Source organism: Streptomyces sp. NBC_00080 (assembly GCF_045041255.1).
In the GTDB taxonomy this organism is placed as follows: domain Bacteria; phylum Actinomycetota; class Actinomycetes; order Streptomycetales; family Streptomycetaceae; genus Streptomyces; species Streptomyces coriariae.
The window spans coordinates 4229559-4344901 of sequence record NZ_CP108235.1 but is presented as its reverse complement, the minus strand read 5'-3'; the positions used below and the strand labels follow the sequence as shown (position 1 = coordinate 4344901).

Annotated in this window: 103 protein-coding genes, 2 tRNA genes and 4 pseudogenes (2 of these 109 cut by a window edge); 67 read left to right on the top strand and 42 right to left on the bottom strand. The window is 70.5% G+C overall.

What is annotated here, in order from left to right; translation table 11 throughout:
* Positions 1–1048, bottom strand: partial view of a NaeI family type II restriction endonuclease gene (locus tag OHU34_RS19300; protein WP_405767450.1) — the 5' portion only. It extends 155 nt beyond the left edge of the window; only the first 1048 of its 1203 coding nucleotides appear in the window; the start codon lies at positions 1046–1048; its stop codon lies off the left edge, out of view.
* 69 nt (positions 1049–1117) lie between these two features.
* Positions 1118–2191, bottom strand: coding sequence for a DNA cytosine methyltransferase (locus tag OHU34_RS19295; protein ID WP_405767448.1), 1074 nt, complete (start codon positions 2189–2191; stop codon positions 1118–1120).
* Between the two features lie 321 nt (positions 2192–2512).
* On the opposite strand from OHU34_RS19295, the gene OHU34_RS19290 reads away from it, so the two are divergent.
* Together OHU34_RS19290 and OHU34_RS19285 are read left to right on the top strand one after the other, a co-directional pair.
* Positions 2513–3208, top strand: a complete 696-nt coding sequence (locus OHU34_RS19290) for a hypothetical protein (protein ID WP_405767445.1) — start codon at positions 2513–2515, stop codon at positions 3206–3208.
* Between the two features lie 24 nt (positions 3209–3232).
* On the top strand, positions 3233–4321 hold the full coding sequence (locus tag OHU34_RS19285; protein WP_405767443.1) for a helix-turn-helix domain-containing protein: 1089 nt from the start codon (positions 3233–3235) through the stop codon (positions 4319–4321).
* Positions 4322–4409: 88 nt separating this feature from the next.
* On the opposite strand, the gene OHU34_RS19280 is transcribed toward OHU34_RS19285, so the two are convergent.
* Positions 4410–5216, bottom strand: coding sequence for a hypothetical protein (locus tag OHU34_RS19280; RefSeq protein ID WP_405767441.1), 807 nt, complete (start codon positions 5214–5216; stop codon positions 4410–4412).
* A 2-nt stretch (positions 5217–5218) separates the two neighbouring features.
* Positions 5219–6064 carry a sigma factor-like helix-turn-helix DNA-binding protein gene (locus tag OHU34_RS19275; protein WP_405767438.1) on the bottom strand — a complete coding sequence of 282 codons (846 nt, stop codon included), beginning with the start codon at positions 6062–6064 and terminating at the stop codon, positions 5219–5221.
* A gap of 581 nt (positions 6065–6645) precedes the next feature.
* Between OHU34_RS19275 and OHU34_RS19270 the strand changes: the two genes are divergently transcribed.
* The 14 genes from OHU34_RS19270 (at position 6646) to OHU34_RS19205 (ending at position 18391) form a co-directional block, all read left to right on the top strand.
* Positions 6646–6903 carry a DUF6284 family protein gene (locus OHU34_RS19270; RefSeq protein WP_405767435.1) on the top strand — a complete coding sequence of 86 codons (258 nt, stop codon included), beginning with the start codon at positions 6646–6648 and terminating at the stop codon, positions 6901–6903.
* Positions 6900–7187 carry a DUF6303 family protein gene (locus OHU34_RS19265; RefSeq protein ID WP_405767433.1) on the top strand — a complete coding sequence of 96 codons (288 nt, stop codon included), beginning with the start codon at positions 6900–6902 and terminating at the stop codon, positions 7185–7187. The genes OHU34_RS19270 and OHU34_RS19265 overlap by 4 nt, the downstream gene beginning before the upstream one ends.
* Entirely contained in the window at positions 7184–8158 is a 975-nt protein-coding gene (locus OHU34_RS19260; RefSeq protein ID WP_405767431.1) for a DUF2637 domain-containing protein, read from the top strand. Before OHU34_RS19265 ends, OHU34_RS19260 begins: the two co-directional genes overlap by 4 nt.
* Positions 8158–8499 (top strand): RRQRL motif-containing zinc-binding protein, encoded by a 342-nt coding sequence (locus tag OHU34_RS19255; RefSeq protein WP_405767428.1) that lies wholly within the window; start codon positions 8158–8160, stop codon positions 8497–8499. The genes OHU34_RS19260 and OHU34_RS19255 overlap by 1 nt, the downstream gene beginning before the upstream one ends.
* A gap of 49 nt (positions 8500–8548) precedes the next feature.
* Positions 8549–9049, top strand: coding sequence for a hypothetical protein (locus tag OHU34_RS19250; RefSeq protein WP_405767425.1), 501 nt, complete (start codon positions 8549–8551; stop codon positions 9047–9049).
* Positions 9050–9070: 21 nt separating this feature from the next.
* Positions 9071–9634: a plasmid transfer protein TraA gene (gene traA / locus OHU34_RS19245; protein ID WP_405767422.1), complete on the top strand. Its 564-nt coding sequence runs from the start codon at positions 9071–9073 to the stop codon at positions 9632–9634.
* Positions 9635–9701: 67 nt separating this feature from the next.
* Positions 9702–11726 (top strand): plasmid transfer protein TraB, encoded by a 2025-nt coding sequence (gene traB, locus OHU34_RS19240; RefSeq protein ID WP_405772303.1) that lies wholly within the window; start codon positions 9702–9704, stop codon positions 11724–11726.
* Between the two features lie 180 nt (positions 11727–11906).
* A complete protein-coding gene (locus OHU34_RS19235; protein ID WP_405767419.1) occupies positions 11907–12215 on the top strand; it encodes a hypothetical protein in 309 nt (102 codons plus the stop codon).
* Positions 12216–12233: 18 nt separating this feature from the next.
* Positions 12234–12557, top strand: a complete 324-nt coding sequence (locus OHU34_RS19230; protein WP_405767417.1) for a hypothetical protein — start codon at positions 12234–12236, stop codon at positions 12555–12557.
* Positions 12558–12644: 87 nt separating this feature from the next.
* Positions 12645–13403, top strand: a complete 759-nt coding sequence (locus OHU34_RS19225) for a class I SAM-dependent methyltransferase (RefSeq protein WP_405767415.1) — start codon at positions 12645–12647, stop codon at positions 13401–13403.
* Positions 13400–14293: a bifunctional DNA primase/polymerase gene (locus OHU34_RS19220; RefSeq protein WP_405767412.1), complete on the top strand. Its 894-nt coding sequence runs from the start codon at positions 13400–13402 to the stop codon at positions 14291–14293. Before OHU34_RS19225 ends, OHU34_RS19220 begins: the two co-directional genes overlap by 4 nt.
* Complete coding sequence (locus OHU34_RS19215; RefSeq protein WP_405767410.1) at positions 14290–14652, top strand: hypothetical protein; 363 nt, start codon at positions 14290–14292, stop codon at positions 14650–14652. The genes OHU34_RS19220 and OHU34_RS19215 overlap by 4 nt, the downstream gene beginning before the upstream one ends.
* Positions 14649–16196, top strand: a complete 1548-nt coding sequence (locus OHU34_RS19210; RefSeq protein WP_405767408.1) for a YfjI family protein — start codon at positions 14649–14651, stop codon at positions 16194–16196. Before OHU34_RS19215 ends, OHU34_RS19210 begins: the two co-directional genes overlap by 4 nt.
* Positions 16197–16885: 689 nt before the next feature.
* Positions 16886–18391: a LacI family DNA-binding transcriptional regulator gene (locus tag OHU34_RS19205; RefSeq protein WP_405767406.1), complete on the top strand. Its 1506-nt coding sequence runs from the start codon at positions 16886–16888 to the stop codon at positions 18389–18391.
* Between the two features lie 122 nt (positions 18392–18513).
* Here OHU34_RS19205 and OHU34_RS19200 read toward each other — a convergent pair.
* The 3 genes from OHU34_RS19200 to OHU34_RS19190 form a co-directional block, all read right to left on the bottom strand.
* Positions 18514–18587, bottom strand: a tRNA-Pro gene (locus tag OHU34_RS19200).
* A gap of 42 nt (positions 18588–18629) precedes the next feature.
* Positions 18630–19415: a Pr6Pr family membrane protein gene (locus OHU34_RS19195; protein ID WP_405767404.1), complete on the bottom strand. Its 786-nt coding sequence runs from the start codon at positions 19413–19415 to the stop codon at positions 18630–18632.
* A gap of 143 nt (positions 19416–19558) precedes the next feature.
* A complete protein-coding gene (locus tag OHU34_RS19190; RefSeq protein WP_142265478.1) occupies positions 19559–20485 on the bottom strand; it encodes a metallophosphoesterase in 927 nt (308 codons plus the stop codon).
* Positions 20486–20578: 93 nt separating this feature from the next.
* Between OHU34_RS19190 and OHU34_RS19185 the strand changes: the two genes are divergently transcribed.
* Positions 20579–21043 carry a GatB/YqeY domain-containing protein gene (locus OHU34_RS19185; RefSeq protein ID WP_142265479.1) on the top strand — a complete coding sequence of 155 codons (465 nt, stop codon included), beginning with the start codon at positions 20579–20581 and terminating at the stop codon, positions 21041–21043.
* Between the two features lie 228 nt (positions 21044–21271).
* Here the strand turns inward: OHU34_RS19185 and OHU34_RS19180 are convergent, their stop codons facing one another.
* The gene (locus tag OHU34_RS19180) at positions 21272–23545 is read right to left on the bottom strand and encodes a transglycosylase domain-containing protein (RefSeq protein WP_405767402.1); all 2274 of its coding nucleotides are present in this window, start codon (positions 23543–23545) and stop codon (positions 21272–21274) included.
* 406 nt (positions 23546–23951) lie between these two features.
* On the opposite strand from OHU34_RS19180, the gene wblA reads away from it, so the two are divergent.
* Positions 23952–24290 carry a transcriptional regulator WblA gene (gene wblA, locus OHU34_RS19175; protein WP_020129278.1) on the top strand — a complete coding sequence of 113 codons (339 nt, stop codon included), beginning with the start codon at positions 23952–23954 and terminating at the stop codon, positions 24288–24290.
* A 14-nt stretch (positions 24291–24304) separates the two neighbouring features.
* Here wblA and OHU34_RS19170 read toward each other — a convergent pair whose 3' ends face one another.
* Positions 24305–25723, bottom strand: coding sequence for an ArsA family ATPase (locus OHU34_RS19170; RefSeq protein WP_142265481.1), 1419 nt, complete (start codon positions 25721–25723; stop codon positions 24305–24307).
* On the bottom strand, positions 25720–26697 hold the full coding sequence (locus OHU34_RS19165; RefSeq protein WP_142265482.1) for an ArsA-related P-loop ATPase: 978 nt from the start codon (positions 26695–26697) through the stop codon (positions 25720–25722). The genes OHU34_RS19170 and OHU34_RS19165 overlap by 4 nt, the downstream gene beginning before the upstream one ends.
* Before the next feature lie 120 nt (positions 26698–26817).
* On the opposite strand from OHU34_RS19165, the gene OHU34_RS19160 reads away from it, so the two are divergent.
* From OHU34_RS19160 to OHU34_RS19145, 4 genes are all read left to right on the top strand, one after another.
* Complete coding sequence (locus OHU34_RS19160; protein ID WP_020129281.1) at positions 26818–26976, top strand: DUF4177 domain-containing protein; 159 nt, start codon at positions 26818–26820, stop codon at positions 26974–26976.
* Entirely contained in the window at positions 26973–27437 is a 465-nt protein-coding gene (locus OHU34_RS19155) for a RidA family protein (protein WP_142265483.1), read from the top strand. The genes OHU34_RS19160 and OHU34_RS19155 overlap by 4 nt, the downstream gene beginning before the upstream one ends.
* Before the next feature lie 164 nt (positions 27438–27601).
* Positions 27602–28507: an NUDIX domain-containing protein gene (locus OHU34_RS19150; protein WP_142265484.1), complete on the top strand. Its 906-nt coding sequence runs from the start codon at positions 27602–27604 to the stop codon at positions 28505–28507.
* 175 nt (positions 28508–28682) lie between these two features.
* Positions 28683–29525 (top strand): MBL fold metallo-hydrolase, encoded by an 843-nt coding sequence (locus OHU34_RS19145; protein ID WP_142265485.1) that lies wholly within the window; start codon positions 28683–28685, stop codon positions 29523–29525.
* On the opposite strand, the gene OHU34_RS19140 is transcribed toward OHU34_RS19145, so the two are convergent.
* A complete protein-coding gene (locus tag OHU34_RS19140) occupies positions 29522–30349 on the bottom strand; it encodes a nucleotidyltransferase domain-containing protein (protein ID WP_230195012.1) in 828 nt (275 codons plus the stop codon). The genes OHU34_RS19145 and OHU34_RS19140 overlap by 4 nt on opposite strands.
* Before the next feature lie 167 nt (positions 30350–30516).
* Entirely contained in the window at positions 30517–31191 is a 675-nt protein-coding gene (locus OHU34_RS19135) for a Crp/Fnr family transcriptional regulator (RefSeq protein ID WP_020129286.1), read from the bottom strand.
* A 329-nt stretch (positions 31192–31520) separates the two neighbouring features.
* Here OHU34_RS19135 and nth point away from each other — a divergent pair, with 329 nt between their 5' ends.
* The 3 genes from nth to OHU34_RS19120 all read left to right on the top strand — a co-directional run bounded on the left by nth (position 31521) and on the right by OHU34_RS19120 (position 34830).
* A complete protein-coding gene (nth, locus tag OHU34_RS19130; RefSeq protein WP_405767398.1) occupies positions 31521–32474 on the top strand; it encodes an endonuclease III in 954 nt (317 codons plus the stop codon).
* Positions 32475–32814: 340 nt separating this feature from the next.
* Positions 32815–33510, top strand: a complete 696-nt coding sequence (locus tag OHU34_RS19125; RefSeq protein WP_142265488.1) for a CoA pyrophosphatase — start codon at positions 32815–32817, stop codon at positions 33508–33510.
* Positions 33511–33630: 120 nt separating this feature from the next.
* Entirely contained in the window at positions 33631–34830 is a 1200-nt protein-coding gene (locus OHU34_RS19120) for a MarP family serine protease (RefSeq protein ID WP_142265489.1), read from the top strand.
* Between the two features lie 76 nt (positions 34831–34906).
* On the opposite strand, the gene OHU34_RS19115 is transcribed toward OHU34_RS19120, so the two are convergent.
* The 6 genes from OHU34_RS19115 to OHU34_RS19090 form a co-directional block, all read right to left on the bottom strand.
* On the bottom strand, positions 34907–35089 hold the full coding sequence (locus tag OHU34_RS19115; RefSeq protein ID WP_078615678.1) for a hypothetical protein: 183 nt from the start codon (positions 35087–35089) through the stop codon (positions 34907–34909).
* Positions 35090–35216: 127 nt separating this feature from the next.
* The gene (locus tag OHU34_RS19110; protein WP_142265490.1) at positions 35217–36167 is read right to left on the bottom strand and encodes an alpha/beta fold hydrolase; all 951 of its coding nucleotides are present in this window, start codon (positions 36165–36167) and stop codon (positions 35217–35219) included.
* Positions 36164–36652: a phage holin family protein gene (locus OHU34_RS19105; RefSeq protein WP_020129291.1), complete on the bottom strand. Its 489-nt coding sequence runs from the start codon at positions 36650–36652 to the stop codon at positions 36164–36166. Before OHU34_RS19105 ends, OHU34_RS19110 begins: the two co-directional genes overlap by 4 nt.
* A gap of 98 nt (positions 36653–36750) precedes the next feature.
* Positions 36751–38208, bottom strand: a complete 1458-nt coding sequence (gene nhaA, locus OHU34_RS19100; RefSeq protein ID WP_142265491.1) for a Na+/H+ antiporter NhaA — start codon at positions 38206–38208, stop codon at positions 36751–36753.
* Positions 38209–38378: 170 nt separating this feature from the next.
* Positions 38379–40337, bottom strand: coding sequence for an acetate--CoA ligase (gene acs / locus OHU34_RS19095; RefSeq protein ID WP_142265492.1), 1959 nt, complete (start codon positions 40335–40337; stop codon positions 38379–38381).
* 275 nt (positions 40338–40612) lie between these two features.
* A complete protein-coding gene (locus OHU34_RS19090; protein ID WP_405767394.1) occupies positions 40613–43447 on the bottom strand; it encodes a bifunctional SulP family inorganic anion transporter/carbonic anhydrase in 2835 nt (944 codons plus the stop codon).
* A gap of 337 nt (positions 43448–43784) precedes the next feature.
* Here OHU34_RS19090 and OHU34_RS19085 point away from each other — a divergent pair, with 337 nt between their 5' ends.
* Positions 43785–45068, top strand: a complete 1284-nt coding sequence (locus OHU34_RS19085) for a hypothetical protein (protein WP_405767392.1) — start codon at positions 43785–43787, stop codon at positions 45066–45068.
* A 150-nt stretch (positions 45069–45218) separates the two neighbouring features.
* Here the strand turns inward: OHU34_RS19085 and OHU34_RS19080 are convergent, their stop codons facing one another.
* Positions 45219–46199, bottom strand: a complete 981-nt coding sequence (locus OHU34_RS19080) for an ATP-binding protein (RefSeq protein WP_405767390.1) — start codon at positions 46197–46199, stop codon at positions 45219–45221.
* Positions 46200–46300: 101 nt separating this feature from the next.
* Between OHU34_RS19080 and OHU34_RS19075 the strand changes: the two genes are divergently transcribed.
* Positions 46301–47125 carry an oxidoreductase gene (locus tag OHU34_RS19075; protein ID WP_405767388.1) on the top strand — a complete coding sequence of 275 codons (825 nt, stop codon included), beginning with the start codon at positions 46301–46303 and terminating at the stop codon, positions 47123–47125.
* A 415-nt stretch (positions 47126–47540) separates the two neighbouring features.
* Here OHU34_RS19075 and OHU34_RS19070 read toward each other — a convergent pair whose 3' ends face one another.
* Positions 47541–48374 (bottom strand): HAD family phosphatase, encoded by an 834-nt coding sequence (locus OHU34_RS19070; RefSeq protein WP_142265497.1) that lies wholly within the window; start codon positions 48372–48374, stop codon positions 47541–47543.
* A 572-nt stretch (positions 48375–48946) separates the two neighbouring features.
* Between OHU34_RS19070 and ssd the strand changes: the two genes are divergently transcribed.
* The 7 genes and pseudogenes from ssd to OHU34_RS19035 all read left to right on the top strand — a co-directional run.
* A complete protein-coding gene (gene ssd / locus OHU34_RS19065) occupies positions 48947–50059 on the top strand; it encodes a septum site-determining protein Ssd (RefSeq protein WP_142265498.1) in 1113 nt (370 codons plus the stop codon).
* Complete coding sequence (locus OHU34_RS19060; protein WP_142265499.1) at positions 50056–51264, top strand: TadA family conjugal transfer-associated ATPase; 1209 nt, start codon at positions 50056–50058, stop codon at positions 51262–51264. Before ssd ends, OHU34_RS19060 begins: the two co-directional genes overlap by 4 nt.
* The gene (locus OHU34_RS19055; protein WP_372481719.1) at positions 51257–52117 is read left to right on the top strand and encodes a type II secretion system F family protein; all 861 of its coding nucleotides are present in this window, start codon (positions 51257–51259) and stop codon (positions 52115–52117) included. Before OHU34_RS19060 ends, OHU34_RS19055 begins: the two co-directional genes overlap by 8 nt.
* Before the next feature lie 47 nt (positions 52118–52164).
* Positions 52165–52950: a type II secretion system F family protein gene (locus OHU34_RS19050; RefSeq protein ID WP_405767382.1), complete on the top strand. Its 786-nt coding sequence runs from the start codon at positions 52165–52167 to the stop codon at positions 52948–52950.
* 216 nt (positions 52951–53166) lie between these two features.
* Positions 53167–53382 (top strand): DUF4244 domain-containing protein, encoded by a 216-nt coding sequence (locus OHU34_RS19045; protein ID WP_405767380.1) that lies wholly within the window; start codon positions 53167–53169, stop codon positions 53380–53382.
* Positions 53369–53758, top strand: a pseudogene (locus OHU34_RS19040) (TadE family type IV pilus minor pilin); the annotation flags it as partial. The gene OHU34_RS19045 and the pseudogene OHU34_RS19040, both read left to right, overlap by 14 nt.
* Positions 53759–53979: 221 nt before the next feature.
* Positions 53980–54312 (top strand): annotated as a pseudogene (locus OHU34_RS19035) (Rv3654c family TadE-like protein); the annotation flags it as partial.
* A 40-nt stretch (positions 54313–54352) separates the two neighbouring features.
* Here OHU34_RS19035 and OHU34_RS19030 read toward each other — a convergent pair.
* Complete coding sequence (locus OHU34_RS19030; RefSeq protein WP_405767378.1) at positions 54353–56971, bottom strand: DEAD/DEAH box helicase; 2619 nt, start codon at positions 56969–56971, stop codon at positions 54353–54355.
* Between the two features lie 81 nt (positions 56972–57052).
* Between OHU34_RS19030 and bldG the strand changes: the two genes are divergently transcribed.
* The 11 genes from bldG (at position 57053) to OHU34_RS18975 (ending at position 73618) form a co-directional block, all read left to right on the top strand.
* Positions 57053–57394 (top strand): anti-sigma factor antagonist BldG, encoded by a 342-nt coding sequence (gene bldG, locus OHU34_RS19025; RefSeq protein ID WP_009189842.1) that lies wholly within the window; start codon positions 57053–57055, stop codon positions 57392–57394.
* Between the two features lie 110 nt (positions 57395–57504).
* A complete protein-coding gene (locus OHU34_RS19020; protein WP_142265501.1) occupies positions 57505–57939 on the top strand; it encodes an ATP-binding protein in 435 nt (144 codons plus the stop codon).
* Positions 57940–58260: 321 nt separating this feature from the next.
* Entirely contained in the window at positions 58261–60666 is a 2406-nt protein-coding gene (locus OHU34_RS19015) for a sodium-translocating pyrophosphatase (protein ID WP_037735334.1), read from the top strand.
* Positions 60667–60859: 193 nt separating this feature from the next.
* A complete protein-coding gene (locus OHU34_RS19010) occupies positions 60860–61462 on the top strand; it encodes a small secreted protein (protein ID WP_142265502.1) in 603 nt (200 codons plus the stop codon).
* Between the two features lie 56 nt (positions 61463–61518).
* Positions 61519–63060 (top strand): class I SAM-dependent methyltransferase, encoded by a 1542-nt coding sequence (locus OHU34_RS19005; protein WP_372481717.1) that lies wholly within the window; start codon positions 61519–61521, stop codon positions 63058–63060.
* Between the two features lie 390 nt (positions 63061–63450).
* Positions 63451–63648, top strand: coding sequence for a hypothetical protein (locus tag OHU34_RS19000; RefSeq protein WP_142265504.1), 198 nt, complete (start codon positions 63451–63453; stop codon positions 63646–63648).
* A gap of 327 nt (positions 63649–63975) precedes the next feature.
* The gene (gene topA / locus OHU34_RS18995) at positions 63976–66822 is read left to right on the top strand and encodes a type I DNA topoisomerase (RefSeq protein WP_230194994.1); all 2847 of its coding nucleotides are present in this window, start codon (positions 63976–63978) and stop codon (positions 66820–66822) included.
* Between the two features lie 159 nt (positions 66823–66981).
* The gene (gene tmk, locus OHU34_RS18990; RefSeq protein WP_142265506.1) at positions 66982–70266 is read left to right on the top strand and encodes a dTMP kinase; all 3285 of its coding nucleotides are present in this window, start codon (positions 66982–66984) and stop codon (positions 70264–70266) included.
* A 132-nt stretch (positions 70267–70398) separates the two neighbouring features.
* On the top strand, positions 70399–71604 hold the full coding sequence (locus OHU34_RS18985; RefSeq protein WP_020129313.1) for a DNA polymerase III subunit delta': 1206 nt from the start codon (positions 70399–70401) through the stop codon (positions 71602–71604).
* A gap of 243 nt (positions 71605–71847) precedes the next feature.
* Positions 71848–73425 (top strand): alpha/beta hydrolase, encoded by a 1578-nt coding sequence (locus OHU34_RS18980; protein ID WP_405767372.1) that lies wholly within the window; start codon positions 71848–71850, stop codon positions 73423–73425.
* 119 nt (positions 73426–73544) lie between these two features.
* Positions 73545–73618: transfer RNA gene (locus OHU34_RS18975), tRNA-Thr, on the top strand.
* Between the two features lie 100 nt (positions 73619–73718).
* On the opposite strand, the gene OHU34_RS18970 is transcribed toward OHU34_RS18975, so the two are convergent.
* The 6 genes from OHU34_RS18970 to OHU34_RS18945 all read right to left on the bottom strand — a co-directional run bounded on the left by OHU34_RS18970 (position 73719) and on the right by OHU34_RS18945 (position 79633).
* Positions 73719–74360, bottom strand: a complete 642-nt coding sequence (locus OHU34_RS18970; RefSeq protein ID WP_142265508.1) for a hypothetical protein — start codon at positions 74358–74360, stop codon at positions 73719–73721.
* Positions 74357–74959: an RNase A-like domain-containing protein gene (locus OHU34_RS18965; protein WP_142265509.1), complete on the bottom strand. Its 603-nt coding sequence runs from the start codon at positions 74957–74959 to the stop codon at positions 74357–74359. The genes OHU34_RS18970 and OHU34_RS18965 overlap by 4 nt, the downstream gene beginning before the upstream one ends.
* Complete coding sequence (locus OHU34_RS18960; protein WP_230194991.1) at positions 74956–77658, bottom strand: hypothetical protein; 2703 nt, start codon at positions 77656–77658, stop codon at positions 74956–74958. Before OHU34_RS18960 ends, OHU34_RS18965 begins: the two co-directional genes overlap by 4 nt.
* 35 nt (positions 77659–77693) lie before the next feature.
* The gene (locus tag OHU34_RS18955) at positions 77694–78014 is read right to left on the bottom strand and encodes a hypothetical protein (protein WP_142265511.1); all 321 of its coding nucleotides are present in this window, start codon (positions 78012–78014) and stop codon (positions 77694–77696) included.
* 119 nt (positions 78015–78133) lie between these two features.
* Positions 78134–78592: a hypothetical protein gene (locus OHU34_RS18950; protein WP_020129319.1), complete on the bottom strand. Its 459-nt coding sequence runs from the start codon at positions 78590–78592 to the stop codon at positions 78134–78136.
* Positions 78593–78709: 117 nt separating this feature from the next.
* Entirely contained in the window at positions 78710–79633 is a 924-nt protein-coding gene (locus OHU34_RS18945) for a hypothetical protein (RefSeq protein WP_142265512.1), read from the bottom strand.
* Positions 79634–80172: 539 nt separating this feature from the next.
* Here OHU34_RS18945 and OHU34_RS18940 point away from each other — a divergent pair.
* From OHU34_RS18940 to OHU34_RS18930, 3 genes are all read left to right on the top strand, one after another.
* Positions 80173–81084: an MHYT domain-containing protein gene (locus tag OHU34_RS18940; protein WP_230194989.1), complete on the top strand. Its 912-nt coding sequence runs from the start codon at positions 80173–80175 to the stop codon at positions 81082–81084.
* Between the two features lie 239 nt (positions 81085–81323).
* Complete coding sequence (locus OHU34_RS18935; RefSeq protein WP_142265514.1) at positions 81324–82553, top strand: FG-GAP-like repeat-containing protein; 1230 nt, start codon at positions 81324–81326, stop codon at positions 82551–82553.
* Positions 82554–82670: 117 nt separating this feature from the next.
* A complete protein-coding gene (locus OHU34_RS18930) occupies positions 82671–83951 on the top strand; it encodes an FG-GAP-like repeat-containing protein (RefSeq protein ID WP_142265515.1) in 1281 nt (426 codons plus the stop codon).
* 33 nt (positions 83952–83984) lie between these two features.
* On the opposite strand, the pseudogene OHU34_RS18925 reads toward OHU34_RS18930, so the two are convergent.
* A pseudogene (locus OHU34_RS18925) lies at positions 83985–84158 on the bottom strand (DUF397 domain-containing protein); the annotation flags it as partial.
* Entirely contained in the window at positions 84158–85009 is an 852-nt protein-coding gene (locus OHU34_RS18920; RefSeq protein WP_405767366.1) for a helix-turn-helix domain-containing protein, read from the bottom strand. The gene OHU34_RS18920 and the pseudogene OHU34_RS18925, both read right to left, overlap by 1 nt.
* A gap of 206 nt (positions 85010–85215) precedes the next feature.
* On the opposite strand from OHU34_RS18920, the gene OHU34_RS18915 reads away from it, so the two are divergent.
* A complete protein-coding gene (locus OHU34_RS18915) occupies positions 85216–85635 on the top strand; it encodes an ATP-binding protein (RefSeq protein WP_405767364.1) in 420 nt (139 codons plus the stop codon).
* A 33-nt stretch (positions 85636–85668) separates the two neighbouring features.
* On the opposite strand, the gene OHU34_RS18910 is transcribed toward OHU34_RS18915, so the two are convergent.
* Entirely contained in the window at positions 85669–86640 is a 972-nt protein-coding gene (locus OHU34_RS18910) for a D-2-hydroxyacid dehydrogenase family protein (protein WP_142265518.1), read from the bottom strand.
* A 65-nt stretch (positions 86641–86705) separates the two neighbouring features.
* Here OHU34_RS18910 and OHU34_RS18905 point away from each other — a divergent pair, with 65 nt between their 5' ends.
* The 3 genes and pseudogenes from OHU34_RS18905 to OHU34_RS18895 form a co-directional block, all read left to right on the top strand.
* The gene (locus tag OHU34_RS18905; RefSeq protein WP_405767361.1) at positions 86706–87128 is read left to right on the top strand and encodes a DUF3052 domain-containing protein; all 423 of its coding nucleotides are present in this window, start codon (positions 86706–86708) and stop codon (positions 87126–87128) included.
* A 259-nt stretch (positions 87129–87387) separates the two neighbouring features.
* On the top strand, positions 87388–88308 hold the full coding sequence (locus tag OHU34_RS18900) for a glycosyltransferase family 2 protein (protein WP_142265520.1): 921 nt from the start codon (positions 87388–87390) through the stop codon (positions 88306–88308).
* A gap of 445 nt (positions 88309–88753) precedes the next feature.
* Positions 88754–90940, top strand: a pseudogene (locus OHU34_RS18895) (BTAD domain-containing putative transcriptional regulator); the annotation flags it as partial.
* A 67-nt stretch (positions 90941–91007) separates the two neighbouring features.
* Here OHU34_RS18895 and OHU34_RS18890 read toward each other — a convergent pair.
* Entirely contained in the window at positions 91008–92756 is a 1749-nt protein-coding gene (locus tag OHU34_RS18890) for a bifunctional 3'-5' exonuclease/DNA polymerase (RefSeq protein WP_405767357.1), read from the bottom strand.
* A 142-nt stretch (positions 92757–92898) separates the two neighbouring features.
* The gene (locus OHU34_RS18885) at positions 92899–93651 is read right to left on the bottom strand and encodes a Clp protease N-terminal domain-containing protein (protein WP_230194986.1); all 753 of its coding nucleotides are present in this window, start codon (positions 93649–93651) and stop codon (positions 92899–92901) included.
* 91 nt (positions 93652–93742) lie between these two features.
* Here OHU34_RS18885 and OHU34_RS18880 point away from each other — a divergent pair, with 91 nt between their 5' ends.
* Positions 93743–94960 (top strand): DUF2786 domain-containing protein, encoded by a 1218-nt coding sequence (locus tag OHU34_RS18880; RefSeq protein WP_142265524.1) that lies wholly within the window; start codon positions 93743–93745, stop codon positions 94958–94960.
* 36 nt (positions 94961–94996) lie between these two features.
* Here the strand turns inward: OHU34_RS18880 and OHU34_RS18875 are convergent, their stop codons facing one another.
* The 4 genes from OHU34_RS18875 to rpmB form a co-directional block, all read right to left on the bottom strand.
* Entirely contained in the window at positions 94997–95542 is a 546-nt protein-coding gene (locus OHU34_RS18875) for a DUF4232 domain-containing protein (protein WP_142265525.1), read from the bottom strand.
* Between the two features lie 93 nt (positions 95543–95635).
* On the bottom strand, positions 95636–96157 hold the full coding sequence (locus tag OHU34_RS18870) for a hypothetical protein (RefSeq protein WP_142265526.1): 522 nt from the start codon (positions 96155–96157) through the stop codon (positions 95636–95638).
* A 142-nt stretch (positions 96158–96299) separates the two neighbouring features.
* A complete protein-coding gene (gene rpsN / locus OHU34_RS18865) occupies positions 96300–96605 on the bottom strand; it encodes a 30S ribosomal protein S14 (protein ID WP_142265527.1) in 306 nt (101 codons plus the stop codon).
* Complete coding sequence (rpmB, locus tag OHU34_RS18860; RefSeq protein ID WP_142265528.1) at positions 96605–96841, bottom strand: 50S ribosomal protein L28; 237 nt, start codon at positions 96839–96841, stop codon at positions 96605–96607. The genes rpsN and rpmB overlap by 1 nt, the downstream gene beginning before the upstream one ends.
* Positions 96842–96915: 74 nt before the next feature.
* Here rpmB and rpmG point away from each other — a divergent pair, with 74 nt between their 5' ends.
* From rpmG to OHU34_RS18835, 5 genes are all read left to right on the top strand, one after another.
* Entirely contained in the window at positions 96916–97080 is a 165-nt protein-coding gene (gene rpmG, locus OHU34_RS18855; protein WP_405767353.1) for a 50S ribosomal protein L33, read from the top strand.
* A 9-nt stretch (positions 97081–97089) separates the two neighbouring features.
* Positions 97090–97353, top strand: a complete 264-nt coding sequence (locus tag OHU34_RS18850) for a type B 50S ribosomal protein L31 (protein WP_142265529.1) — start codon at positions 97090–97092, stop codon at positions 97351–97353.
* Positions 97354–97355: 2 nt separating this feature from the next.
* Positions 97356–98498, top strand: coding sequence for a CobW family GTP-binding protein (locus OHU34_RS18845; RefSeq protein ID WP_405767350.1), 1143 nt, complete (start codon positions 97356–97358; stop codon positions 98496–98498).
* A 3-nt stretch (positions 98499–98501) separates the two neighbouring features.
* Positions 98502–98738: a 30S ribosomal protein S18 gene (gene rpsR, locus OHU34_RS18840; RefSeq protein ID WP_142265531.1), complete on the top strand. Its 237-nt coding sequence runs from the start codon at positions 98502–98504 to the stop codon at positions 98736–98738.
* A gap of 881 nt (positions 98739–99619) precedes the next feature.
* A complete protein-coding gene (locus tag OHU34_RS18835; RefSeq protein ID WP_052183895.1) occupies positions 99620–99838 on the top strand; it encodes a DUF397 domain-containing protein in 219 nt (72 codons plus the stop codon).
* A gap of 148 nt (positions 99839–99986) precedes the next feature.
* On the opposite strand, the gene OHU34_RS18830 is transcribed toward OHU34_RS18835, so the two are convergent.
* A complete protein-coding gene (locus OHU34_RS18830; RefSeq protein WP_405767346.1) occupies positions 99987–100472 on the bottom strand; it encodes an ATP-binding protein in 486 nt (161 codons plus the stop codon).
* Between the two features lie 374 nt (positions 100473–100846).
* On the opposite strand from OHU34_RS18830, the gene OHU34_RS18825 reads away from it, so the two are divergent.
* The 5 genes from OHU34_RS18825 to OHU34_RS18805 all read left to right on the top strand — a co-directional run bounded on the left by OHU34_RS18825 (position 100847) and on the right by OHU34_RS18805 (position 105811).
* Entirely contained in the window at positions 100847–101671 is an 825-nt protein-coding gene (locus OHU34_RS18825) for a helix-turn-helix transcriptional regulator (RefSeq protein ID WP_052183894.1), read from the top strand.
* A 122-nt stretch (positions 101672–101793) separates the two neighbouring features.
* Positions 101794–103254: an aldehyde dehydrogenase family protein gene (locus OHU34_RS18820; protein WP_142265534.1), complete on the top strand. Its 1461-nt coding sequence runs from the start codon at positions 101794–101796 to the stop codon at positions 103252–103254.
* 105 nt (positions 103255–103359) lie between these two features.
* On the top strand, positions 103360–104001 hold the full coding sequence (locus tag OHU34_RS18815) for a PadR family transcriptional regulator (protein WP_142265535.1): 642 nt from the start codon (positions 103360–103362) through the stop codon (positions 103999–104001).
* Between the two features lie 80 nt (positions 104002–104081).
* Positions 104082–105053 (top strand): ATP-binding cassette domain-containing protein, encoded by a 972-nt coding sequence (locus OHU34_RS18810; RefSeq protein WP_142265536.1) that lies wholly within the window; start codon positions 104082–104084, stop codon positions 105051–105053.
* Positions 105050–105811 (top strand): ABC transporter permease, encoded by a 762-nt coding sequence (locus tag OHU34_RS18805; RefSeq protein ID WP_405767342.1) that lies wholly within the window; start codon positions 105050–105052, stop codon positions 105809–105811. Before OHU34_RS18810 ends, OHU34_RS18805 begins: the two co-directional genes overlap by 4 nt.
* Before the next feature lie 23 nt (positions 105812–105834).
* Here the strand turns inward: OHU34_RS18805 and OHU34_RS18800 are convergent, their stop codons facing one another.
* Together OHU34_RS18800 and OHU34_RS18795 are read right to left on the bottom strand one after the other, a co-directional pair.
* The gene (locus OHU34_RS18800; RefSeq protein WP_142265537.1) at positions 105835–107241 is read right to left on the bottom strand and encodes a glutamate decarboxylase; all 1407 of its coding nucleotides are present in this window, start codon (positions 107239–107241) and stop codon (positions 105835–105837) included.
* Positions 107242–107271: 30 nt separating this feature from the next.
* The gene (locus OHU34_RS18795; RefSeq protein ID WP_142265538.1) at positions 107272–108555 is read right to left on the bottom strand and encodes an ion channel protein; all 1284 of its coding nucleotides are present in this window, start codon (positions 108553–108555) and stop codon (positions 107272–107274) included.
* A gap of 125 nt (positions 108556–108680) precedes the next feature.
* On the opposite strand from OHU34_RS18795, the gene OHU34_RS18790 reads away from it, so the two are divergent.
* The gene (locus OHU34_RS18790) at positions 108681–109442 is read left to right on the top strand and encodes a MerR family transcriptional regulator (protein ID WP_142265539.1); all 762 of its coding nucleotides are present in this window, start codon (positions 108681–108683) and stop codon (positions 109440–109442) included.
* Positions 109443–109470: 28 nt separating this feature from the next.
* On the opposite strand, the gene OHU34_RS18785 is transcribed toward OHU34_RS18790, so the two are convergent.
* Entirely contained in the window at positions 109471–109836 is a 366-nt protein-coding gene (locus OHU34_RS18785) for a YbjQ family protein (protein ID WP_054241759.1), read from the bottom strand.
* A 140-nt stretch (positions 109837–109976) separates the two neighbouring features.
* Between OHU34_RS18785 and OHU34_RS18780 the strand changes: the two genes are divergently transcribed.
* On the top strand, positions 109977–110978 hold the full coding sequence (locus OHU34_RS18780; protein WP_405767337.1) for a DedA family protein: 1002 nt from the start codon (positions 109977–109979) through the stop codon (positions 110976–110978).
* A gap of 4 nt (positions 110979–110982) precedes the next feature.
* Here OHU34_RS18780 and OHU34_RS18775 read toward each other — a convergent pair whose 3' ends face one another.
* Positions 110983–112644, bottom strand: a complete 1662-nt coding sequence (locus tag OHU34_RS18775) for a threonine/serine exporter ThrE family protein (protein ID WP_230194982.1) — start codon at positions 112642–112644, stop codon at positions 110983–110985.
* A gap of 114 nt (positions 112645–112758) precedes the next feature.
* Positions 112759–113250, bottom strand: a complete 492-nt coding sequence (locus OHU34_RS18770; RefSeq protein WP_007452023.1) for an inorganic diphosphatase — start codon at positions 113248–113250, stop codon at positions 112759–112761.
* Positions 113251–113374: 124 nt separating this feature from the next.
* On the opposite strand from OHU34_RS18770, the gene dacB reads away from it, so the two are divergent.
* Both dacB and OHU34_RS18760 read left to right on the top strand, forming a co-directional pair.
* Positions 113375–114991, top strand: a complete 1617-nt coding sequence (gene dacB, locus OHU34_RS18765) for a D-alanyl-D-alanine carboxypeptidase/D-alanyl-D-alanine-endopeptidase (RefSeq protein ID WP_372481718.1) — start codon at positions 113375–113377, stop codon at positions 114989–114991.
* Positions 114992–115098: 107 nt separating this feature from the next.
* Positions 115099–115343, top strand: the 5' end (the start) of a protein-coding gene (locus OHU34_RS18760; protein ID WP_142265543.1) for a zinc-dependent metalloprotease. Its footprint extends 889 nt past the window's final position; 245 of the gene's 1134 nt are visible here — the first part of the coding sequence; it begins with the start codon at positions 115099–115101; its stop codon lies beyond the right edge, outside the window.

Below are 115343 nucleotides of genomic sequence, written 5' to 3'. Positions count from 1 at the left end.
GACGGGTGGAGATCCACTCACCCTTGATCGGTACCGGCAAGTCGAGCGCGCGGGCGACGTGAGGGTGTGAGCCTTGGTGACCCAGCACGATGATGCCTTTCGGACGCAGCGCTATCCGTGCGTCGCGGGCTCGCTTCGGCGAGTCGTCCTGCTGGGCGACGGTCAACACGGTCTGTCGGCCAATGATCCGGTTTGGCACCTCGCGGAATAGGTGGTTCACCCGTTGCTGTCCCGACGCGGCTCGGCCCGCCTGTGATGTAGGGAGAATCCGCTCGCGTGTCTCGCGTTCCAGGTGAAGCAGCAGGTTCTTGGGCAGATCTGTCTGGAGCCCACCCCAGAGCCAGTGCACCTCAGACTTGGCGCCGTGGTCGAGCTTGCGCTTGTTGTCTCGGTTGTAGGCACGGACGCGGGCGCCGTTTGCATCCCGCTCCTGCTTCCAGCGCAAGCGCTCATCCGTGATTCGTACTATGCCCGCGGCCCACTGGTTCGTGTCGTCGTTCATCCAGGTCAGTACTGCAACATGGTCGGCACGACCACCACGCTCGCCGTGGTCAGCGCATCGATACATCTCCATCGGGATCTCCCAGCCGCCGAGATCCTTGGAGAACTTGCAGTCGATGTCGAGACCGGCGATGGACCAGTCGAGGTCGATGCCGTTCTCGATGTCGAACTCTTTGGTGAGGTTCACCTCGACGGCTGTGCCGAGATACGTCTTCTCGGTCTTCGTCAGGTGCTGGTACGCCCAGCGCCCCGTCCGCCGGCCATCGAGCAATTCGTCGAGGGAGTCGCGGAGGGCCCATCGGAAGCGCTCTCGCGCCTCCGGCTGGTTATAGAACCACTCCACGAACGGGGCAAGGTCATCGGGGACGTGCTGCGTAAGACCGGACTGGATCCGCCACTCGCGCGGCACCTTGCCCATGATCTCGCCCGGAGGATCCCAGGTACGGAACTTATTGCGGCGCGAGTGCTTCGCCGCCAACGCTCGCGACTCCTGCATGCCAGCCTGAGCGGCATCCTGCGGGAACGGCAGACCCATCTGTATCGTCACGCACTGAAGTCTGGCAGCACGCACTCAGCCGACTGCGACGAGCCCCACCACGGCAGGCGCGGCCGTCAATCAGCAATCAACGGGAGACGCATCCTCGACCGACTGGCGAACAGTCCACGTGTTAAGGCCTTGCAGCTTGTCCTCACTGGGGCTGGCCCAACCGAATGCGGCGCTGAGGACATGCATAGCCAACCGGGGAGGCACGGCGTTGCCGATCTGCTGACCGACGTCACGTCCGGACCATGGGTAGTTGGTCGGGAAGGTCTGAAGGCGGCCTGCTTCGGAGAAGGAGAAACGGTCGAGTTCGGAGCCATCCGGACCGACGACGCGGTTGCGGGAGATCTTCCCCGTGACTGTGGCGGAAGGCTCTTCGGATCGCCTACGACCGCGGGCTTTCGGGTCGCCCCCGGTGCCATAGTTGGAGATGACCTCGAAGGCGGTCGGTCGGTTGACCACGTCGGCCATTGTCCGCCACGGCAACAGGTTCGTGTCCCCGGAGTCTCGAGCGACGCCCTTGCGGTAAATGCGGTGGGTCGCTGATGGGAGCGTCACCGGATCCTTGCCGTACCGGGCGATCAGCACAGCCCGCCGACGGGTTTGCGGGACGCCGAATGCTTCGGTATGCAGGATGCCGCAGTCGACCTGATAGCCCTCCTCGACCAACGCCTCCCCGTATGCCTTCCACACCGGAAGTACGGCGGGCACCTGCTCAAGGACGATTGCTCGATAGGGACGGTCGAGTTTGTCGATGGCATCGAGCGCCCACATCAGCGGTTGCAGGACGAGCCCCGTCCGCTCGTCGTCCAGCTTGGCAAGATCCTTCTCGATCTCCTCGCGGTCCTCTCGGGCAACCAGCCGTTCGACAAACCTCAGAACTTCATCGAGGGCCCTGCGGCCCACGCCCGTTCCCGCGACGGTGAAGGTCTGGCACGGGGGTCCGCCGGCCAAAACATCGGCCTCGGGGAAATCGGAGGGCCCGTACAGACGAACGTCACCCTCGGCGGTCTCCAGGCCCGCGGCACGGCGGGTAGTGCACGCGGCCGAGTCCCATTCGACGCCCACCGTGGGGACACCAAGCTTCTCCGCTGCCACGTCGAGTCCGCCGGGGCCGGCGAAGAGGTCCACGATTTTGGTGGGCTGCACTTCGGTCTCCAGATGTGTCGTAACGGGGCGACGGTGCTCCGAGCTCGGTGAGCCCGGTTGCCCGCTCTGACTGTCGCTCGCTGGCGACCATGCAGCGTACCGCGGAGCACTGACAGCGAAGCCTCACGCACTTGGGGGGTCGTCACGGCATGACACGGACCTCCGGGCAGCGGCGAAGGATCCGGGGCCTGCCCCCGCCACCGGGCGAGAGCGTGAGCAGCTCACCTCGCTTCCTGCCACGACTGTCAGTGCACCCCTGTAGGCTGGCTTATTGATTCGAGCCCTCATCCGAGGGCCGGATTCCCTAAGCCTGGAGGCGGGATGATCGAATCGTTAGCAGCAGAGACCCATGCGGACTACGAGGCTCGGGTCACCAGCCTCGGTCTCCAGGGAGACGTGCTGCGTCAAGCGCTTGGAGCGAGCAACACGGAACGCGGACTGTGCTCGAAGGACCACGCAGCCAAGATCGCTCCCGGCATCTATGCGTACAACGGGCTCGTTACGAGCTTGAGCCGCCAACTGGACGGCGAGGACGACTGGCGTCGCGTCAACCTGGCTGGCGTCCTTCCCATCATGCTCAACTCCCGCACCCGGGTAGCCCTAGGCGTAGCGAGTGGCAGTCCGCTGACTGGCCAGAGGGCTGGGAGGCTACAACCCAGCTCGCGCTACCCCAAGGGTGAGCTCACCAAGAAGCTGGTAGAGCGCAATGTGCCACTTGGGCAGATCGCCCTTCTGGGTCGCTCAGCCTTCCAGGTGGAGGAAGAGGCAGACGAGCTGACCGGCTACAACCTCTGGCTCATGTTGGTCTACTTTGATCAAAAGAAGAAAGAGATCCGGCACGAAGTCTCGCTGCCCGAGCGCCTGAACGCCAAGGGGTACGTGAAGGACTGGTATGACCGCATCCTCCCACCTACTCCGTACTCAGTCGACGGTGAGGAGTTCGACTCCGTCGACAACGACCCCAACGACGGGTTCGGTCCGCCTAGCGAAGTTCCAGTCGAGAGGCGGAAGTCCTGACGATCTAGAAGGAAAGGTACCCAAATGTTCACGCCATCCCGGTTGACACTAGCTCGCAAGCGTCGCGGCATGACACTTGTCGAGCTTGGAAACCAGGTTGGCGTGAGCAGCCAAAGTATCTCGAACTACGAACACGATCGCCAGCAACCGTCACCACACACCCTAGAAAAAATCGCAGAGATTCTAGGTTTTCCGCTGTCATTCTTTGCAGCCCCCGAGATTGATGAAATCGATCCAGCATCCGTAAGCTTTCGCGCCCGAAGTAAGCTATCCGCCTACATTCGTGATGCGGCATTGTCAGAATCACGTCTAGCCGTGGAATTTAGCCACTGGATGGACGATCTATTCACCCTCCCAGCTCCGGACATCCCAACACCAGGAAGGAAGATGACTCCGGAGCTGAATGTCGAGTACCTTCGATCCGCTTGGAGTATGGGGGAAAGCGAGTCCATCAGGAACATGATCCACCTGGTCGAGGCTCATGGAGTTCGCGTATTTTCCCTCGCGCCAGAGTATAAAGAAGTGGACGCATTCTCGTTCTGGCGCGACGGGCGTCCATACATCTTCCTTAACACATTGAAGTCCGCAGCTCGTAGTCGATTCGACGTTGCCCACGAACTCGGACATCTCATGATGCACTGCGACGATGAGGCCGGGGTGAGGACGCGAGCAGCCGAAAAGGAGGCAGACGAATTCGCGTCTACCCTCTTGATGCCACGACGCAGCATCGCGGCACGAGTTCCAACGAGCCCGACCACAGATCAAATCATTAGATCGAGGAAGCACTGGAACGTATCAGCCCTAGCATTGACGTATCGTCTACACGCTCTAGGCAGGATCACGGAATGGCAGTATCGCCAATCTGTGATCGAATTGGGTCGGCTGGGATTCAGGACGGGAGAACCTGGCGACGGCTCCCGTGAGTCATCAATGCTTCTGCAAAAGGTGTTCAGCGCACTTTGGGCAGACGGCATCAGGCCGCTTCAGATTGCTGACCAGCTCAAGACCTCCATCGCAGAGTTGAACAGTTGGGTGTTCGGCCTGATGGCAACACCAACACCCGAACAGGAAATCCACCCTGCAAATCGACCAGCCCAACTAAGGCTAGTTTAGTAAGGTGCCGGTCTGAATTTTCCCCACCGCTCTCGGGGGCTCATCCAACCCGCGCCGCACTGTCGGGGCGCGCTCGCGGATCAGCTTCTCACCACTGACAGAAGGCTACGGAGGCATCGTCACCGGACTTGTAGCGCGGCCAGCGGTGACCCCTGGGGTCTGTGGCTTCCACCTTCCGAACGATGTCGATCAACTCTCGCGGTCCCCCGGCCCGAAGCGTCGTGAAAACTTCAGACCACGTCGCCATGGCGTAGTCCGTAACGAGGCAGGCTGTGCCGTCGGACAGCAGGGCGGCAGCGCGTACGTCTTGAGCGGGGGTGCTGCCGGTTAGCGCGTGTTCTGCCGCTTCTGGGCCAGCAGCGGCCACCCAATATCCAGATGCCGTGTTGCGTGTCTGCCGCTGCGCGAGTACCAAGCGGCGAAGCGCCTCCTTGTGTTTTTCCGTATGAGTCGCGTAGCGCCCGACTTCGGCTTTCAGTTCGGGAAGCACTTCGTCCACGCGAAGGTCAGTAATCACTGAGAAACCCTGATCTTCTTCGAGCACGATGGGTGAGTCCGCCAATACCAGGTAGTCAAGGGATTCTTGGCGTTGACGAAGGATCGCAACTGTCGCCGAGGGCGTTCCTGGGTTCGCCAAGTCGCACTCGGGGTGCAGTGTCGCCACCCGTTCGAGCGCAGTCGCCAAGCCGGCCGTGAGTGAGACTCCCGGGTCCGCCAGAGCGGCCACAAGTTGACTGCCCAGGTGGGCCACGTACCAAGGGACGCCATGGCGGCATCCGGTATCGAGGCCCGCAGTGCTGAGGCCATCCAGCACCACGGCGAGAGTTGGCGTGCCGCCTACCCAGTCTTCGTTGGGTGCGGCTCCACCGGGTTGGGTGTCGATGGCGACGCGCATACTCAGCCTTCGTGTCGGTAGAGGGGGGTGACGCGTCGACTCTCCAGCACTTCGAGCGTCTTCGGGTCGTAACGGCACGAAATCAGCGTGGAGAAGCGACGCGTGCGCACCTCTCGGTACAGCTCTGCCAGGTTGTTTTCCAGGAAGTGAACGACTCCGTTCGCCCCGATGGCGTGGATGCCAGCGATGTAGAGGAACGTTCCCTTCCCGTCGAGGCGAGGGAGTCGTCCCAGGTAACCGACATCGCCGGCCGACCCGTCCTCATCCTGTGGAGACCGGAACTCTTGCCCAGCCACCTGGTCCACCAGGTGCCACGCGCTGTCCCTGGCAAACCGGAGGTTGTCATCACCTTCGAGGACCTGCGCCACGATCGGCGACAGGCGGGGACCACAGACGACGACATGGTTGTCCCGGTTAAGGTTCACGATTCCCGTGGGCGGAATCACCTCGTACTGAGTGTCTAGCTTCATGCCGCCCAGCAACTTCCGAAGGTGCTCGAAGTTGCTGAGGTCTTCGCGGGCGACTACCTCGTTGGGGCGCTGGTCGGCCGCCTTCCCTGCCTCGTACTTGCCACCGAGCGACACCGTGACCAGGTCCGTGCCGAAGAAGGCGCGCTCCGGCGGGGGGCCAGCCGACGCGAGCTGACCCACGCGGCCCCGACTGACCCCGAGTCGCTTCGCAATCTCGGCATGGGTCATGCCCGATGCCTGAGCCTCTTCGATCGCTTCCCGGCGGATGCGCGACAGCTCGTTCACGTGGCTCTGATACCGCGCCATCAGCTCGATTGCGGCTTTGGCGCGGTCGACGGGGTTCGTGATCCCAGAGACCGTCTCCATGTCGTTCTGCACGTCTCTCCCAACATCGCCTAGGGGGGCTAGCGAACTCTATCGCGAGAGGGGGTTGCGCGCAGCCTTGGGTTTGCCTACGGTACCTAGCAAGCGAGACGGCAACCCCCCCTAGGCAAGCTTCGGGGAGGTCCCCCGTTGCTGCTTGACCTGCACAAATGCACAGGGCGGGGACGCTGCAATCCCGCTAAAGGCCAGGAAGAACAGGGCTTCGGCCCGTACTGGCGAGGTGGCCCGGCGACCACGATCAACGGCCGGCGTGTGGGGACGTGGTCCCCCTTGCAGTGATCTTCCGTGCCCCTTCGACCGAGGAGTTCCGATGCGCCAACGAACGCTCTGGGTGTCGCCGTGATGGACCGGCCGGCGTCGCCTGTGCAGTAGCTCGGTCCACTCCCTTCAGCTTTCGCGGCGGCTCACGTCGCGCCGGTTGCCTCCCCTGGCCGTCCGGTCCCGCACCTTGCGGAGTCCGTACGGCCGGGGTTGAGGGGAGCCGGACTTTCCGACCCCAACGGCAAGCGCCCCCGGTGCTCTAACACCGGGGGCGCGGTTCGGGCCGTTGCCACCTTGCAGGGAGAACACGACCCATGGAGCACATCGTGACTGTTCAGGACGCTGTTACCGCGTTCGCCGAATGGATGGAGCCGACCGACGGCGAGCTGGACGCGATCGAAGCTGAGATGCCGCAGATCCTCGCCGACGTCGAGGCGCTGGACGTGCAGATCGCCCTGCTCGACCAGGCGCCCACCGAGCTGGACCAGCGGCGCGCCCGCCGCGGCCGGCGCCGGGTGCTGTCGGAGCGGGCGACGCTCGCCAACCGCGCCACGGCAGGGGAGGCGGCATGAAGCCGCGAGAGTTCACGGCGCAGATGTGCATGAGCATGGGCCAGTGGTTGGTGTTCGTGGCGCTGCGGGGCGAGCCCACTCCGTGGCCTGAGCACAGCTTCGAGGGCGAGCGGTTGCCGACGTTCACGGAACGCGTGCAGGCGCTCAAGGGCCTCGGCTTCGAGCCCGTACCGGGTGCTGTGTGGCAGTGGCAGGAGTTCAGCGATGACCCCGCCGACCCTGCCTCGCCGGCGCACCTGTTGGCCTACGTCGGGGTGCGTTCACGGCGGGAGGCTGCCGCGTGAACGGTGTTCAGATCCGTTCAGCGGAGCGCGCGCTGAACGTGGGGACGTGGCTGATCGTGTGCGGCGCGATGCTGTACTCGATCCTCACCGTCACCCCGCTCATGTCCGCCCACACCCCCGCCAAATGGGGGTGGACGGCGCCGATCCTGCCGCTCGTCGTGGACGCCGCGGTGGTCATCGTGGTCCGTCTCGACTCCGTCCTGGCCCGCCTCGGCGGACACGGCGGACGCTGGCCGATCGCGCTGCGCTGGATGACCGGCACCATGACCCTCGCCCTCAACACCGCCGACTCCGCCTTACAGAAAGACCTGGTCGGAGTAGCAGTTCACTCGGTGGCTCCGCTGCTGCTGATCGTCACCGCGGAAACGGGTCTTGCCTACCGTCGCGCCATTACCGCCGCTGTCACGGCGCTGGAGGCGCGGCAGCGGGCCGAACGTGAAGCAGCCGAGCAGGCCGCCCGCGAGCGTGCCGAAGCGGCCCGGCGGGAGGCGCGCGAGGAGCGCGAGCACGCCGCGACGCTGGCGCGTGAACAGCGTGAACACGAAGCCCGATTGGCCGCGGAAGCAGCGGAGCGCGAGGAGCGCCGGCGGCGGGAGGAGCGCGAAGAGCGCGCCGCCCTGGAGGCTGCCGACCGCGAGGGGCGTGAACGCCGTGAACGCGAGCGTGAACAGCGCGAGCGCGATCGTGAACACGCTGAACGCGAGGCCGCCGAACGGGTAGCGAGGCAGGCGCGGGAGCGTGCGGAAGCCGCCCGCCGTGAGCACGCCGCGCTGCTGGATGGTCCGCCCGTGAACATCAAGCTGCCCGAGGACCACGCCCGGCGGATCGTCGTCGCCGCGGTGGCCGAGGGCGTGTCGGTGCGGCGCGCGGCGGACCTGTGCGGCTGGTCGGTCGGCTGGGTCTCCGCCCGCTACGCCGAGTACCGCGACCCCGGTGACGGTGGCGCGCAGCTCGCGATCGTGAGCCGGTGATGGCCGCCTTACCGGTCTACACCTGGCGCCTGGCGCCGGACGGTTTGGCCACCCGCCGCCAGCTGCGCGCGAAGGGGCTGCGGCCTGGTGGGCAAGACGTCGTCGCGCAGATCGAGCGCCCCCGCTACCGGCGCCCGCCGCTGGTCGCCTACCTCTACAGCGTCGACGGCGCGAAGCCTGTACGCCCCATGACGCCGGCCAAGCAGGCGGCACTGGACAAGGCGAACCAGGCCCGCCGCACCTGCCCGCGCTGCCTCCGGGATGCCGGCTACGTCATCCCGGCTCAACTCGGCGTGTGCGTGCCCTGCGCCTATCCCGACGACCAGGCCGCCGCGGCCTGACTCGCCTGCACAGCACCCCTCAATCACCCTCCGACCTAGGAGCTTCGCTGTGTCCAGTCGTACCCGTGCCCGCGGCCCGAAGAGGGCTGCCGGCGTCCACACCGTTTCGATCCCGCGTCAGCGCGGGCGCCGCGGCGCGCAGCCGTTCGTGATCGTCGTCCCCGAGTCGCCCTCGCTGACCCGCGAGGCGCTCGGCTTCATCGGCCGCGCGCTGTGGAAGGGCCGCCGCGCCCTCGCCCCCACGATGCTCGCCCTGCTTGCGTTCGTGGTCGTCGGCCTGCTGCACGTCATGGCCTGGTGGTCGTCCCTGGTCCTCGCGCCCCTGGCCGTGGCGCCGCTGGTGTGGCTGGCGGTCATGCAGGTCCGCCGGCCCGCCCGCGGCACGGTCGTCCTGTGGCGCGCCGGTCTGGCCCTGCTCACCACCTTCACCGCCGCGTGGGCCGCGCTGGCTGCCGGGTTCGGGCCGCTCGCCGGCCCGCTGGAGCTGGTCTGGCTCCTGATGTGGATCGCAGCACAGACCACCTGGCTCATCGTCCGCCGCTCGCACTGACTGACCTGAGGAGATCGCCCTATGGCAGACAACGCCTCCGCCCACCGGCGGACGCAGACCAACAGCCGGCCGCGCAGCACCAACGACGGTAAGGGCCACAAGTTCGCCAACGCTGGCGCCGCCGCCGGCGGATTCGTCGGCGCCCTCGGCGGCTCGTTCGTCCCGCCGATCAACGTCACCGTCAACAACAGCAAGCAGACCGCCCGCACCGGGGGCGGCCGGTCGCACTCCGAGTCTCTGCTTCCCTCTCCGGAGTTCGGGTCGCCGGCTCAGGTGCGGCAGTACTGCAACACCCTGCGCGCCGCCGCCGTGACCCTGTCCATCGAGGTGGCCATGGGCGCCGAAATCATGAAGGGCGTCCTGGCCGCGGTCCCTGACCCGCAGGGCCGCACCTTCGGATCCCGCGTCCGCGCCGCCAAGGTGGCGCGCAAGATGCAGCGCTCCGCCGACGCCCTCCGGGACGCGGCGAAGAACGCCGCGGCCTGCTACTCGACCTTTCAGCAGGAGTTCGAGGAGGAGATCAACCGCGTCCGCCACCGTGCCCGCAAGCCGCAGCAGCCGGTCATGAACTGGCACCAGCAGTAAGAGAGGCAGCCACATGACCAGGAACAACCGCCGCAACGTCACCGACTTCCTGGACGACGGCCGGACCATGGCCACCTACACCGTCCCCGACATGCACGGCTCGTCGGGCGGGGGCGTGGGCGCCTACCTCCTGCACCGGGCCAAGCCCCACCTTCCCCCGTGGCTCAGCCTCGCCGGCACCGGTATCGCCGGCGCGCTGGGGAACTGGCGGTGGGAGGGCAGCGCCGGCGCCGGCGTCGGCCTCACCCTCGCCTCCGTCGCCCTCACGGGGGCGACGTGGTGGGCGGGGAAGTCGACCAGCCAGCAGCGCCGGCTGCACTCCGCCGTCACCGTCGCCGCCGGCTCCGCCTGGGTCACCGCCGCCTGCCTCACAGGCCCCACGGCCGGCCCCATCGACGACATGTTCCTCATGGGCGGGCCGGTCGTGGCGCTGTCGTGGAACGTGCGCATGATGCTGCGCCACAACCCCGAAGGCGCCACCAACGGCAACGCCGATGGCGGCCTGCTGGAGAAGGTAGGTCTTGCCCGTGCGCAGATCGGTGCGGCGAAGGTGGAGCCGAACCGAGTCACCGCGCCGCTCGCCGTCGTGGCCGGTGAGCAGACCAACGACGACGTCGCCAAGGCTCTGGCCCGCATCGCCTCTGCGCTGGACCTGCCGACGTCCGCCGTCCGCTACACCCCCGACGGCGGATCGAACCGCCGCGGCGAACTCGTCATCGTCCCCGAAGACATGCTGGCCGACGTCGTCGAGTGGGAAGGGCCGTCGAACCTCGGGGGTTCGATCGCCGAACCGCTGGTCATCGGCCGCTACGACGACGGCGCCCCGCTCGTGCTCTGGCTGCCCGGAGACCCGGACGCGGAGCGCAACTCCACCCACGTCCTGGTCGCTGGCGTTTCCGGGTCGGGCAAGGGCGATGCCGCCCTGAACCTGCTGACCGAGGTTCTCTCGCGGCGAGACGTGATCGTGTGGCTCTCCGACCCGAAAGCCTTCCAGGACTTCGGCCCGCTCCGCCCCGGCCTGGACTGGTCGGCTGAGGGCGGTACGGACACCGAGGTAATGGTGGAGGCGGTCAAGGCCGTCATCCCGGCCCGCACCCGGTGGCTGGGCGCCCACGGCTACCGCCAGTGGGTACCGGCCGCAGCCCAGCAGCAGAACGATCCGGCCCACTCCTGCGAGAGCGGGCGGGCGTGCGGCTGCGCCGGGATGCCGTTCCTGGTCGCGTGGTTCGAGGAGGCCGCCAACACCCTGCGCGCGCTCGGGGACGACGCGTTCACCGGGATCGCGCAGGAAGCTCGATCGGCGGGTATCTCGCTGATCGTGTCACTTCAGCGGCCGTCCTACGACCAGATGTCCACGTCCACCCGTGCCTCGCTGCCGTCCGTGATCGCCCTCGGCTGCGACCCGCGCGACGAAGGGTTCTGCCTCCCGGACACGGTGCTGGACGCCGGTGCTCACCCCGGGGCGTGGGGCAACCGGCGCCCCGGCTACTGCTACACCGTCTCCCCGGGCATCCCCGAGGACCGCTACCCCTCCCCGGGCCGCACCCGCCGCTTCACCCTCCGGGCCGTGCCCGTCATGCAGCAGCTCGCCGCGTGGGCGCAGCACAACGGCGCAACCGCCGACCCGATCACCGAGGGCGCCGCCGCCGGCGTCGCGGGGCAGGCCTACACCGGCCGTCCCACAGGCACCGCCGCCCCGCAGCCGGCCACGCTGCGGGCCGTCCAGGAGGACGACGACATGAGCGAGTACGGCGGCGGGCTGCTGGTCGACCCCGAGGACGCCGGCATCGACCCCGACGCCGAACTCCCCGACACCGAGGACGGCGACGACGCCCCGATCTTCGGCGAGGAGACCGGACGCAAGCCGTCCCCGGACGAAGCGCGGGAACTGTTCGCGCGGGCGCTCGCAGAGTTCGAGGCGGCCGGACGGATGGTCGTCGGGCCGGTCGACTTCACCGACTGGTGCGACCGCAACAACCTATCCCGCTCCTGGGTGTCCCTCCGTCTGAAGGAAGCCGCGACGGACGGCCGATTGGAGGCGACGAACACCACCGGCCGGTGGCGCATCGTGCCCGCCCTCGCCGCGGCCTAACACCCCTAACGGCCGTAACACCGTTACGGGCCCCTAACACCCAAACCCCTAGGCAGACCCGCCGTTACGCGCCCTCACACCGGCCCGTAACAGCGCCTGACACCCCTGCCTAACACCCACCCGCACGGGCCCGCACCACCTTCCGGTGCGGGCCCGTCGCGCGCCCCGAGGGGAGCACCGATGAACCAGCACAACCCGCCCGGCAGCATCGCCCCCCACATCCCCGCCGATGCCTACCGCCGCGCACAGGCCACCGGGCAACCGGTCGTCATCGTCGTCCACACCACCGACCACACTGGCCGCCCGCTGGGCCACTACCTCTACCCACTCGCCGTCGCCGGCGCCGCCGCGATCGGCATCCTCGCCACCGTCGCCGCGCTGATCGCCCTGCTCGACTTCGCCGTCCACACCGCCGTCACCATCGGCGCCGCCACCGGCCCGATCGGTATCGGCGGCATCAGCCTCAAACTCGCCCGCTCCAAGGGCTGACCCCAGAGAAGGAGCACCGTGTTCGAGATCCGCATCATCTGCGCCACCCAGGACCTGCCGCGCGTCGCCCAAGCCGTCCTCGGCTCCGTCGACGCCGTATCCGTCCGCCGCTTCCCCACCCGCGACCGCACCAGGACGCGCCCGTACATCACCGCCGAACAGCGCGGCAGCCACCACGAATGCACCGCCTGCCCCGGAGACGGAATGGCGCTGTGGCTGCTGCCCAATGGCAGTGAGCAGCGCCGCCCCTGCACCAGTCTCGACGCCGAAGCACTCCACGCTGCAGGCCTCACCACCTGCTCGCGCCAGCGCGAGCCCTGGCACCGCACGGCCGACCGGTAGCTACGCCAAGGGCGACCCCCATTCCGCCAAGAACCCGGGGTCGCCCTTGCCAACCAGCACCTTCAACAGGACTGGAGACCTCCCAGCATGACTCAACACCCTGACATCAGGCGAGCGCTCGCCTTTCTCGACCTGGTCCGGCCCTTCCGGGTCCTGGACGCCTTCTGCTGCATCGGCGGCGCGGCCAAGGGCTACAAGCGGCTGCCCGGCTGGCACGTCACGGGCGTGGACATCGAGCAGCAGCCCGACTACTGCGGTGACGTCTTCCACCAGGGCGACGCGATCGAGTACATCCGCGCCCACGGCCACGAGTACGACTTCATCCATGCCTCCCCGCCCTGCCAGGGTGAGGGAGCCCCGGCCAAGGGCACCAATGCGGCGCGCAACAAGGCGATCGGCCGGACCTACCCGCGGCTCATCGGGCCGACCCGGGCCGCGCTGGAGACCACGGGCCGGCCTTACGTGATCGAGAACGTGGCCGGCTCCGAGGTCCGCAAGGACATTCGGCTGTGCGGGGAACAGTTCCGGCTCGCCGTGCTCATGCACCGCTACTTCGAGCTCGGGGGCTGGACGTTTCCTCAGCCCGTCCACCCGCGCCACCGGGGCTACGTTCGCGGCTGCCGCCACGGCGTCTGGCGCGACGGCCCGTACGTCGCCGCGTACGGCAAGGGCGGCGGCAAGGCCACTGTGGACGAGATCCGCGCGGCCAAGGAAATCGACTGGTCCACCGACCACTTCCGCCTACGCGAAGCCCTCCCGCCCGCCTACACCGAATGGATCGGTGCCGCCTACCTCACCACCCTCGCCGCACGGCTGGGGACCCGAGAAGGGAGGACCGCTGCATGAACGGGCTCCTACTCACCGCGGCTCTGACGGCCGCAGAACGCGGCCTGTACGTCTTCCCCCTGCGCCCCGGTCTCAAGGTGCCGGCACTGCACGGGGAGCGGGCGTGCACTGGCACGGGACCATGCGCGAACGGACACCGGAAGTGGGAGCAGCGCGCCACGACCGACCCAGAACGTATCCGCGCCACCTGGTCGCACGGCTCGTTCAACGTCGGCATCGCCACCGGCCCCTCCGGGCTGTTGGTCGTCGACCTGGACACGCTCAAGCCTGAAGACTCGAAAGGAACGCTTGACGGCGCCACTTCCTTCCAAGCGCTCTGTGAGCGCGCCGGTCAGACCGTCCCGGAGACCTTCCGGGTGCGGTCCGCGCGCGGTGGCGAGCACCTGTACTTCACCCAACCGCCCGGAATCCGGCTGGACTCCACCGCCGGACGCCTCGCCAAAAAGATCGACACCCGAGGGTGGGGCGGATACGTCGTCGCCGCCGGCAGCGTCACCCCCGCAGGAACCTACGAGGCTCTGTCCGGCCCTGAGACAGCCTGTCTGCCTTCCTGGCTTCACAGCATCCTGCAACCGGCCCCCAAGCCCCCTCAGGTCCCTCCTGTAGTCGTCACGGGGCAATCACGCCGATATACGGATGTGGCACTCGCCGCTGAGGCGCGGAACGTGGCTGCGGCTCAAATCGGCGAGCGGGAAGCCACGTTGTTCAGGGCCGCACGCGCGTTGGGGCGGTTCGTCGCGTGGGGCGACCTCCCCCGCCACGTGGTTGAACAGGCTCTTCAGGAGGGAGGCGAGGCGGCCGGACTGTCCGCGTCCGAGTGCCGCTCCACCCTCCGCAGCGCTCTGGACTGGTCCATCGCCCACAACCAGCGTCGCCGGGCGACGGCATGAGCGCCCGCCGGCATCCCCCTCTGAAGAGCATCACCACCACCCCGGCCGGGCCGTACGCCGCTCCACAGCCTGGGGACACGACGGCTGTGGGCGAGCCGCAGGGCGTCGCCGTAGGCGTCCCCATTGCTGTTCGCTCTGACCCGCGCAGGGACGACGGGCGCCGCCCCGTGGCCTGGCTCCACATCACCGCGCCGCCGTCCTGGAGCGTCACCCCCTCCGCCCACTCCTGGTGCACCTGCGGCTACGAGCGCCACGCCATCGGCCGTGCCGCCGTCCTGCAACTGACCTCCGCCCACGACGAACACCGCACCTCATGCCCACTGTTGAACCCCACCTCGGAAGGCAGGGCCGCCGCATGACGACCAACGACGCAGGCGCGGACCTGTGGGAAGGGTTCGAGCACATCGAACCCGAGCAGATCACCGGCCCCGCCTGGGACGAACCCGTCCCCCTCCGGGCCCGCCCGCCTCTCCCGGACTTCCCCGTGGATGCCCTCCCCACCTGGTTGGACAGCATGGTGCGCGGTGTCGCCGAGGAAACACAGACCCCGGCGGACCTCGCCGGATGCCTGGCCCTGGCGGTCCTCGCCACCGCCGCCGGCGGGCGGGTCAAGGTGTGCGTACGCGGTCACTGGCGTGAGCCCGTGAACATCTACACCGCCATCGCCCTGCCCCCCGGCAACCGCAAGTCCGCCGTATTCGACCTCATGGTGAAACCGCTGCTCGATGCGGAGAAGGCCCTGATCGAACTATCCGGACCCGTAAGGGCCGAAGCAGAGACCCTGGCGAGGCTGGCCAAGTCCGCAGCCGAGAAAGCCGCTGGCAAGGCGGCCAACGCGGAGCCCGAATACCGCGACACCCTGACCGCCGAAGCCGTCCAACTGGCCCAGAAGGCGGACAAGATGAGGATTCCCGCCGAACCGCAACTCGTCGCGGACGACGTGACACCGGAAAACGTCGGGACCCTGCTGGACGAGCAGGGCGGGCGCATCTCCTGCCTGAGCGCCGAAGGGGAGCTGTTCGACATCATCGCCGGGCGCTACACGGGCAAGCCCAACATGGGCATGTTCCTCAAGGGCCACGCGGGAGACATGCTCCGGGTCAACCGGCAGGGCCGCAGTGCCCAGCACGTCGACTCCCCGGCGGTCACGATCGGTTTGGCCGTGCAGCCGGAAGTCCTGGACGCGCTCAGCCGCATCGACGGAGCTGACGGGCGAGGGCTCCTCGCCCGGTTCCTCTACTCCAAGCCCCTGTCCCTGGTCGGCTCCCGCAGCCTCACCCCCGCCCTGCTGAACGAGCAGGTCGCCGCCACCTACGCCAAACACCTGGCAGGTCTGACACTCGCCCTGGCGGACTGGACCGACCCCGCCCTCATCCAACTCACCCCGGAAGCCGATGCGGTGCTCCTGGCCTTCCAGAAGGTCACCGAGTCGCGTCTCGGTCCGGACGGGAGTTTCGCGCCGATCGTGAAATGGGCGTCCAAGCGGGACGGGGCCGTGGCCCGCATCGCCGGGCTCCTGCACCTCGCCGCTCACCCCGAGGACGGGTGGCACAAGCCCATCGAAGCGTCCACGATGGCCGCCGCGACCGAACTGGGCGACTATTTCACCGCGCACGCCCTGGACGTGTTCAGCGTCATGAGCGCCGACCCCGCCCACGAATCCGCGGTGACCGTCCTCGCGCAGCTCGTCTCCAGCAACCCCGCACAGTTCACCAAGCGGGAACTGTTCCGGATGCTGCGCCGGGCAGAGTTCCCCGCCATCGGCGACCTGGACCCCGCCCTGGCCCTGCTCGAAGAACACGGTTGGATCCGCCAGCAGCCACCACCCCCGCGCACCGGTCGCGGCGGCCGGCCGCCCTCGCCGCGCTACGAGACCCACCCGCGCATCACGCGCGGAGCCTGACAGAACCCCCAGACCGCTGACAGAACTGACACAACCCCCCGCGCAAGCCGTTGACCTGCACGAACCACCATGATCACGGTTTTGACAGAACTGAATTAAAACTCGACACAACCCCCGGCAGCGCCGTCGGGAGTCCTGTGACAGAACCTCCCCCGGCGAGGTTCTGTCAGCAATTAATTCAGTTCTGTCAAAGATCCAGAACGCATCAAAGTCGCAGGTCAACGACCTACCAGCGAGGTTCTGTCAGTTCTGTCACCGGATCCAGCTTTCTCGTGAGGAGTCACCGCCACATGACCGCTCCGCGACTGGAACCCCCGGCACTTCCCCCTGTCTACCTCCCGAGCGACATCGCCAAGGCCCTCCACTGCTCAGAGTGGTGGGTGAAGGAACAAGCTCGAAGGGGACGCATCCCCTTCACCAAGCCCGCAGGGAGCTACCGGTTCACAGCCGAGCACTTCGCCGAGATCATGCGCATCTTCGAGAGTCGTCCCGCCGAAAGCCATGAAGCTCCTGTGCCAGCAAAACAAGCACCACGGCGCAAGGCGACTACAACGGCGGCGTCCGTCACCTTCCTGAAGGCGAGGACCCCGCGCAGGGCGCAAGGCGGCCGACCGCAGTCCAGCGCAGCCTGATTCCGAGTGCCGCTCGGCCCTCCAGCCGGGCGGCACGCCCGTTCATAGGAGAACAAGGTGGGTTATGCCGAGAGTCTCGGCAGCTACTGGCGCGGCCGGTACAAGCTCGCGCCGGGCAAGTACGCCACTGTCCGCGATGCCGATGGCGATGCGATCCGCTTCCGGACCAAGGCTGCGGCAAAGAAGGCGGCTGACGCCGAAGAAGCGAAGCTGTTGGCCGGAACGAAGAAGGCACCTGGTGAGCGGATCACCTTTGGTGCCTACGTCAACCGCTGGTACGCCGCACAGGATTTGGCGGCATCCACCATGCAGAACTACCGGCGGCACATCGAAGAGCATTTGCTCCCCGCATTCGAGGATTCGGCCGTTGCCGACATCTTGAGCACCGACATTGCCGCTTGGGAGAAGCACGAACGCGCGGTGCCCTATGCGGCATCCAGCGTCAAGACATGGCGGGCGACTCTGCACCTGATCCTTGCCGACGCTGTTGACGAGGGGCTGCGCGACTCCAATCCGGCCACCAAGCGCCGCGGACGAGGAAAGCGTGCCGGCCGCTCACGTAACCGTGGCCCGGAGAAGGCGGTCACGACTGCACTCGGCATCTTGCTGCTCGCCGAGAGAATGGCGCTGCTGTCCGGCCGCGACGACGAGTTCGTTGCTGGCATCGTCAAGGGCTACACCGGCATGCGCTGGGGCGAGATCGTTGGTCTTGAGCCCGAGTTCGTCCGACCGAAGAGCATCCGCGTGGAGTGGCAGCTCTACGAACTGGACACAGGCGAACTGCACCGTTGCCCGCCCAAGGATGACTCCTACCGCGACATCGACACGCCGGGCTTCCTCGCCTCACTGCTGGCCGGCCACGTCGCCCGGACGAGACCGAAGCCTTGCGAGTGCCACGGACTGGCCTACGTCTTCCGCGGCCATGGCACCGCCAACGGGTCCGTAAGTCGCCCCGGAGCGAAGCTAGTCGACGTGGCGCGCCGGTCTGGCGTATCGACCGGCACCGTCTCCAACGTCCTCAACCGCCCGGATGCTGTGGCGGAGTCGACTCGTCTGAAGGTGCTGGAAGCCATCAGTGATCTCGGGTACATCCGCAACGCCGCATCGGGGGAGTTGGCTGCTCACTGGCGGCGCTCCGGTTTCGCCACGTGGCTCTTTCGACCGGCCGCGACAGGGCGGTATCCCGGGCGAGGCAGTCAGGAAGAGCGGCCAGTGCCTGTGGTTGCTGAGCCGTGGCCTGGCATCCCCGCACGCGGGCGAGGAGCCTCCAAGCGGGCTGAGACGTGCTGGGTGCCGATCGCCCCGGGGCTCACTCCGCACGGCTTGCGCCACACTCACAAGACCCTGATGAGGGAAGTGGGGACCCCGCCAAAGCTCATGGACGAGCGCATGGGTCATGAGGACGGCTCCGTCCAGTCGCGCTATGACCACATCACGCCAGGCATGCGGCAGGCGCTCATGACCGCACTCACCGGGATGTGGGAGGAAGCACTGGACGCGCGCCGGACCATGAGTCTCCGCTCGCCCGTGACCGCTCTGGATGCGCTGCTGAAAGCTCGCTAGCAGCGCGCTGATCTGGAGACAGATTCCAAGATCTTCTCCAGGAATTCTCCAGAGAGCCCCTGGAGAACGAGGCAGGCCCGGTACTGATTTCTCAGCACCGGGCCTGACCTGGTGTTTCACTGTCGGGGTGGCGGGATTTGAACCCACGACCTCTTCGTCCCGAACGAAGCGCGCTGCCAAGCTGCGCTACACCCCGATGTCGCTGCTTGTCCTGCTTGTCGCGGCGACGTCGTTTACTTTAGCCCACCGGTGGCCCGAGACGAAATCCGGTTTTGGCGCGGTGGCTGATCGGGTTCGGGCGGGCGTGGTCGAGGGCCACGAGGAGGACCGCGAGGGCGTAGAAGGAGAGGCCGAGGAGGAGGGCGTTGGCGAGGGCGTGCTTGTAGCCGTGGGCCTCGACGTCGAAGAAGGGGTAGAGGTAGCGGCCCGGGGTGCCGGCCGGGATCAGCTGGGCGCGGGTGAGGCAGAACGCCAGGTAGGCCACGGGGTAGATCATCCAGGTGGCGGCCCGGCGCAGGCGCAGTCGGCCCGGGGGTGTCAGCAGCAGCCAGTCGAGGACGGCGGCTGTCGGTGTCACCGTGTGGATGAGGTGTCCGGCGACCAGGTGCCAGCCCGTGGGGGCGGTCGTCGTGCCGGTCACCGAGAAGGGGGCCGTCGCGTTCGCCAGGAGCAGGTGGTAGACGAGGCCGGTGATCGTGACGTAGAGCAGCGCGGCGCCCGTCAGGGCGGCGGGGAGGGGGCGGCGGGCCGTCCACGCGCGGCGGGCGGACAGCAGCGCGACCAGGGCCAGCAGGATGTTGCTCTGGATCGCGAAGTGGCTCAGGACCCGCAAGGGGCTGCCGAGCAGGAGGGCGAGCGTCGCGCCCGCGGCCGCAGTACCGGCCAGCAGCAGGCGCAGGACGGCGGCCAGTGGACGGCGCACGGGGGCGACCACCGCCGAGGCGGGGACGGAGGAGAGCAGTAGCGCGTGGGTCCGCGGGATCGCGGGCAGATCCGGGATGTCCCTGGGTATCGGCGCGGTCATACCCTCAAGCTAGGCAAACATGACAGAAGGGGCGATATGGGAGGGCCGTTCGAGGGAACTTTCGCCGCCCCTCCGTCACCATTGCCGCCCCTCCGTCACCGTTGCGACCCCTCCGTCACAGCCGCCCCTTCTCGCTCCTCGCCCTACGCCTTCTCGACCAAGGTCAGCAAGGTCACCTCGGGCGGGCACGCGAAGCGCACCGGCGTGTAGCGGCTCGTTCCGCATCCCGCCGACACGTGCAGGTAGGACGTGTGCCCCTCCGCCGTGTGCGTGGACAGGCCCTTCACGCGTCCCGTGTCCAGGTCGCAGTTGGTGACCAGGGCGCCGTAGAAGGGGATGCAGAGCTGGCCGCCGTGGGTGTGGCCGGCCAGGATCAGCGGGTAGTCGTCCGCCGTGAAGGAGTCCAGGACCCGCAGGTACGGCGCGTGCACGACGCCCATCGAGAAGTCGGACGACGCCGACGGGCCACCGGCCACCTGTGCGTAGCGGTCGCGCTTGATGTGCGGGTCGTCCACGCCCGTCAGCTCGATCGACACATCCTCGACCTTCAGCACGCCCCGGGTGTTCGTCAGGTTCAGCCAGCCCGCCGCGTCGAAGTTGTCACGCAGGTCCTCCCACGGGTTGTGGACCACGTCGACGGCGGGTGCGTTGCCGTTCAGGCCGTGGCGTCCCTGGGCCTTCTCGAAGAGGTAGCGGGCGGGGTTGCGCAGCGTCGGGCCGTAGTAGTCGTTGGAGCCGAAGACGTACGCGCCCGGGAACTCCATCAGCGGGCCGAGGGCGTCCAGGACCTCGGGAACGGCCTCCGGGTCTGACAGGTTGTCCCCGGTGTTGATCACGAAGTCGGGGCGCAGGCCGGCCAGGGATCGCAGCCAGCGCTGCTTCTTGCGCTGGCCGCCGACCATGTGGATGTCGGAGACCTGCAACACGCGCAGGGGGCGCATCCCGGCGGGGAGGACGGGGACAGTCACCCGCCGCAGGCGGAAGGAGCGGGCTTCGAAGCCCGCCGCGTACACCAGACCGGCGGCGCCGGCCGCTGCAATGGACAGGGGAACTCCGTATCGCGCGCGCATACGTCCATCGTGTCAGACGCCGTCAAAAGCCTTTGCCCCGCCGCCCCTTAAATCGGCGGGCGTGCGGCCGCCGACACCTGCGACAATCAACCCATGACCACGCTCAAGTCGAAGCTGCAGGAAGACCTCAACGCCGCTATCAAGGGGCGCGACGAGCTCCGCTCCTCGACGCTCCGGCTCACGCTCACCGCGATCACCAAGGAGGAGGTCGCGGGCAAGGAGAAGCGCGAGCTCTCCGACGACGAGGTCCTCAAGGTGATCACCAAGGAGGCGAAGAAGCGCCGTGAGGCGGCGGACGCCTTCGCGGCGGGTGGTCGGGCCGAGTCCGCCGAGCGGGAGAAGGCGGAGGGCGAGCTGCTCGCCACCTACCTGCCCAAGCAGCTCAGCGAAGAGGAGCTGAACGACATCGTCGCCCAGGCCGTCGCGGAGGCGAGGGCGGCCGGCGCCGAGGGGCCGCGGGCGATGGGCGCCGTCATGAAGATCGTGAACCCGAAGGTGGCCGGCCTGGCCGAGGGCGGCCGCGTCGCCGCGGTCGTCAAGAAGCTGCTCGCGGGATGACGGCCTGACCCCGTCCAGGTGACGGCCAGGCGCCGCCACGCGCCGTATCGGAGCGTCAGCCTCCGCCGAGCGCCACCGGACCCGCACGTCGAACGGCCCCCGCACGTCGAACGGCCCCTGTCTCTCCGTACGAGAAGAGTTCCCGTACGAGAGACAGGGGCCGTTCGCTGTGTTCCCTACCGGCGGACCGGCCGGCGGAACGACCGGCCAGCCGATGTCGGATCGGCCTCAGCCGCGTCCGCCGTTGCCGTTTCCGATGCTCTGGCCCTGGAAGAACGTGCCGCCGTCGTTGCCGCCGGTGGAGTTCCCGCCGTTCGTCGTGCCGTTGGTGAGCAGACCGGTGAGGAAGCCGTCGCCGTTGTCCCCGGTGTCGCCGTTGTTGTCACCGTTGTCACCGTCGTCGTTCTCGTCACCGCGGTCCTTGTCGGGCGGGTTCGGGATGTGGACGAGGTTGAAGGGCGGGGCTTCCTTGCCCTCGAGCGCGCCGGTCATCGCGTCGCGCCAGATCGGGCCCGGGGTGTCACCGCCGTAGACCTGGGAGTGGTAGACGCCACCGATGGTGATGTTGGTCATCTCGACCTTCTGGGTGGCGCTGCCGACCCAGACGGCGCCGGCGAGGTTCGGGGTGTAGCCGACGAACCAGGCGTTCTTGCGGGAGTCCGTCGTACCCGTCTTACCGGCGTTGGCGCGGCCGGACAGACCGGCCTGCTTGCCGGTACCGGAGTCGGTCACACCGCTCAGCAGCGTGTTGATGGTGTCCGCGGTCTTCTCGCTCATCGCGCGCGAGCAGGTCGACTTCGGCACCTCCAGCGACTTCTTCGTGCCGCCCACGGTCTGGGTGATCGACTCGATCGCGATCGGGGTGCAGTACATGCCCCGGCTGGCGAAGGCCGCGTACGCGGTCGCCATCGTCAGGGGGGAGAGGCCGGTGGAGCCGAGGGTCATCGACGAGGGCACCTCGGGGACCTTGTCGCCGTTGCCCTGGACGACGCCCAGCTTGTCGGTCATCTTCACCACGGGGCACATGCCGATGTCGGCGAGCATCTGCACGAAGTAGGTGTTGACCGACAGCTCCATGGCCTTCTTCAGCTGGTACGGGCCCTTCTCGGACTCGCTCTCGTTCTCCAGCTTGTCGTTGCCCTGGTTGGTCCACGGCTTGCTGCTGCACGTCTGGACCGTGTCCGGGTACGGCATCTCGTACGGCGCCGGGTAGCTCTGGTTCGCCGGGCGGCCCTCCTCCAGCGCGGCCGCGGCCACGAACGGCTTGAAGGTCGAGCCGGTCGGGAAGCCGTAGTTCGAGCCGCCCATGGAGGCGTTGACGGAGTAGTTGTACTCGGTCTCGTTCTTGCCGTAGCCGTACGGCTTCGACTGACCCATGCCGAGGATCTTGCCGGTGCCGGGCTCGACGAGCGTGGCGGCCGCGGCGACCTTGTCCGACTTGTAGACGTGGTCCTTGAGCGAGTCCTGGACGGACTTCTGGGACTGCGGTTCGAGCGTCGTCCGGATCGTCAGGCCGCCCTGGTTCCAGAGCTTCGCCCGCACTTCCTTGGTCTTGCCGAAGACCGGGTCGCTGAGGAAGACGCGCTCCACGTACTTGCAGAAGAAGCTGGCGCCCTTCACGGCGGTGATGCAGCCGTTCTTCGGCTGCTTGACCTTCAGGCCCAGCGGCGACTCCTGCGCCTTGGCGGCCTCCGCCTCGGTGATGTCGCCCACCTCGGCCATGCGCTTCAGCACGACGTTGCGGCGGTTGGTGGCCGTGACGTCGTCCTTGACCGGGTCGTAGACGGTCGGGGACTGGACGATGCCGGCCAGCAGCGCCGCCTGGGGGAGGGTGAGGTCCTTGGCGTGCGTGGAGAAGTAGCGCTGTGAGGCCGCCTCGACGCCGTAGGCCTGCTCGCCGAAGAACGTGATGTTCAGGTAGTTCTCGAGGATCTTCTTCTTGCCGAGCTCCTCCTCGACCTGGATCGCGTACTTCAGTTCCTTGATCTTGCGGCCGATGGTCTGCTGGGTGGCCTGCGCGACCTTCGTCGGGTCGTCGCCCGCCTCCTCCACGAAGACGTTCTTCACGTACTGCTGGGTGAGCGTGGAGGCGCCCTGGGAGACTCCGCTGCTCTGCACGTTCTTGTTGAGCGCGCGCAGCATGCCCTTCAGGTCGACCGCGCCGTGCTCGTAGAAGCGCGAGTCCTCGATCGCGACGATCGCCTTCTGCATGTACGGCGAGATGTTCTTGAGGTCGACCACCGTGCGGTCCCGCGAGTAGACCGTGGCGATCTGGCCGCCTTCGGCGTCGAGGATCGTGGTGCGCTGGCTCAGCGGGGGCGTCTTGAGGTTGGCCGGGAGTTCGTCGAACGACTCCACCGACCCCTTGGCGGCGAGACCCAGCGCGCCGAACGCGGGCAGGGCGATACCGGCCAGCACGGCTCCCGCGAGCACACTGACACCGAGGAACTTGGCGGCCTGCTGCGTTGGCGACAGACCACCGCCCGAGCGCTTCTTTGGCATGAGGGCAGCCTACGTTCTCATTCGCCGGACACGCGTCAATGCCTTGGCCTAAGCTGCTCTCAACTGTCACAGCAGCAGGGCTACGTATCAATACGTCCGGCGACCCCGAATCGTTCCGGAGGTTCCCCGACTTTTTGATGGGGACGTGTCCGAATCTGCCTTGTGTGTCACCCGGCGTCCGTTGTGACTCAACTGAACTGTCCCGGTTGCCGGGAAAGTCGCATATGTCGCGGGCTCACTCCCCCGGGTGATCTGCCGCTTACGCATAGTCCGTTCGGGCCATTCAAGATTGGGCCCGAAGGGGGTGTTGCGCTGTGCCCACCTTCCGTAACGTCCTCAACTGGCGGCGGTGAATATGCCGCTGCCGCCGTGGGGGAGCCTCGATTCGGGAGAGGACGGCGCCGGTATGGGCTGGGTAACCGACTGGAGTGCGCAGGCTGCCTGCCGCACTACCGATCCGGATGAACTGTTCGTTCAGGGAGCAGCGCAGAACAGGGCCAAGGCGGTGTGCACCGGATGCCCGGTACGCACCGAATGTCTGGCCGACGCGCTCGACAACCGCGTCGAGTTCGGCGTGTGGGGAGGCATGACCGAGCGCGAGCGCCGCGCACTGCTGCGCAGGCGTCCGACTGTGACCTCCTGGCGCCGCCTGCTGGAGACGGCGCGTTCGGAGTACGAGCGTGGGGCCGGCATCCTGCCGCTCGACGACGACGAGATCTACGAGAACTACGCGGCGGTGGGCTGAGGAGAACCCTCGGCTCAGGCGTCGGCAGCCTCGGGCAGCTCCGGCCGGTTGGCCGCGAGCCGGTTCCCGATGTCCCGCAGCCCCGTGAGGTCATGCACATCGCCGGGCAGCGCGGCCACTTCGGACACTGCCACCTCGGGGTGCAGTGCGGTGAAGCGGTCACGCGTGCGCTGCTCGCGGGAGAGCAGGTGCATGCGTTCCGCGTGCAGCCTCAGCAGGCCTGCGGTGAGGTCGTCCACGGTCCGGTCCGCGTCCGCGCCGGTGTTCGCTTCGGCGCTCGCTGTCCGGTCCGTGTCGGTGGCCGTGTGCCGGTTCGCGCCGGTGGGGGCGTCGCGCTCCGGATCGGTTGCGGGAGATTCTGAACTGCCGTACGTGTCGGGAGAGTTACGAAGACCAGCTTTCCCGCCGTCCTGATCCACAATGCGGGGCTCTTCAAGATTTTCATCCGCGCGGGCATGGACGAGGTCGAGGTTCTCCGCAGCGCCGAGCGCCCGCTCGGCGGACAGCTGGGCGGCACCGCTGCCGTGCACGCGGTTCAGCACCAGGCCGGCCAGCGGCATGTCCTCGGCGGCCAGCCGTTCCACGAAGTACGCGGCCTCCCGCAGCGCGTCCCGCTCGGGAGCCGCCACCACCAGGAACGCCGTGCCGGGCGCCTGGAGCAGCTTGTACGTGGCGTCCGCGCGCGTGCGGAAGCCGCCGAACATCGAATCCATCGCCGCGACGAACGTCTGTACGTCCTTCAGCAGCTGTCCGCCGAGCAGCTTGCCGAGCGCGCCGGTCATCATCGACATCCCGACGTTCAGGAACTTCATGCCCGCGCGGCCGCCGACCTTGGCGGGCGCGAGCAGGACGCGGATCAGCTTGCCGTCCAGGAACGACCCGAGCCGCTTCGGCGCGTCCAGGAAGTCCAGCGCCGAGCGGGACGGCGGCGTGTCGACGATGATCAGATCCCACTCGTCCTGGGCGCGCAATTGCCCCAGCTTCTCCATCGCCATGTACTCCTGCGTGCCCGCGAAGCCCGCCGAGAGCGACTGGTAGAACGGGTTGCCCAGGATCGAGGCAGCCCGGTCGCCGTCCGCGTGCGCCTCGACGATCTCGTCGAAGGTGCGCTTCATGTCGAGCATCATGGCGTGCAGTTCGCCGTCCCCCTCGACGCCCTTGACGCGGCGCGGGGTGTTGTCCAGCGAGTCGATGCCCATGGACTGGGCGAGCCGGCGGGCCGGGTCGATGGTCAGGACCACCACCTTGCGGCCCCGCTCGGCCGCCCGGAGCCCCAGCGCCGCCGCCGTGGTCGTCTTGCCGACGCCGCCGGAGCCGCAGCACACCACGATGCGGGTCGCCGGGTCGTCGAGCAGCGGATCGAGGTCCAGCACGGGCGCGGGGGAGAGACGGCGCCGGGTGCTTCCCTGGTCGTGAGCCTGATCCGGACTCATGCGATCCCCTGCTTCCGCAGTTCGTTGGCGAGCTGGTACAAGCCCGCGAGGTCCAAGCCCTCGGCGAGCAACGGCAGTTCGTGCAGCGGCAGGTCGAGTTCACCGAGGACCGCGCGCTGCTCGTGCTCCAGCGCGTACCGCTCGGCGTACTCCTCGGCCTGCTGAAGGAGCGGATCCACCAGCCGCTCGGCGTGCCCCCCGCGCCGCGCCCCGCCGAGCCCGGCGGCGGACAACGACCGGGCGACGGAAGAACGAGTCACGGTCCGTACGAGTTCCAGACCGTCCGCGTCGAGCACCTCGGGCCGCACCATGTTGACGATGACCCGCCCCACCGGCAGCTTCGCGGCCCGCAGCTCGGCGATACCGTCGGCGGTCTCCTGGACGGGCATCTCCTCGAGCAGCGTCACCAGGTGCACGGCCGTCTCCGACGACTTCAGCACCCGCATCACGGCCTGTGCCTGATTGTGTATCGGGCCGATCCGGGCCAGCCCGGCGACCTCGTCGTTGACGTTCAGGAAGCGGGTGATGCGGCCCGTGGGCGGGGCGTCCATGACGACGTAGTCGTACACGAACCGCCCGTTCTTGTCCTTGCGCCGTACCGCCTCGCACGCCTTGCCGGTGAGGAGCACGTCCCTCAGGCCGGGCGCGATGGTGGTGGCGAAGTCGATGGCGCCGAGCTTCTTCAGGGCCCGTCCGGCGCCTCCCAGTTTGTAGAACATCTGGAGGTAGTCCAGAAGGGCCAGTTCGGGATCGATGGCCAGTGCGTATACCTCACCGCCCCCCGAGGCGACGGCGATCTTGCGTTCCTCATAGGGCAACGCCTGTGTCTCGAAGAGCTGTGCGATGCCCTGCCGGCCCTCCACCTCGACGAGAAGCGTTCGCTTCCCTGCCGTGGCGAGGGCCAGCGCGAGGGCCGCGGCGACCGTCGTCTTGCCGGTCCCGCCCTTACCACTGACGACCTGGAGCCTGCTCACGTCTTCGAGCGTAACCATTCGGCGCCCGAGGCAATCGGGAGGCTGTGGACAAGGGGGGGCGATATCGGCCACATGGCCTGTGGAACGGGCCCTCGGGCGACAGCGGATACAGTCGGCCCCATGACCAAGTGGGAATACGCAACCGTGCCGCTGCTCGTCCACGCAACGAAGCAGATTCTGGACACCTGGGGCGAGGACGGCTGGGAGCTCGTCCAGGTCGTGCCCGGGCCGAACAACCCGGAGCAGCTCGTCGCCTACCTGAAGCGGGCGAAGGCGTGAGCGCGGTCGAGACGAGGCTCGCCGAACTGGGGCTGACCCTGCCGGCGGTCGTGCCGCCCCTCGCGGCCTACCAGCCGGCCGTGCAGTCCGGCCCGTACGTGTACACGGCCGGCCAGCTGCCCATGGTGGACGGCAAGCTGCCGATCACCGGCAAGGTCGGCGCCGAGGTCACCCCCGAGGAGGCCAAGGAGCTGGCCCGCACCTGCGCGCTGAACGCCCTGGCCGCCGTCAAGTCGGTCGCGGGCGACCTGGACCGCATCGCGCGCGTGGTGAAGGTCGTCGGCTTCGTGGCGTCGGCCTCGGACTTCACCGGCCAGCCCGCCGTCCTCAACGGAGCGAGCGAACTGCTGGGCGAGGTTCTCGGCGACAAGGGCGTGCACGCGCGCAGTGCGGTGGGCGTCGCGGTGCTGCCGCTGGACGCGCCCGTGGAGGTCGAGATCCAGGTGGAACTCGTCCAGTAGTCGCTTTCCGGTCCCGTAGGCGCCTTCGCCCTGTAGGCGCCTTGCGGACGCCTCTCCCGGCTGCCGCGCCGGCATCCGGAGGCGTCCCCGCCGGCGCCCCGTGGAGGCGCTCTGACCTCGGGGGCCTCTCGAACATTCGCGCACCACGGGATAGCCTCGCGCCCATGGCGAATGGGCAGTGGTTCCCCCAGGACTGGCCGGAACGCATCCGCGCGCTCGCGGACGGCACCCTCACCCCGGTCGTCCCGAAGCGCGCGGCCACCGTCATGCTCCTGAAGGACACCGACGGCGGCCCCGTCGTCCACATGCTGCGCAGGCGCGCCTCCATGGCCTTCGCCGGAGGCGCGTACGCCTATCCCGGTGGCGGCGTCGACCCGCGTGACGACGACCTTCACGTCCGCTGGGCGGGCCCCACGCGCGCGTGGTGGGCCGAGCGGCTCGGCGTCGACGAGACGGCGGCCCAGGCGATCGTCTGCGCGGCCGTACGCGAGACCTACGAGGAGGCGGGCGTCCTGCTCGCGGGGCTCACGCCCGATTCCGTCGTCGGTGACACCACGGGCGCCGACTGGGAGGCGGACCGGGTCGCCGTGGCCGCCCGTGAACTGTCCTTCGCCGAGTTCCTCGACCGCCGCGGCCTGGTCCTGCGCTCCGACCTGCTCGGCGCCTGGACGCGTTGGATCACCCCGGAGTTCGAGTCCCGTCGCTACGACACCTGGTTCTTCGTGGCCGCGCTCCCCGAGGGCCAGCGCACCCGCAACGCCTCCACCGAGGCCGACCGCACGGTGTGGATCCGTCCGGCGGACGCGGCGGCCTCGTACGACAAGGGCGAGCTGCTGATGATGCCGCCCACCATCGCGACCCTGCGCCGGCTCGTCCCGTACGGCACGGCCGCCGAGGCGCTCGCCGCGGCCCCCGGCCTCGACCTGACGCCCGTCCTGGCGGAAGCCCGCCTGGAGCAGGGCGAGGTCGTGCTGTCGTGGCCGGGGCACGACGAGTTCACCAAGCACATCCCGATCGGGGCGACCGGCGTGACCGACGCGGCCGAGGAGACGCGCGGGGGCACCGCATGACGGACATCCGTGGGCGGACGGGCGTGAGCGGTCGAAGCCGGCCGACCGGCGGGGGACGGGTCCTTCGCGGGCCTCTCGTGCCGCCTGGAGCGCCTCGTTGTGCCGCGCCGGCCGTCCGCCGCCGAGGTGACGTTCCGCCCAGCCCTCCGCCCAGCCCTAGGGAAGGCCCCTTCGCATGACCGACGCAGCCGCCCTCCCCGGCCAGCCGCGAGGCGGAGTCCTCTCCGGCCCGGCCTCCCCGCGCGCGGTCAACGTCCTCGCGCCGAACGCGTCCGCGATGACCCTGGACGGCACGAACACCTGGATCGTCTCCGAGCCCGACTCCGACCTGGCGGTCGTGATCGATCCGGGCCCGCTGGACGACGGCCACCTGCGCGCGGTCGTCGACACCGCCGAGCGGGCCGGCAAGCGGGTCGCCCTGACCCTGCTGACGCACGGCCACCCCGACCACGCCGAGGGCGCCGCCCGCTTCGCCGGGCTGACCGGCACGAAGGTTCGGGCCCTGGACCCGGCGCTGCGGCTGGGCGAGGAGGGCCTGGCCGCCGGGAACGTGATCACGGTGGGCGGCCTGGAGCTGCGGGTGGTCCCGACGCCCGGCCACACCGCCGACTCCCTCTGCTTCCACCTCCCGGCCGACCGGGCCGTGCTGACCGGCGACACGGTCCTCGGCCGTGGCACGACCGTCGTCGCGCATCCCGACGGCCGCCTGGGCGACTACCTGGACTCCCTGCGGCGGCTCAGGTCCCTCGCGGTCGACGACGGGGTCCACACCGTCCTGCCGGGCCACGGGCCGGTCCTGGAGGACGCACAGGGCGTCGTGGAGTTCTACCTCGCCCACCGGGCCCACCGCCTCGCCCAGGTCGAGACGGCCGTCGAGAACGGCTACCGCACCCCCGCCGAGGTCGTCGCCCATGTGTACGCCGACGTCGACCGCTCCCTGTGGCCGGCCGCGGAGCTGTCCGTGCGGGCGCAGCTGGAGTACCTGAGGGAGCACGGGCTCATCCAGGGTTCGGTCTAGGGCTCCTCCGGCCTGTCGGCCTTCACGCCGTGCACGCGCGCGTACTCCTCGGCGAGCCAGGGGCCGAGGTCGTCGACGTAGGAAGAGAGGACGGCGCGGTCGCCGCTCGGCTCGTACCCGAGGACGGCCGCCGTCCGTAGCTGCTCCGCGCGCTGCGGGTAGTAGGCGCCGAAGGCCTCGGCCATCTCGTGCAGGTCGCTCGTCCAGCCGTTCCAGCGGGGCATGACGAGCGTGAACGCGGTGCGCACGAGGCGGCGGGACATGCCCCGGACGAGAGGCCGCAGGACCTCCTCGGAGCCGCCCGCCGAGGCGACGCGATCACGCCAGCGCGGCAGGAGCAGGGCGAGATCGCCGTTGGTCTCGCGCGCGAGCAGGGAGTCCGGGCGGTAGCGGGGGAGGTACGCGGCGAGGTCCTCCCCGAGCAGCGGCGTGCACAGGCACGCCAGGAACCACCCCAGGTCGTGCCTCTCCAGGTCGCTCAGCACGCGCGCGTGGCCGACCAGCAGAGTGCCGCCGCCGTCGATCTGCGGGAACTCGCTGTCGAGGGTCTCGTCGAGCGCACGGCCGTCGGCGCGGTCCGCGTCGGTCGGCTTCTCGTGCAGGACCACCAGGAGGTCCAGATCGCTGCGGCCCTCGCGCGCGGTACCGCGCGGAATCGACCCGTAGAGGTACGCGCTGTGCAGGCGGGCACCGAAGACGTCCGGGATCCGGTCCCGAGCCGCCACGACGACGGGCCGGAACGCGTACGGCACACGCGCGAGGGAGCCTTCACGGGCGATGCAGCCCCGGGAGTCGAGACCCCGGTGAGGAACCGTTTCGGTCATGGGGTCACTGTGCACCGAGAGGCGTGTGAAGCCGTCGCATTTTCAGTGCCGGTCAGGGCCTTCCAGCCCGTCCGGCGCTTGCGGACGAGGCCCCTTCAGGGGGGAAGGGGGCTGGGGGCGCAGCCCCCGGGACGCCCCCTTGCACACCGTACGGCCAGGACCGGGCGTCAGCGCGACCGCTTGGCCAGTCGCTCCACGTCCAGCAGGATGACCGCCCGCGCCTCCAGGCGCAGCCACCCGCGCTGGGCGAAGTCCGCAAGCGCCTTGTTCACGGTCTCGCGCGACGCGCCGACGAGCTGGGCCAGCTCCTCCTGCGTCAGGTCGTGGACGACGTGGATGCCCTCTTCGGACTGCACGCCGAAGCGGCGCGAGAGGTCCAGCAGGGCGCGGGCCACGCGGCCGGGGACGTCCGAGAAGACCAGGTCGGACATGGCGTCGTTGGTCTTGCGCAGGCGCCGGGCGACGGCGCGCAGCAGTGCGGTGGCCACCTCGGGCCGGGCGTTCAGCCAGGGCTGGAGGTCGCCGTGACCGAGGCCGAGGAGCTTGACCTCGGTGAGGGCGGTGGCCGTCGCCGTGCGCGGACCCGGGTCGAAGAGCGACAGCTCTCCGATCAGCTCGCTGGGGCCCACCACGGCCAGCATGTTCTCCCGGCCGTCCGGGGAGGTGCGGTGGAGCTTGACCTTGCCCTCGGTGACGACATAGAGCCGGTCGCCCGGGTCGCCCTCGTGGAAGAGGGAGTCACCACGGGCCAGGGTCACCTCGCTCATGGAGGCGCGCAGTTCCGCGGCCTGCTCGTCGTCGAGTGCCGCGAAGAGCGGGTTGCGCCGCAGAACGTCGTCCACGAGTTCTCTCCTTGTCGACCTGCTCAGGGGATCTTGCTCCCCCGCTTACCAGGGGACCGTGTTCCCCATTTTGCTGGACGGTCCAAACAGTGTGATCTGTCACAAGGATGCCGCACACGTGTCCCGAGGTAAGCGGCAGGGGTCCAATTGGGGGCCGATCTTCAGGGTCCGGGGCGGATGTCGGTGCCGGGCTTTAGGCTGGCCGAGTGTCCAAAACGCCGGTGAGAGCACAGGCCAAGGGGGCTGGGCGGGTGGTTGTACGTCGCGTTTCCGCTGTGGGCGAACAGGACCCCGGCGGTGGTAGGAAAACGGCAAAGGTGACAAACGAAATGCCTGCGAAGAAAGCGGCCGACAGCGGGAATGAGGCCGACAGCGGGAAAGCAGCCGTCGAGAAGGTCGCGGCCGGTCGCGGTGCGAGCAAGGCCCCAGCGGACAAGGATGCCGTGAGCAAAGGTGCCGCGAGCAAGGGCGCGCGCAAGAGCGCGAGCAAGGGTGCCGTCGTCAGGAAGCCCGAGTCCCACACCGCTCTCGTCCGTCGTGCCCGCCGCGTCAACCGCGAGCTCGCCGAGATCTACCCCTATGCCCACCCCGAACTGGACTTCGAGAACCCCTTCCAACTGGTGGTCGCCACGGTCCTGTCCGCCCAGACCACCGACCTCCGGGTGAACCAGACGACCCCGGCCCTCTTCGCCAAGTACCCCACCCCCGAGGATCTGGCCGCCGCCGATCCGGAGGAGGTCGAGGAGATCCTCCGGCCCACCGGCTTCTTCCGGGCCAAGACCAAGTCGGTGATGGGTCTCTCCAAGGCCCTCGTGGAGGAGTTCGGCGGGGAGGTCCCGGGTCGGCTCGAGGACCTGGTCAAGCTGCCCGGTGTCGGTCGCAAGACCGCCTTCGTGGTGCTGGGGAACGCGTTCGGCCGGCCCGGTATCACCGTGGACACGCACTTCCAGCGGCTCGTACGGCGCTGGAAGTGGACCGAGGCGACCGAGCCCGACAAGATCGAGGCGGCCGTCGGCGCGCTCTTCCCCAAGAGCGACTGGACGATGCTCTCGCACCACGTGATCTTCCACGGCCGCCGTATCTGCCACGCCCGCAAGCCCGCCTGCGGCGCCTGCCCCATCGCCCCGCTCTGCCCGGCGTACGGCGAGGGCGAGACGGACCCGGAGAAGGCGAAGAAGCTCCTGAAGTACGAGAAGGGCGGCTTCCCCGGCCAGCGCCTGAACCCGCCCCAGGCCTACCTGGACGCGGGCGGTAGGCCGGCCCCGCCGCTGGGGGCCGGATGACGGAAGGGCAGACGGAAGAGCGGACGGCGGCCCGCACCGACCGGGCCGCACGGACCGAACGGGCGGTCCGGCCCGAGGAGGCGGTCCGGCCCGATCAGGTCGCGCGGATCGACGAGGGACGGACCGACGAGGTACGGACGGTCGGCGCGGGGCACCCCGGCCTACGCATGCCCGCGACCCGCGCGCGCCGTACTCCCCGCAGGGCACGCACGGCCCGCAGGACACATGTGACCCGCGCGACGCGAATGACCCTCAGGACACACGCGTTCGGGGGACGGTCCGCGGAACGATCTGTCGGTTGCCGGGCGTTGGACAGGGCAGAACGGGGGGTGGTGTGGCGATGACACGCGCGAGCAACACGCAGGGCGGTGCGGTGACGCTCAGCAAGGAGGGTCTGCCCGCCTGGCTGGACCCGGTGGTGCACGCCGTGGAGACGGTCCAGCCGCTCCAGCTCAGCCGCTTCCTGCCCCCGGAGGACGGCGCGGGACGCCAGTCGGCCGTCCTGATCCTGTTCGGCGAGGGCGAGCGAGGTCCCGAGCTGCTGCTCATGGAGCGCGCCAGCTCCCTGCGCTCGCACGCGGGCCAGCCCTCCTTCCCGGGCGGCGCCCTCGACCCGGAGGACGGCGACCCGCACGGTGACGGGCCGCTGCGGGCCGCCCTGCGCGAGGCCGAGGAGGAGACCGGGCTCGATCCGGCCGGCGTTCAGCTCTTCGGCGTGCTGCCCAAGCTCTACATCCCGGTCAGCGGCTTCGTCGTCACCCCGGTCCTGGGCTGGTGGCGCGAGCCGAGCCCGGTCGGCGTCGTCGATCCGGCGGAGACGGCGCGCGTCTTCACCGTTCCCGTGGCGGATCTCACGGACGCGGAGAACCGCGCCATGACCGTGCACCCCAGTGGCCACCGAGGCCCGGCATTTCTGGTCGAATCCGCCCTTGTCTGGGGTTTCACGGCCGGGGTGATCGACCGCCTGCTGCACTTCGCGGGCTGGGAGCACCCCTGGGACCGCGAGAAGCAGGTCCCGCTCGACTGGCGGTCATGACAGGGTGTCCACCGTGCTGTGTCTGCCCGGGGGAAGCTCTGCCCCATCGCCGCTTCGCGGCGGGTCGGACCCCCGGCCGACCTGTGGTGACCGCGAAATGATGAGGCGAGGCGCGAAGCGGTGAACGTGCTGGACATCCTGTTGTTGCTTGCGGCCGTCTGGTTCGCGGTCGTCGGCTACCGCCAGGGCTTCGTCGTCGGCATCCTGTCGGTGATCGGTTTCCTGGGGGGCGGCCTCGTCGCCGTCTACCTGCTGCCCGTGATCTGGGACGCGCTGACCGACAACTCCGAGGTGAGCACCACGGCCGCCGTCGTCGCGGTCATCGTCGTGATCGTCTGCGCCTCGATCGGTCAGGCCCTCACCACCCACCTCGGCAACAAGCTGCGCCGGTACATCACCTGGTCCCCGGCCCGCGCGCTGGACGCGACCGGCGGCGCGCTGGTCAACGTCGTGGCGATGCTGCTGGTGGCGTGGCTCATCGGGTCCGCCCTCGCCGGCACCACCCTGCCCACGCTGGGCAAGGAGGTCCGTAGCTCCAAGGTGCTGCACGGGGTGTCCGACGCGCTGCCCGACCAGGCCGACACCTGGTTCGCCGACTTCTCCTCCGTCCTCGCGCAGAACGGCTTCCCGCAGGTCTTCAGCCCGTTCTCCAACGAGCCGATCACCGACGTCCAGCCGCCCGACCCGGCCCTGGCGAACAGTGCGGTGGCCAAGCGCGCGCAGCGTTCCATCGTCAAGGTCATGGGCACCGCGGAGAGTTGTGGCAAGGTCCTGGAAGGCACCGGCTTCGTCTTCGGCGAGCGCCGCGTCATGACCAACGCGCACGTCGTGGGCGGCGTCGACGAACCCACCGTCCAGATAGGCGGCGAGGGCCGCAAGTACGACGCCACGGTCGTCCTGTACGACTGGAAGCGCGACATCGCCGTCCTGGACGTACCGGATCTGGACGCGCCCGCGCTGCAGTTCACCACCGAGGACGCGGTGAGCAGCGACGACGCGATCATCGCCGGGTTCCCGGAGAACGGGTCTTACGACGTCCGTGCCGCGCGGGTGCGTGGTCGCATCACGGCCAACGGCCCGGACATCTACCACCGCACCACCGTGCGCCGTGACGTGTACTCGCTGTTCACGACGGTCCGTCAGGGCAACTCCGGAGGACCGCTGCTCACCCCGGACGGCAAGGTGTACGGCGTGGTCTTCGCGAAGTCTCTCGACGACGCCGACACCGGCTATGCCCTCACCGCGGACGAGATCCGGCAGGACATCACCGAGGGGCGTACCGCGGGCCAACAGGTGGACAGCGACAGCTGCGCCCTTTGAGGAGCCGTCAGGAGCACCCCGCTGAAGGGGGGTCGAGGGGACCCGCACAGGGCCCCCTCGGCGTTCCTCTGCCGGGTCAGCCTCGAGGGTGACGCAGGCGGACCGAGACCCAGCGGGCCCGGCGGCGCAGGATGCGCGGAATGCCCACCCGGAGGTCTGATCCCGGCAGTTGCGGGTCGGCACCTCGTTGGTGGGGGCTCAGGCCGTTGGCCGAGCGGCGATTGCGTGGTGCGTCACTGTAGTCGTGCGTCCAGCCCATACACCGACGTCTGCCCCTGCCCCAAGGTCGATAACCGTTCTCAGAGCGGCCAATTGGCCTATGCGCCGGGCATTTGGCTGTTCGTCGTACAGACGTCCGGAACCGGGTACCGGGCCCGATGGCGCGATCACCGATCGGGCTCGGGATCCTTCAGCCAATTGACCAGTTCGGTGGAGAAAGCGACCGGATCCTCCTCGTGCGGGAAGTGGCCGAGTCCGTCGAACAGCCGCCAGCGGTAAGGCGCTTCGACGTACTCCCCGGAGCCGGCCGCGCTCCGGGTGCGCATCACCGGATCGAGGGACCCGTGCAGATGCAGCGTGGGCACGCGCACGGGCCGCTTCATACGCCGGTAGAACTGGATGCCGTCCGGCCGGGCCATGGAGCGCACCAGCCACCGGTACGGCTCGACGGCGCAGTGCGCGGTGGAGGGGATGCACATGGCGCGCTGGTAGGTCGCCACCGCCTCGTCCTCCGGCAGCCGCGGCCCGGACCAGTCCCGGATCAGCCGGCCCACCAGTTCGCCGTCGTCGGCGGTGAGCTGCCGCTCGGGGATCCAAGGCCGCTGGAACCCCCAGATGTGGGAGCCGGCGGTCGTCTGCCGGACGTCGGCGAGCATCGCCGAGCGCCAGCGCCGGGGATGCGGCATCGAGGAGACGGCGAGCCTGCGGACGAGCTTGGGGCGCATCACGGCCGCCGTCCACGCCAGGTAGCCGCCCAGGTCGTGGCCGACCAGCGCGGCGTCCGGCTCGCCCAGGGAGCGGATCACACCGGTGATGTCGAGGGCGAGGTTGGCCGGGTCGTAGCCGCGCGGCGTACGGTCGCTGCCGCCCACGCCCCGCAGGTCCATCGCGACGGCCCGGAAGCCCGCGTCGGCCAGCGCGACCAGCTGGTGCCGCCACGTCCACCAGAACTGCGGGAAACCGTGGACGAGCATGACCAGCGGACCGTCGCCGACCTCGGCGATGTGGAAGCGGGCACCGTTCGCGGCGACCTCGCGATGGGTGACCTGCACGCCGCAGACGGCGTCCGGCCGTACGACCGAAGCGGGCTGGGCCGGAGGAGTGGCGGGGTCCGTCATGACGACGAGCGTGCCACAGCCTCGATGGCCTCCGGGACCCGGTCCTGCGGCAGCTCGGGCCGCGGGTGCGGCTTGGCGTTCTGGAGGACGCCCGCCGACGCCTTCATCGACGCGGCGACCTTCTGCGGGCCCTTGCTCTTCTGCGCCTTCTTCGCGAAGACCACGCCGATCAGCACGAGGACGAGCGCGATGAGCACGTTCGCCGCGAAGGAGAGCAGGAAGCAGATCGCGAGGTTCCAGTCGCTCCAGGTCCGAATGCCGTACGCCAGGGCGAAGTTGAGCATCGGAAGGGAGAACAGCAGAACCCCGCCGGCCACCGAGAACGCCCCACCGCTCGTCGCTCCCCGTTTGACGTCCTGCTTCAGCTGCGCCTTCGCCAGCGCGATCTCGTCGTGCACCAGCGCAGACAATTCGGTCGTCGCCGAGGCGAACAGCTGGCCGATGCTGCGTTCGGCGCCGACCGGGCTGCCGTCGGGTGCGCTCATCGCGTTCTCCCTCTTCTGCTGCTGTGCTGCTTCTGACTTCTTTTGTACCGTCCCGTCAGATCATGCCGGACGGTTGCCCTCCTCGCCTGCCCCGCCCGTCACTTCGGTAGGCCCGTGGCGCGTGTCGGCCCCTCCCCGGGCTTCCCCCGACTCTCTCCGAGAGCCTCCTCGCGCCCGCTCTCGCGGGCGATCCCCTCGGCTCGGCGGCGGTGCTCGGCGGCTTTGCGGTCGTAGATCTCCGCCATCCGCAGGTGGTAGGCCGGGTCGTCCTCCTCGTACACGTCCGGGATGCCGTCGAGGTCGTCGTCGCGCTCCTCGGCCTCCCACATCCGGCGGTATTCGGCGTTGCGCAGCTTCAGCAGGACCGTCGCGAGGGTCGCCGCGATCAGCGAGCCCAGCAGGACGGCCGCCTTGACCTCGTCGGTCAGGACCGCGTCGCCCTCGAACGCGAGCTCCCCGATCAGCAGCGACACGGTGAATCCGATGCCGGCGAGGGCCGCGACGGCGAAGACGTCCGCCCAGGCGAGGTCCTCGCTCAGCGAGGCCCGGGTGAAGCGGGCGGTCAGCCAGGTCCCGCCGAAGATGCCGATCGTCTTGCCGACGACGAGACCGAGGACGACGCCGAGCGTCTCCGGCTTGCCGAAGACGTCCCCGATCGCGTTGCCCGAGATCGCCACACCGGCGCTGAACAGGGCGAACAGCGGCACCGCGAGCCCTGCGGAGAGGGGCCGGACGAGGTGCTCGATCCGCTCGCCGGGGGAGTGTTCCTCGCCCTCGCGCGTCGTGCAGCGCAGCATCAGGCCCATCGCGACGCCAGCGATCGTGGCGTGCACGCCGCTGTTGTACATCAGCGCCCAGATGACGAGCGCGAGGGGGACGTAGACGTACCAGCCGGTCACGCCCATGCGCAGCAGCAGCCAGAACACGAGGAGGCCGACGGCCGCGCCCCCCAGCGCCAGGAAGTCGATGTCGCTCGTGAAGAAGACCGCGATGATCAGGATCGCGAACAGGTCGTCGACGACCGCGAGGGTGAGCAGGAAGGCGCGCATCGCGCTCGGCAGGGACGTGCCGATGACGGCGAGCACGGCGAGCGCGAACGCGATGTCGGTGGCCGTGGGCACCGCCCAACCGGCCAACGAGCCACCGCCGCTGAGGTTGGTGAGCGTGTAGACGAGCGCGGGTACGGCCATCCCGCTCAGCGCGGCCGCGACGGGGAGCGCGGCGGCTCTGGGGTCCTTGAGGTCACCGGCGACGAGTTCTCGCTTGAGTTCGATGCCGGCGACGAAGAAGAAGATCGCGAGCAGGCCGTCCGCCGCCCAGTGCGTGACGGAGAGGTTGAGGCCGAGGGCCGAGGGGCCGAAGTGGAAGTGGCTGACGCTCTCGTAGCTGTCGTGCAGCCCGGGTGCGTTCGCCCAGATCAGCGCCGCGACGGCGGCGGCGAGCAGCAGCACACCGCCGACGGTCTCGGCGCGCAGCGCCTCCGCGACGAAGTTCCGCTCGGGCAGGGACAGCCGTCCGAAGACCTTGCGGGGAGCGGTGTTGCGGGGCGCGGACACGGTGGGGGCCTCCGGTCGGTGGGCAGCAGTGAACACATGCCGACCAGACTTCCCGGCGCACCTTTTTCTTTAGCTTACCTAAAGTGCGCCGGGAGGGATCCGGTGATCCCCACGCTAGGGGTGAAAAGGGCACCCGGCGCGGTGTCGCCGGGTGCCCTTCCCTGACCTGCTCAGTCCTCGCTGGGTGCGGCTGGGAGCTTTGCCTGGATGAGGTCCATGACGGTGGAGTCGGTCAGTGTGGTGACGTCCCCGAGCTGGCGGTTCTCGGCGACGTCGCGCAGCAGTCGGCGCATGATCTTGCCGGAGCGGGTCTTCGGAAGTTCCGCGACCGGCATGATCCGCTGAGGCTTGGCGATCGGGCCGAGGGTGGTGCCGACGTGGTTGCGCAGGTCGGCGACGAGGTTCTTGTCCTCGGCGTCGGCCGTGCCGCGCAGGATGACGAAGGCGACGATGGCCTGTCCGGTGGTCTCGTCGGCGGCGCCGACGACGGCCGCCTCGGCGACGGCCGGGTGGGAGACGAGCGCGGACTCGACCTCGGTGGTGGAGATGTTGTGGCCGGAGACGAGCATGACGTCGTCGACGCGGCCGAGGAGCCAGATGTCGCCGTCGTCGTCCTTCTTCGCGCCGTCGCCGGCGAAGTACCTGCCTTCGAAGCGTGCCCAGTAGGTGTCGAGGAAGCGCTGGTCGTCGCCCCAGATGGTGCGCAGCATCGACGGCCAGGGCTCGGTGAGGACGAGGTAGCCGCCGCCGCCGTCGGGCACCTCGTTGGCCTCGTCGTCGACGACGGTGGCGGAGATACCGGGCAGCGGCCGCTGTGCGGAGCCGGGCTTGGTGGCGGTGACGCCGGGCAGCGGCGAGATCATCATCGCGCCGGTCTCGGTCTGCCACCAGGTGTCGACGATCGGTGTCCGGTCGCCACCGATGTGCTTGCGGTACCAGATCCAGGCCTCGGGGTTGATCGGCTCACCGACCGAGCCGAGCACGCGCAGGGAGGAGAGGTCGAACTTGGCGGGGATGTCGTCGCCCCACTTCATGAACGTACGGATCGCGGTCGGCGCCGTGTAGAGGATCGTCACCCCGTACTTCTGCACGATCTCCCAGAAGCGGCCCTGGTGCGGGGTGTCCGGGGTGCCCTCGTACATGACCTGCGTCGCGCCGTTGGCCAGCGGCCCGTAGACGATGTAGGAGTGCCCGGTGACCCAGCCGACGTCGGCGGTGCACCAGTAGACGTCCGTTTCGGGCTTCAGGTCGAAGACCGCGTGGTGGGTGTAGGCGGTCTGCGTGAGGTAGCCGCCCGAGGTGTGCAGGATGCCCTTCGGCTTACCCGTGGTGCCGGAGGTGTAGAGGATGAACAGCGGGTGCTCCGCGCCGAACGCCTCCGGGGTGTGCTCCGCCGGCTGACGCTCGACGATCTCGTGCCACCACACGTCACGCTCGCCGTTCCAGGCGACGTCCTGACCCGTGCGCCGTACGACGAGGACATGCTCGACGTTGCCCGCACGGTCGGCGGCGTCGTCGACGGCCGGCTTGAGCGCGGACGGCTTGCCGCGCCGGTATCCGCCGTCGGAGGTGATGACGACCTTGGCGTCCGCGTCCTGGATACGGGTGGCCAGCGCGTCCGCCGAGAAGCCGCCGAAGACGACCGAGTGGGCGGCGCCGATGCGGGCGCAGGCCAGCATCGCGATCGCCGTCTCGGGGATCATCGGCATGTAGACGGCGACCCGGTCGCCCTTCCGCACCCCCAGCTCCAGCAGGGCGTTGGCGGCCTTCGACACCTCGTCCTTGAGCTCGGCATAGGTGATGGCGCGGCTGTCGCCGGGCTCGCCCTCGAAGTGGATGGCGACCCGGCCCCCGTTGCCGGCCTCCACATGCCGGTCGACGCAGTTGTAGGCGACGTTGAGCTCGCCGTCCTTGAACCACTTGGCGAACGGCGGGTTCGACCAGTCCAGCGTCTCGGTCGGCTCCTTGGACCAGGTCAGCCGACGCGCCTGCTCGGCCCAGAAGCCGAGCCGGTCAGCCTTGGCCTGCTCGTACGCCTCCGCCGTGACGTTGGCGTCGGCCGCCAGATCGGCGGGCGGCGCGAACCTGCGTTCTTCCTTGAGCAGGTTGGCCAAGGATTCGTTGCTCACGACATCTCCCTCTCGAAGGGTGTCCGTGTCCGTTGTGTCCCAGGCCACAGCTCATCAGACCCAGGGGTCCGGTGACAAGGCCCGACCAAAAATTGGTTTAGACCTGTAGGGGTCGCCGCTTCTCGACCCCGTTTTACGGTGGCCGGAGGCCGACCCCTGGATCGACCCAGGGGTCATCCGTACCCACGGACACGGAGCGGACGGAGTTCAGCCGGTGTAACGCCTTTCACATCCCCGCCCGCCGCCGCGAGACATCCGGGAGGCGTCGCGCCGGTTCAGGCCGGCACGCCCGCCTCTCCCACATGACCGAACAACTCGCCGTCGCCCGAGGCCGCCTCGGTGAGCAGGTACGTCTGTGCCTCACCCACGTGGAAATACAGCCCGTGCAGCTCCAACGCCCCGCTCCGCAGGGCCTGGGTCACCGACTCGTGCGCCCGTAGGTGCTCCAACTGCTGGACCACATTGGTCAGGCAGAGCTGCTCGACCGCGTCCACCGGCGCCCGCCCGGCCAGTCGGGCGCGGGGACGGCCGCCGTCTGCCATCCGCTCCAGGCTCGGCACACCGTGCCGCAGCCACCGTTGCAACGGTGTCCGCGCGCCGCCCGGTTCGGTGTCGAGCAGTGCCTGCATGGCGCCGCATCCGGAGTGCCCGCACACCGTGATGGACCGCACCTTCAGCACGTCCACCGCGTACTCGATCGCGGCCGCCACCGAGTCGTCCCCGCTCTCCTCACCGGGCGGCGGCACGAGGTTGCCGACGTTGCGCACCACGAAGAGGTCGCCCGGACCGCTGGAGGTGATCATCGACGTGACCAGCCGGGAGTCGGCGCAGGTGAGGAAGAGCTGGGTGGGCCGCTGCCCCTCCCGGGCCAGCCGCGCCAGCTCACCCCTCACCAGCGGTGCGGTGTTGCGCTGGAACGCGCTGATGCCACGTACCAGTTGATGCCCACCCGGCTCGACGGACGCCCCTGGCTGCCTTTCCTCGCCCGGCTGACCCGGCTGACCCGGCTGACCCGGCTGACCCGGCTGACCCGGCTGACCCGGCTGGCCCGGCTGACCCGGCTGACCCGGCTGGCCCGGCTGGCCCGGCCGCTTCGGCTCTCTTGGCCTGGCTGACTCGGCGGACTCTGTCGTCTCCCTCTTTCTCTCTCCTCTCCCCTGGGCAGTTTCGGGCGCCCCTGCCGCTGTCGCTTCCGCTGGACGTGCTGCGTCGGTCGACTCCGCAGGCTGCGCCGCCAGTGATGTCGGTGTCGGTGTCGATGCCTGGGGTGTCTGCGGGGTCTGCGGGGTTTGTGTCGTTTCCCGTGGTACTTCGCACTGGTGGTTGCGCCACGGCGTCCAGGGACGGCAGCGGCAGTCGGCGATCGGGCCCTCGCCGGTGCGAACGTGATCGAGGGCTGCGGGAGCGGCCGAGCCACCTTCGCCGGTGTCGAGGTCGGCGCCGGTGCCGGTGTCGAGGCCGGTTCTGGTGCCGGTGCCGGTACGGCTGCGGGAGCCGACGCTTGCCTCGGTTTCCGCCTCGGTTTCCGCCTCGACATCGGTACCGGTGTCGAGGCCCGTTCTGGAGCGGCGGCCGGTCAGCTCGACGGAGCCGCCCCGGGCGGTGTGTGTCTTCTGCCAGTCCTGTAGGGCCTCGTACGCCGCGTGGTCCATGAAGGAGCCGTCCAACTCGACGACGACATGGGTGGCTTGGGGTACGAGATGCAGGATGCGGCTCAGCCGTGGCACGGCGAGGAACGTCAACTGGCCTCTTACGTGTACGTGATGGACTCCCTCCTCCTCGTGGTGTGTGATCCGGGTGCGGGCGAGGCGGTGCAGGGCGACGGCGACAGCCACGGCGATGCCGAGCGTCACGCCCTCCAGGACGCCGAGGACGACCACGCCGAGGGTGGTGACGGCGTACACCAGCACCTCACGGTGGCGGGTCACCGTGCGAATGTGGTGCAGGGACACCATCTGGATGCCGACGGCCATCACCAGGGCGGCGAGTGAGGCGAGCGGGATGAGATCCAGGATCGGGACCATCAGCAGCGCGGCGACTACTACGAGAACGCCGTGCAGCATCGTCGAGTTCCGGCTCACGGCACCGGCTTGGACATTTGCCGAACTGCGCACGGCCACGCCCGCCACCGGCAGCCCGCCGAGTGCTCCGGAGACGATGTTGGCCGCGCCCTGGCCCAGCAGCTCGCGGTCCAGATCGGAGCGGCCGACACGGGTGGAGCGGGCGCTGAGCAGGTCCGGCCGCGAGGCGATCAGTTTGTCCACGGCGACCGCGCCGAGCAGCGACTGCACGCTGCACACCAGAGTGGTGGTGAGGACGGCGGCCATGAGTCCGAGCACCGGTCCCTCGGGCAGCCCCGCCAGCGCGTGACTGCTCCAGGACGGCAGGTCCACCTTGGGCAGGGTGAGGCCCGCGAGCGCGGCGATGGCGGTGGCACCGGTGACGGCGACGAGCGCGGCGGGCACTCTCTGCACCAGGCGGCCCACCCGGCCGGGGATACGTGGCCAGAGCAGCAGCAGGGTCAGAGTCAGCGCGCTCACGGCCACGGCCGCCGGCTGCAGTCCGGCCAACTGGGCGGGCAGAGCGCGGAGATTGTCGAGGACCGAGCTCTGGGGGGTGCCGCCGAGGACGACGTGCAGTTGGGCGACGGCGATGGTGACGCCGATGCCGGCGAGCATGCCGTGCACGATGGCGGGGCTGACGGCGAGGGCGGTGCGCGCCACGCGCAGACAGCCGAGACCCAGCTGGGCGAGTCCGGCGAGGACGGTGATGGCGCATGTCGTCCGCCAGCCGTAACGCTGGATGAGGTCGGCGGTGACCACGGTCAGGCCGGCCGCGGGGCCGCTGACCTGGAGCGGCGCACCGCCGACCCACCCGGCGACGATCCCGCCGACGGCGGCGGCGACGAGACCGGCCTGGAGGGGCGCGCCGGTGGCGAGGGCGATGCCGAGGGACAGGGGCAGGGCGATCAGGAAGACCGCGATCGAGGCGGACACGTCCGCGCCCGCGATGCGGAAGCGGCGGTGCGGGGCCGGTGGGGGGCTGTGGGTCGGGTGGATGCGCTCGGTGCGCTTCGAGTGGTCGGTGCGGGTGGGGGCGCAGGCGGACATGGTTCCCGTCTCCTCCGGGGCAGCGCGGTCGCGGAACATGTGGTCCCCCGGTTGGGGCGGGGGCGGTCGCGGCCGTGGGTCACGGCGTGCAGCGGCGGGATGAAAATCAACGCTCGGTAAACAGATCGTAATGCAGAGTAAAGGCCAAGCATGGATTTTTGCGGCAAATGGGGCAGGTAATCACCTCCAAGAGTGAAGTGGCCTTTTTATCGGCTTGTCGTACTAATTCCTTCTCGACTCCATGCGACCTTGACGGCGCTGCCGGCTCGTCCCGGCGCGTCACCAGAGAACGCCCTCGTCCGGCGTTGGCCGAGAGAAGGAAGAAGGTGGGCGGAAGATGGCCGCCACCCAGAGGATCGCCGCGGGCGCAGTGGTCGCCGCGGCTGTCGCCGCATCGCTCGCCGGTTGCGCGACGGGAACCGGGGGTTCCCAGGGTTCCGGGGAGGGGGTGCCGGGCCCGCAGAAGGCCAAGCCGGCACCCGCCGCCCCCAAGAGTGTCGTCCGCCTGATCGGCGACGGCTCCACCGCGTACACCGGGGCGCAGCCCCACCTGCCCCGCCCCGAGCGGCTGAAGCCGGGCCAGAAGCCGCCGCAGTTCGTGGTCTTCTCCTGGGACGGCGCGGGCGAGGACAGCCAGAAGCTGTTCTCGCACTTCCGCCAGGTGTCCAAGGCCAACCACGCGACGATGACGTACTTCCTCAGCGGCGTGTACATGCTGCCGGAGGAGAAGGCCGACCTGTACCGGCCGCCGCAGCACTCGCCGGGCCGTTCCGACATCGGCTTCAACGACGAGCAGGGCATCGCCGACACCGTGAAGCAGCTACGTCTGGCGTGGCTGGAGGGCAACGAGATCGGCACCCACTTCAACGGCCACTTCTGCGGCAAGAACGGTGGCGTCGGTGAGTGGTCGATCGAGGAGTGGAAGGACGAGATCGACCAGGCCAAGCGGTTCGTGAGGACCTGGAAGACCAACACCGGCATGAAGAACGCGGCTCCGCTGCCCTTCGACTACGACAAGGAACTCATCGGCGCCCGTACCCCCTGCCTCGAGGGCCAGAAGAACTTCATGAAGGCCGCCCGCGAGCTGGGCTTCCGCTACGACACCAGTGGCGTCAACAACCAGGTGTGGCCCGGCAAGAAGCAGGGCCTGTGGGACCTGTCGATGCAGCTCGTGCCGTTCCCCGGCCACTCCTACGAGCAGCTCACCATGGACTACAACTTCATGGTCAACCAGTCCGGCAGCACCAGTCAGGGTGACCCCGACAAGCACGCGTTCTGGGGGCGCCAGATGCGTGACGGCCTGCTCAAGGGCTTCGACCGGGCCTACTACGGCAACCGCGCACCGCTGATCATCGGCAACCACTTCGAGTCCTGGAACGGCGGCACGTACATGCGCGCCGTCGAGGAGGTCGTCGAGAACGTCTGCAACAAGCCGGACGTGCGCTGTGTGTCCTTCCGTCAGCTCGCCGACTGGCTGGACGCCCAGGACCCGAAGGTCGTGGCCAAGCTGCGCACGCTGGAGGTCGGCGAGTCCCCGAAGCCCGGCTGGGCGTCCTTCCTGTCCGGCAGCCCGGCACCGGCCCCGAAGGGCGTGCCCGGGGCTCCGGCGGTCAGGCAGTAGGCACCCAGCCCGACGGGCGCCGCAGCCAGGTGGTGACCCGGCGGCAACCTTCACCGACAGGGCCCGTCACACAGGATCCGTCACGCGGAGGTTGCCGCACGGGGGCCATCACACGAAGGCCATGACACGGAGGCCATCGCACGGAAGCCGTCACACGGAGGCTGTGAGGCTTTCGCCGAGGACGAATCCGGGGTCGACCTGCGCCGCCAGGTCGACCCCGGTCCGTTCATTGCCCCAGGACTCGGCGTTCTTCAGATGGAAGTGCACCATCTGCCGTGTGTAGCGCTCCCAGTCGCGCCTTTCGTACGCCGAGTCGACGGTCGTCCGCAGCAGGCGCAGGGCCTGGCGGTTGGTGTCCTCCAGGAGCTCGAACCGGGGCGGTCGGCCCTTCTCCATGGCGCGCACCCAGTCCGAGTGGCCGACCGTCACGAGCAGGTCGTCCCCTACCTCGGCCCGCAGGAAGTCGACGTCGTCCTGGCCCTGCACCTTGTTGCCGACGACCTTCAGCTCGACGCCGAAGTCGCGGGCGTACTCCTTGTACTGGCGATAGACGGAGACTCCCTTCCGGGTCGGTTCGGCGACGAGGAACGTGATGTCGAAGCGGGTGAACATGCCGGAGGCGAAGGAGTCCGAGCCGGCGGTCATGTCGACCACGACGTACTCGTCAGGCCCGTCCACCAGGTGGTTCAGGCACAGTTCCACCGCTCCCGTCTTGGAGTGGTAGCAGGAGACCCCCAGGTCGGCGTCCGTGAAAGGGCCCGTGACCATCAAACGGACGGCGCCGCCGTCGAGTTCCACCGGCCGCGCGCAGGCGTCGTACACCGGGTTGTTCTCGCGCACCCGCAGCAGCCGGGAACCCTCACCGGGCGGTGTTGTCTTGATCATCGTCTCGGTGGAGACGACACGGGGGTTGGAGCCGCGCAGGTAGTCCTTGATCAGCGGCAGCCGGTCGCCCATCGCGGGCAGCTCGGCAGCCTCCGCCTCGTCGAGGCCGAGAGCGGGCCCCAGGTGCTGGTTGATGTCCGCGTCGACCGCGACCACGGGCCCGCCGTCGGCGACGAGGTGGCGGATGAACAGGGAGGACAGGGTGGTCTTGCCACTGCCACCCTTCCCGACGAAAGCAATTTTCATGTTCACCAAGGGTAGTGCGGTGATTGCTGTACGTGGCAGGCGTGCGTGAAGAAGACCACTCCTTCGTGGGGTGCCCGCGCGCGTTGCGTAGTGTCGTACTCATGAGTACGACAGGCGCGTCCGCCGATCCGCTCGCGGCCCTGGGCTCCCTGCCCGGTGTGGCCGAGTCCGTGGAGACCATGCGCAAGGCCGTGGACCGGGTCTACGGCCACCGTGTCATGCGTCGCCGCAGCACCGAGATCACCTCCGAGGCCGCGCTGCGCGGCGCCCGCGGCTCGGCGGCCCTGTCCGGCGCGGACTGGGCACTGGAAGAGGTGCGTCGGCGCACCGACTTCGGCGCCGACGACGAGGCGCGCGTCATGGGTGCGGCTCTGCGGCTGTCCGCCGAGGCGGGCCAGTTGCTGTCCATCTGGCGGCAGTCGCCGCTGCGGGTGCTGGCGCGGCTGCATCTGGTGGCCGCGGCGACGAGCGACGACGAGGTCGGCCGTCCGCGACAGGCCGGTGAGAAGGTCGACGAGCCGCTGATCGAGCTGCCACTGCCGAGTGCCACCGAAGTGGCCGGCCGTCTTGAGGGGCTGTCCGAGCTGATCATCGCGGGAGGCTCCGCGCCCGCCCTGGTGACGGCCTCCGTCGTTCATGGCGAGCTGCTGGCCCTGCGTCCCTTCACCTCCCACAACGGCCTGGTCGCGCGGGCCGCCGAGCGCATCGTCCTGATCGGCAGCGGCCTCGACCCCAAGTCGGTCTGCCCGGCCGAGGTCGGGCACGCCGAGCTGGGGCGGGCGGCCTATCTGGCGGCCCTGGACGGCTACGTCTCCGGCACCCCGGACGGCATGGCGTCCTGGATCGCGCACTGCGGCAGGGCGGTCGAGCTGGGCGCCCGCGAGTCGACGGCGGTGTGCGAGGCGCTGCAGCGCGGGGCGGCGTGAGCCCCACGCGCGCGTGAGACGCGGGTATGCAAAGGGCCCCCTCGCGGGGGCCTTGCAAAGGGTTGCGGCGGTACGAGTTCTCGTACCGCCGCTGGCATGCTCACCCGGTTACCAAGCGTCCTCGATGTATTGCCCATCAGGCCGGGAACTTTGCCCGTGACCTGGTGCGGCTGGCCCGTAATCGACGGGTCGACGTCGCGTGGGTGCCCAGTGGTCATGCGCGGTCCGTGGGGCCAAATGCGTTATTAAGGTGATCCTCTCGGATGTCCTTGGTCTCGCGGGCCGTTAAGTCCTTTGTACTCCTGGACCCCAGCAAGTGGAAGTGCTGGCACCAGTTCTTTGCTTTTGCTCCCAAACGGGTTTTAAACGGGCGTCCCTGAAGGGTGGGGGGCCGCCCCCGCGCGCGGGAGCGGCTTCAGACGGCCGCCGCCCGGCGTCGGTTCGCGTACCAGACGAGGCCCGCGGTGGCCGCCGCCGCTCCTATGGCCGCGGCCGCGACGAGCGCGGGGCGGGGCGGCACGGAGAACGACGGAATCCGCTGCTTGAGGCGCACCGGCCGATGGAAGTCGAGAATCGGCCACCCGCGTGCGACGGCCTCGCGTCGCAGGGCCCGGTCCGGGTTCACGGCGTGCGGGTGCCCGACCGCCTTCAGCATCGGCAGGTCGGTCGCCGAGTCGCTGTAGGCGTAACAGCGCGAGAGGTCGTACCCCTCGGACCCGGCCAACTCCTTGACCGCCTCCGCCTTCGTCGGGCCGTAGGCGTAGTACTCCACCTCGCCGGTGAAGCAACCGTCCTCGCCGACGACCATGCGGGTGGCGACCACGCGGTCCGCGCCGAGCAGTTCGCCGATCGGCTCGACCACCTCGGCGCCCGATGTGGACACGATCACCACGTCACGGCCGGCCGTGTGGTGTTCCTCGATCAGGGAGGCGGCCTCGTCGTAGATCAGCGGGTCGATCAGGTCATGAAGGGTCTCGGCCACGATCTCCTTCACCTGTTGGACGTTCCAGCCGCGCACGAGGGCGGACAGGTACTCGCGGGTCCGTTCCATCTGGTCGTGGTCCATACCGCCCACGAGGAAGACGAACTGGGCGTATGCGGTCCGCAGGGCCGCCCTGCGGTTGATCAGACCGCCTTGGTAGAAGGACTTGCTGAACGTGAGCGTGCTCGACTTCGCAATGACCGTCTTGTCCAGGTCAAAGAAGGCCGCTGTGCGGGGCAAGGAGTGGTTTTCCACAACCATGAGCATAGGGGCAGCCCATTCGGCGTAAGGTGGGCGTGTGGGTTTGCCTGAGAAGGCTCTCGGGTACACCATGGAAGTCACGGATCGTTCGCGACCGTGCTAACGCGGTCCGACTCCTCCCCCCCCGAGTCGGCCGTGAAGGCGACCCCCGCTCTCCCCCCCGGCGGGGGTCGTCGCATGTCCGGGCGGGTTTTTCAGTTCTGAACGCGGCCAGTGAGCCGCATCGAGGCGGCCGCGGCCGCCTCTTTTGTTTCCCTCCCTCCGTCACTGTACGTAGTCGTCGGACTCCTCTGCGGAAGTCGCACAGCAGATGGTGCGGGGCTCACCGGTATGGGTGACAGCGATATTCACAACCACCCGCTCGTCCACAGTTTTCCACCAAGATCCACACGATTTCCGGGCCCACTGCACCGTGATTCCAACGCGTCCGCTCCGGGCCGGCTTCACACGGCCGGTTCCGATTGCCGGGGGCGTTCGGCCGGATTCTGTCGGCCGTTCATATGGAGACCGGCTGCCGGTTCTCCACACGTTTGGGAATCGCGGGACCGCAGCGACTGCGCGCCCCGCAGCGAAGGGGGATGGAAATCGTGACCGGAGCCGTCACACACGACCCGCCGCCCACCACCGGAGGCGGACCGGGCAAACCACTGATCGTCACGGAGGACGCGGGACTCCTCGACGACCTGCTGCGCCTGTGCGCCGCCGCCGGCGCCACACCGGAGGTGCACCACTCGGTGCCGGAACGCCGGGGGAGCTGGGAGTCGGCGCCACTTGTCCTGGTCGGCGACGACGCGGCACGCCGTGTCCGCGGGGCCGCCCGCAGGCGCGGAGTGGTCCTCGTCGGCCGCGACCAGGACGACTCCGGGGTGTGGCAGCGCGCCGTGGAGATCGGCGCCGACCACGTCCTGATGCTGCCCGACGGCGAACAGTGGCTGGTCGACCGCATTGCCGACGTCGCCGAAGGCGTCGGACGGCCCGCCCTCACCGTCGGCGTCATCGGCGGACGCGGCGGCGCCGGAGCCTCCACGCTCGCGTGCGCCCTCGCCGTCACCTCCGCGCGAGAAGGGCTGCGCACCCTTCTGGTCGACGCCGATCCCCTCGGCGGCGGACTCGACGTCCTCCTGGGCGGCGAGAGCACGGAAGGTCTGCGCTGGCCCGCGTTCGCCGCCTCACGCGGGAGGGTCGGCGGCAGCGCCCTGGAGGAGTCGCTGCCCAGGCTGCACTCGTTGCGGGTGCTCAGCTGGGACCGGGGCGACTGCGTGGCCATCGCGCCCCAGGCCGTGCGCGCGGTGCTGGCGGCGGCCCGGCGCCGGGGCGGCACGGTCGTCGTCGACCTCCCGCGCCGCATCGACGACGGCGTCGCCGAGATCCTCGCCCAGCTCGACCTCGGGCTCCTCGTGGTCCCCGCCGAACTGCGCGCCGTCGCGGCCGGCAAGCGCGTGGCCTCCGCCGTCGGCATGGTGCTGCGCGACCTGCGGGTGGCGGTGCGCGGCCCCTATGCGCCGGGACTCGACGACAGCGAGGTGGCCCGACTGCTCGGCCTGCCGTTGGCCGGCGAGGTGCCCGTCGAATCGGGGCTGCTGCGCCCGGACGGCGGCAAGTCACCGCCGGGCGCGACCCCTCGCGGGCCGCTCGCGCGCTTCTGCAAGGAGTTCTGGGAGCGCGCGCTCACCGAGGCGGGTGGCCCATGAGCACGCCGGCCGGCCTCGAACGGGCGAAGGCGACGGGGACGCTTCTCGACGGCGTACGGCAGTGGCTCGCCGACAGCGGCGCCGAACCGACACCCGCGCGCGTGGCGCAGGCGCTGCGCGAACAGGGGCGGGTCCTCGGCGACGCGGAGGTCCTCGGCGCGGCCGAGCATCTGCGGTCCGAGCTGATCGGCAGCGGACCTCTGGAACCCCTGCTCACCGACCCAAGGGTGACCGACGTACTGGTGTCCGCTCCGGACCGGGTCTGGGTCGACCGGGGCGGCGGTCTGGAGCTCACCGGCGTCTCCTTCCCGGACGCCGCGGCCGTACGGCGCCTCGCGCAGCGTCTGGCCGCCGTGGCCGGACGGCGCCTGGACGACGCGCGCCCCTGGGTCGACGCTCGGCTGCCCGACGGGACGCGACTGCACGCGGTGCTGCCCCCGGTCGCCGTCGGCTGCACCTGTCTGTCGCTGCGCGTCGTACGGCCCCGGGCGTTCACGCTCGGCGAGCTGGTGGCCGCGGGCACGGTGCCGCCGGGCGGCGACAGGGTGCTGCGGGATCTGATGCGGGCACGGCTGTCCTTCCTGGTCAGCGGTGGCACCGGCAGCGGCAAGACGACCCTGCTGAGCGCGCTGCTGGGCCTGGTCGGGCCGGGGGAGCGGATCGTGCTCGCCGAGGACTCGGCGGAGCTGCGACCGGATCACCCGCACGTCGTCCGCCTGGAGACCAGACCCGCCAATCAGGAGGGCGCTGGGCTCGTCACCCTCGAGGACCTGGTGCGGCAGGCCCTGCGGATGCGGCCCGACCGGATGGTCGTGGGGGAGGTGCGCGGGCCGGAGGTCGTCAACCTCCTGGCCGCGCTCAACACGGGCCACGAGGGCGGCTGCGGGACCGTTCACGCCAATGCCGCCGCGGATGTCCCCGCCCGGCTCGAGGCGCTCGGCACGGCGGCCGGGCTCGACCGGACCGCGTTGCACAGCCAGTTGGCGGCGGCCCTGTCGGTGGTCCTGCACCTCGTACGCGATCCCGCCGGGCGGCGGCGGATCGCCGAGGTGCACGTGCTGGAGCGGGACCCGTCCGGGCTGGTCCGGACCGTGCCGGCACTGCGATGGCGGGCGGACGCCTTCGCCTACGAGCGGGGATGGGAGCGGCTGCGGGAGTTGCTGCGGGGCGAGGCGAGTGAAGGGAGGTGCGGGCGTGATGCGTGAGATGCCGATGGCTGCGGCCGTGGCCTGTGCCGGAGCGGCGGCCTGGCTGATGGGCGGACCGTACTCAGGAGCCAGACGGGCGCAGTTGCTCCTGGCCGGCGGCGGGGTGGCCGGCGGCGGGCCCCCGCCATGGCGGCAGCTCACCGGCGAGCTCCGGAAGCTCCGGGGACGCTGGCGACCCGAATGGTGGGCACCGGTCGCCGGACTGATCCTGGCGCTGCTGGGCGGTTCGGTGCTGCCGGTGGTCGCGGGCGCGGCCGGGGTACCGCTGCTGCGCCGAGCGCGGCAGGCCGCCGAGACCCGGCGGGCGGGGGAGCGCCGAGGCGACGCGGTGATCGCGCTGTGCGCGGCGCTGGCCGGGGAGGTGCTTGCCGGCCGGCAGCCGGGGGAGGCGCTGCGGCGGGCCGCGCAGGACTCCGGAGGACTGGGTGCGGCGCAGCCCTCCGTGTTGGCGGCGGCACGGTTCGGCGGCGACGTGCCCAAGGCTCTCGCGGTCGCCGCCCGGCAACCGGGTGCCGACGGCCTGCTGGGACTTGCCGCGTGCTGGCGGGTGGCCGTGGACCAGGGCGCCGGTCTCGCCGCCGGACTCGACCGGCTGGAGGCGGCGTTACGTGCGGAGCGCGATCAGCGTGCCGACCTGCGGGCTCAGTTGGCCGGTCCGCGCGCCACGGTGGTGATGCTCGCCGGTTTGCCGGTCCTGGGCCTTCTGCTGGGCGCCGCGCTCGGAGCGGACCCGCTGCACGTCCTGCTGCACACCGGAGCGGGGCTGGGCTGCCTGCTCGTCGGCGGAGTGCTGGAGGGCGTGGGGATGTGGTGGGCGCTGCGGATCGTCCGCCACGCGGAAGCGAAGTGAGCGTGACGAGAGGCGAGAGGGAGGTGGGTGACGTGGACGGAGGAGGCGTGAGTGTGGAAGTTGTCCACAGGCTGGGGGCAATCGTGGGGATCGTGGTGGCCCTCGGGTGGCTGACGCGGTGGTGGGAGACCGCGCGGCGCCGACGCAGGGCACGGCGGCGCTCTGCCGAACTGCTCGCCTCGGCCACGGCGGCGACCGTCCGAGGGGCAGGGCTGCGGAACGCCGTGCGGCGGCGGCTTCCCGACGCGTTGGTGTTCGGTGCGGGATGGGTGGTGGTCGGTGGCGTCGCCGGTCTCGTACTGGGGCTGATCGGCGCGGTGGTGCTGGGGCGGTGGCGTCGTTGGCAACAGGCGGCGGGGGTGGTGAGCGAAGTCGACGTCCGGCTTGCCGCACGTCAACTCCCGCTCGCGGCCGACCTGCTGGCCGCGTGCATCGCGGCGGGAGCCGGCCCGGTGATCGCGGCGCAGGCCGTGGGTGAGGCCCTCGGCGGGCCGGTGGGGGAAGGGCTGGCGCGCGGTGCCGCCGAGGTGCGGTTGGGTGGCGAACCGGCCATCGCCTGGCGGAGGTTGGCTTCGATACCGGGTGCCGCGTCCCTGGCCCGCCTGCTGGAGCGGGCCGACATCTCGGGACTGCCCGCGGCCGGACCGGTCGCCCGGCTCGCCGCCGACACCCGAGCCGACTGGGCGCGCGCCGCGACGGCTCGGGCCCGGCGGGCAGCCGTGATGGTCACCGTGCCGGTGGGGCTGTGCTTCCTGCCCGCCTTCATCGCGGTCGGTGTGCTGCCCATCGTCATCGGGCTCGCGGGCGGGGTGCTGGGAGGGGGTGGTGGATGAGGGCGTGGACGGCGTGGACAACGTGCACGCCGAAGCGCGACGGCGCGGGTGACTGAAGAGCCGGCCGACGACCATCGGAGTGCCGAGTGCCGAGGGGCGCGCGGCGAATGCCGAGGGCCGAGGGGCGCGCGGCGAATGGCCGAGCGGCGAATGGTCGAAACGAAGTGGCCGAACCAGACACAGAGATCAACACAACGGGACCTCACGGGGGTTGAGATGTACAAGATGGTGTGGGCGCGGCTGAGCGCCCTGGTGTGCAGGGTGCGGGTGCGTGCGGCGCGCGGTGACGCGGGGATGGTGACGTCCGAGTACGCGATGGGGATCGTGGCGGCCGTGGGATTCGCGGTGCTCCTCTACCAGGTGGTGACGAGCGAGGTGGTCGCGGCTCAGTTGCAGGCCATCGTGAAGCGGGCGCTCAGTGCGGGGGCGTGAGCGCGGACGGGAGCCTCGGCGCGCCTCCCGGTGGGTGTGTGCCGGGGACCGGGGGTTCGTGACGGCGGAGTCGGCCGTGGTGCTGCCGGTGCTGGTGGTGTTCACGATGGCGCTGGTGTGGGGGCTGTTGGTCATGGCGGCCCAGATCCAGTGCGTGGACGCGGCCAGGACCGGCGCTCGCGCGGCGGCCCGGCAGGATCCGGCGGCCGCGGTCCTCGAGGTGACCCGCGCGACGGCGCCGCGTGGGGCGGAGGTGACGATCAGCCGGGAGGGCGACCAGGTCCGCGTCGTGGTCGTGGCCAAACCACCGGCGTTGCGCGGCCTGCCCTTCGAGGTGCGGGAGGAGGCCGTGGCGGCGGCGGAGGAGGCCGTGGGGACGGTGGAGTCGGCAGTGGCGACGGGAGGCGAAGCCGTAGGAGCGGCCGAGACAGCCGTGGGGACGGCCGAGAAGGGCGTGGGGGCGGTTGAGGAGGCCCGGGGCACGCCGGGCGATGCCCGCGCCTCAGGTGCCCCGCGAGGCGCGCCGCATCCCGCCCGCGCGCCAGGTGACCCCCGGGGCGCGACGGCAGACGCCCAGCAGTCGCTGGGAGACGTGCCGTGAGGGGCGCTGGGCGTGGCGGCGGGGCGTGGGCCCGGGTCCTCGGCGGGCGGGTCCTCGGAGGGCGCCACGGGGACGTGGACCGGGGTTCCGCCACCGTCTGGAGTGTGGGTGCGATCGCCGTGCTGTGCGTGGTGTTCGGGATCGTGCTCGCTCTCGGACAGGCCGTGGCGGCCCGGCACCGTGCCGCCGGCGGCGCAGACCTCGCGGCGCTGGCGGCCGCCGACCATGGAGCGGACGGCGTCGCGCGGGCCTGCGACCGGGCGGACCGGGTGGCCCGGTCGCAGGGGGCGCGACTGGTGCGGTGCGTGGTCGTCGGCGGGATCTCGGACGTGACGGCGGCTTCGGGACGGGGGCTGTTCGCGGCCGAGGTCAGGGCGAGGGCGGGGCCTGCGTACGCGGTGCCGCCCCCGCACCTGCCCCCGCAGCCTCACCCGTTGCCGTCCCCGGTCCTATCTCGGGACCTGCCCCCGGTCCCTTCTCCGGACCTGCCCCCGGCCCTTTCTCCGGCGCTGTCGGAGGCTCCCCCTCCTGGGACTTCTCCTCGGGAGCCTCCCGCAGCAGTTCCGTGAGCAGCCGGACGGCGCCTCTCTTGTGGAGTGGGTCGTTGCCGTTGCCACACTTGGGGGACTGGATGCAGGACGGGCAGCCGGCGTCGCACTCGCAGGAGGCGATGGCCTGGCGGGTGGCGGTCAGCCAGGCGCGGGCCGTGTGGAAGGCCCGCTCCGCGAAGCCCGCGCCGCCGGGATGGCCGTCGTAGACGAAGACCGTCGGCAACAGGGTGTCGGGGTGGAGGGGGACCGAGACGCCGCCGATGTCCCAGCGGTCGCAGGTCGCGAAGAGGGGCAGCATGCCGATCGAGGCGTGTTCGGCGGCGTGCAGGGCCCCGCCGAGGATCTCGGGGTTGATCCGGGCCGCGTCCAGTTGGTCCTCGGTCACCGTCCACCACACGGCACGCGTGCGCAGCGTACGAGGAGGGAGGTCGAGCTTCGACTCGCCCATGACTTCACCGGTGATGACACGTCGGCGCAGGAAGGAGACGACCTGGTTGGTGACTTCGACGGAGCCGTAGCACAACCGGCCCTGGCCCCAGGGGATCTCGACGTCCGTCTCCAGGACGGAGATCGACGTCGTGTCGCGGGCCACCGTCGAATACGGGGGGCTGGCCTCCTCGACCAGAGCGACGGAGTCCTCCAGGTCCAGGGACCGCACGAGATAGGTGCGTCCCTGGTGGAGGTGGACGGCGCCCTCGTGCACGGCGGTGTGGGAGGAGCCCGCGTCGACCGTGCCGAGGAGCCGGCCGGTGCCGGCCTCCACGACCTGGACGGGCCGGCCGCCCTCGCCGCGGATGTCCGTGAGGTCGGCGGCGCGTTCCCGGCGGGTCCAGTGCCAGGCCTTGGTCCGGCGGCGCAGCAGCTTGGCAGCCTCCAGCTGTGGCAGCAGGCCCTCGGCCTCGGGTCCGAAAAGGGGCAGATCCTCGTCGGTCAGCGGGAGTTCCGCGGCCGCCGCGCACAGGTGAGGGGCCAGGACGTAGGGGTTGTCGGGGTCGAGGACGGTCGACTCGACCGGGCGGTCGAACAGCGCTTCCGGGTGATGGACCAGGAAGGTGTCCAGCGGGTCGTCCCGGGCGACGAGCACCGCGAGCGCGCCCTGCCCGGACCGGCCCGCGCGGCCGGCCTGCTGCCACAGGGAGGCGCGCGTGCCCGGGTAGCCGGCGATCAGGACGGCGTCGAGTCCGGAGACGTCGATGCCGAGCTCCAGGGCGGTGGTCGCGGCGAGACCGAGCAGCTCGCCCGAGTGCAGGGCCTGCTCCAGGGCGCGTCGTTCCTCGGGGAGGTAACCGCCGCGGTAGGCCGCGACACGCCGGGCGAGTGAGCGGTCGACCTCGGCGAGGCGTTCCTGGGCGATCACCGCGATCAGCTCGGCGCCACGCCGGGAGCGGACGAAGGCGACGGTGCGCACGCCCTGGACGGCGAGGTCGGTCAGCAGGTCGGCGGTCTCGGCGGTGGCGGTACGCCGGACGGGTGCGCCCTTCTCGCCCACCATCTCGGTGAGCGGCGGCTCCCAGAGGGCGAACACCAGTTCACCGCGGGGTGAGGCGTCGTCGGCGACCTCGACGACCGGGAGGCCGGTGAGGCGCCCGGCGGCCACCGCGGGTTCGGCGGCCGTCGCGGAGGCCAGCAGGAAGACCGGGGAGGCGCCGTAGCGGGCACACAGGCGGCGCAGCCGGCGCAGGACGTGGGCGACGTGGGAGCCGAACACGCCGCGGTAGGTGTGGCACTCGTCGATGACGACGTACTTCAGGGACTTCAGGAAGGAGGACCAGCGGGGATGGGACGGGAGGATCCCGCGGTGCAGCATGTCCGGGTTGGTGAGGACGTAGTTGGCGTACTGGCGGATCCACTCCCGTTCCTCGAACGGGGTGTCGCCGTCGTACACCGCCGGCCGGACAGCGTTGCCCAGCGGTTGTGAAAGTTCCTTCACGGAGCGGCACTGGTCCGCCGCCAGGGCCTTGGTGGGGGCCAGGTAGAGGGTGGTGGCCCCGCGGCCGTTCGGGGCCTCGGAGCCCTCCAGGAGGGCCGAGAGGACCGGTACGAGATAGGCCAGGGACTTGCCGGACGCGGTGCCCGTGGCGACGACCACGGACTCGCCGTCCAGGGCGTGCTCGGCCACCCGGGCCTGGTGGGCCCAGGGGTGTTCGATGCCGCAGGCCTGCACGGCCGCGATGACCTCGGGGCGAATCCGGTCCGGCCAGACGGCATGGCGGCCCTCACGCGGGGGCAAGTGCTCCGTATGAGTGATGCGCGACGCCCGGTTCGGTCCCGGGGCGAGCCGGTCCAGGACCGCGGCCGGGGACAGGCGGGGCACGGCCTCGGGCGAGGGTCGATCGGATCGGTGATTCTTGGCCATCGGCACCGAGTGTGTCACTGGCGTGACGGACAATGGGGCCAAGGCGTCGTGCACGCCTGCCGGTAAGTGATTGAATGCCATGGCGGCTGGCGTACCGTCCCGGGGACTCCTGCCCAGGTGTTCCGAGGGGCGACCGCTCGATAGCAAGGTGCTGGAGGATCCGTGGACCTGTCTCTGTCGACCCGTACCGTCGGCGATCGTACGGTCGTCGAGGTCGGTGGCGAAATCGACGTATATACCGCGCCCAAGTTGCGCGAGCAGCTGGTCGAGCTGGTGAACGACGGGAATTTCCACCTCGTCGTCGACATGGAGGGCGTGGACTTCCTCGACTCCACCGGGCTCGGCGTGCTGGTCGGCGGACTGAAGCGGGTGCGTGCCCATGAGGGCTCGCTCCGTCTGGTCTGCAACCAGGAGCGTATTTTGAAGATCTTCCGCATTACCGGTCTGACCAAGGTGTTCCCGATCCACACCTCGGTCGACGAAGCGGTCGCTGCCACCGACTGACCACGTCGTCCCGGGCCCGCGCGGCCCGGCACGGCTGGTTGAACAAAGAGGGGGTCCGGGCTTGGTGGCCCGGCCCCCCGACAGCACGCCCGTAGTTCCGAGGGGGACGCATGGCCACCGTTGAACTCCGCTTCAGCGCGCTGCCCGAGCACGTCAGGACCGCCCGACTGGTGGCGGCAGCGGTGGCGCGCAGGGCCGGAGTGGACGAGGCCGTCCTCGACGAGGTCAGGCTCGCCGTCGGCGAGGCCTGCACCCGTGCCGTCGGACTGCATCAGACCGGTGGCATCACCGCGCCGGTGAAGGTGTCGCTGATCGAGGAGGAGAAACAGTTCTCCATCGAGGTCGGCGACGAAGCACCGCGTTCGGCGCCCGGTGACCGGGCGCCCGGCTCGGGCGCAGGCGTCGACGTGGAGGCCGAGGAGGACGAGATGGGCCTGGCGGTCATCAGCGGCCTCGTCGACGACGTCGAGGTCTCCGCGGGCGAGCACGGCGGGCTGATCCGCATGACCTGGCCGACCACGCCGGCGACCGCGGCGCTGTCCTGACCCGAACCTCGCGATTTACTCACCCGAAGGGCCCTACCTCGTAGGGCCCTTCGGCATGTGCGGACCTCGGCGACCGCGCTTACAGTGGTTCCGTGAAATGAATCTTGGAATCTCGGTGCAGTGAATCTTGCTGTAGTGAATCTTGCCGCGAATATCGTGAATCAATTCACGAACCAGAATGCCTTGAAGCCATTACCGAGCGAGATCGTGCGAGTTTTGCGTGCGAAGGCGAATTCCGCTTGCCGCACACTGTTTTGATCAGGTTCCGGTACCTACAATCCGTCCACATCTTGAGCTCAGCCCAAGCGTCAAGGAGGACGAATGGCGGGGCTTTCTACCCCTCATCGGTTGGACCACTCCACAACCTTCGCAGCCGCAGTGCTGACCGACGGCAATCGCCTGCTCGTGGTGGTCATCGCGGTCGTCGCCCTGGCCGCACTCGTGGTCGCGGGCGTACTGGTGCGCCAGGTGCTCGCGGCAGGCGAGGGCACCGACAGCATGAAGAAGATCGCGGCGGCGGTCCAGGAAGGCGCCAACGCGTATCTGTCCCGGCAGCTGCGCACGCTCGGTGTTTTCGCCGTCGTGGTGTTCTTCCTGCTCTTGCTGCTGCCCGCGGACGACTGGAATCAGCGCGCCGGACGATCGGTGTTCTTCTTGATCGGCGCGGGGTTCTCCGCGGCTACCGGCTATATCGGCATGTGGCTCGCCGTGCGCAGTAATGTCCGCGTCGCCGCGGCGGCCCGGGAAGCGACTCCGGCGGAGGGTGAACCGGAAAAGGATCTCACCGCCGTCTCGCACAAGGCAATGAAGATCGCATTCCGCACGGGCGGCGTCGTGGGCATGTTCACGGTGGGGCTCGGTCTGCTCGGCGCCGCCTGCGTGGTGCTGGTGTACGCGGCCGACGCGCCGAAGGTGCTGGAGGGATTCGGACTCGGCGCGGCCCTCATCGCCATGTTCATGAGGGTGGGCGGCGGCATCTTCACGAAGGCCGCCGACGTCGGCGCCGACCTGGTCGGCAAGGTCGAGCAGGGCATTCCGGAGGACGACCCGCGCAATGCCGCGACCATCGCCGACAACGTGGGCGACAACGTCGGCGACTGCGCGGGCATGGCGGCCGACCTGTTCGAGTCGTACGCCGTGACCCTGGTGGCCGCGCTGATCCTCGGTAAGGCGGCCTTCGGCGACGCCGGGCTCGCCTTCCCGCTGCTCGTTCCCGCCATCGGCGTGCTCACGGCCATGGTCGGCATCTTCGCGGTCGCCCCGCGTCGCACCGACCGCAGTGGCATGACCGCGATCAACCGGGGCTTCTTCATCTCCGCGGCGATCTCGCTCGTGCTGGTCGCGGTGGCCGTCTTCCTCTATCTCCCCGGCAAGTACGCCGACCTCGACGGCGTCACCGACGCGGCGATCCACGGCAAGAACGGCGACCCGCGCGTCCTCGCCCTCGTCGCGGTGGCGATCGGCATCCTCCTGGCGGCGGTCATCCAGCAGTTGACGGGCTACTTCACCGAGACCACCCGCCGACCCGTGCGCGACATCGGCAAGTCGTCGCTGACGGGCCCCGCCACCGTCGTCCTCGCCGGTATCTCCGTCGGCCTCGAATCGGCCGTCTACACCGCCTTGTTGATCGGTCTGGGGGTGTACGGGGCGTTCCTGCTCGGCGGTACGTCGATCATGCTGGCACTGTTCGCGGTGGCGCTGGCCGGCACCGGGCTGCTCACCACGGTCGGCGTGATCGTCGCCATGGACACCTTCGGGCCGGTCTCCGACAACGCGCAGGGCATCGCCGAGATGTCCGGTGACGTCCAGGGTGCGGGCGCGCAGGTGCTCACCAACCTCGACGCCGTCGGCAACACGACCAAGGCCATCACCAAGGGCATCGCCATCGCCACCGCCGTCCTGGCGGCGTCGGCGCTCTTCGGGTCGTACCGGGACGCCATCACGACGGGTGCGCAGGACGTCGGGGAGAAGCTCTCCGGCGCGGGCGCTCCGATGAGCCTGATGATGGACATCTCGCAGCCCAACAACCTCGTCGGCCTCATCGCGGGCGCGGCGGTCGTCTTCCTCTTCTCGGGGCTGGCGATCAACGCGGTGTCGCGGTCGGCGGGTTCCGTGGTGTTCGAGGTGCGGCGGCAGTTCCGCGAGCACCCCGGGATCATGGACTACAGCGAGGAGCCGGAGTACGGCAAGGTCGTCGACATCTGCACCCGGGACGCCCTGCGCGAGCTGGCCACCCCCGGACTGCTCGCCGTGCTCGCGCCCATCTTCATCGGGTTCACCCTCGGGGTCGGCGCGCTCGGCGCGTTCCTGGCGGGCGCGATCGGCTCCGGCACGCTGATGGCCGTCTTCCTCGCCAACTCCGGCGGCGCCTGGGACAACGCCAAGAAACTCGTGGAGGACGGTCACCACGGCGGCAAGGGCAGCGAGGCCCATGCCGCCACGGTGATCGGGGACACGGTCGGCGACCCGTTCAAGGACACCGCCGGCCCGGCGATCAACCCGCTGCTGAAGGTCATGAACCTCGTGGCGCTGCTCATCGCGCCCGCCGTGATCAAGTTCAGTTACGGCGAGGACAAGAGCATCGGTGTACGGATCCTGATCGCGGTCCTGGCGCTCGCGGTCATCGTGGTGGCCGTCTACATCTCCAAGCGGCGCGGGATCGCCGTGGGTGACGAAGACAACGCCGATTCCTCGTCCAAGTCCGCCGATCCGGCGGTGATTTCGTAGACCAGCCCACCGGGGCCCAGCTCAAGGGGCGGGCGGGTGACGCGCGTTGTCGCGTCGCCCGCCCGTTGTGTTGAGTATGTGTCCGAGCCGTGAGCCTTCTCTCTCCTGGTGCAAATGGCTTCAATAATCCCATAGCGGACATTCGTTCTGGGGTTCGCGCCCGGTTGCCGTGTATGTTCCGGGGCCGAGAGCCATGGAAGGGACCAACCCGGTGAACAAGAAGCTCGCGGCCGTGATGTCCGGCGGTGCGGTACTGGTACTGGCGCTGACCGGATGCAGCAGCGGCGACGACGGCAACAAGGAGCTCGACGCCTGGGCCAAGCAGGTCTGCGACGCGCTGCCTGCCCAGGACGCGAAGGTCGACGCGGCAAACGCCGCGATCAAGCAGGCCGCCACGGACAACAACGCTCCGGCGAACGTCCAGAAGACCGACTCGCAGGCCTTCCAGGACATGTCCGACGCCTACGGAGCACTCGCCCAGGCCGTCCAGAAGGCCGGGACGCCGCCCGGCGTCGACGACGGCGAGAAGAAGCAGAAGGACGCCGTCTCGGCGCTCACCACTCTCTCCACCTCCTACGCGGGCCTGAAGAAGCAGGTCGACGCGCTGGACACGAAGGACCAGGCGAAGTTCGCCGACGGTCTCCAGGACATTGCCACCGACCTCGGCGAACTCAGCAAGAGCGGCAACACCGCGCTGAAGAACCTCGAGCAGGGTGACGTCAAGAACGCCATGGCCAACCAGCCCAGCTGCAAGAAGGTGGCCACCTCCGCCTCGGCCCGCGCGACGACCAGCTGAGGCCGCGCGGCTCAGAACGATCCGGGGGAAAGCGCCCCGAGTGGTGACGGGAGACAATGGGGGGCGTGAGTAACGCCACCCTCTCCCCCCTGCCCTCCGCCGACCGCCCCGACGTGGCCGCCCGGCTGCGCGAGGCGCTGCTCGCGGCCTCCTTCACCGCGGACGGACTCCTCGACCTGCTCGGCGCGCCCGCCTACGCCGCCCTGGCCCGCAGCGAGACCGTCCCCGCGCTGCGCGCGACCCGCGGGGACACGCCGCTGGAGACGCTCGTCCGCCTCTTCCTGCTCCAGCAGCCCGTGCCGCACGCACGCGTGGAGGAGTTCCTGCCGGTACGCGCGTGCGTGGAGAGCGGCTGGCTGGTCCCCACGGGCGAGGACGAGGTCGCCGCGACCGTGGACGTACGGCCGTACGGCGGGCCGGGCGGTGAGGACTGGTTCATCATTTCCGACCTGGGGTGCGCGGTCGGTGGCGCCGGCGGCAGCGGGAGCGAAGGCGGCCAGGCCGACACCGCTGTCGTCCTCGGTGTCGGCGGCGCGTCGACGACCCTCGCCGGTATCACCGTGCGCACGCCCGTCTCCGCCGCCCTCGACCTCGGTACGGGCTCGGGCATCCAGGCGCTGCACGCCGCCCAGCACGCCACGCGCGTGACGGCGACCGACCTCAACCCGCGCGCGCTGCACATCACCGCGCTCACGCTCGCGCTGTCCGGGGCTCCGGCGGCCGACCTGCGCGAGGGCTCGCTGTTCGAACCGGTCCGGGACGACGAGACGTACGACCTGATCGTGTCGAATCCGCCGTTCGTGATCTCGCCGGGTGCTCGGCTGACCTACCGGGACGGCGGGATGGGCGGGGACGATCTGTGCCGCTCGCTCGTTCAAGGGGCGGGGGAGCGGCTGAGCGAGGGCGGGTTCGCGCAGTTCCTCGCCAACTGGCAGCACGTGGAAGGGGAGAACTGGCAGGACCGGCTCAGGTCGTGGGTGCCGCGCGGGTGCGACGCGTGGATCGTGCAGCGCGAGGTGCAGGACGTCACGCAGTACGCGGAGCTCTGGCTGAGGGACGCCGGTGATCACCGCGGCGACCAGGCCGAGTACCAGGCGCACTACGACACCTGGCTGGACGAGTTCGAGGCACGCAAGGTGAAGGGGGTCGGCTTCGGCTGGATCACGTTGCGCAGGACGACGGCCGCGGAGCCCGTGATCACGGTGGAGGAGTGGCCGCACCCGGTCGAACAGCCGCTGGGGGACGCGGTCCTGGCGCACTTCGGACGGCTGGACTACCTGCGTGCCCATGACGACGCGGCCCTGCTCGCCGGGCGCTTCCGGCTGGTCACGGAGGTCGTCCAGGAGCAGGTCGGGCTGCCCGGCGCCGAGGATCCGGAGCACGTCGTGCTGCGCCAGCACCGCGGCATGCGCCGGGCCACCAAGGTGGACACGGTCGGCGCGGGCTTCGCGGGCGTGTGCGACGGCTCGCTGAGCGCCGGCCGCATTCTCGACGCCATCGCCCAACTGGTCGGTGAGGATCCGGTGTTGCTGCGGGACCGCACTCCGGCCCAGATCCGCCTGCTGGTGGAGCAGGGTTTCCTCGAACCGGCGGAGTGACCAGAGCGGATCCGGCCGGTTCCGGCCATCCGGATGCGGGCTCCCGCCCGTTCTTCGCCGCTCTCCATGGTTTCTTCGCGCTCGGCGCCGATTCGCCAAGATCGTATGCAATGTGAGCCGATCGACAACGCCGACAACGGGGACAACGGCGAAGTCGGCGAAGTCGGCCGGATAAGCCCGCACCCGGTTCGGTGTGCCCCGCCGCACCCCGGACAGCCCGGGGCCCCGTTCCGAGGGGCCGTCGGCGGTGCCTCGGCCGACGGCTCGCCGGGCCCTCCGCCCCCGTCCGTGGGCCGGCGTTCACCTCGGGTTCGCCGGGGCGCCGCCCGCGGGTGACAGCCTCCCGTGGCCGGGGCAGGTGCGGGCCGAGCAAAAGGGGCGGGGACGATCATGGAGAGCGGGCCGACGATCTTCACGGGAACGGTGTTCGCCCTGTTCGGGGCCGCACTGCTGATGTGGACCACGATCCGGGTACGACACCGTGAACCCGTGGCCCAGGATGTGAGCCCCGTCGCATCGGCGACCCTGGCGGCGCTGGCCTCCGTCGGCGCGCTGGCCGTCGGGGTGTGGTGCTTCACCCGGCTCTGAAGCCGACTCCGCGGCCACCTGCGGAAGTGCCTACGGGGCCGACTCCGAGGCCGCCTTCGCGGATCTCGCCGGACCCCCTTCGAACCGCGTGGGCGTGGCCGCGCCGGTAAAGAGGAAGACGCGTTCCGGTCGTACGGAAAGGGGCCGGTCGGTACTCCGGGCGGCAGGAATGGCGGTAGTCGGGTTACCGTTCGAGTGGCCGTTGCGGGCTTTTCCCGTTTGACACGGGGGCGGGATGTACCGTCACACTCCGCAGCGTCACCATGACCCGACCCCGGGAGCAAGGCCTGGGTGAGGCCCCAGCGTCGACCGGAGAGATGAGCGAAGTTGTCCCCGACCAGCGAGACCGCGAAGGGCGGCCGCCGACTCGTGATCGTCGAGTCGCCTGCCAAGGCGAAGACGATCAAGGGTTACCTCGGCCCCGGATACATCGTCGAGGCCAGCGTCGGGCACATCCGTGACCTTCCCAACGGCGCCGCAGAGGTGCCGGACCAGTACACGGGCGAGGTCCGCCGTCTCGGTGTGGACGTCGAACACGACTTCCAGCCGATCTATGTGGTCAACGCCGACAAGCGGGCGCAGGTCAAGAAGCTCAAGGATCTCCTCAAGGAATCCGACGAGCTCTTCCTCGCCACCGATGAGGACCGCGAGGGCGAGGCGATCGCCTGGCACCTCCAGGAGGTCCTCAAGCCCAAGATCCCGGTCAAGCGGATGGTCTTCCACGAGATCACCAAGGACGCGATCCGGGCCGCCGTCGCCAACCCGCGCCAGCTCAACCAGAAGCTCGTCGACGCCCAGGAGACCCGCCGCATCCTCGACCGTCTCTACGGCTACGAGGTCTCGCCGGTCCTGTGGAAGAAGGTCATGCCGCGCCTGTCGGCCGGCCGTGTCCAGTCCGTCGCCACCCGTCTCGTCGTGGAGCGGGAACGCGAGCGCATCGCGTTTCGTTCTGCCGAGTACTGGGACCTGACGGGCACCTTCTCGACCGGCCGCGCCGGCGATGTGTCGGACCCGTCGTCGCTGGTCGCGCGCCTCCAGACCGTCGACGGCAGGCGGGTCGCGCAGGGTCGCGACTTCGACTCCCTGGGGCAACTCAAGAGCGCGAACATCCTCCACCTCGACGAGGTGAACGCCCGCGCCCTGGCCGTCGCCCTGGAGAACACGCGGTTCGCCGTCCGGTCCGTCGAGTCGAAGCCCTACCGCCGCTCGCCGTACGCCCCGTTCCGTACGACGACGCTTCAGCAGGAGGCCAGCCGCAAGCTCGGTTTCGGCGCGAAGGCCACCATGCAGGTCGCGCAGAAGCTGTACGAGAACGGCTACATCACGTACATGCGTACGGACTCGACGACGCTGAGCGAGACGGCGATCACCGCCGCCCGCGCCCAGGTCACGCAGCTGTACGGCGCCGACTACCTGCCGCCCCAGCCGCGCACGTACGCCGGCAAGGTCAAGAACGCGCAGGAGGCGCACGAGGCGATTCGCCCTTCGGGTGATCGTTTCCGCACGCCCGCCGAGACGGGTCTGACCGGCGACCAGTTCAAGCTCTACGAGCTGATCTGGAAGCGGACGGTCGCCTCCCAGATGAAGGACGCGACCGGCAACAGCGTCACGGTGAAGATCGGTGGCACCGCCGCCGACGGCCGGGACGTCGAGTTCAGCGCCTCCGGCAAGACGATCACCTTCCACGGCTTCCTGAAGGCGTACGTCGAGGGTGCCGACGACCCGAACGCGGAGCTGGACGACCGTGAGCGCCGGCTGCCCCAGGTCGGCGAGGGCGACCCGCTGACCGCCGAGGAGATCACGGTCGACGGGCACGCCACCAAGCCCCCGGCCCGCTACACCGAGGCCAGCCTGGTCAAGGAGCTCGAAGAGCGCGAGATCGGCCGTCCGTCGACCTACGCGTCGATCATCGGCACGATCCTCGACCGTGGCTACGTCTTCAAGAAGGGCACGGCACTCGTGCCGTCCTTCCTGTCCTTCGCCGTGGTCAACCTCCTGGAGAAGCACTTCGGCCGACTGGTCGACTACGACTTCACCGCCCGGATGGAGGACGACCTCGACCGCATCGCCCGCGGTGAGGCGCAGGCCGTGCCGTGGCTGAAGCGGTTCTACTTCGGTGAAGGCGCGGGCCACGGCGGCGCGGCCGAAGCCGGCAACGGCGACGGGGACCACCTCGGCGGCCTCAAGGAGCTGGTGACCGACCTGGGCGCGATCGACGCGCGCGAGGTGTCGTCGTTCCCGGTGGGCAACGACATCGTGCTGCGGGTCGGGCGCTACGGCCCCTACATCGAGCGCGGGGAGAAGGACGCCGAGGGGCACCAGCGGGCGGACGTGCCCGAGGACCTGGCCCCGGACGAGCTGTCCGTCGAACTCGCGGAGGAACTGCTCGCCAAGCCGAGCGGCGACTTCGAACTCGGTGCCGACCCGGAGAGCGGTCACCAGATCATCGCCCGGGACGGCCGCTACGGACCGTACGTCACCGAGGTGCTCCCCGAGGGCACCCCGAAGACCGGCAAGAACGCCGTGAAGCCCCGTACGGCCTCGCTGTTCAAGTCGATGTCGCTGGACACGGTGACGCTGGCGGACGCCCTCAAGCTGATGTCGCTGCCGCGGGTCGTCGGCGCAGACGCGGAGGGCGTGGAGATCACCGCGCAGAACGGCCGCTACGGCCCGTACCTGAAGAAGGGCACGGACTCGCGGTCCCTCCAGACCGAGGACCAGCTCTTCACGATCACCCTCGAAGAGGCGCTGGAGATCTACTCCCAGCCCAAGCAGCGTGGCCGGGCCGCCGCCAAGCCGCCGCTGAAGGAGCTGGGCGCGGACCCGGTCAGCGGACAGCCGGTCGTCGTCAAGGACGGTCGCTTCGGGCCGTACGTCACCGACGGGGAGACCAACGCGACCCTGCGCTCCGGCGACAGCGTCGAGGAGATCACCCCGGAGCGCGGCTTCGAGCTGCTCGCCGAGAAGCGCGCCAAGGCGCCGGCCAAGAAGACGGCCAAGAAGGCGCCCGCGAAGAAGGCGACGGCGAAGAAGGCGACGGCGAAGAAGGCGGCCCCGGCGAAGAAGACGGCCGCAAAGAAGACCGCCGCGAAGACGACCACGGCCAAGAAGACGACGGCGAAGAAGACGGCCACGAAGAAGGCGACGGCTTCCCCGGCTTCGTCGGAGGACTGAGCGCACGGCTGATCGCACGACGGACGCACGGCCGGCACCCGGCACCGTTCCTCCACGGCGGTTCTTCAAACCAACGCCCCGGCATCACTTTGGTGTCGGGGCGGTCGCACGCGTGGACGGGGGCGACAGGGTGTCAGTCGCGGCCGATAGGCTGAAAGCATGACGCGAGCCGAGCAGCCAACGGCCCACCACCCGGCACCGGACGACGCCTTGGTGGCGGACTCCCGCGAGCGCGCTGTGCGCGCCCTGTTGCGCGAGCCGCAGCTCAAGCGGCTCTGGAGCGCACAGCTGGTGAGCGGGGTGGGAGACACCCTCGCACTCCTGGTGTTCGTCCTTCTCGTCCTCCAGGCGGCCATCGTGGAGGGCTCCTTCGGGGGCGGCTACCGCGGCGTGGCCTTCGCGGTGGCGACCGTCTTCGCGGTGCGGATTCTGGCCACCCTCCTCTTCGGCGCCGTCCTCCTGGGTCCACTGACCTCACTGACCTCGCCGGACGGCCCGCTCGACCGCCGCTGGACCATGGTCGGCGCGGACGGCGTGCGCGCGGCGCTGCTGATCGTCGCACCGCTGTGGATCGACTGGACGCCGGACGACGCGCTGGCCCTGCTGCTCGTCACGGTGTTCGTGACCGGGGTGGCCGAGCGGTTCTGGACGGTCGCCCGCGAGAGCGCGTCCCCGGCCCTGCTGCCCGCCCCGCCGCTGGAGGGCGCGACCGTCCGGCCGTTGCCCGACCACCTGGACGCCCTGCGCCGCCTGTCGCTGCGCACGGGCTTCGTGACGATCCCGCTGGGCGCGGCCACTCTGGTCGTCGCGGCACTGTTCAACAATCTTCTGGGTGCCGGGATCGACTGGTTCGGACAGCACCAGGCGGCCCTCGCCTCGTATGTCGCCGGGGGGCTCTTCGCCGGGTCGCTGTCCATCGTGACCTTCCTGGAGCTGCCCGGACTGCGCACCCCGCGCGCGCGGTCGCCGCTCGAGGGGCTGCGCCGGCCCAGGACCGCCACCGGCGTCGACGCGGGCCGCACCGGCGCGATCCCGCTGCTGGTCCTCGCCTGCGCCGCTGTCGCCGGGGCGATCGCCGCCGCCGTCGCCGTGGCCGTGCTGCACGCCAAGGACCTGGGCGGCGGTCCGGTCATGTACGGGCTGTTCGTGCTCGCGCTGACCGGCGGGGTCGTCGTCGGCGTCCGTACGGCGCCGAAGGTGCTGGCGTCGCTGTCGCGGCGCCGGCTGCTCGCGCTGGCCATCGCCTTCACCGGCGTGGCGCTGCTGGCCGCCGGGCTGGTCCCGGACGTCACCAGTGTGCTGCTGATCCTGGCCCTGGCCGGCGTCGGCGCGGGCGTCGCCGCCAACACCGGGCACGCCCTGCTCGACCAGGAGACCGAGGAACACCGCCGGGCGCGGACGACGGAGCACCTGCACGCCGTCGTACGGGTCGTGGTGGCGCTGGGCGCGGTGATCGCCCCGCTGGTGGCGGCGCTCATCGGGCCGCACCGGCTGGAAAGCGGCAAGTTCGTCTTCGCGCACGGCGGGGCGGCGTTCACGCTGATGCTGGTCGGCGCGCTGCTGCTGCCGGTGGCCGCGCTGGTGCTGGCCAAGGTCGACGACCGTTCCGGCGTACCCCTGCGGCAGGACCTGCGGGACGCGCTGCTCGGCGGTGACGACCCGGCGCAGACCTCGGTCGGGACCGGCTTCTTCATCGCCCTGGAGGGCGGCGACGGCGCCGGAAAGTCCACGCAGGCCGAGGCGCTCGCCGAGTGGATCAGGGCCAAGGGCCACGAGGTCGTCCTCACGCGTGAGCCGGGGGCCACGCCCGTGGGCAAGCGGCTGCGTTCGATCCTGCTGGACGTCTCCAGCGCCGGGCTCTCGCACCGCGCGGAGGCGCTGCTGTACGCGGCGGACCGCGCGGAGCACGTCGACACGGTCGTCCGGCCCGCCTTGGAGCGCGGCGCGGTCGTCATCACCGACCGGTACATCGACTCGTCCGTGGCCTACCAGGGCGCGGGCCGCGACCTGTCCCCGACCGAGATCGCGCGGATCTCACGCTGGGCGACGAACGGCCTGGTCCCGCATCTGACGGTCCTGCTGGACGTGTCGCCGGAGGCCGCCCGCGAGCGGTTCACGGAGGCGCCGGACCGGCTGGAGTCGGAGCCGGCCGAGTTCCACACGCGCGTGCGCTCCGGCTTCCTCACGCTGGCCGCCGCCGATCCGGGGCGCTACCTCGTGGTCGACGCGGCCCAGGAGCCCGAGGCGGTCACGACCGCCGTCCGGCACCGGCTCGACCAGCTGCTGCCCCTGTCCGAGGCCGAGATCAAGGCCCAGGAGGAGGCGCGCAGGAAGGCCGAGGAGGAGGCCCGCCGCAAGGCCGAGGAAGAGGCCGCCCGCAAGGCCGAGGAGGAGCGCCTGGAGCGCGAGCGCCAGGAGCAGCTCGCCAAGCTGCGCGCCGAGGAGGAGGAGCGCAAGCGGCGGGAGCTGGAGGAGGCGCAGCGGCGCGAGGCCGAACGGCAGGCCGAGGAGGCGCGGCTGCGCGCCGAGGAAGCACGCAGGCGTGCCGAGGAGGAGCGGGTCCGGCTCCTCGCGGAGGAGAAGGCCCGCGCCGAGGAGGAGGCCCGCCGCAAGGCGGAGGAGGAGCGGCGCCGCCGCCAGGCCGAGGAGGAGGCGCGGCTGCGTGCCGAGGCCGAGGCCCGGCGCCTGGAGAAGCAGCGGAAGGCCGAGGAGGCGCTGCTGCGGGCCGAGCAGGCCCGACGCGCGGCGGAGCAGGCCGCCGCCGCGGCACAGGTCGGACCGAAGCCGGCGCGCCCCGCGGCGACCCCGGCTCCGGCGGTCCCGCCGGAGGCCGTGACCGTGCCGACGCCGGTGGTGACTCCGACGAACGCGTCGGGCGGCCCGGTGGACGAGACGGCGGTGCTGCCGCCGATCCGCATGGACAAGGAGCCCGAGCAGCCCTCCAGGACGTCCGCGAACGCGTCCGGATCCGGGAGGAAGCCCCAGGGCTCCGCGGGCGGGGCCGACGCCGAGGTGACGGCCGAGCTGCCACAGCCCTCGATTCCGACGGGGGCCGCCGACGAGACGGCGGTACTGCCTCCGGTTCGCGGCGACAGCGCCGAGGACGAGACGGCCGTACTGCCTCCGGTCCGGGACGAGAACCCGGCCGACGAGACGGCCGTGCTGCCTCCCGTGCGGGACCGGAACCCCTCGGACCGGGTGCCGCCGGGGTACTTCCGCGACGAGCTGGGCGAGCAGGACGGGGCGCGGCCGGACGGGGCCGACGACCGTACGCGCGAGCTGCCGCAGGTCGACGAGGAGGGCACGCCCCGCCGGCGACCCCGGTCGGACTGGGCCGAGGAGACCCCGCTGGACGATCTGCCGACGCTGGCGGACGAACTGCTGGGCCCGCGCCGGGACGACGACGGCAACGACGAGGGCCGCGGGCGGGGCCGACGCCGCTGAGCGTCCGACGCCGCCGGTCGTCCCGCCGTCGGTCGGCGGCGGGACGCCGACCTCACCCGTGGCTCGATTGTCAGTGGCTCCCCGCACAATGGAAGCCGCAACGCGAAACGTGACGAAAGGGCGGCGTGACGCATGACCGTGTGGGACGACCTCGTCGGGCAGGAGAAGGTGAGCGAGCAGCTCGCCGCCGCCGCTCGGGACGCCGACGCGCTCGTCACCGCGGCAGGCGCCGCCGCCCCGCCGCCCGAGACGTCGAAGATGACGCACGCCTGGCTGATCACCGGGCCGCCCGGGGCCGGTCGCGGACAGGTGGCGCGGGCCTTCGCCGCCGCCCTGCAGTGCGTGAGCCCGGACCGGGCGCTCGGCGGCGTCCCGGGCTGCGGGTTCTGCGACGGCTGTCATACGGCGCTCATCGGCACCCACGCCGACGTCAACACCGTCGCCGCGGTCGGTTCGCAGATCCTCGCCGAGGACATGCGCGACACGGTCCGCAAGTCGTACACCTCGCCCGCCACGGGCCGCTGGCAGATCATCCTCGTCGAGGACGCCGAGCGGCTGAACGAGAAGTCCGCCAATGCCGTCCTCAAGGCCGTCGAGGAGCCCGCCCCGCGGACGGTCTGGCTGCTCTGCGCGCCCTCCCTGGAGGATGTGCTGCCCACCATCCGCTCCCGCTGCCGGCACCTGAACCTGCGCACGCCCTCCGTCGACGCCGTCGCCGACATGCTCATCCGGCGCGAGGGCATCGAGCCGGCCGTCGCCGCGGCCGCCGCCCGGGCCACGCAGGGGCACGTCGACCGCGCCCGTCGGCTGGCCACCGACCCCGCCGCCCGTGAGCGCCGCGCGGCCGTACTGAAGCTGCCCTTGCGCGTCGACGACGTCGGCGGCTGTCTCCGTGCCGCCCAGGAGCTGGTCGACGCGGCGACCGAGGACGCCAAGCAGCTCGCGGAGGAGAGGGACGGCAAGGAGACCGAGGAGCTGAAGGCGGCGCTGGGCGCGGCCCAGGGCGGCCGGATGCCCCGCGGTACGGCGGGTGTGATGAAGGACCTGGAGGACAAGCAGAAGCGCCGCAGGACGCGTACGCAGCGCGACAGCCTCGACCTCGCGCTCACCGACCTGACGGCCTTCTATCGCGACGTCCTCGCCCTCCAGCTCGGCTCCCGCGTCGCGATCGCCAACATGGACGCCGAGGACGCCCTCGAGCGGCTCGCCCGTGGCAGCAGCCCGGAATCCACCCTTCGCCGTATCGAGGCCATCGCCGGATGCAGACAGGCCCTCGACCGCAATGTGGCTCCGCTGCTGGCGGTGGAGGCGATGACGATGGCCCTGAGAGCGGGCTGACACCGACGGCGGCGAGCGCGTCGGCACCGACCACCGGCTGGTACCGGCCACCGGACGGACGCCGGTTACCGGGCTGGTGTCGGCCGCCGGGCCGAGGCCGGTTGCGGGGCTGCCACTGAGTGCCGGGCCGACGCCGGCCGCCGCACCGAGGCTGACGTCGGTCTTGGGTTGACGGCGTCACTCGTCCGTGTCCGTTCGCGTACGTAACGCGTTCGCGACATTGCGCAGAGTTACGCTCGCTGGATGTACATGAGGCGCTCTCTCCGCAGGTCCCGTACCGGCGTCACCCTCCTCTCGCTCGCCGCGCTGCTCGTCTCCGGCTGTTCCGCCGCGGAGTCGACGAGCTCCGCCGGTTCCACGGCGGTGGCGGCGCTCGTCGCGCTGCCGCGGGCCACGCCTTCGGCGCTCGCGCCGTACTACGGGCAGAAGCTGAGCTGGCGCGGCTGCGGTGTGCCCGGCTTCGAGTGCGCCACCCTGAAGGCGCCGCTCGACTACGCCGACCCGGGCGCGGGCGACGTCCGGCTCGCGGTCACCCGCAAGAAGGCGACAGGGCCGGGCAAGCGGCTCGGCTCGCTGCTGGTGAACCCGGGCGGACCGGGCGGCTCGGCGGTCGGCTACCTCCAGCAGTACGCCGGCATCGGCTACCCCGCCGGAGTCCGCGCCCGTTACGACATGGTCGCCGTCGACCCGCGGGGCGTGGCCCGCAGCGAGCCCGTGGAGTGCCTCGACGGGCGCGCGATGGACACGTACACGCAGACGGACGCGACCCCCGACGACCAGCGGGAGACCGGCGAACTCGTCGACTCTTACAAGGAGTTCGCGGAGGGCTGCGGCGCGCACTCGGCACCGCTGCTGCGGCACGTCTCCACCGTGGAGGCGGCCCGTGACATGGACATCCTGCGCGCGGTCCTGGGCGACGGGAAGCTGACGTACGTGGGGGCTTCGTACGGGACGTTCCTCGGTGCGACGTACGCGGGGCTCTTCCCGAACCGGGTGGGCCGGCTGGTCCTGGACGGTGCGATGGACCCGTCGCTGCCCGCCCGCCGGCTGAACCTGGACCAGACGGCGGGGTTCGAGACGGCGTTCCAGTCGTTCGCGAAGGACTGCGTCACGCGGTCCGACTGCCCGCTCGGCGGCAAGGGCACGGCTCCCGCCAAGGTCGGCCGGAACCTCAAGTCCTTCTTCCGCAAACTCGACGCTCGCCCGATCCCCACCGGCGACCCGGACGGCCGCAAGCTCGGCGAGGCCCTCGCCACCACCGGCGTGATCGCGGCGATGTACGACGAGAGCACCTGGGAGCAACTGCGCGAGGCGCTGACCTCGGCGATCAAGGACAAGGACGGCGCGGGCCTGCTCGCCCTCTCCGACAGCTACTACGAGCGGGACGCCGACGGCCGCTACGCCAACCTGATGGCCGCCAACGCCGCGGTGAACTGTCTCGACCTCCCCGCGGCCTTCTCCACCCCCGACCAGGTCGAGAAGGCACTCCCGTCCTTCGAGAAGGCGTCCCCGGTCTTCGGCGAGGGCCTCGCCTGGGCCTCCTTGAACTGCGCCTACTGGCCGGTGAGGCCCACGGGTGAGCCGCACCTCATCGAGGCGAAGGGCGCCGCCCCGATCGTCGTCGTCGGCACCACCCGGGACCCGGCGACCCCGTACCGCTGGGCCCGGTCCCTCGCCCACCAGCTCGCCTCGGCCCGCCTGCTCACCTACGAGGGCGACGGCCACACCGCCTACGGGCGCGGCAGCGCCTGCATCGACTCCGCGATCGACACCTACCTGCTCCACGGAACGCCTCCGGCGGACGGCAAGCGCTGCAAGTAGACCGCCCGGTGCCGGCCCGCGCGGACCCCGGGAGGACCGCTCCCGGGGGCTGTTCGGAGCACCCCTGGAAACTGTGTAGACTTACCGACGTTGCTGATCGCACCATGGTGTGACAGCGCGCCGCCTTAGCTCAGATGGCCAGAGCAACGCACTCGTAATGCGTAGGTCTCGGGTTCGAATCCCGAAGGCGGCTCTGCCGAAGCCTCAGGACTCACTCGCCGTGACCTGGGGCTTTTGCTTTTCTCGGGGCCGGGTTGGGCGCGAGATCAGTGGGCGGGCGGGCAGGGTGTGGGTCAGGTGGCCGCGTACGGCGCCGCGAGTGCGAAGTCCGTTGCCGCGAGGGCCGTCGACGCGCTGCCGTAGCGCCGCGGGCTCCACTCCACGAAGCTGAGTTCGCCGTACGTCCGCCGGTCGGTGAAGTATTCACCGCTGAGCCCTTCACCGGGTACGGCGCCGATCCACAGCTCCGCCACCCCGCGGTGTCGCTGGCTGCGCTGCCGGGCCCCGGGCCGGGGCTGGTTGGTGAACTGCCAGCGCAGGCACCATCGGCCGTCGTCCCCGCGCAGCAGCGAGGCATGGGTCGAGGTCGACACCGAGTCCGCGGTGAAGAGGGACACGCTGACGCGTGAGGCGCTCTGCACCACGTGCAGGACGGCGGGGATCGGGGGCACCGGGGTGCCGTCCGCACGGATGACGGAGGTGATCACCTCGCCCCGCCACGTGCCGTGCAGCAGCGGGCTCCCGGTGAACCGGCGTACGAGTTTCCAGTGCCACAGAGACCTGTCGTACGCCAGGGCGACGATGGCCACCGTGGTCCCGGCCACGGAGAAGAGCCGCAGTGGTGTCGGGGACAGCGCCTCGCCGGTGAGCAGGGCGAGGGCGAGCCAGACCAGGCAGACGATTCCGACGGTGACCTGCTGCCGTATGTCCTTCATGGCCGTCGCCGCCCCGCGCCCCGTACGTGATCCGCCGGAATCGGGAACGCCGTGCGGAACACGTACCCGCGCGGATCGTCGGTGTCCCTGGCCAGCACCACGCGGACGCCGGTCACATCGGTGCCGTCCGCGTGGTCGCGGCCGCGGGCCCAACGGCCCGTCGTCCTGCCCAGGTCGGCGTCGCAGACGAAGGGGCGTGAGTCGTCGCCGACCAGCCAGGCGACCATGTCGCCCGCGGAGTTGTACAGGGCGTCGTTGACGGCGTCGGCGGCCTGCCCGGGGGTGTCGAAGGAGGACGCGCCTGCCTCCGAGTCGTACGAATCGAACTCCCGCAGTTCGTCGAGGGAGCACCCCACGTGCTTGTCGATCGAGTGCCCGACGTCGCGCAGTTCCTCGCGGTACAGGTCGCTCAGCACGTCGACGCCGGACGGCGGCAGCCGGTCGGACAGTTCGCGGTACTCCGCGTCCCGGTCCTGGAAGTCGGCGACCCGCCCGCGCTCCCGGTGGTGGTCGGGGTGCAGGTCCTGGTGTTCGTCGAGGACCTGGCGCAGCATCTCCTCGTGGTCCTGCTCGTCCTCGGGTGTGTCGTGGAGGATCACCGTGCGCCTCCCGTCCGTGCCGCCTGCTTGCGTACGACCGCCGTCAGATCGGACTGCCGGCCCTGAGGGGTCAGGCCGGGGAGTGGCTTGTCGAGGTCCACGTGGACCATGGCGCAGTACGTGTCGGCCACCTCGCCGCCACAGGCACGGGCCATGGACTGGGCGAGGTCGCCGAGGGCGGGCGCGCGGCGCGGCTCGCCGTGCGGCGCCCGGTGCGCCTCGGCGCGTTCCTCCCGGCGCCGGGCGAAGGCGAGGGCCCGCCCTCGTTCCCTGCGCTGCGGGGTGCAACCGTCCCGGCAGATGTCGCGGGAGCACAGCTCGTACGGGAGCAGCCGGGACAGGGCGCGGGTCGGCTCCGCCATGTGCCGTACGACGGCGCCGTCGTCGACGACGCGTGCCGTGTCCACGGCCGGGTCGGGCCGGATCCCGGCGAGCAGGGGATCGGTGGTGCGGGGCGTGGTGATGAGGGCCTGGCCGCGCCGGAGAGTGGCCGCGGTCTGCGTGGAGCGGGGGCCGGCGCCCATGTCGTCGAGCATGGCCTGGCGGCTCTGCGCGCTGCGCAGGGCGTGCATGACCTTGACGCCGGTGAGGGCGGTGGCCGCCTCGTCCAGGCGTTCGGGCACCTGGTCGACGAGGACGAAGCCCTGCCCGAAGGAGCTGAGCTCGGCCAGGGCGTTGGCGAGGGCGGAGACCGCCTCCGCCGACCTGCGGTCGGGGCCGCCGGTCGGACGGGCGAAGACACGGTGGGCCTCCTCCAGCACGATGAGGTGGCGCAGCCGGCGGTTCTGGCTGCCGCGCAGCCGGGCGAAGGCGGACAGCTGGGAGATCAGGAAGCCGAGGGTCATGTCGATCGCGGCGGGGTCGGCCATGGAGGCCAGTTCCAGCACGGCGGGCCGGTCGAGGAGGCCGGCCCAGTCGGTCTGCTCCACGGTGTCGAACATGTAGCCGTGTTCACCGCTGAGCAGAGCCCGGACGCGGGTGGCGAGGGCCGGGAAGACGTTGAGGGCCTGGCCGCGGTAGGCGCTGTCGTCCTGGAGCGTGTCGAGGACGGGAAGCAGTGCGCGCAGGGTCGGGGCGGGGCCGGGCAGCGCGCGCCCGCCGTCCCAGCCCGCCCGGACGTAGGTCTCCTCCAGGGCCTGCTCGAGGATGAGCGGCAGCGCACTGTCCATGTCGGGCACCACGGCGCGGAAGACGGCCATCAGCGACGAGATGTGCGCGTGGACGGTGACGCCCGGGGGTGGCTGGAGCGGGTTGAACCGCCAGGGCGCGCGCTCGGAGTCACCGAGCGTGTGGACGCGCAACGCCTCCATGCCGGGCACGGCGAGCATTCCGCGATGCTCCGTCTTGACCGGCTCGACGACCAGCCAGGGCACCTTGTGGTCCCGCCACAGCTGGACGAGAAGGCTCTGAAGGGTGGTCGACTTGCCGGTGTTGGGCGCGCCGACGATCAGGGCGTGGCTGACGAGGTCGTCGAGCGGGAGGTGGAGGGCGGCCGCGGGGCCGCCGCTGATCCGGTTGCCCAGGGCGAGCACGGGGGTGTCCGGATCGGTCGCGGGCGCCGGGGTGACCTGGTCCAGCGCGGGCGAGGACACCTCCAGACCGGGGCAGCCGTCGGGGCCGGGAACCGGGAGCACGAGCATCGAGGCGGCTTCCTCGGGTCCGAACAGATAGGGCACGCGGCGTATGGACCCGGGCGCCTGGGGCAGCTGCCAGACGGGATGACCGCCCCAGGGCGCGATGGAGCCGCCGGCCAGGCACTGCGCGGCCAGCCGGAGCTCCTCACCGTCGCCGGGCCGGACGACGCTCACGCCGCCGGTCATCCCGCGTTCGGTCACCTCGTACGACGACCCGACGGCCGCCGCGAGCGTGGCGGCGACCGTGTCGGTGGTCGCCCGGTCGCCGACGACCGTGGCCCGCGCCAGGACCTTGGCCGAGCTGTCACCGAAGCGGCGCCAGGCCTCCAGGGCGCGGCGGGCGTTGTCGTCGGGCGGCAGCTCCACCGGCCCGAGGTACTCCTGCACGGTCCGGGCGGCTGCCTCGTACTCCAGCCCGGAGCAGAGATGGCCGTAGGCCTCGCTCTCCAGGGGGCTCAGCGCGGTCGGCAGGAACACCAGGCTGACCAGGACGGGGGACGGGGTGTGCAGCAGGGCGCGAAGGAAGGGGTCCCAGGCGGAGCCGTCGCCGTGCAGCCGTCCGGGCACGTAGTAGTACTCGGCGGCGGAGTACGCGGCCAGGGCGGGGGCGACGACTTCCTCCTGTCGGCGGACCTCGGCGCAGGTCACCGCGCCGTTGGGGACGACGAGGTCCGTCGGGTCGGCCCTTTCCAGGACGAAGCCGGGAGGCAGCAGCCGCTCCGCCGCGCCCAGCAACTGCTGGGCGGAAGCGGTGGCGTCGGACGGCGTGCTGCCGGCGGCGCGGGCGACGAGGTGGCAGTCGATGCCCTGGGGGCGACCGGCGGCGGGCGCGGTGTACCGGACCTCCAGGGCGGCGCGGTTCGCCCAGCCCCGCAGGGCCTGCACGATCCGGGTCGAGACGGCGCGCATCGCCGCGCCGCTCTCCGCGGGGCCGGCTGTCTCGGGCGCTCGGGGGCCCGAGACGATCCGGGCCGCCGCGGTGGCCCAGCAGACCGGCCTGGCGAAGAAGTCCGTGTCGGCCCAGATCACAGCCGTGTCATGGCGGATGTCCGGGGGCCACTGCACGTTGTCACCTCCTGGGGAGAGCGGGTGTCGGCGGCTCAGATGTCGTCGAACGGGTTGCGGGTGCGGTGCTCGGGCTGCGGCGCGGGGGTGTTCCGCGCGGTGTCGTCGCCTCGCATGAGGTTGGCCATGTTCTGCCGGGTGGCCTGGCGGTGTCCCTGCCGCTGCTGTGCCACGAGCAGCAGGATCGGCAGGCCGATGGGCCAGAAGGTGCCCGGCACCATGGTCTTGAAGCGGGCGCCGATGCCGTTCAGGCCGGAGCCGTTGATGTCGGCCCAGTGCAGGTTGAAGAGACCCATCGCGTAGCGGGTGGTGCCGATGATGCCCGCGACGTAGAGGATGAAGATGACCCAGCCCATGGCTGTCCTTCCGTGACGGCTCGGATCGTCGGGGATCCGGATGATGGCCGGAGAGCGGCCCCGGCCGGAGAGCGGCCGGATGACGGCCGGAGGCGGCCTGATGGTGGGGCGGGCGCGGCTCAGACGCCGAAGAACCCGCTCTGGTACTTGCGGATCTCCTCGCGGGCGAAGCCGGTGCTGTCCGCGACGCTGTAGAGCGCCGGGGCGACGGCGAGTCCATGGACGGACTCGATGACCGCGGTGAGGTCGAGGTAGTCGAAGAGCTTGAGATTGCCGGTGGTTCCGGTGAGGAGCCAGCCGGCGGTGAGGTTGGTGCCGACCGGGAAGCCGTAGTGCATCATCCGCAGGCCGCGGGCCTTGCGGTCCAACGGCTGGACGACGAGGAACCTGCGGGCGCCCTGCCCGCGCATCGCGGAGAACAGGCCGTCGGAGTTGTTCTCCAGGTTCATCTCGACGGGCAGGCCTTGATCCTGGGTCGCCTTGGCGACCTCACGCAGATAGCTGTCGGAGTGCCCGGCCGCGCCGGGGATCAGCTGGTTGAAGGAGTCGATGACGTCGAACTGGTTGAGGATTCCCACGGTGTCCCCCCGAGATCGTCCGATTGACTGACAGGGGGAGTGAACACGCGGCATGGCGCACTTACGGCGCACAGAGCGTCGTTACGGCGCACGGGCCACCCAAGTCCGGTTCGCGGCTCACCAGTTCCAGCGGAAACCGACCACCGACCGCTCGACGAAGGGCACATAGCGGTGCGCGCTGCCCGTGTCGCACACCTGGGCGGGCTCCAATTGCACCGGATCGCCCAGATGATGGTCCGCCCAGGTCGCCCACCAGAGTCGACTGGGCAGCCGGCGCGGCTCGAAGTGCACCGCCATGTCGAAGTTCTCGATCCGGCCACGGGCGGGACGCCGTACCTCCTGCGGGGGGTGCGGAGCGGGGCGGTAGGCGGTGCGGTACTCGAACGAGGTGCGCTGCCCCTGTTTGAGCGGCTGTGGGAACAGGATCTCGTGGGACACCAGGCCGTCGTAGTGATGTTCCGGTCCGAGGGTTCCGCCGTGCAGCACCTCGATGGCCTCCACGGAGGATTCGTGATTGAACAGGTAGCTGTCCACTCCGTCCTCCAGAGCCATGATCACATGCTTGGTACGCCGTTCGGTCAACTGCCCGTCACAGTCGAAGAAATAGCGCTCAAATACTGTCACCGTGCGATGCCATTGTCGTCTGATCATCTCCCGGGGTTCCTGGACCGCGTCGGAGATTCCGTCGGGCCGGTTGCCGGAATCGCTTTCGTGTGTGGCCCGTAGGCACTCGGCGTCCCGCTCGTCCAGTTGAAAGGCGTCGATGAGCCAGGTCAGCGTCTCCGCCGTGATCATCGTGCCGTCGAGCGCACGGCGGACGCGGTCCTTCTGGATGCGCGGGAGGGACTGCTCGGACTCGGGGAACTCGCCTGACTCCCAGAGGTGTTCGGCCAGGACCTGGGCCACGGCGGCGATGCTCACCCGCCCGCCCGACCGGTCCCGCTGTACACGTGCGCGCCACCGGGTCCGGTATCGCGGCTGGGTGGCCAGCAGTTCGGTGAGCAGAGCCGAAGTGGCCTCGAAAGTCTTTTCCTTGATCAACGCTGCTCCACCCGCGGTAAACCGAATCACGGCACAGGCATTCAACCACAAGGAAAAGATCGCCAAACTCGCCCGCAGAAAACGCAGTTGAATACCGAACCTGGACGCGGCACCGAATTCTGATCAAGCTTCCGGCCCGGTTTCGGGAGAAGTTCCGGGCTGTCGGGGCGCGGGGCGGGGGGGGCGTGGCGCCGGGGCATCGCCTCGTCGGGCCCGGCGTCCGCCGTACGGCGGACCGGATTTGTGGCGAAGAGCGGCGATGTATCGATTCGGCGAACGAGTGCCCTCATTGTGTAGGAAGTGTGTGCATCATGTGCTTGAATCATGCACAACTCGGCCAGGTGGCCTGATCTGATCGCCCGGTTTCCCCTCTGCCCTGCCGCCCTCGGCAGGGCAGCCGCGCCTCCCGGTCAAGCCACCTGAGCCGAGCCGTAGTTCATCACTGGTCCGGCGGGCGGATTCGGCCGCCGCATCACCGTGTCGGTACACCGCGCCCGTCTGTCGTGTGCTCGGTCGTGACGCATGTGAAGGGAACCCTGATGACCGCCACCGTCTCCAACTTCCACTACGGAGCCGTGACTCCCGTGGCCGCCTATCTCATGGCGTGTCTCGGCGCGGGACTCGGGCTACGGTGCACGACCCGCTCGCTCCGGCGCCCGCAGCACCGGGCCGGCTGGCTGGCGCTGGGCGCCATATCGATCGGCTGCGGTATCTGGACCATGCACTTCATCGCCATGATCGGCTTCAGCGTCCAGGGCGCGCTGGTGAACTACGACGTGACGAAGACGCTCCTCAGTCTCGGCGTCGCGATCGTCGTGGTCGCCGTCGGAGTGTTCCTCGTCGGCTACCGCGGCGGCTCACCGCTGAACCTGGGCGTGGCCGGGCTGATCACCGGGCTCGGGGTCGCGGCCATGCACTACCTCGGTATGGCCGCCATCCACACCGACGGCGGCCTCCACTACGACACGCGGGCGGTGGCCCTGTCGGTCGTCATCGCCGTCGCAGCCGCCACGGCTGCGCTGTGGGCGGCGGTCTCCGTCCACGGGCTGTGGTCCAGCGTCGGCGCGAGCCTGGTCATGGGCGTGGCCGTGACCGGCATGCACTACACCGGGATGGCCGCGGTCTCCGTCCACCTCACCGGTGAAGCGCCGGCCGTGCAGTCGTCCACCACGCTCCTGTCGTTCCTCCTGGTCATGCTCGCCGCACCGTTCGCCATTCTGCTGATCGCCGCCGTGATCGTGATGTTCGACCCGGACATGATGCTCGGCGACAAGGAAGCCGACCGGGCGGCGCCCGCACCGCAAGGAGTCGACGGCGACAACTACGGCGTCGGCGGTGACCACTACGACGCCGGCGGCGACATCTACGGCACCGGCCACGGCACCGGCTGGGGCAACGGGTTTCCCCCGCAGCAGCCGACCCAGCCGTCGAACCCGTCCAGCACCTGGTGACGGATCCCGCGGAAGCGGTCGCCGGGCCGGACGGACGTCGGCGGTCCGGGGTGGATCAGCGGCCGGGTGTCACAGCGGTCCGGGTCTCACAGCAGGGCCGCGCCGGTCGCGATGGCTGCCAGGCCGGTGATCAGCATGATGATGTGGGGCGCGGTGTGCCTATCATGCACACAACATTCACGTGTTCGAGGCATGCGCGCACGCGCGCCCCGGACACAGCGCACCCCGGGGGAAACTGAGTGCGTCCGACTTCTTCGCGTGCCCTTCGTGGCGCCCTGACGGCCGGTGTCGCAGCCGGAATCATCGCGACCGGCGTCACCGTGCCCGCCCAGGCCGCGAGCGGGTACGACCGCTGCTCATGGGGCAGCCTCTGTGTCTTCAGCGATCCGCTGGGCAAGGGGCAGATGCTGGTCGTCAAAGGCAGCGCGCTGAACCTCGGCGCGTGGGACAACCGCATCAGTTCCTACGCGAACTACACGGATTGGCCCGTGTGCTTCACCATCGCTGCCGGGCTCGACCCGCGGGAGGGCGGCACGCACTACTACCCGGGGCGGGGCTCTTTCGACGAAAGCGCGATGCCCGAGCTCGACAACGCGGTCAGCTCGCTCGACCTCGGTCCCGAAGCAGACCAGTTCTGCGCGGGTGAGAGCCGGTACGCGACCTTCCAGTGGGACAACGAGCCGAAGCCCAGGCCCGCCGTACTTCCCGCGCACGGGGCCTTCGGCGATGTGAACGGCGACGGGTACGCCGATTTCTTCTCCCGTAACAAGTACGGGCAGTTGTGGACATCCCACGCGTACGGCAGCGGGAGCGGTGCCCGGCTCGTCGGGAGCGGCTGGAACGCCATGACGCAACTGGTCCGGCACGGTGACCACAACGGGGACGCCAAGGAGGACCTGTACGCCCGGGACAAGACCGGGGTGCTGTGGTTCTACCCGGGCCGGGGCGACGGGACCTTCGGCACGAGGGTGCGGGTCGGCGGCGGCTGGAACACCATGCGCGACCTCGCGGCCGCAGGGGATCTGACGGGCGACGGCAGGGCCGATCTGCTCGCCGCCGACCGTGCGGGCACCCTGTGGGCGTATCCGGGCGACGGCAAGGGTTCCTTCGGGACGCGGAAGAAGGTCGGCGGCGGCTGGAAGGTCATGAACGAGCTTGTCGGCGCGGGCGACATGAACAGCGACAAGCGAGCCGACCTCGTGGCCCGGGACACCGCCGGGAAGCTGTGGTTCTACCCCGGCAACGGCAAGGGCGGTTTCGGCACCCGCAAACTCATCGGAGCCGGCTGGAACGGGTTCACCGAGCTCGTCGGCCTGGGCGACATGACCGGTGACGGACGGCCGGACCTGATCGCACACGCCCCGCGCGAGGCCTCGCTGCGCGTCTACCCGGGAACCGGCGCGGCGGACGGCGGCGTCAAGGCCGCGAAGATCTTCGGCAGCCTCCAGTCGGGCGTCCTGGTCTTCTGACCGGCACGCGGGACCGCTGCCGTCCCGAGGTCGCATCGCACCTCACCGACTGATCCCGACCGCTTCCGGGCCGGTACCGCCGGGCCCGATCCTGCCGGACCGAACGGAGAACGATTCATGCTTCGCATTTCCCTGGGCCGACGAACCCCGTGCGCGCTCCCGTCGCTCGGACGTACCGCCACCCGGCGAACCCTCGGTGCCGCGGTGGCCCTCGCCGCGTCCATGGCCACGCTGGTCGGCACCGCCCCGCAGGCGGCGGCCACGGACAACTCGGCCCGCTGCCCCTCGGGGAAGCTGTGCTTCTTCCAGTACGGCCAGTACAAGGGCGAGATGAAGATCGTCTCGTCGAGCCAGGCCGCCCTGGGCGGTTTCGACAACAAGACCTCGTCGTTGGTCAACAACAGCGGGAAGTGGGCAGTCGCGTACACCGGCGCCAAGTACACCGGCGGTGACACGCTGCTCATCAGCCCGCACAACGGGGCCATCGAGCTCACCGGCGGCGCGTTCGGCGGCGCGTTCGACAACAAGATCAGCTCGATCCGGGTCGCCACCACCGAGTACGAGGCGGTCCAGGGCGTCCCCTGGATGGACTGGTACCGCCAGCCGGAGGAGAAGCGGCCGGAGGGACTGCCCGACGTGGCCCGCTTCGGGGACCTGAACAACGACGGGCGTCCCGATCTCCTGGAGCGCGCGGCTGACGGCCGGCTGTGGTTCCTCTCGGGCATCGGCAATGCCGACGGGAGCACCAAGGGGAAGCTCGTCGGGAGCGGCTGGAACGCCATGACGCAACTGGTCCGGCACGGTGACCACAACGGGGACGCCAAGGAGGACCTGTACGCCCGGGACAAGACCGGGGTGCTGTGGTTCTACCCGGGCCGGGGCGATGGCACCTTCGGGACGCGGAAGAAGGTCGGCGGCGGCTGGAACACCATGCGCGAGATCAGCGCGGCCGGAGACCTGTCCGGTGACGGCCGCAGGGATCTGCTGGCCCGCGACAGCGCCGGAAAGCTGTGGCTGTACCCGGGCAAGGGCAACGGCGTCTTCGGCGCCCGCAAGATCGCCGGCAGTGGCTGGAACGCCTTGAACCAGATGGTCTCACCGGGCGACATGACCGGCGACGGCAAGAGCGACCTGGTGGCCCGCGACGGATCACGTGCGCTGTGGCTGTACGCGGGTAACGGCAAGGGCGGCTTCGTGCCGCGCAAGAAGCTGCCCTACGCCTGGCCCAGCGACGAGCCGGTGATCGCGACGGGCGATGTGAACGGCGACGGCCTCTCCGACCTCCTGCGGCCCATCGACTTCCAGGTGTTCGTCTACTACGGGAACGGCAGGGGTTCTGTCGGCGGCCCGAACGCCGACATGCTCTGGGACAACGCCACCAACGTCCGCGTGTTCTGACGCAACGGGGGCACCGAGCCGGCGTATGCCGGACAGGAGGTGGGCGAGGGCGGCGGGCGTGGTGGTCAGGATCGTGGTGGGGCTGTCGCTCTCGCGGAGGCGGAAGGTGGTGGCGGTGGCGGTCGCGAGTTCTAGGCAGTTGTTGCCGTCGCCGAAACCTGAGAAGGACGACTTCTGCCAGCCGTCGGGGGTCGTCGCAGCGCGCATCACAGTTCCTTCGTCAACCTGTGGATGAAGTCACGCGAACGTTCGGGGTCCAGTGACACTGCTTCCACCTTACGGAAGAGCGTTCGAAGCGCGCCCAGTTGAGCCTCTGAGTCGATGTAGGCCGTGCCGTGTGGCGTGTCGCGCAACGCTGTGTCCAGCTTGGGCACAGCCCCGCCCGCGTAGGCCATCGCGCTCGCTGCACCGGCGAAGCCATCCAGGTCGAAAGGGATGACGCGCACGGTGACCTGGTCGGCTTCGGAGACTTCCAGGACGTGGGTGAGTTGAGCGCGTGCAGCCACCCGGTCGCCGACTCTGATGCGGAGCGCCGACTCGTGTATCACCGCCGCATAAGGGATCGGGGTGGGGCCCTCGATGACGACTTTCCGGTCCATCCGGTGGCGAACGCGCAACTCAATGTCGCCGTGGGGTAGTTCCGGAACCCTGTAGGAGTAGATCGCGCGGGCGTAGTCCTCCGTCTGGAACAGGCCAGGGATGTACAGAAACTCCACGTCATACCGGCAAGTGGCGTGGTGCTCCAGTTCGGCGAGGTCCAGGAAGGGCATGGGCAGCAGCCCGCGGTACCTCTCCCACCAGCCGTGTGTTCTGTCGGATGCCATCGCGACCAGAGCTTCGATGAACGCCTCGTCCATACAGGCGTAGTGGGATGCCAGGCTCCGTAGCCGGTCCTCGCCGACCCCGGCGACTCCGGATTCCATCTGGCTCATCTGGGCGGAGTCGGACCCGATGAGTGCGGCGGCCTCACGCGCCTTGAGGCCGGCGGCTTCACGCAGTTTGCGCAGCTCGGCGCCTAGGCGCTCCTGACGTGCGGTGGGCTGCCGTCTGCGCGGCATGGCTTCCTCCTAGCCCCAACTGCCCTGGGGGCAGCGACTCGTTCGAGCGGCAGATTACGGCAACGACTTGCAGCGTCCCAAATTTTACCCGTACCGTCGGTGGCGCACCGCACACGCTGCGGAAGCGCACCGCTCCGTCCTGCCATGACGGCTGCGGCAATGCCACCGCGCGCAATTCCCGCACCCCCCACCCCCGGAGCTGACGCATGCCCGAAACCGCCGCCACCCCCGACTCCTGGGAGTACTCCCTCTACATCCCCGGCGACCCCCGCGCCGTCACGGTCTGCCGCCGCACCCTGCGCCTGATCCTCACCCTGCACGGCCTGATCCACCTGGTCGACATCGCGGAGCTGCTCGCCTCGGAGCTGGTCTCCAATGCCGTACTGCACACCAAGGGACCGGCCTGCCTGCGCCTCCGCTTCCGGGACGGCATCCTCCAGATCGGTGCCTGGGACGCGGACCCTGAGCCGCCCGAGCCGCCGGGACGGCTGGAGGGGCTGACCGGCGCCGAGAGCGGGCGCGGCATGGCGTTGGTCCGGGCCTGCGCCGACGTCTGGCACTGGCAGCCGCTGTCCCGGATGGGGTATCGGGGCAAGCTCGTGTGGTGCGAACTGAACGCGGCGTAGCGCGTTTCTGGCGTCATCGGCCACCGGGTCGACTCAGCCCAGCACCCGCACCGGCGCCCCCGCCAGATACGCCCGAACTCCCTCCACCGCCTGTCCGTAGTACCGCTCGTAGTTGGCCCGCGACACATACCCAAGGTGTGGAGTCGCCAGCAGGCGCGGAGCGCTCCGCATCGGGTGGTCGGCGGGGAGGGGTTCGACGTCGAAGACGTCCACGCCCGCGCCCGCGATGCGGCCCTCGCGCAGCGCCGTCAGCAACGCGTCCTGGTCGACGATCGCCGCCCGCGAGGTGTTCACCAGGTACGCCGTCGGCTTGAGGAGAGCCAGTTCGGCCGGGCCGAGCAGCCCCCGGGTGCGGTCGCTCAGGGCCAGGTGGATCGACACGAAGTCGCTCTCGGAGAGAAGCTCCTCCTTCGAGGCGGCCGGCCGCACCCCCACCTCCGCCGCCCGTCCCGCCGTCAGGTTCTGGCTCCACGCGCTCACCTCCATGCCGAAGGCGAGGCCCACCCGGGCGACCGGCGCGCCGATCTTCCCCAGGCCCAGCAGTCCGAGCCGCCGACCGTGCAGGTCCGCGCCGACCGTGGACTGCCACGGCCCGCCCTCCCGCAGCGCGGTGCTCTCCTGCACCAGTCCGCGCGCGAGGCCCAGCAGCAACGCCCAGGTCAGCTCCACCGGCGGAGTCGAGGAGCTCTCCGTACCGCACACCGTCACGCCGTTCGCCTTCGCCGCCGCGTAGTCGATCACCGAGTTGCGCATGCCGGAGGCGATCAGCAGGCGCAGCCGGGGGAGACGGTCCAGCAGCGACGCCGGGAAGGGGACGCGCTCCCGCAGGGTGACCACACAGTCGAAGTCGGCGAGCGCCGTCGCGAGTTCGTCCTCGTCGACGAAGTGCTCGGTGAAGGAGACTGCCTCCAGCCCTTCGCCCGACGCAGGCGCCGACGCCGACCAGTCGGCGAGCGTCGTCGCGACGTTCTGGAAGTCGTCGAGTACGGCACAACGAAAGGGCACGGCTGATCCTCCAGGTGAGGTGATTTCGACCGGGGGCAGGTCCGGTCCGAGGCTACGGTGAGACCGTGAGCGACTCGGCCGCGACCGGCGGCTACTCCGGCACCCCCCTCGCCAAGAAGCTCGGCGTCAAGCCCCGCCACCGGGTGCGACTGCGACACGCCCCGGCCGGATGGGACCTCCCCGGCCTCCCCGACGGTGTCCACGTAGCCCCGGGCGGCCCCCGCGACGCCGACATCACCGTCGCCTTCTACCGGGACCACGCCGACCTCGCCACCGAGACCCCGGCCCTCGTCCGCGACCTCGCCGACGACGCCATGCTCTGGGTCGCCTGGCCCCGCAAGGCGGCCGGACACGTCAGCGACCTCACCGAGAACGCCCTGCGCGAGCTCTTCCTGCCCCTCGGCCTCGTGGATGTGAAGGTCGCCGCGCTGGGGGAGGACTGGTCGGGGCTGAAGTTCGTCCGGCGCAGGGAAAACCGACGCCGCTGAACCGACACAACCGGAGCCGACGTATCCAGAGGCGAGCCATGGAGAACCGCTGTGCTCCATCGGAACCGAGGCGACCCGCCGAGCGCATCGCCGCAAGGGGCCGGATCGGCGGAACCGGCTTGGGCAGAACCGGCATAAAAGGGAAGCAAAAAGAGGCGGTGCCGGAGCAACGCCCGCACCTGAGGCAACATCTAGGTGAACGACAGGCCCGCGGGTGGACGGGACGCGGTCGCGCCGAGGGCCGGACGGAGTGAGGGACGTGGTGGACGTGGGGGACTTCGGGGACGCGGCGCAGCCGAGGATCGCCGTGGCCGTGGTGACCATGGGCAACCGGCCCGCCGAGGTCGACGCGCTGCTGGAGTCGGTGGCCAAGCAGGACCTGGCGCCCGCCCGCATCGTGATCGTCGGCAACGGCTGCGAACTGCCCGACTTCGCCCAACGCCTCTTCCTGCCCGGCGAGGTCACGACGATCGACGTCGACGAGAACCTCGGCTGCCCCGGCGGCCGCAACATCGCCCTCGCCCGGCTGAGGGAGTACGGCGACGTGGACGTCGTGGTCGACCTGGACGACGACGGGCTGCTCGTCGACGCCGATGTGCTGAGCCGCGTCCGCGACCTGTACGCCGCCGATCCGCGCCTCGGCATCGTCGGTTTCCGGATCGCCGACGAGCACGGCGAGACCCAGCGCCGGCATGTGCCGCGCGTCGGCGCCTCGGACCCGATGCAGGGCGGGTACGTCACCGGCTTCCTCGGTGGTGGCCACGCCCTGAGCATGGCCATGCTCGCGGAGACCGGCGACTGGCCCGCCGAGTTCTTCTTCGCGCACGAGGAGACCGACCTGGCCTGGCGGGCCACCGACGCCGGCTGGAAGATCCTCTACGCGCCCGAGCTGCTCCTCCAGCACCCCAAGACCTCGCCCGCCCGGCACGCGATATACCACCGGGTCACGGCCCGGAACCGGGTCTGGCTGGTCCGCCGCAACCTTCCGCTGCTCCTCATCCCCGTCCACCTGGGCGTCTGGCTCGCCGTCACCCTCCTGCGGACCCGCTCGCTCGGCGGTCTCAAGGCCTGGTTCGGCGGGTTCGCGGAGGGCGTGCGCAAGCCGGCCGGACATCGGCGGCCCATGAAGTGGCGGACGGTGTGGCGGCTGACCCGGCTGGGCAGGCCGCCGGTCATCTGAGGGACCGTCGGGACCACCGGTACGGACCGGAACGGCACGACCGGTACGGACCGGCACGGCACGACCGGTACGGACCGGAACGGCACGCAACGGAACGGGGCGCAGGGCCCGGTCGGTCACCTCCGCCGACCGAGGCCCCGCGCGCCCCCGGATCCGGCCGCGGCGGCGACACTCCCCCGAGTTGCGCGTCGATACGCGCGCACCGTCGGGCCGATTCCGATGATGTGATCACATCAGATCGCGCCAACGGATCGCTAACATGTGGCCAACGGCCCTTCGCGTTGCCGCTGGTCACTTGGTGTTCCGGTACGGCGCCTGGGTACGCGTCCCGGGCGCGAGCGACTCGGTGATGCGACTCGTCAGCGACGCGTCATGCGACTCGTAGTGCGACTCGGCAAGGCAACTCAGGAACAGACCCTCGGTACGGACCGGGCGTGGAAGGACGATGGGTGGCGTGATGCGGCGGTACGGGCTGCGGTTCGGGCTGCTGGGCCCACCGGTCCTGTACACGGCCGACGCGCCGGAGGCCGAGTGCGAGGCAGGTGTCCCTCCGTACGACACCGTCCGCAGCCCGAAGGTACGTGCCCTGCTGGCGTCCCTGCTCCTCGACGCGGGCCGGATCGTGCCGGTCGAGTCACTCAAGGATGCGCTGTGGGGCGGCGCGCCGCCGGTGTCCGCGCAGGCCTCGCTGCACAATCACGTGACCCGGCTGCGTCGGTTGCTCGACGACCCCGAGCGGCTGCGCGCGGTGCCGCCCGGCTATCGGCTCCGGGTCGAACACGGCGAGCTCGACGTCCACGTGTTCGAGCGGCACGTCGCAGCGGCACGCGGTGCGCACGCCGCCCGGAACTGGGAACGCGTCGCGCGCGAGTGCGCGGCGGGACTCGCGCTGTGGCGAGGCACCCCGCTGAGCGGACTCCCCGCCGACCTGGGCGGCTACGCCTTCGTACGACGCCTGCGGGAGGCCCGGCTGCTTCTGCTGGAGTGGCGCTACGACGCCGAACTCGCCCTTGGTGGGACGCGGTTCGAGCGGCTCGTCCCCGAGCTGACGGCCCTGGCCGCCGACCATCCGCTGCGCGAGGCCTACCACCGTCAGCTGATGCTCGCCCTGCATCGCACCGGCCGCCAGGCCGAGGCCCTCGCCGTCCATCGCGACCTTCGCGCCCGCCTCGCCGAGGAACTCGGCATCGAACCGGGCCCGGCGATACGCGACGCCCACGTGGAGATACTGGCCCCCACGACCGACGATCGCCCGACTCCGGTTCCGAGCCCGGCTGTGACGCCGACTCCGGCCCCGATCTCGGCTTCGGCTGCAACGCCGACCGTGGCTCCGGCTCCGACGCACGCTCCGACGCGGGCTCCGACGCGGGCTCCGGCTCCGGCCCAGGCTCCGAATCCGGCTGTGTCGCCGACGCCGACGCCGATGCCGACTCCGACGCAGACTCCGGCTGTCTCGCCGACTCCGGCTCCGAGTCCGACTCCGACGCAGGTTCCGGCTTCGGCTGCCACTCCGGCTGCGGCTCCGGCTCCGACGACGTCCCCTCCCGCCCCGGCCACCGAGCCTGAGAGCCCGCCCGCGCTCCCGCCCGCGCCCAAGTCCGCACCCGATCTCGCCCACCCGCGCACCCGACCGGCGCAACTGCCGCCCCCGCCCGCCCACTTCACCGGCCGAGACGAGCCCCTGCGCCTCCTCCACCGCACGCTTGCCGGCGGCAGTCGGGTCGTCGTCCTCAGCGGTATGGCCGGAGTGGGCAAGAGCGCGCTCGCACTGCACGTCGCACACGCCCTGAAGGAACGTTTCTCCAATGGGCAGCTCTACCTCCACCTGCATGGCGCCACCCCCGGCATGGCCCCCCTCACCGCGCCCCAGGCGCTCACCGCCCTGCTGCGCGACCTCGGTACCGAACCCCGGCACATCCCCGAACACCCGGACGCCGCGTCCGCGTTGCTGAGGACCCTGCTCGCGCCGACCCGCACGCTCGTCGTCCTGGACGACGTCGCGACCGCCTCCCAGGTCCGCCCCCTGCTGCCGGCCGGCCCCGGCTGCGCGGTGATCGTCACCAGCCGCTCGCCGCTGACCACGCTCGACGGCGCCCACCGCTTCCCGCTCGGGCCGCTGTCGGGCGAGGACAGTGCGGCCCTGCTGCGTGCGGCGTCCGGTCCGGGCGAAGGGCGTGCCGTTCTGGACGCGGCCCATCCCCTCGTCCACCTCACCGGCCGCCTCCCGCTCGCCCTGCGCGTCGTCGCCGCCCGACTCGCCGCGCGCAGCGCCCTCATCCCGGACGGGCTGGCCGGTCAACTGGCGGACACCGAGAGCAGGTTGCCCCACCTGGAGTACGACGATCTCAGCGTCCGCCGCTCCCTCGCCGTGGCGCACGACGCGCTCGCCGCCTCCGTACGCCAGGCCGACCGGGACGCGGCCCTCGCCCTGCGCCGCATCGGCACGCTGGACCTGCCCACGTACGACGCCCCCCTCCTCGCCCGACTCACCGGCACCGACGAACCCCGCGCCGAGTCAGCCCTGAACCGGCTCGTCGACGTGGCACTTCTGGAGGAGCACGCATACGGCCACTACACCCCACACGACCTGGTACGGGACTTCGCCCGCGAACTCGCGAAAGCAGACGGGGCGAAGGCCGACGTGGGCTGACGTCGGGCCGGCCGACCACCGCCCAGCCATCCGATCCGACCTGGCCCGGTCACTTCGCGTCGGCGTAGCACTCCACCACCGCCGTGGTGAACGGAAACCGCACCGGTGTCTCCCCGAACGTCAGCCGCCCGGCCAGGTCGGACGCCTCGCGGATCGCGGCGACGACCGTCTCGGCCTCCTCCTGCGGACAGTGCACGATCACCTCGTCGTGCTGGAAGAAGACCAGCTCGGCCGCCATCCCCGCACAGGCCTGCCGGAGCGCGGCGAGCAGCAGCAGCGCCCAGTCGGCGGCGCTGCCCTGGACGACGAAGTTGCGGGCGAACCGGCCACGCGCGCGTGCGTTGGTCGAGGCGTACCCCGGCACCCACTGCCGGTCGGCAGTGGTGTCGTCGTCTCCGCCAGGACCGCCGGGGCTGCCAGAACCGCCAGGACCGCCGAGGGCGGCGGAGTCGACGGGGATGCCGGCCTCCTCGGTACCCTCGTCCCCCGCCCCGCTCGCCGGAGGGCAGGTCCGGCCGAGCCAGGTCCGCACGAGCCGTCCCTCCTCGCCGGCCCGCGCCGCCTCGTCGACGTACGCCACCGCGCGCGGGAAGCGGCGGCGCAGTGCGGCGAGATTCTTCAGACCGTCCCCGGAGGTCTGGCCGTAGACCGCGCCGAGGACGGCGAGTTTCGCCTGGGCGCGGTCGCCGGAGAAGGCGCGGTCGGAGACGGACTGGTAGAGGTCGCTCTCCCGGCCGGCGACCTCCATCAGCCCGGCATCCCGGGAGATCGCCGCCAGCACGCGCGGCTCCATCTGGTCGGCGTCGGCGACGACGAGCCGCCAGCCCGGGTCGGCTACCACCGCCCGCCGGATGACCTTGGGGATCTGGAGGGCGCCGCCGCCGTTGGTCACCCAGCGCCCGGTGACCGTGCCGTGCGCGAGGAACTCCGGCCGGAACCGCCCGTCCCGCACCCAGTCCTGGAGCCAGGACCACCCGTGAGCCACCCAGATGCGGTACAGCTTCTTGTATTCGATCAGCGGCTTCACGGCGGGGTGGTCGAGGGACTCGATCTCCCAGCGCCGGGTCGACTTGATCCGGATGCCGGCCTGCGCGAAGGCCTTGACCACGTCGGCGGGCAGGTCGGGGCGGACCCGGCGCCCGAAGGCGGCCGAGACCTCGTCGGCCAGTTCGGCCAGCCGCCTGGGCTCGCCCCCGCCCGCGTACCGCTCGCCGAGCAGGTCGTGCAGGACCGCGCGGTGCACCTCCGCGCTCCACGGCAGCCCGGCCCGGTTCATCTCGGCGGCCACCAGCATCCCCGCCGACTCGGCCGCCGTCAGCAGCCGCATCCGCGCCGGGTGTTCGGCCAGCTCGTGCCGCCGCTGCTGCTCGGCGTAGACGGCGAGCAGGTCTTCGAGCGGCAGCCGGACGGCGGTGTCCTGCGCCTCGAACAGCGAGGACTGCGCGCCGGGCGCGGCGGAGCGCTGCGGCGGGTCCGGTGGTACGGGGCCACCGCGCAGCCGGGCCAGCGCGGCGGCCGCCGAGCGGGGCTCTCCGGAGCGCCCCTCGTGACCCAGGAGGAGGGTCTCGGCGTCCTCGACGTCGTAGCACCGCTCTACTCGCATCCCCGTGGCGAGCAGACGTGGGTACACCTCGGCCGTGGAGCGCCAGACCCACCGGGTGACGTCGGGCCGGTCGCGCACGGCCCGCGCCAGGTCCGCCTCCCGCAGCACCGGGCCGGTGGGCAGCCCGCCGGGACCGAGGGGGGCGAGTTCCACGCCACCGTCCTCGGCCGGAGCGAGTGCCCACCGGTCGGCCATGCTGTGAGTGTGGCAGGAGGGTCTGACAACGCCCCTGACCGCTGCTCCTGACCCTGACCGCTGGTCCTGGCCCTGGCCCTGACCGCTGCTCCTGACCCTGACGGCTGTGCCTGCCTCCGGCCGTCGCTCCTGCCCCTGACGGCTACTGCTGCCCTTGTCCCGGCTCCTGCCCCTGCTGCACCGAGATCGTGGCCAGAACCTTCGCGACATACCGTTCGGTGCCGGTCTTGTCGACGCCGAGGCCGCTGAGGACGCCCTCGCCGTTCTCGAACTCCAGCAGCGCCAGCAGGATGTGCTCGGTGCCGATGTAGTTGTGGCCGAGGCGGAGCGCCTCGCGGAAGGTGAGCTCCAGGACCTTCTTGGCGTCCGGCCCGTAGGGGACCAGCTCGGGCGCCTCCGCCACGGCGGGCGGGAGCACGGCGGTCGCGGCCTCGCGGACCGCCTCCAGGGAGACGCCCTGCTCGATGATCGCCTTCGCCGCGACGGCCTCCGGCTCGGCGAGCAGGCCCAGGACGAGGTGCGCGGGCAGCCCCTCGGCGTTTCCGGCGGTCTTGGACGCGTTGTGCGCGGCCATGACCGCGTTCCGCGCGCGGGGGGTGTAGCGGGTGAAGCCCTGGCTCGCGTCGAGGTCGGCCGACTCCTTCGGCACGAACCGCTTCTGGGCGGCCTGCCGGGTGACGCCCATGCTCCGGCCGATGTCGGTCCAGGAGGCACCCGAGCGGCGGGCCTGGTCGACGAAGTGGCCGATGAGATGGTCCGCCACGTCGCCCAGGTGGTCGGCGGCGATGACGGCGTCCTGGAGCTGGTCGAGCGGCTCGTTGTGGACCTTCTTGATGGCGTCGATGAGGTCGTCGAGACGGACGGACGAGGTGGTGCCGGGTCGTGGAGTCGTCATGTGTCAACCGTAGGTTGACAGTAGGGGAGTGTCAACCCGAGGTTGTCACTCCCCTGGGTGTCGTCGCCGGGCTCCGTGACACGATCGACCGGTGAGCAGCACCCACCACAGCACCCCGAGCGACGACCGGTCCGGCGGTCGGTCCGGCGGTCGGTCCGGCGACCCGGCAGGCGACTCGCCCGGCGGCCCGTCCGGCACCGTCGAACGCGCCTTCCGGGCCGCGCTCTACGACACCGCCGACGCCACCCTCGACACCGGCGCCTCGCTCCTCGCCGCCGACCGCGCGGCGGACGCCGAACTGGCCGGGCGGGGCGAGGAGTTCGTGGCGGCGGCCTGGCGGCGGGGCTGGCAGCCCGCCGACCTCGTACGGTTCGTACGGCGTGAGCTGGACGACGTCCACGTCGGCCTGGTGTCGGAGCTGATCCGCGCGCAGGCGCGTGACGACCGGGCGCGCGGACGGCGCTGGGCGGCCCAGCTGGCGGAGCTGTCCGACGGCACTCCGCCCGCGCCCGCCACCGACCGTTTCTCGTACGCCACCACGGTCCTGGAGCTCTACCGCCTGCTGCTGCGCCTGCCCGCCCTCGAACCCCTCCAGGAAGCCGAACCGCACCGGCAGTCCCGCCCGGGCTCGCACTCCCGCATGCTCACCCGCATCCGCGCGCTGCTCGCCAAGGCCGAGGCGACCGGGTTTCCGCAGGAGGCGGAGGCACTCACGGCGAAGGCGCAGGAGCTGATGGCCCGGCACAGCGTCGACGAGGCGCTGCTCGACGCCCAGGCGCCGGCCCCGGACGCGCCGGGCGCCTGCCGGATCGGCGTCGAGCCGCCGTACGAGCAGGCGAAGGCGGTGCTGCTGAACGCGGTCGCCGACGCGAACCACTGCCGGGCGGTGTGGAACGAACCCTTCGCCTTCTCCACGGTCGTCGGATTCGAGGCCGATCTGGAGGTGGTGGAACTGCTCTACACCTCGCTGCTGGTGCAGGCGCAGTCCGCGATGGCGAAGGCGGAGGCGGCCCAACGGGCGGGCGGTCGCAGGCGGACCAAGACCTTCCGGCAGTCCTTCCTCGCCGCCTACGCCCACCGCATCGGCACCCGTCTGGGCGAGGTCACCGCCGCCGCCGAGACCCAGGTGACCGAGGAACTGCTGCCGGTGCTCGCCTCCCGCGAGGTCGCGGTCACCGCCGCGACGGACCGGATGTTCCCGAAGACCGTCTCCACCCGCCTGCGCGGAGTCACCGACGAGGCGGGCTGGACCGAGGGCGCCGACGCGGCGGACCGGGCCAGGATGCGGTCCCGGCCCCGGCTGCCCTGATGCCCGGGCGGGGGCAGGTGCCCGGCGCCCGATGGATCAGTCGCCCGCCTGCTGGAAGGCGCTCACCGTCGCGTCCGGCACCTTTCCGCTCTTGAGGGCGACATCGCCGTACGACCAGGGGAAGCTCTGGTCGGCCGAGCCGCCCGGCAGGTCGTACTTCACCGTCTTGACGGCGAGGCTCTGGTCGCCGCCGTCCTCGCCGCGCACATAGGTGATCGTGAAGGTGGCGGTGCCCTGTGCCGGGAGGGTCAGCGCCTGCGCCTCGGCGGCCTCGTCCTTCGGGACGGTCGTGGAGCCGTCCTCGGTGGTGAGATCGACGGTGGGGAAGCCGTTCAGGGTGCACTCCGCGCCCTTGTTGGTGAGCGTGACGGTGACGTTGCCGCTGTCCCCGGCGGCGGGAGCGGCGTTGACGGGGCCGACCTCCTGGCCGAGGTCGTCGGCGGCGCAGGCGCCGCCGGCGGAGGCGGTGGATTCGGCGGCCTTGCTCTCGTCGGTGCCGGAGCCGCTGTCGTCCCCGCCGCCGCAGGCGGTGAGGAGCAGGGCGGCGGCGAGAGCGGTGACGGTGAGGGGAACGGCGCGCATGAGTGATCCCTAGGGTTTCGTGACGGTGCTCGAAGGATCATCACGCACGCGCGCGTGCTCGTGTCGCGCGCCCCCGCTCTCATGACCGCTTCGCTACCCGAGGCCGGACGACGGCAGCCCCGACGGCCACTGGCCGCCCTCCGCCTTGGCGAACGTCTCCTTGCCGACCGCACCCGACCAGGTGACCTTCAGGGACTTGGCGTCGGCGGAGTCGACCATGCCGGTCGTCCGGTCGTCCGTCCCGCTGGTGCACTTGAGGTGGATCATCTGCATGCCCGCCTCCTCGCCGGCGGTCCCGCTGCACACGGTCCCGCCGGTCACGAAGAGGGCGGCCTGCTTGCCGGTGATGATCAGGGCGACGGCCTTGCCGTCCGTCGTGGCGAGCCAACTGCCCTCCAGTTCACCGGAGGCGGAGACGGAGGCCGAGGCGGAGTCCGTCGCACCGCCCGTGCCTCCGGTCGCCGTCGTGGGCGTCGCCGAGGAGCCGTCGTCGGACCCTCCGTCGTCGCTGCATCCCGTCAGCACGAGTACGCCCGCCAGCGTGGCGGCCGCGGCAACGGCCGCGGCCCGCACCGGCCGACGGGACGCGCCCCGCGAGAAGATCGCCGAAGTCACTGCAAGCTCCCAAGCTGTAGCCGGCCGACCGGGTCGACCGCACGGACCGCGGACCGTACGGACCGTGGGGCCGTACGGCCCGGTAAGGGACCGCAGCAAGCTACCAGCAAGTCCCCGCAGAACACTGGGGGTGGCCTGTGACCTACCAGGACGACTTCCGGACCCCGGGCAGATGTCCGGCATGGGCCTGCTCCCGCAGGCTCACCCGGGACAGCCCGAACGTCCGGAAGTACCCGCGCGGGCGCCCGTCCACCTGGTCCCGGTTGCGTACGCGCGTCGCGCTCGCGTCCCGCGGCTGTGCGCGCAACTCCCGCTGTGCCGCCGCACGTTCCGTGTCCGTCGACTCCGGCCGCCGGATGATCTCCTTCAGCTCGGCCCGCCGCGCCGCGTACCGCGCGACGGTCTCCTGCCGCTTGTCGTTCTTCGCGATCTTGCTCTTCTTCGCCATCAGATCCGCACCCCCCGCGCGCGGATGCGCGCCACGGCCGCCTCGACGCCGATCGTGTCGACGGTCTTGATGCCCTTCGTGCTCAGCCGCAGCCGTACGTGGCGGCTCTCGCTCGGCAGCCAGTAGCGCCTGGACTGGATGTTCGGGTCGAAGCGGCGCGAAGTGCGCCGGTGGGAGTGGGAGATGCGGTTGCCGAAGCCCGGCTGAGCGCCGGTCAGCATGCAGTGCGCGGACACGGGTGACGTACCTCTCCTCGATCGATGCCAGGGGCAGTAGTGCTAATGGAATTCATTTTCAGTAAGGTACCAGCATGGCACGCAACGACCTCCGCCCGGTCATCAAGCTCCGGTCCACGGCGGGAACGGGCTTCACCTACGTGACCCGCAAGAACCGCCGCAACGACCCGGACCGCATGACCCTGCGCAAGTACGACCCCGTCGTCGGCCGTCACGTCGACTTCCGAGAGGAGCGCTGAACCACCGCCATGCGCAAGGGAATCCACCCGGCCTACGGTCCTGTCGTCTTCCGTGACCGCGCCGCGAACCACGCCTTCCTCACCCGCTCGACGCTGACCGCCACGACGGCCGGGAAGACCGTCGAGTGGGAGGACGGCAACACCTACCCCGTCGTCGACGTCGAGATCTCCAACGTCAGCCACCCCTTCTACACCGGCACCGCCCGCGTCCTGGACACGGCCGGCCGGGTCGAGCGTTTCGAGCGCCGCTTCGGGAAGCGGGGCGGGGCGTGAACATGTCGGTCGTGATCGTCGGCGGACTGCACGCCGACGCCCGCCGGACGACGGTCGCGCGTCTGCTCGCCGACGTCCCGGGCAGCGTCGTGCTCCACCACGACCTCTCGACAGCCGTGGCGGGCACGGTCGTACGGACCACCAGCGACGCCACCGGCATCCTTGCCGCCGGCGAGACGCCCCTGGTCAACGACTGCGCCTGCTGCGCCCTGCGCGAGGATCTCGTCCCCGAGCTGCGCCGCCTCGCCGACGACGGCAGCACGCGTCTCGCGGTCGTCGAACTGTGGGACTCCGTCGAGCCCAAGGCCATGGCCGAGGTGGTCGTGGCCGGCGGGCTCACGGTCACCGGCGTCGTCACCGCCGTCGATCCGGCGCTGCTCCTGCCCTGTCTCGGCAACGGCGACGACCTCGCCGAGTGCGGTCTCGCCGCGGCCGCCACCGACCGGCGCACGGTCGCCGACACCTTCGCGCGCCAGCTGGAGTACGCGCCCGTGCTGGCCGTCGTCGACTCCGAGGAGGCCGACGACGAGGACCGCGAGCTGCTGGCGCAACTGCACCCGACGGCCCGCCAGGTCCGGATCGGACCGGCCGGCCGTGCGGACGCGCGGTCGGCTCTCGCCCGGGCGGTGCTGGCCGGCTTCGACGCCGAGTCGGCCGCCGCCGCCCAGCACCCGGCCTGCGCGCTGCTGCCCGCCGAGGCCGACGCGCACGGGGTGAGCACCTTCGTCTGGCACCGGCGCCGCCCGTTCCACCCGGAGCGGCTGTACGCGGCGCTGGAGGACCTGACCTGCGCGGCCGCCCGCAGCCGGGGCCGGTTCTGGCTCGCCGACAAACCCGATGTCCTGCTCCACTGGGACGCGGCCGGCGGAGCGCTGTGCGTGGAGTCGGCCGGTCCGTGGCTCGCCTCCCTGCCCGACGCGGCCTGGGACATGGTCCCGCCGCTGCGGCGCGCCGCCGCCGCGCTCGACTGGCACCCCGAGCACGGCGACTGCTGCCAGCACCTGGTCTTCACGTCCCCCGGCCTGGACCGGGACGGCCTGGCGCACCTCCTGGAGTCCTGCCTGCTCACCGACGCCGAGTACACCGCCGGCCGGGCCGCCTGGAAGCGGCTGCCGCCCGCCTTCGACACCCTCCTGGAGGTCTGACCCATGCCCCGCAAGACCGAGCACCCGCCCGCCAGGTCCCGCCCCAACCCGCTCGACCAGGCCAAGATCACGTACATCGACTACAAGGACACCGACCTCCTGCGGAAGTTCCTCTCCGACCGAGGCAAGATCCGCAGCCGCCGGGTCACCCGCGTCTCCGCCCAACAGCAACGCCGACTGTCCCGAGCCATCAAGAACGCCCGAGAAATGGCCCTGCTCCCGCACGCCACCCCCCGCTGACCCACCCCGCCCCCTTCCCGCGGCTGTCCTGTACGCGTCCTCCCCGTCCACCCACCCCTCGCCCGGGAGTGGCTCCATCCGTACTTCCGGGCCCGCTGTCTCCGTACGGCCTGCCCCTCATCCGGATGAGGGGATTCACCTACGGCGTCTACTCACCCTGGCCGTTCGAGGCAGCCGTCGACCCGACACTGAGCCGATGCCTCACTACGGCGTCGGGCCGTCTCCGTCCCGCCCCCGCGGCCGACTTCACCGTCGTGCGCGGGGGCGGCGGCTTGTCGCCGTCGATCGTCGTCATCCGGGGTCTGCCGGCTCCGGCCGGGGCGGCGGACCGGTCGGGTCGTCCTCGGACGGACAGGTGTCAGGGGGTTTCGGCGTCGGGCGGGACGCCGGAGGGGTGCCCGGCCGCCGCGCCGCCCGCCGTCCCGCGGCACTGGCGTACACCGGGCGGAACCACATCCGGAGGGGCGTCCTGCCGTGCCGAGCGGATGCCGGGCATCCGCCGGAACCGCTCATTTCGGGACGGCCCCGCCGCCGGACACCGGCCCCCGTCAGCCGATCCGTTCCCGTGTCGACGGAACAGGACGGCCACGCCATGCGTCTGTTCCTAGTGCAGGAGTAGTTCGATCCGGACGACTTTCACGTGGACCCGACGTCCACCGCCGACCCGGACGTGCGGGGCGGAACGCCGGGTAAAGCGGGCGTCAAAGCTGTAACCAGGCAGGCACCCCGCGTGCACGTGCATCTGCTCATGCGTCTGCACATGAACGGGGTTATGATCCGGGACAGTTGACCACGCCACCAATGGCCACACGAGCCAGTGCACCACCAGGGAGCGACCTGTGGACCACCACGTTGACGGGGGGCACGACGTGCACAACGGCATGACGGCCACACAGCTGTACGGGGTTGCCTGGCAGAAGAGCCGGCACAGCAACTCGCAGGGTTCCTGCGTCGAGTTCGCACGGCTGCCGGGCGGTGACGTGGCCGTGCGCAACTCGCGCTTCCCCGACGGTCCGGCGCTCGTCTACACCCGCGCGGAGATCGAGGCGATGCTGCTCGGCATCAAGGACGGCGAGTTCGACCACCTGATCGCGAGCTGACGTCCCTCGACGTGCTCGCCCTCCCCTCGGCCGCTTCCCGTCTCTTCTCCCGCGCCTTGACTCCGCGCACACCGGGATTTCGGACTTTTCGCTTGAAAATGGTGGGCGACGCGCGTAGAACCGCGGCGTCAGGGCGCGCCGCGGTTCGTCATTCGGCAGGCGTGTGCAGCCGGAAGAGCGCCCAGACGACCTTGCCGCCCAGGCTGCCGGAGAGCGGGTGCCAGCCCCAGCTGTCGGCGAAGGAGTCGACGAGGAACAGGCCGCGGCCCGACTCCGCCGAGAAGTCTTCGCCCCCGCGGGGCAGCGGACTCTCCCGGCTGGGATCGCGCACCGCGCACACGAGTCGTTCGGTCCACCGCATCAGGTGCAGCCGCACGGGCGGATGCTGCCGGTCGGGTACGTGCGGGACGTCGTCGGAGGAGAGTCCGTGTCTGAGAGCGTTGGTCACCAGCTCCGAGACGACCAGACAGACGTCGTCGAAACGGTCTCCGACGTCCCACTGGCCGAGGGTCCGCTTGGTGAACTGGCGGGCCTCGCGCACCGCTTCGAAGCGGGCGGGCAGGGCGCACGAGGCGGCGTTGGACACGGCCGCGGGATCAAGCGGCGGAAGGCCCTGCCGTAACGGCTCGAGCATGGTCGATCCATTCGTCCCCATGCGAGGCACTCCCGGGATTCGCGGTCGTTGCGATGCAGCGGTGGCGCGAGACCATGGTTTCCGATGCGCACTGCGGATGCAAGGGCAGATGCACGTGCACGTGACCGAAATGGACCCGCCCGTACCGCTTCTTGGCCATTTTTTCCGCCAACTTCTCGCCCATCAGAGCCACTTCTCTTGCTTTCTCCTCACTGTTCCCTCGCATCGCGCTGTACGTATCCTTTGTCTTCTTTCCATCTCTGTAATCGGACGAGTACTGCTCGAAGTGTTTTAGTGGCAGACTGCGGCCCCTAAGACGGTTGGGGAGGCTGGCGAACGTGAGCGCGGGAGAGCCCGGATCGGTGGTGCGGCGGATGCTGCTCGGTTCGCAACTACGGCGACTGCGTGAGGCACGTGGCATCACGCGCGAGGCGGCGGGTTACTCGATCAGGGCCTCGGAGTCGAAGATCAGCCGGATGGAACTGGGCCGGGTGAGCTTCAAGACCCGGGACGTGGAGGACCTGCTGACGCTGTACGGCATCACGGACGACACCGAGCGCCAGGCGCTCGTCGGACTCGCCCGTGAGGCCAATGTGGCCGGCTGGTGGCACAGTTACTCGGACGTCCTCCCCAACTGGTTCCCCACCTATGTCGGCCTGGAGGGCGCGGCCGCGCTGATCCGTGCGTACGAGGTCCAGTTCGTGCACGGCCTGCTCCAGACCGAGGCGTACGCCCACGCGGTCGTCAGCCGGGGTATGAAGGGCGCGAACGCGGCCGACATCGACCGGCGGGTCGCGCTGCGACTGGAGCGGCAGAAGTACCTCGTCGCGGAGAGCGCCCCCGACTTCCACATCGTCCTCGACGAGGCGGCGCTGCGCCGGCCGTACGGCGACCGCGGGGTGATGCGCGGACAGCTCCAGCATCTGATCGAGATCTCCGAGCGTCCCAACGTGCGGCTCCAGGTGATGCCGTTCAGCTTCGGCGGGCACTCCGGCGAGTCCGGCGCCTTCACCATCCTGAGCTTCCCGGAGTCCGACCTCCAGGACGTCGTCTACCTGGAGCAGCTCACCAGCGCCCTTTACCTCGACAAGCGCGAGGACGTCGCGCAGTACGAGCAGGCGCTGAAGGAGCTCCAGCAGGACAGCCCCGGGCCGGACGAGAGCCGGGACCTCCTGCGCGGACTGATCCAGCTGTCCTAGGGATTCCCCTGGGCACCACCTGGAACGGCCCCAACTCCCTTGAAACCCCCGTACGATGACGTGTGATCAGATCGTGATGCCGATCGATCGCAGCCGATCGCAGCAGGGGATTGAGGGATCACATGACGTCCTACTTCACTGACCTGGCCCAGCAGTACATCGACGGTAAGTGGCGTCCGGGGACCGGGTCCTGGGACATCATCGACTTCAACCCCTACGACGGCGAGAAGCTGGCCTCGATCACGATAGCCACCGTCGAAGAGGTCGACGACGCCTACCGTGCCGCCGCCCGCGTCCAGAAGCAGTGGGCGGCGACCAATGCCTATGCCCGCCGCTCGGTCTTCGAGAAGGTGCTGCGGCTGGTCGAGGAGCGCGAGGCCGAGATCAGCGAGGTCCTCGTCGCCGAGGCCGGCGGCACCTTCGGCAAGGCCGCCTTCGAGCTGCACCTCGCCAAGGAGTTCCTGCGCGAGTCGATCCACCTGGCGCTGCGTCCCGAGGGCCGCATCCTGCCCTCGCCGATCGACGGCAAGGAGAACCGCGTCTACCGGGAGCCGGTCGGTGTGGTCGGTGTGATCAGCCCGTTCAACGTGCCCTTCCTGCTGTCTCTGAAGTCCGTCGCCCCCGCGCTGGCCCTCGGCAACGGTGTGGTGCTCAAGCCGCACCAGAACACCCCGATCGCCGGCGGCACCGTGATCGCCAAGCTCTTCGAGGACGCCGGACTGCCCCCGGGCCTGTTGAACGTCGTCGTGACCGACATCGCCGAGATCGGCGACGCCTTCCTCGAGCACCCGATCCCGCGGGTCATCTCCTTCACCGGTTCCGACAAGGTCGGCCGCCATGTCGCCACCGTCGCCGCCTCGCACTTCAAGCGGTCCATCATCGAACTCGGCGGCAACAGCGCCTTCGTCGTCCTCGACGACGCCGACGTCGACTACGCGGTCGACGCTGCCGTCTTCAGCCGCTTCGTCCACCAGGGCCAGGTCTGCATGGCCGCCAACCGCATCCTGGTCGACCGCTCGCTCGCGGACGAGTTCACCGAGAAGTTCGTCGCCAAGGTGAAGACCCTCAAGGCAGGCGACCCGCGCGACCCGCAGACCGCCATCGGCCCGGTGATCAACTCCCAGCAGGCGGAGGCCGTGACCGGCGCCGTCGAGCAGGCGATCGCCGAGGGCGCGACCGCCCTGCTGCACGGCACGACCACGGACAACCTCGTCGAGCCCTCCGTGCTGGCCGGCCTGCCCGTCGACTCCGCCCTGCTCCAGCAGGAGGTTTTCGGCCCGGTCGTCTTCATCAACACCTTCGACGGCGAGGAGGAGGCGGTCCGCATCGCCAACGACACGCCGTACGGCCTCAGCGGCGCCGTCCACACCGCCGACATCGAGCGGGGCGTCGCCTTCGCCAAGCAGATCGTCACCGGCATGTTCCACGTCAACGACGCCACCGTCCACGACGAGCCGATCGTCCCCTTCGGCGGCGAGAAGAACTCCGGCGTCGGCCGCCTCAACGGCGAGACGACCCTGGAGGCCTTCACCACCACGAAGTGGATCTCGGTCCAGCACGGCCGCAGCGGATTCCCGTTCTGAGCCGACCGACCCCCTGAGGGCCGGAGGGCCGGCCTTTCGGCAGCACGGCGGACATGCGTCCGGGCACCTGACGGGCGTGTGTCCGCCACGCCATAACCTGGGCGCATGTCAGCGATCCGTCTTCTCGTGCTGGGCGCCGTGCGTCAGCACGGGCGGGCCCACGGCTACCAGGTGCGCGGCGACCTGGAGTACTGGGGCGCCCATGAGTGGTCCAACGCCAAGCCGGGCTCGATCTACCACGCCCTGAAGCAGATGGCGAAGCAGGGGCTGCTGCGCGAGCACGAGACGGCCCCGTCGACCGCGGGCGGCCCGCCGCGCACCGAGTACGAGATCACCGAGGCCGGCACCGAGGAGTACTTCAGGCTGCTGCGCGAGGCGCTGACCTCCTACGACCAGAAGACGGACGTGAAGTCGGCGGCCATCGGCTTCGTGGTCGACCTCCCGCGCGCGGAGGCCGTGTCGCTCCTGAAGGAGCGCATCCACGGCATCGAGGAGTGGCGCTCCGCCGTCACCGAGCACTACGTCCCCGAGGACGGACCGGAGCAACTGGGCCATATCGGGGAGATCATGAACCTCTGGATCCACACGGCCGACGCCGAGGCCACCTGGACGCGGGGCCTGATCGCGCGGATCGAGCGCGGCGCGTACACCTTCGCGGGGGAGGGCGATCCGTTCGTCGGCGTCCTCGCCGAGGGCGAGGAGAACCCGTACGCCACGGATGAGCGGCATCCGGGAGACGCCCGCTAATCAAGTTTGACGAGCCTGTCCCGTGGCGATACTTTGCCTCGGTAGTCAAGTTTGATTAGCAGAGAGGTTGGGGGACTTTCGTGGCCGACACGGCGATCACCGTCGAAGGCGTACGCAAGAGGTACGGCGACACACAGGCACTGGACGGGCTCGACCTCACGGTGGCCCGAGGCACCGTGCACGGGGTGCTCGGGCCGAACGGCGCGGGCAAGACGACCCTGGTCAGGATCCTGTCCACGCTGCTGAGGCCGGACTCCGGACGCGTCGAGGTGGCCGGCCACGACGTCGTGCGCCAGGCCGGGGAGGTCCGCCTGCGCATCGGACTGCTCGGCCAGCATGCCGCCCTCGACGAGGAGCTGGGCGGCCGCCAGAACCTGGAGATGTTCGGCCGCCTCCACCACCTGGGCGCCCGCCACGCACGCGTGCGCGCCGACGAACTCCTGGAGCGCTTCGACCTCACCGCCACCGGCCGCAAGCCGGTCCGCGCCTACAGCGGAGGCATGCGCCGCCGCCTCGACCTGGCCGCCTCCCTCATCGGCAACCGGCACGGCACCGACCCGGAGGTGCTCTTCCTGGACGAGCCGACCACCGGCCTCGACCCGCGCGGGCGCGCCGAGGTGTGGTCCGCGGTCCGCTCGCTGGTCGGCGGCGGGACGACGGTCGTGCTCACCACCCAGTACCTGGAGGAGGCCGACCAGCTCGCCGACCGGATCTCCGTCGTCGACCGGGGCCGTGTGATCGCCGACGGCACCGCGGACGAGTTGAAGGCGCTGACCGGCGGCGACCGCATCGACGTCGTCCTGCGCGATCCGGGCCTGCTGGGCGCGGCCGTCGCCCTGCTGCCCCTGCCCAAGGAGGACATCACCGTCGACCCCGACCGCCGCCTGCTCAGCGCTCCGGTCACCGACCGCATGGCCGCCCTCTCCGCCGTCGTCCGCGCCCTGGAGGAGGCCGGCGTCGACGCGGAGGACGTGGCCCTGCGCCGCCCCACGCTGGACGAGGTGTTCCTGCACCTGACCGGGCAGGACGACCGTACGAAGGAGACCGTGTGAGTACGTACGCGCTGACCGATTCCTGGACCATGACCCGGCGCGAACTCGCCCACTGGGCACGGCAGCCGGGCCGCCTGGTCGTTGGGCTCGCCTTCCCCGTGATGCTGCTGCTGATGTTCGGCTACCTGGTCGGCGGCGGCCGGGGGGTGAGCGGCGACTACCTCGACTACCTGATGCCCGGCATGCTCGCGCTCACCATGGCCTTCGGCCTGGAGGGCACCATGCTCGCCGTCACCCAGGACCTCAACAAGGGTGTCATCGACCGGTTCCGCGCCATGCCGATGGCCGACGGCGCGGTCCTGGTGGGCCGTTCGGCGGCCGACATGCTCCAGTCGGCCGTGGGCCTGGCGGTGCTGATCGTCGTCGGCCTCGCGCTCGGCTGGCGGCCGCAGTGCGGGCCGGGCGCCTTCCTGGCCGCGGTGGGACTGCTCCTCCTCTTCCGCTTCGCGATGCTGTGGATCGGCATCCACCTGGCGCTGGTGGCCGGCAAACCGGAGATGGTGCAGGCCGTGCAGATCCTGGTCTGGCCGGTCGGTTTCCTCTCCAACGCCCTCGCCGCCCCTGCCGCGATGCCGGGCTGGCTGGGCACCGCCGTCGAGTGGAACCCGATGTCCCGGACGGCGACCGCGGTACGCGACCTGTTCGGCGGCCTGGGCGCCGACCCGGCCCACCTGTGGGCGGCCACCGCCTGGCCCCTGGCCCTGCTGGCGGTCTTCTTTCCCCTGGCCATCCGGAAGTTCGCCCGCATGAGCCACTGAGCGGGCAGGCCCTGGGGCCTGTCCTAGTGGTGGAACCCGGTCGCCGCGGTCTTGTCCCGGGTTCGGGGTGCCGACTGCCGGCGGAGTTCCGGAAGCAGCCGGGACAGGTCCTGCACGAACATGTCGGCGAGGTCCTCCGAGAAGCCGTTCCTGCACACGACCCGCAGGACGGACAGGTCCTCCCGGTTCGGCGGGAACGTGTACGCGGGCACCAGCCAGCCGCTCTCGCGCAGCCGCCGTGACACGTCGAAGACGTCGTACGAGTCCACGCCCGGGGCCGTCGTGAAGGCGAACACCGGCAGTTCGTCGCCCCGGGTGAGGAGCCGGAAGTCGCCGAGCGCCTCCACCCGCTCGGCGATGCCCCGGGCCACGTCCCGCGTGGTCTGCTGCACCGCCCGAAAGCCCGCGCGGCCCAGCCGCAACAGCGTGTAGTACTGCGCGACGACCTGGGCGCCCGGCCGGGAGAAGTTGAGGGCGAAGGTCGGCATGTCGCCGCCCAGGTAGTTCACCCGGAAGACCAGTTCCTCCGGCAGGGCCTCCTTGTCCCGCCACAGCGCCCAGCCGACACCCGGGTACACCAGCCCGTACTTGTGCCCGGAGGTGTTGATCGAGGCCACCCGCGGGAGGCGGAAGTCCCACACCAGGTCCTCGTCGAGGAAGGGGGCGATCATCGCGCCGGACGCGCCGTCCACATGCACCGGGATGTCGAGTCCGGTGCGCTCCTCAAGGGCGTCGAGGGCCGCGCAGAGGTCCGCGATCGGTTCGTAGGAGCCGTCGAAGGTGGAGCCGAGGATGCCGACGACGCCGATGGTGTTCTCGTCGCACAGCTCGGCCGCGGCCTGCGGGTCGAGGTGGAAACGCTCGCCCTCCATGGGAACCAGGCGGGCCTCGACCTCCCAGAAGTTGCAGAACTTGTCCCAGCAGACCTGGACGTTGACGCCCATCACGAGGTTGGGCCGGGCACCCGGGTAGCGGTCCGCGTTGCGCTGCGCCCACCGCCGCTTCATCGCCATCCCGGCGAGCATGCACGCCTCGCTCGACCCGGTCGTCGAACAGCCCACGGCCGCCGACGGGTCGGGCGCGTTCCACAGGTCGGCGAGCATCGCCACGCAGCGCCGCTCCAGTTCGGCGGTGCGCGGGTACTCGTCCTTGTCGATCATGTTCTTGTCGCGGCACTCCGCCATCAGGATGCCGGCCTGAGGCTCCATCCAGGTGGTGACGAAGGTGGCCAGGTTGAGCCGTGAGTTGCCGTCCAGCATCAGCTCGTCGTGCACCAGCTGGTACGCCGCCGACGGTGGCGTCGGGCCGTCCGGCAGCCGGTGCTTGGGCGGCGCCTCGACCATGCCGCTGACCGGATCTGCCTCGCCGTAGAAGGGGTTCACGGACAGGGTCCGCTCGTCGGACTTCTCGGAACCTTTGTGCAGCGCCATGGGAGTGCCTCCTGATGGATCGAACGGGTGTCAGCGGACCGAAGTTCCGTCCGCGAGCAACTGCATCTGCGGCCGCCCCGTCACCAGCAGCCAGGCCGGCAGCGAGGCGATGCAGAGCAGGGCGATGATCGACGGCGAGGCGACCAGGACGGCGGCGACGAAAAGGCTGACCCAGCCCTGGCGCGTGATGGCCAGGAGGACGCCCAGCACCCCGGTGGCCACGCCCACCGCCGGATGGACGCCCGGCACGAGCGCATGGGCGGTGAAACCCAGGGCGGAGCCCACGAACACGGCCGGGAAGATCCGCCCGCCCCGGAATCCGGAGGTCGCGGCGACGACCAGCGCGGCCATCTTCACCACCGTCATCGTGGCGAACTGCCCGGCCGTCCAGCCGTCGGGGTCGGCGGCGAGCTCCGCGACCTCGTCCAGCCCCTTGAAGAGCGTCAGATGGCCGCCCAGGGCCGCCAGCAGCCCCAGCACGACCCCGCCGGCCGGGAGGATCAGCATCGGGTGCCGCAGCCGCGCGAAGGCGCCGTGAAGGTACGGGAAGGCGTACACGCCGCACATGCCGAGCACCGCGCCCGCCGACGCGACCACGATCGCCGCCAGCAGGTCGTCCCAACCGGGCTGTCCGAACGGGGGCAGGTGCATGTCGAAGCTCGGATGGGCCACCAGGGTGGTCGTCATCGCGCCGGCCGCGGCGGCGACCAGCGGTGTGAAGACGCTGTCCCACAGCGGCCCCTTGGTCTGCCGCCCCGCCAGCGCCTCGGAGATCAGCAGCGCCGCCGCCACCGGCGTACCGAACAGCGCGCCGATGGTCGCCGCCTCCGCGAGCATCACCCACAACGCGCCCGGTGCCTGCGGCCGGAACCGGTGGCCCAGCCAGAAGACGACCGCCACGTTCACGGCGATGATCGGGTTCTCCGGGCCCAGACTGGGTCCGCCCGCCAGCATCAGCGCGGTCGCCACCAGCAGCCCGGGGAGGACCACCGGCGGCAGCACGCGCGCGTCCAGCCCCATCGTGGCCGGGTCGGGACCGGCGTGCCCCGGCACCTTCCACACCACCAGCCCCACCAGCACGCCCGTCATGGTGAGCATGACCATCATCCAGAGCACGGAGTACCGGCCCACGCCCAGCGCGTCCGGGAGGGTCTGCCACAGCACGTGCTGGAGTTGCTCGGCCGCCCCCTCCACCAGCAGGAGCATCAGGCTCGCCAGCACGCCGATGGCGAGGGCGGGCAGGATCGACGGCAGCAGGATGCGTGCCGGGGTCGCCGGAACGCTGGGCGGCTGCTGTGCGGTGTCCTGGGCCACGGGCTCACGATAAGCGGGCAAACCGGACAAGACATCCGGGCGGTGGCGGACGAGGCGGAAGCCCCTTGCACCTCACGCGGCGTGAGGACGCACCGTGGAGCGCGTACGAGAAGGGAGCGGACGAAGTGAGCTACTCGGTAGGACAGGTCGCCGGATTCGCCGGTGTCACGGTGCGCACGCTGCACCACTACGACGACATCGGCCTGCTCGTCCCCGGCGGGCGCAGCCACGCGGGCCACCGGCGCTACGACGACGCCGACCTCGACCGGCTCCAGCGGATCCTGTTCTACCGCGAGCTCGGCTTCCCGCTCGAGGACGTCGCGGCCCTGCTCGACGATCCGGCGGCCGACCCGCGCGCGCACCTGCGCCGGCAGCACGAACTGCTGACCGCCCGGATCGAGCAGCTGCAGAAGATGGCCGCGGCCGTGGAACACGCGATGGAGGCACGCGAGATGGGCATCAACCTCACGCCCGAGGAACGGTTCGAGGTCTTCGGCGACAAGGACCCGGAGCGGTACGCCGAAGAGGCGGAGCAGCGCTGGGGCGGCACCGAGGCCTACGCGGAGTCGCAGCGCCGCGCCGCCCGCTACACGAAGGACGACTGGAAGCGTCTCCAGGCCGAGGTCGACGACTGGAGCGAGCGCTACACGGGCCTGATGGCCGGCGGTGAGCCGCCGGCCGGCGACGCGGCCATGGACATGGCCGAGGAACACCGGCAGCACATCGGTAGGTGGTTCTACGACTGCTCGTACGAGACGCACCGCTGTCTGGGGGAGATGTACGTCTCCGACGAGCGCTTCAAGGCGTTCTACGACGCGATGCGCCCGGGCCTCGCCGAGCACCTCAAGGAGGCGATCACGGCGAACGCGGCCCGAGGGACGGCGTAGGGGCGTCCGTGTGGGTGCTGGTCCGGGACTACTCCCGGACCAGCACCACCGCGGTTCCGTACGCGCACACCTCGGTGCCCACCTCCGCCGCCTCCGTCACGTCGAAGCGGAACATCAGCACACCGTTGGCTCCACGCGCGCGTGCCTGCTCGACGAGGCGTTCCATGGCCTGGTTGCGGGTCTCGACGAGGGTCTTCGTCAGGCCCTTGAGCTCACCGCCGATCATCGACTTGAGGCCCGCGCCGATCTGGCTGCCCAGGTGCCGTGAGCGCACGGTCAGCCCGAAGACCTCGCCGATGACCTTCTCCACCCGGAACCCGGGTACGTCGTTCGTGGTGACGACCAGTACGTCCGGCTCGGGGCCCTGCCCGCCGCCGTAGTCTTCGATGCCCATGGCTCACAGCTTCGTCCCAGCGGGCCCACAGTGCATCCCGGAGACATCCGTGGAACCTGGGGCGGACACATTGCGTTGATAGCTTTGTGCGGCTGCACCATGGACGCCGCCCTTCCCCCACCCATCAGGAGCCCGGAACCGTGACGACGATCGCCCTCGGACCGAGCTGGCTGGACCCCAATTACCTGCTCGACAACTTCGGTCTCTGGGGCCTGTTGCTCATCGTCTTCGCGGAGTCCGGCCTGCTGATCGGGTTCTTCCTGCCCGGTGACTCCCTGCTGTTCACCGCCGGCCTGCTGATCACGTCGAACCAGCTGGACTTCCCGCTGTGGGGCGCGGTCGCGCTGATCTGCGTCGCCGCGATCCTGGGCGACCAGGCGGGTTACATGTTCGGTAAGAAGGTCGGGCCGTCGCTGTTCAACCGACCGGACTCCCGGCTCTTCAAGCAGGAGAACGTCACCAAGGCGCACGAGTTCTTCGAGAAGTACGGCCCGAAGTCCCTGGTCCTGGCCCGCTTCGTGCCCATCGTGCGCACGTTCACGCCGATCATCGCCGGCGTCAGCGGCATGCGGTATCGCTCCTTCCTGGTCTTCAACGTCATCGGCGGCCTCCTGTGGGGCGCGGGCGTCACCCTGCTCGGCTCCTGGCTGGGCAACATCGACTTCGTCAAGAAGAACATCGAAGCGATCCTCATCCTGATCGTCCTCGTCTCCGTGGTCCCGATCATCATCGAGTTCCTGCGGGCCCGCTCGAAGGCGAAGAAGAACCCGCAGCAGACCCCGTCGCAGGCTCCCGCGCAGCAGCACCAGCCCCACCAGCAGCAGCCCCCGGTCATGGACGACGCGACGACCCAGCTCCGCCGGATCGACCAGCACGACCAGCAGTACCAGTACGGCAACCAGGGCCACGGCCAAGGCCAAGGCCAAGGCCACGGCCAGGGCCAGGGCCAGGGCCACGGCCAGGGTCAGGGTCAGGCCGAGCAGCCCGACTACTACGGTCAGCAGCAGTACCCCCAGCAGCAGCCGTACCCGCAACAGCAGCAGTACCCCCAGGACTGGCAGCAGCCCCAGCAGCAGCCCCAGCAGCAGCCGTACGGCGCGCAGCAGAACGGCCAGTACCCCTACGACAACCAGGGCTACTAGAGGCTCAGAAGCCCCGCGTCCGCTTGGCTGCCCGCCGCTTCTCGGCGGAGCCGATCCGCAGGAACAGCCGCGAGATCTCGGACCCGAGGTTCACGCCGATCGCGATGGCCATCGCCAGTGCCGCGGCCTTGGTGATCGACACCAGCCCCGCGTCCACCTTGTTCTGCGCGATGGCCAGCAGCCCGAAGTAGGTCGCCGATCCCGGCAGCAGGGGCCCGATCGCGGCGGTCGTGTACGGCAGGGCGGAAGCGAAGCGGTAGCGCGAGAGCAACTGCCCGAACAGGCCCACCACACCCGCCGCGACGGCCGTGGAGGCGACCGGCGAGATCTCCCCGGCGTAGTGCATCGCGCCGTACACCGACCACGCCACTCCGCCGTTCAGGGTGACGGCCAGCACGGTGGATCGTTCCTGCTGAAGCAGCACCGCGAAGGTCAACGACAGCAGCATCGACGCGCCGATCTGCCACAGCGGCCGCTCGGTGATGCCCAGGGCCGCGTCGGGATTGAGATGCGCGCCGAGCTGCACACCGACGTACAGCATCACCAGCACGCCCGCCACGATGCCCACGAAGAAGTACATGACCTCCAGCAGACGCGCGGCCGCGGTGATGTAGAAGCCGGTCAGGCCGTCCTGGACGCCCGCCACCAGCGCCCGTCCGGGCAGCAGCGCGAACAGCCCACCGGTGATCACCGCGGACGCCTTCACCTCGACGTGCGCCAGCGTCAGCGCGATGCCTATCGCGGCCGGCGGCATCGCGGCGACCAGGAACTGGTAGAACTCCGGCAGCCCGCGCCCCGCGCAGAGCCACGCCAGCCGGTCACCGAGCATCGCGCCGAGCGCCGCCGCCACGAACACGACCAGGTCGCCGCCGACCAGCACCGAGGCCGCGCCCGCGAGCAGCCCGCTCGCCGAGGTCAGCACCCAGGTGGGGTACGGATGCCGGTTGCGGCGCATCTCCGCGAGCCGCCGGTAGGCCTCTTCCAGGGAGAGATGGCTCTCCGGGTCGCTCAGGTCGTCCACGAGCCGGAAGACGGCCGCCAGGCGCGTGTAGTCGGTGCCCCGGCGGCGGACCGTCCGGGACGCCGTCACCGGGTCCTCCACCAGGGACGGCTGGTACGAGATCGACAGCAGTGTGAAGGTGACGTTCGGTTCGCAGCGGTCGAGCCCGTAGGAGCGGCAGACCGCGAACATCGCGGCCTCCACGTCCTCGGCGCCCTCTCCGCCCGCGAGCAGCAGCTCGCCGATACGCAACGTCAGGTCGAGCACGCGCGGGACGGCCGGACCGCCCTCCTCCGCCTTCGGCCCCGGCTCCGGCGCGGGCCGGTCGGCCACCGGCATCCGCAGCATCGTGCGCATCCGGTCCTGCCAGGGCAGGTCCTTGATCAGACTCACCACCGGCACGCCTTCGGCCGGCGTGAAGGCCGGCGGGGCCTGCCGGGAGCTGTAGGTGCTCGGGAGGCTGAACGCCGATCCCTCGCCCTCCGCGGCGGCGGGCGTACCCATGTCCAGCCCGCTCGGGACGGCGAACTCCGACGTGGTCTCCGGTTCACCGCCGGTTCTGGGGACGGCGAGCCCCGCCGGGATCGCGAACTCGGACGTGATCTCGGGGTCGAAGCCACTCCTCGCCTCGTCCGACTGCGGTTTGCGGTCCTCCGCCTCCGACACTCAGCAACGCTCCCTGAACGACACCTTCCTTAGGCCTCAGTATGCGCACAGACGCGCGGAAGGGTCGCACGCGTACGCGTGCGACCCTTCCGGCGGCATCAGGCGACAGAGACCTCAGTGGCCGCCCTGGTCCTTGAAACGCTTGTAGGACCGCTCGATCTCGGCCTCGGCGTCGGTGCGGCCCACCCAGTCGGCGCCCTCGACGGACTTGCCGGGCTCCAGGTCCTTGTAGACCTCGAAGAAGTGCTGGATCTCCAGGCGGTCGAACTCCGACACGTGGTGGATGTCCCGCAGGTGCTCCACGCGCGGGTCGGTCGACGGGACGCACAGCAGCTTGTCGTCGCCGCCGGCCTCGTCCGTCATCCGGAACATGCCGATCGCGCGGCAGCGGATCAGACAGCCCGGGAACGTCGGCTCGTCCAGGATGACCAGCGCGTCCAGCGGGTCACCGTCCTCGCCGAGCGTGTTCTCGACGAATCCGTAGTCGGTCGGGTAGGCGGTCGAGGTGAAGAGTCGACGGTCCAGGCGGATCCGACCGGTCTCGTGGTCCACCTCGTACTTGTTCCGCGAACCCTTCGGGATCTCGATCGTGACGTCGAACTCCACCGGTGGCTCCTCCATGATCAGCACATAGTTCTGGTGGTTAAGTGTCCCTCACGCCGCAGTGTGATCGCGAAAGGGGCTGGTGTTCGTGCCAGAGCTGAGGCCTTGGCGGGCCGTGAGACCGCACGTGGTGCGGGTCACGGACGCCGTTCGACCGCGTCTGGCACGGGCCGCAGGGATCGTACGGCCTCGTCTCGCACGTGTGGCGGCGGCCGCGAAGCCGCAGGTCGCACGGCTCACACAGGCGGCGAGGCCGCAGCTCGAGCGGATCACGAAGGCCGGTCCGAACACCAGGTCGTGGCAGTACACCGCGGGTGCGGCGACCGCCGGGCTGGCGCTGGCCGCCGGTGTGGTGACCGCCGCCGGCCCCTGGGACTCCACCGGTCAGCGTACGGCCGAGCGGGACCGGGCCGCCGCCCTGGAACAGGCGGGTGGCACAGATCACGGCCGTACGGACGATTCGTCCGATACCTCCGACACGACGGCCGGGGCGCCGCGGCCCGCGCCGAGCGCCGCCTCCGTCCTCGCGGGCCTCGGCGGCGCCACCAACGCCGTGAAGTCCGCCCCGGACGCCCTTCCGACCGGCACGGGCCTCTCGGGCGTCCTGGACCCCCTCCTGGGCGATCCGGCCCTCGGCGCCCGGCGGACCGCCGTGGTCGTCGACGTGGCCACCGGCAAGCGGCTGTACGGCTCAGGGGCCGACGAGGCGCTGACCCCGGCGTCCACGACGAAGATCGCCACCGCGGTCGCCGCGCTCTCCGCGATGGGCGGCGAGCACCGCCTCACCACCCGCGCCGCGTTGGAACCCGACACCCGGGAAGTCGTCCTCGTCGGCGGCGGCGACCCCACCCTCACGGCCCGCGCGGACGCCGAGGGCTGGGCCGACCTGCGCACCCTCGCCACTTCCACGGCGGCCGCCCTGAAGAAGCGCGGCCTCACCCAGGTGACGCTCTCGTACGACACGACGCTGTTCGCCGGAACCCAGGTTCACCCCATCGGGGTCAACCCCAACCTCGCCGCCGTCACCGCCCTGTCCGCCGACGAGGGCCGCACCGACGACTCCACCAGCGGCCCGACGACCCGGGTGAGCGACCCGGCGGCCGACGCGACCCGCACATTCGCCGAGTTCCTGAAGGCCGCCGGCATCAGGACCTCGTCCCCCGGACCGTCCAAGGCCACCACGCGCGCGACGACCCTCGCCACGGTTTCCTCGCCCCCGCTGTCCGTCCTGGTCGAACGGATGCTGACCAACAGCGACAACGACATCGCCGAGGCCCTCGCCCGCCAGACCGCCGTCGCGACCGGTGTCCGCGCCGACTTCGCCGGCGCGGGCAAGGCCGTCCGGGCGCAACTGAAGAAGCTGGGACTGCCGTTGACCGGCGTACGGATCAAGGACGGCAGCGGTCTCGACCGCGAGGACCGGCTCACGGCGAACCTCCTGACCGCCCTCCTGGTCAAGGCCGGGGACGCCGGCCGCCCCGATCTGCGCCCCGTCCTCACCGGCCTTCCCGTCGCCGGTTTCACCGGCACCCTCACCGGCCGCTACACGGAGGGCGCGGCCGGCGTCGTCCGCGCCAAGACCGGCACCCTGACCGGCGTGAACACCCTCGCCGGCACGGTCGTAGACCAGGACGGCCGGCTCCTGGCGTTCGCCCTCCTGGCCGCCGGGACGACCGATCCGGCGGCGGCCCAGGCGGCGCTGGACCGGGCGGCGACGGCGCTGGCGGGGTGCGGCTGCCGCTGAGCGGCGCAGCCCGGCACCCCCGAGCCGCCCCCGGCCCGACCCTGACATCTCCCTGACCGGCCTCCTGCGGCCTGCCCCCAACGGCGGCGCTCACGTACGGTTGACGCATGACGAGCATCGGTGGCGCTGCTTCTTCGGGGATGGTCGACTGGAATCTCGCGGTGGCGACCGCGACCCGGCTCGTGCGGCCGGGACCCGAGGTCAGCCGCGACGAGGCGCGAGCCGTCGTCGCGGAACTGCGCCGACATGCCAAGGCCTCGGAGGGACACGTCCGGGGCTTCACTCGTATGGGCACCGAGGACATCCACGACACGCCGGTCCTCGTCGTCGATCGCCCGGGCTGGGTGGCGGC

Bases quoted from the DNA above. Each gene is read 5' to 3' on its own strand.
- OHU34_RS19290 (WP_405767445.1), top strand. From the start codon at position 2,513: ATGATCGAATCGTTAGCAGCAGAGACCCATGCGGACTACGAGGCTCGG.
- OHU34_RS19285 (WP_405767443.1), top strand. From the start codon at position 3,233: ATGTTCACGCCATCCCGGTTGACACTAGCTCGCAAGCGTCGCGGCATG.
- OHU34_RS19280 (WP_405767441.1), bottom strand. From the start codon at position 5,216: ATGCGCGTCGCCATCGACACCCAACCCGGTGGAGCCGCACCCAACGAA.
- OHU34_RS19270 (WP_405767435.1), top strand. From the start codon at position 6,646: ATGGAGCACATCGTGACTGTTCAGGACGCTGTTACCGCGTTCGCCGAA.
- OHU34_RS19265 (WP_405767433.1), top strand. From the start codon at position 6,900: ATGAAGCCGCGAGAGTTCACGGCGCAGATGTGCATGAGCATGGGCCAG.
- OHU34_RS19255 (WP_405767428.1), top strand. From the start codon at position 8,158: ATGGCCGCCTTACCGGTCTACACCTGGCGCCTGGCGCCGGACGGTTTG.
- traA (WP_405767422.1), top strand. From the start codon at position 9,071: ATGGCAGACAACGCCTCCGCCCACCGGCGGACGCAGACCAACAGCCGG.
- traB (WP_405772303.1), top strand. From the start codon at position 9,702: ATGGCCACCTACACCGTCCCCGACATGCACGGCTCGTCGGGCGGGGGC.
- OHU34_RS19235 (WP_405767419.1), top strand. From the start codon at position 11,907: ATGAACCAGCACAACCCGCCCGGCAGCATCGCCCCCCACATCCCCGCC.
- OHU34_RS19225 (WP_405767415.1), top strand. From the start codon at position 12,645: ATGACTCAACACCCTGACATCAGGCGAGCGCTCGCCTTTCTCGACCTG.
- OHU34_RS19220 (WP_405767412.1), top strand. From the start codon at position 13,400: ATGAACGGGCTCCTACTCACCGCGGCTCTGACGGCCGCAGAACGCGGC.
- OHU34_RS19215 (WP_405767410.1), top strand. From the start codon at position 14,290: ATGAGCGCCCGCCGGCATCCCCCTCTGAAGAGCATCACCACCACCCCG.
- OHU34_RS19210 (WP_405767408.1), top strand. From the start codon at position 14,649: ATGACGACCAACGACGCAGGCGCGGACCTGTGGGAAGGGTTCGAGCAC.
- OHU34_RS19195 (WP_405767404.1), bottom strand. From the start codon at position 19,415: ATGACCGCGCCGATACCCAGGGACATCCCGGATCTGCCCGCGATCCCG.
- OHU34_RS19190 (WP_142265478.1), bottom strand. From the start codon at position 20,485: ATGCGCGCGCGATACGGAGTTCCCCTGTCCATTGCAGCGGCCGGCGCC.
- OHU34_RS19185 (WP_142265479.1), top strand. From the start codon at position 20,579: ATGACCACGCTCAAGTCGAAGCTGCAGGAAGACCTCAACGCCGCTATC.
- OHU34_RS19180 (WP_405767402.1), bottom strand. From the start codon at position 23,545: ATGCCAAAGAAGCGCTCGGGCGGTGGTCTGTCGCCAACGCAGCAGGCC.
- wblA (WP_020129278.1), top strand. From the start codon at position 23,952: ATGGGCTGGGTAACCGACTGGAGTGCGCAGGCTGCCTGCCGCACTACC.
- OHU34_RS19170 (WP_142265481.1), bottom strand. From the start codon at position 25,723: ATGAGTCCGGATCAGGCTCACGACCAGGGAAGCACCCGGCGCCGTCTC.
- OHU34_RS19160 (WP_020129281.1), top strand. From the start codon at position 26,818: ATGACCAAGTGGGAATACGCAACCGTGCCGCTGCTCGTCCACGCAACG.
- OHU34_RS19150 (WP_142265484.1), top strand. From the start codon at position 27,602: ATGGCGAATGGGCAGTGGTTCCCCCAGGACTGGCCGGAACGCATCCGC.
- OHU34_RS19145 (WP_142265485.1), top strand. From the start codon at position 28,683: ATGACCGACGCAGCCGCCCTCCCCGGCCAGCCGCGAGGCGGAGTCCTC.
- OHU34_RS19140 (WP_230195012.1), bottom strand. From the start codon at position 30,349: ATGACCGAAACGGTTCCTCACCGGGGTCTCGACTCCCGGGGCTGCATC.
- nth (WP_405767398.1), top strand. From the start codon at position 31,521: ATGCCTGCGAAGAAAGCGGCCGACAGCGGGAATGAGGCCGACAGCGGG.
- OHU34_RS19125 (WP_142265488.1), top strand. From the start codon at position 32,815: ATGACACGCGCGAGCAACACGCAGGGCGGTGCGGTGACGCTCAGCAAG.
- OHU34_RS19115 (WP_078615678.1), bottom strand. From the start codon at position 35,089: ATGGGCTGGACGCACGACTACAGTGACGCACCACGCAATCGCCGCTCG.
- OHU34_RS19110 (WP_142265490.1), bottom strand. From the start codon at position 36,167: ATGACGGACCCCGCCACTCCTCCGGCCCAGCCCGCTTCGGTCGTACGG.
- OHU34_RS19105 (WP_020129291.1), bottom strand. From the start codon at position 36,652: ATGAGCGCACCCGACGGCAGCCCGGTCGGCGCCGAACGCAGCATCGGC.
- OHU34_RS19090 (WP_405767394.1), bottom strand. From the start codon at position 43,447: ATGTCCGCCTGCGCCCCCACCCGCACCGACCACTCGAAGCGCACCGAG.
- OHU34_RS19085 (WP_405767392.1), top strand. From the start codon at position 43,785: ATGGCCGCCACCCAGAGGATCGCCGCGGGCGCAGTGGTCGCCGCGGCT.
- OHU34_RS19080 (WP_405767390.1), bottom strand. From the start codon at position 46,199: ATGAAAATTGCTTTCGTCGGGAAGGGTGGCAGTGGCAAGACCACCCTG.
- OHU34_RS19075 (WP_405767388.1), top strand. From the start codon at position 46,301: ATGAGTACGACAGGCGCGTCCGCCGATCCGCTCGCGGCCCTGGGCTCC.
- OHU34_RS19070 (WP_142265497.1), bottom strand. From the start codon at position 48,374: ATGCTCATGGTTGTGGAAAACCACTCCTTGCCCCGCACAGCGGCCTTC.
- ssd (WP_142265498.1), top strand. From the start codon at position 48,947: ATGGAAATCGTGACCGGAGCCGTCACACACGACCCGCCGCCCACCACC.
- OHU34_RS19060 (WP_142265499.1), top strand. From the start codon at position 50,056: ATGAGCACGCCGGCCGGCCTCGAACGGGCGAAGGCGACGGGGACGCTT.
- OHU34_RS19055 (WP_372481719.1), top strand. From the start codon at position 51,257: ATGCGTGAGATGCCGATGGCTGCGGCCGTGGCCTGTGCCGGAGCGGCG.
- OHU34_RS19045 (WP_405767380.1), top strand. From the start codon at position 53,167: ATGTACAAGATGGTGTGGGCGCGGCTGAGCGCCCTGGTGTGCAGGGTG.
- OHU34_RS19030 (WP_405767378.1), bottom strand. From the start codon at position 56,971: ATGGCATTCAATCACTTACCGGCAGGCGTGCACGACGCCTTGGCCCCA.
- OHU34_RS19020 (WP_142265501.1), top strand. From the start codon at position 57,505: ATGGCCACCGTTGAACTCCGCTTCAGCGCGCTGCCCGAGCACGTCAGG.
- OHU34_RS19015 (WP_037735334.1), top strand. From the start codon at position 58,261: ATGGCGGGGCTTTCTACCCCTCATCGGTTGGACCACTCCACAACCTTC.
- OHU34_RS19010 (WP_142265502.1), top strand. From the start codon at position 60,860: ATGGAAGGGACCAACCCGGTGAACAAGAAGCTCGCGGCCGTGATGTCC.
- OHU34_RS19005 (WP_372481717.1), top strand. From the start codon at position 61,519: ATGGGGGGCGTGAGTAACGCCACCCTCTCCCCCCTGCCCTCCGCCGAC.
- OHU34_RS19000 (WP_142265504.1), top strand. From the start codon at position 63,451: ATGGAGAGCGGGCCGACGATCTTCACGGGAACGGTGTTCGCCCTGTTC.
- tmk (WP_142265506.1), top strand. From the start codon at position 66,982: ATGACGCGAGCCGAGCAGCCAACGGCCCACCACCCGGCACCGGACGAC.
- OHU34_RS18985 (WP_020129313.1), top strand. From the start codon at position 70,399: ATGACCGTGTGGGACGACCTCGTCGGGCAGGAGAAGGTGAGCGAGCAG.
- OHU34_RS18980 (WP_405767372.1), top strand. From the start codon at position 71,848: ATGTACATGAGGCGCTCTCTCCGCAGGTCCCGTACCGGCGTCACCCTC.
- OHU34_RS18970 (WP_142265508.1), bottom strand. From the start codon at position 74,360: ATGAAGGACATACGGCAGCAGGTCACCGTCGGAATCGTCTGCCTGGTC.
- OHU34_RS18955 (WP_142265511.1), bottom strand. From the start codon at position 78,014: ATGGGCTGGGTCATCTTCATCCTCTACGTCGCGGGCATCATCGGCACC.
- OHU34_RS18940 (WP_230194989.1), top strand. From the start codon at position 80,173: ATGACCGCCACCGTCTCCAACTTCCACTACGGAGCCGTGACTCCCGTG.
- OHU34_RS18930 (WP_142265515.1), top strand. From the start codon at position 82,671: ATGCTTCGCATTTCCCTGGGCCGACGAACCCCGTGCGCGCTCCCGTCG.
- OHU34_RS18920 (WP_405767366.1), bottom strand. From the start codon at position 85,009: ATGCCGCGCAGACGGCAGCCCACCGCACGTCAGGAGCGCCTAGGCGCC.
- OHU34_RS18915 (WP_405767364.1), top strand. From the start codon at position 85,216: ATGCCCGAAACCGCCGCCACCCCCGACTCCTGGGAGTACTCCCTCTAC.
- OHU34_RS18890 (WP_405767357.1), bottom strand. From the start codon at position 92,756: ATGGCCGACCGGTGGGCACTCGCTCCGGCCGAGGACGGTGGCGTGGAA.
- OHU34_RS18885 (WP_230194986.1), bottom strand. From the start codon at position 93,651: ATGACGACTCCACGACCCGGCACCACCTCGTCCGTCCGTCTCGACGAC.
- OHU34_RS18875 (WP_142265525.1), bottom strand. From the start codon at position 95,542: ATGCGCGCCGTTCCCCTCACCGTCACCGCTCTCGCCGCCGCCCTGCTC.
- rpsN (WP_142265527.1), bottom strand. From the start codon at position 96,605: ATGGCGAAGAAGAGCAAGATCGCGAAGAACGACAAGCGGCAGGAGACC.
- rpmG (WP_405767353.1), top strand. From the start codon at position 96,916: ATGGCACGCAACGACCTCCGCCCGGTCATCAAGCTCCGGTCCACGGCG.
- OHU34_RS18850 (WP_142265529.1), top strand. From the start codon at position 97,090: ATGCGCAAGGGAATCCACCCGGCCTACGGTCCTGTCGTCTTCCGTGAC.
- OHU34_RS18845 (WP_405767350.1), top strand. From the start codon at position 97,356: ATGTCGGTCGTGATCGTCGGCGGACTGCACGCCGACGCCCGCCGGACG.
- rpsR (WP_142265531.1), top strand. From the start codon at position 98,502: ATGCCCCGCAAGACCGAGCACCCGCCCGCCAGGTCCCGCCCCAACCCG.
- OHU34_RS18835 (WP_052183895.1), top strand. From the start codon at position 99,620: ATGACGGCCACACAGCTGTACGGGGTTGCCTGGCAGAAGAGCCGGCAC.
- OHU34_RS18830 (WP_405767346.1), bottom strand. From the start codon at position 100,472: ATGCTCGAGCCGTTACGGCAGGGCCTTCCGCCGCTTGATCCCGCGGCC.
- OHU34_RS18825 (WP_052183894.1), top strand. From the start codon at position 100,847: ATGCTGCTCGGTTCGCAACTACGGCGACTGCGTGAGGCACGTGGCATC.
- OHU34_RS18820 (WP_142265534.1), top strand. From the start codon at position 101,794: ATGACGTCCTACTTCACTGACCTGGCCCAGCAGTACATCGACGGTAAG.
- OHU34_RS18815 (WP_142265535.1), top strand. From the start codon at position 103,360: ATGTCAGCGATCCGTCTTCTCGTGCTGGGCGCCGTGCGTCAGCACGGG.
- OHU34_RS18800 (WP_142265537.1), bottom strand. From the start codon at position 107,241: ATGGCGCTGCACAAAGGTTCCGAGAAGTCCGACGAGCGGACCCTGTCC.
- OHU34_RS18785 (WP_054241759.1), bottom strand. From the start codon at position 109,836: ATGGGCATCGAAGACTACGGCGGCGGGCAGGGCCCCGAGCCGGACGTA.